95 protein-coding genes, 1 tRNA gene and 1 riboswitch (2 of these 97 cut by a window edge) are annotated in these 115,343 nt (G+C 43.9%); of the genes, 65 read left to right on the top strand and 31 right to left on the bottom strand.

The features are described from left to right. The 10 genes from MKY63_RS30580 to MKY63_RS30535 form a co-directional block, all read left to right on the top strand. A protein-coding gene (locus MKY63_RS30580; RefSeq protein ID WP_339810951.1) for a histidine kinase crosses the window boundary here: on the top strand, positions 1 to 17 show its 3' end. It extends 1,780 nt beyond the left edge of the window; 17 of the gene's 1,797 nt are visible here — the last part of the coding sequence; the start codon falls outside the window, past its left edge; its stop codon occupies positions 15 to 17. 47 nt (positions 18 to 64) lie between these two features. After that, positions 65 to 826, top strand: coding sequence for a glucose 1-dehydrogenase (locus tag MKY63_RS30575; RefSeq protein ID WP_076143279.1), 762 nt, complete (start codon positions 65 to 67; stop codon positions 824 to 826). Beyond that, entirely contained in the window at positions 823 to 2,901 is a 2,079-nt protein-coding gene (locus tag MKY63_RS30570; RefSeq protein WP_339810949.1) for a heparinase II/III family protein, read from the top strand. Before MKY63_RS30575 ends, MKY63_RS30570 begins: the two co-directional genes overlap by 4 nt. A gap of 2 nt (positions 2,902 to 2,903) precedes the next feature. Next, the gene (locus MKY63_RS30565) at positions 2,904 to 5,198 is read left to right on the top strand and encodes a DUF4962 domain-containing protein (protein ID WP_076272643.1); all 2,295 of its coding nucleotides are present in this window, start codon (positions 2,904 to 2,906) and stop codon (positions 5,196 to 5,198) included. A 56-nt stretch (positions 5,199 to 5,254) separates the two neighbouring features. Continuing rightward, positions 5,255 to 6,811 (top strand): extracellular solute-binding protein, encoded by a 1,557-nt coding sequence (locus tag MKY63_RS30560; RefSeq protein ID WP_076104620.1) that lies wholly within the window; start codon positions 5,255 to 5,257, stop codon positions 6,809 to 6,811. 162 nt (positions 6,812 to 6,973) lie between these two features. Continuing rightward, positions 6,974 to 7,372, top strand: coding sequence for a hypothetical protein (locus MKY63_RS30555; protein WP_036689366.1), 399 nt, complete (start codon positions 6,974 to 6,976; stop codon positions 7,370 to 7,372). 143 nt (positions 7,373 to 7,515) lie between these two features. Then, positions 7,516 to 8,688 (top strand): serine hydrolase domain-containing protein, encoded by a 1,173-nt coding sequence (locus MKY63_RS30550; protein ID WP_038569878.1) that lies wholly within the window; start codon positions 7,516 to 7,518, stop codon positions 8,686 to 8,688. A gap of 49 nt (positions 8,689 to 8,737) precedes the next feature. Further along, positions 8,738 to 9,559 (top strand): ABC-2 family transporter protein, encoded by an 822-nt coding sequence (locus MKY63_RS30545; RefSeq protein ID WP_036689371.1) that lies wholly within the window; start codon positions 8,738 to 8,740, stop codon positions 9,557 to 9,559. Beyond that, on the top strand, positions 9,556 to 10,338 hold the full coding sequence (locus MKY63_RS30540; protein ID WP_038569881.1) for an ABC-2 family transporter protein: 783 nt from the start codon (positions 9,556 to 9,558) through the stop codon (positions 10,336 to 10,338). The genes MKY63_RS30545 and MKY63_RS30540 overlap by 4 nt, the downstream gene beginning before the upstream one ends. A gap of 34 nt (positions 10,339 to 10,372) precedes the next feature. Then, positions 10,373 to 11,371, top strand: a complete 999-nt coding sequence (locus tag MKY63_RS30535) for an ATP-binding cassette domain-containing protein (RefSeq protein ID WP_244886461.1) — start codon at positions 10,373 to 10,375, stop codon at positions 11,369 to 11,371. On the opposite strand, the gene MKY63_RS30530 is transcribed toward MKY63_RS30535, so the two are convergent. Beyond that, a complete protein-coding gene (locus MKY63_RS30530) occupies positions 11,362 to 11,931 on the bottom strand; it encodes a TetR/AcrR family transcriptional regulator (protein WP_036689376.1) in 570 nt (189 codons plus the stop codon). The two genes, MKY63_RS30535 and MKY63_RS30530, sit on opposite strands and share 10 nt — an antisense overlap. A 163-nt stretch (positions 11,932 to 12,094) precedes the next feature. Between MKY63_RS30530 and MKY63_RS30525 the strand changes: the two genes are divergently transcribed. Genes MKY63_RS30525 through MKY63_RS30515 form a run of 3 tightly spaced genes read left to right on the top strand, consistent with a single transcriptional unit; the run spans position 12,095 to position 14,308 of the window. Further along, on the top strand, positions 12,095 to 13,033 hold the full coding sequence (locus MKY63_RS30525) for a 2-dehydropantoate 2-reductase N-terminal domain-containing protein (RefSeq protein WP_038569884.1): 939 nt from the start codon (positions 12,095 to 12,097) through the stop codon (positions 13,031 to 13,033). Positions 13,034 to 13,060: 27 nt separating this feature from the next. Continuing rightward, positions 13,061 to 13,702 carry a histidine phosphatase family protein gene (locus tag MKY63_RS30520; protein WP_036689381.1) on the top strand — a complete coding sequence of 214 codons (642 nt, stop codon included), beginning with the start codon at positions 13,061 to 13,063 and terminating at the stop codon, positions 13,700 to 13,702. A gap of 15 nt (positions 13,703 to 13,717) precedes the next feature. Further along, positions 13,718 to 14,308: a class I SAM-dependent methyltransferase gene (locus tag MKY63_RS30515; protein ID WP_038569886.1), complete on the top strand. Its 591-nt coding sequence runs from the start codon at positions 13,718 to 13,720 to the stop codon at positions 14,306 to 14,308. Positions 14,309 to 14,378: 70 nt separating this feature from the next. On the opposite strand, the gene MKY63_RS30510 is transcribed toward MKY63_RS30515, so the two are convergent. Next, entirely contained in the window at positions 14,379 to 14,474 is a 96-nt protein-coding gene (locus MKY63_RS30510; RefSeq protein ID WP_197069771.1) for a sporulation protein YjcZ, read from the bottom strand. Positions 14,475 to 14,586: 112 nt separating this feature from the next. Continuing rightward, positions 14,587 to 15,987 (bottom strand): RsmB/NOP family class I SAM-dependent RNA methyltransferase, encoded by a 1,401-nt coding sequence (locus MKY63_RS30505; RefSeq protein WP_038569888.1) that lies wholly within the window; start codon positions 15,985 to 15,987, stop codon positions 14,587 to 14,589. Positions 15,988 to 16,144: 157 nt separating this feature from the next. On the opposite strand from MKY63_RS30505, the gene MKY63_RS30500 reads away from it, so the two are divergent. From MKY63_RS30500 to MKY63_RS30485, 4 genes are read left to right on the top strand one after another with little or no spacing between them, the layout of a single operon-like run. After that, positions 16,145 to 17,281, top strand: coding sequence for a glycosyltransferase family 4 protein (locus tag MKY63_RS30500; RefSeq protein WP_036689393.1), 1,137 nt, complete (start codon positions 16,145 to 16,147; stop codon positions 17,279 to 17,281). A gap of 6 nt (positions 17,282 to 17,287) precedes the next feature. After that, positions 17,288 to 18,640 (top strand): DNA repair exonuclease, encoded by a 1,353-nt coding sequence (locus tag MKY63_RS30495; RefSeq protein ID WP_094902776.1) that lies wholly within the window; start codon positions 17,288 to 17,290, stop codon positions 18,638 to 18,640. Beyond that, entirely contained in the window at positions 18,630 to 20,435 is a 1,806-nt protein-coding gene (locus MKY63_RS30490; protein ID WP_339810941.1) for an AAA family ATPase, read from the top strand. The genes MKY63_RS30495 and MKY63_RS30490 overlap by 11 nt, the downstream gene beginning before the upstream one ends. Beyond that, the gene (locus tag MKY63_RS30485) at positions 20,432 to 21,868 is read left to right on the top strand and encodes a hypothetical protein (RefSeq protein WP_339810938.1); all 1,437 of its coding nucleotides are present in this window, start codon (positions 20,432 to 20,434) and stop codon (positions 21,866 to 21,868) included. Before MKY63_RS30490 ends, MKY63_RS30485 begins: the two co-directional genes overlap by 4 nt. Here the strand turns inward: MKY63_RS30485 and MKY63_RS30480 are convergent. Continuing rightward, a complete protein-coding gene (locus MKY63_RS30480; protein WP_076140944.1) occupies positions 21,855 to 22,976 on the bottom strand; it encodes a hypothetical protein in 1,122 nt (373 codons plus the stop codon). The genes MKY63_RS30485 and MKY63_RS30480 overlap by 14 nt on opposite strands. Positions 22,977 to 23,172: 196 nt before the next feature. On the opposite strand from MKY63_RS30480, the gene MKY63_RS30475 reads away from it, so the two are divergent. The 3 genes from MKY63_RS30475 to MKY63_RS30465 all read left to right on the top strand — a co-directional run bounded on the left by MKY63_RS30475 (position 23,173) and on the right by MKY63_RS30465 (position 24,498). Then, positions 23,173 to 23,745: a xanthine phosphoribosyltransferase gene (locus tag MKY63_RS30475; protein ID WP_038569895.1), complete on the top strand. Its 573-nt coding sequence runs from the start codon at positions 23,173 to 23,175 to the stop codon at positions 23,743 to 23,745. Between the two features lie 101 nt (positions 23,746 to 23,846). Further along, on the top strand, positions 23,847 to 24,164 hold the full coding sequence (locus MKY63_RS30470) for a hypothetical protein (protein ID WP_036689410.1): 318 nt from the start codon (positions 23,847 to 23,849) through the stop codon (positions 24,162 to 24,164). Between the two features lie 115 nt (positions 24,165 to 24,279). Next, a complete protein-coding gene (locus tag MKY63_RS30465) occupies positions 24,280 to 24,498 on the top strand; it encodes a hypothetical protein (RefSeq protein ID WP_036689413.1) in 219 nt (72 codons plus the stop codon). Positions 24,499 to 24,579: 81 nt separating this feature from the next. Here the strand turns inward: MKY63_RS30465 and MKY63_RS30460 are convergent, their stop codons facing one another. After that, entirely contained in the window at positions 24,580 to 25,026 is a 447-nt protein-coding gene (locus MKY63_RS30460; protein WP_051491615.1) for a hypothetical protein, read from the bottom strand. Between the two features lie 182 nt (positions 25,027 to 25,208). Here MKY63_RS30460 and MKY63_RS30455 point away from each other — a divergent pair. After that, positions 25,209 to 25,292: transfer RNA gene (locus tag MKY63_RS30455), tRNA-Leu, on the top strand. Positions 25,293 to 26,226: 934 nt separating this feature from the next. Here the strand turns inward: MKY63_RS30455 and MKY63_RS30450 are convergent. From MKY63_RS30450 to MKY63_RS30440, 3 genes are read right to left on the bottom strand one after another with little or no spacing between them, the layout of a single operon-like run. Continuing rightward, on the bottom strand, positions 26,227 to 26,910 hold the full coding sequence (locus tag MKY63_RS30450; protein ID WP_076140945.1) for a hypothetical protein: 684 nt from the start codon (positions 26,908 to 26,910) through the stop codon (positions 26,227 to 26,229). After that, complete coding sequence (locus tag MKY63_RS30445; RefSeq protein ID WP_038569899.1) at positions 26,910 to 27,800, bottom strand: ABC transporter ATP-binding protein; 891 nt, start codon at positions 27,798 to 27,800, stop codon at positions 26,910 to 26,912. The genes MKY63_RS30450 and MKY63_RS30445 overlap by 1 nt, the downstream gene beginning before the upstream one ends. Continuing rightward, complete coding sequence (locus MKY63_RS30440) at positions 27,797 to 28,168, bottom strand: GntR family transcriptional regulator (RefSeq protein ID WP_036689422.1); 372 nt, start codon at positions 28,166 to 28,168, stop codon at positions 27,797 to 27,799. The genes MKY63_RS30445 and MKY63_RS30440 overlap by 4 nt, the downstream gene beginning before the upstream one ends. A 200-nt stretch (positions 28,169 to 28,368) precedes the next feature. On the opposite strand from MKY63_RS30440, the gene MKY63_RS30435 reads away from it, so the two are divergent. Then, on the top strand, positions 28,369 to 29,178 hold the full coding sequence (locus tag MKY63_RS30435) for a class I SAM-dependent methyltransferase (protein WP_036689424.1): 810 nt from the start codon (positions 28,369 to 28,371) through the stop codon (positions 29,176 to 29,178). Here MKY63_RS30435 and MKY63_RS30430 read toward each other — a convergent pair. Further along, positions 29,170 to 30,417, bottom strand: coding sequence for a S8 family peptidase (locus MKY63_RS30430; RefSeq protein WP_076140946.1), 1,248 nt, complete (start codon positions 30,415 to 30,417; stop codon positions 29,170 to 29,172). The genes MKY63_RS30435 and MKY63_RS30430 overlap by 9 nt on opposite strands. 166 nt (positions 30,418 to 30,583) lie before the next feature. Here MKY63_RS30430 and MKY63_RS30425 point away from each other — a divergent pair, with 166 nt between their 5' ends. The 11 genes from MKY63_RS30425 to MKY63_RS30375 all read left to right on the top strand — a co-directional run bounded on the left by MKY63_RS30425 (position 30,584) and on the right by MKY63_RS30375 (position 39,095). Beyond that, the gene (locus MKY63_RS30425; protein ID WP_051491616.1) at positions 30,584 to 30,955 is read left to right on the top strand and encodes a hypothetical protein; all 372 of its coding nucleotides are present in this window, start codon (positions 30,584 to 30,586) and stop codon (positions 30,953 to 30,955) included. 194 nt (positions 30,956 to 31,149) lie between these two features. Beyond that, positions 31,150 to 31,851 carry a hypothetical protein gene (locus MKY63_RS30420; protein WP_076274990.1) on the top strand — a complete coding sequence of 234 codons (702 nt, stop codon included), beginning with the start codon at positions 31,150 to 31,152 and terminating at the stop codon, positions 31,849 to 31,851. Between the two features lie 25 nt (positions 31,852 to 31,876). After that, a complete protein-coding gene (locus MKY63_RS30415) occupies positions 31,877 to 32,428 on the top strand; it encodes a GNAT family N-acetyltransferase (protein WP_036689430.1) in 552 nt (183 codons plus the stop codon). 232 nt (positions 32,429 to 32,660) lie between these two features. Then, complete coding sequence (locus MKY63_RS30410) at positions 32,661 to 33,671, top strand: ABC transporter substrate-binding protein (RefSeq protein WP_081389334.1); 1,011 nt, start codon at positions 32,661 to 32,663, stop codon at positions 33,669 to 33,671. A 16-nt stretch (positions 33,672 to 33,687) separates the two neighbouring features. After that, positions 33,688 to 34,677, top strand: a complete 990-nt coding sequence (locus tag MKY63_RS30405; protein ID WP_051491618.1) for an iron ABC transporter permease — start codon at positions 33,688 to 33,690, stop codon at positions 34,675 to 34,677. A gap of 1 nt (position 34,678) precedes the next feature. Continuing rightward, complete coding sequence (locus MKY63_RS30400) at positions 34,679 to 35,458, top strand: ABC transporter ATP-binding protein (RefSeq protein WP_076100835.1); 780 nt, start codon at positions 34,679 to 34,681, stop codon at positions 35,456 to 35,458. Positions 35,459 to 35,502: 44 nt separating this feature from the next. Next, the gene (locus tag MKY63_RS30395; protein WP_339810932.1) at positions 35,503 to 36,030 is read left to right on the top strand and encodes a pyridoxamine 5'-phosphate oxidase family protein; all 528 of its coding nucleotides are present in this window, start codon (positions 35,503 to 35,505) and stop codon (positions 36,028 to 36,030) included. A gap of 3 nt (positions 36,031 to 36,033) precedes the next feature. Beyond that, positions 36,034 to 36,477, top strand: coding sequence for a DinB family protein (locus MKY63_RS30390; RefSeq protein ID WP_076140949.1), 444 nt, complete (start codon positions 36,034 to 36,036; stop codon positions 36,475 to 36,477). Between the two features lie 166 nt (positions 36,478 to 36,643). Continuing rightward, positions 36,644 to 37,051 carry a MerR family transcriptional regulator gene (locus tag MKY63_RS30385; protein ID WP_051491619.1) on the top strand — a complete coding sequence of 136 codons (408 nt, stop codon included), beginning with the start codon at positions 36,644 to 36,646 and terminating at the stop codon, positions 37,049 to 37,051. Between the two features lie 68 nt (positions 37,052 to 37,119). Continuing rightward, positions 37,120 to 38,049, top strand: a complete 930-nt coding sequence (locus tag MKY63_RS30380; RefSeq protein WP_081388113.1) for an alpha/beta hydrolase — start codon at positions 37,120 to 37,122, stop codon at positions 38,047 to 38,049. 455 nt (positions 38,050 to 38,504) lie between these two features. Beyond that, positions 38,505 to 39,095, top strand: coding sequence for a TetR family transcriptional regulator (locus MKY63_RS30375; protein ID WP_036689440.1), 591 nt, complete (start codon positions 38,505 to 38,507; stop codon positions 39,093 to 39,095). A 24-nt stretch (positions 39,096 to 39,119) separates the two neighbouring features. Here MKY63_RS30375 and MKY63_RS30370 read toward each other — a convergent pair whose 3' ends face one another. Continuing rightward, positions 39,120 to 39,746, bottom strand: coding sequence for a hypothetical protein (locus MKY63_RS30370; RefSeq protein WP_339192911.1), 627 nt, complete (start codon positions 39,744 to 39,746; stop codon positions 39,120 to 39,122). 68 nt (positions 39,747 to 39,814) lie between these two features. Here MKY63_RS30370 and MKY63_RS30365 point away from each other — a divergent pair, with 68 nt between their 5' ends. From MKY63_RS30365 to MKY63_RS30355, 3 genes are all read left to right on the top strand, one after another. Continuing rightward, on the top strand, positions 39,815 to 40,558 hold the full coding sequence (locus tag MKY63_RS30365) for an SDR family oxidoreductase (RefSeq protein WP_076140950.1): 744 nt from the start codon (positions 39,815 to 39,817) through the stop codon (positions 40,556 to 40,558). 82 nt (positions 40,559 to 40,640) lie between these two features. Then, positions 40,641 to 41,726 carry a glycerol dehydrogenase gene (locus tag MKY63_RS30360; RefSeq protein ID WP_076140951.1) on the top strand — a complete coding sequence of 362 codons (1,086 nt, stop codon included), beginning with the start codon at positions 40,641 to 40,643 and terminating at the stop codon, positions 41,724 to 41,726. 105 nt (positions 41,727 to 41,831) lie between these two features. Next, positions 41,832 to 42,692 (top strand): divergent polysaccharide deacetylase family protein, encoded by an 861-nt coding sequence (locus MKY63_RS30355; protein ID WP_076100825.1) that lies wholly within the window; start codon positions 41,832 to 41,834, stop codon positions 42,690 to 42,692. On the opposite strand, the gene MKY63_RS30350 is transcribed toward MKY63_RS30355, so the two are convergent. After that, a complete protein-coding gene (locus MKY63_RS30350) occupies positions 42,679 to 43,431 on the bottom strand; it encodes an N-acetylmuramoyl-L-alanine amidase (protein WP_235219580.1) in 753 nt (250 codons plus the stop codon). The genes MKY63_RS30355 and MKY63_RS30350 overlap by 14 nt on opposite strands. A 183-nt stretch (positions 43,432 to 43,614) precedes the next feature. Here MKY63_RS30350 and MKY63_RS30345 point away from each other — a divergent pair, with 183 nt between their 5' ends. Continuing rightward, on the top strand, positions 43,615 to 43,803 hold the full coding sequence (locus tag MKY63_RS30345; RefSeq protein WP_036689445.1) for a YqzE family protein: 189 nt from the start codon (positions 43,615 to 43,617) through the stop codon (positions 43,801 to 43,803). A 68-nt stretch (positions 43,804 to 43,871) separates the two neighbouring features. On the opposite strand, the gene MKY63_RS30340 is transcribed toward MKY63_RS30345, so the two are convergent. The 3 genes from MKY63_RS30340 to MKY63_RS30330 all read right to left on the bottom strand — a co-directional run bounded on the left by MKY63_RS30340 (position 43,872) and on the right by MKY63_RS30330 (position 47,857). Continuing rightward, on the bottom strand, positions 43,872 to 44,894 hold the full coding sequence (locus tag MKY63_RS30340) for a hypothetical protein (protein WP_076140953.1): 1,023 nt from the start codon (positions 44,892 to 44,894) through the stop codon (positions 43,872 to 43,874). 156 nt (positions 44,895 to 45,050) lie between these two features. Further along, on the bottom strand, positions 45,051 to 46,115 hold the full coding sequence (locus MKY63_RS30335) for a YqhG family protein (RefSeq protein ID WP_094902536.1): 1,065 nt from the start codon (positions 46,113 to 46,115) through the stop codon (positions 45,051 to 45,053). Then, positions 46,112 to 47,857 carry an SNF2-related protein gene (locus tag MKY63_RS30330; protein WP_038569930.1) on the bottom strand — a complete coding sequence of 582 codons (1,746 nt, stop codon included), beginning with the start codon at positions 47,855 to 47,857 and terminating at the stop codon, positions 46,112 to 46,114. Before MKY63_RS30330 ends, MKY63_RS30335 begins: the two co-directional genes overlap by 4 nt. A 386-nt stretch (positions 47,858 to 48,243) precedes the next feature. Here MKY63_RS30330 and MKY63_RS30325 point away from each other — a divergent pair, with 386 nt between their 5' ends. From MKY63_RS30325 to MKY63_RS30310, 4 genes are all read left to right on the top strand, one after another. Beyond that, positions 48,244 to 50,901, top strand: coding sequence for an adenosylcobalamin-dependent ribonucleoside-diphosphate reductase (locus MKY63_RS30325; RefSeq protein WP_076104636.1), 2,658 nt, complete (start codon positions 48,244 to 48,246; stop codon positions 50,899 to 50,901). Positions 50,902 to 51,702: 801 nt separating this feature from the next. After that, positions 51,703 to 52,758 carry a hypothetical protein gene (locus tag MKY63_RS30320; RefSeq protein WP_076100818.1) on the top strand — a complete coding sequence of 352 codons (1,056 nt, stop codon included), beginning with the start codon at positions 51,703 to 51,705 and terminating at the stop codon, positions 52,756 to 52,758. A gap of 661 nt (positions 52,759 to 53,419) precedes the next feature. Then, on the top strand, positions 53,420 to 54,475 hold the full coding sequence (locus tag MKY63_RS30315; protein WP_339810923.1) for an N-acetyltransferase: 1,056 nt from the start codon (positions 53,420 to 53,422) through the stop codon (positions 54,473 to 54,475). After that, entirely contained in the window at positions 54,453 to 54,824 is a 372-nt protein-coding gene (locus tag MKY63_RS30310; RefSeq protein WP_076100816.1) for an ASCH domain-containing protein, read from the top strand. The genes MKY63_RS30315 and MKY63_RS30310 overlap by 23 nt, the downstream gene beginning before the upstream one ends. Before the next feature lie 331 nt (positions 54,825 to 55,155). Here MKY63_RS30310 and MKY63_RS30305 read toward each other — a convergent pair whose 3' ends face one another. Next, complete coding sequence (locus MKY63_RS30305; protein ID WP_038569934.1) at positions 55,156 to 55,554, bottom strand: cytidine deaminase; 399 nt, start codon at positions 55,552 to 55,554, stop codon at positions 55,156 to 55,158. 239 nt (positions 55,555 to 55,793) lie between these two features. Between MKY63_RS30305 and MKY63_RS30300 the strand changes: the two genes are divergently transcribed. Then, positions 55,794 to 56,744, top strand: coding sequence for a methylenetetrahydrofolate reductase (locus tag MKY63_RS30300; RefSeq protein WP_256715468.1), 951 nt, complete (start codon positions 55,794 to 55,796; stop codon positions 56,742 to 56,744). Positions 56,745 to 56,831: 87 nt separating this feature from the next. On the opposite strand, the gene MKY63_RS30295 is transcribed toward MKY63_RS30300, so the two are convergent. Next, positions 56,832 to 58,574 carry an SGNH/GDSL hydrolase family protein gene (locus MKY63_RS30295; protein WP_076316566.1) on the bottom strand — a complete coding sequence of 581 codons (1,743 nt, stop codon included), beginning with the start codon at positions 58,572 to 58,574 and terminating at the stop codon, positions 56,832 to 56,834. Positions 58,575 to 58,815: 241 nt separating this feature from the next. Between MKY63_RS30295 and MKY63_RS30290 the strand changes: the two genes are divergently transcribed. Next, on the top strand, positions 58,816 to 61,683 hold the full coding sequence (locus tag MKY63_RS30290; RefSeq protein ID WP_076316567.1) for a glycosyl hydrolase 115 family protein: 2,868 nt from the start codon (positions 58,816 to 58,818) through the stop codon (positions 61,681 to 61,683). 47 nt (positions 61,684 to 61,730) lie between these two features. Here the strand turns inward: MKY63_RS30290 and MKY63_RS30285 are convergent, their stop codons facing one another. Next, a complete protein-coding gene (locus MKY63_RS30285; RefSeq protein ID WP_076316568.1) occupies positions 61,731 to 62,510 on the bottom strand; it encodes a helix-turn-helix domain-containing protein in 780 nt (259 codons plus the stop codon). 129 nt (positions 62,511 to 62,639) lie between these two features. On the opposite strand from MKY63_RS30285, the gene MKY63_RS30280 reads away from it, so the two are divergent. Further along, a complete protein-coding gene (locus MKY63_RS30280; protein ID WP_038569940.1) occupies positions 62,640 to 62,936 on the top strand; it encodes a metalloregulator ArsR/SmtB family transcription factor in 297 nt (98 codons plus the stop codon). A 127-nt stretch (positions 62,937 to 63,063) separates the two neighbouring features. After that, entirely contained in the window at positions 63,064 to 64,086 is a 1,023-nt protein-coding gene (locus MKY63_RS30275) for an NADP-dependent oxidoreductase (protein ID WP_076274986.1), read from the top strand. A gap of 71 nt (positions 64,087 to 64,157) precedes the next feature. Here the strand turns inward: MKY63_RS30275 and MKY63_RS30270 are convergent, their stop codons facing one another. Next, complete coding sequence (locus tag MKY63_RS30270; protein WP_076274985.1) at positions 64,158 to 64,967, bottom strand: YheC/YheD family protein; 810 nt, start codon at positions 64,965 to 64,967, stop codon at positions 64,158 to 64,160. Between the two features lie 162 nt (positions 64,968 to 65,129). Here MKY63_RS30270 and sbnA point away from each other — a divergent pair, with 162 nt between their 5' ends. The 5 genes from sbnA to MKY63_RS30245 all read left to right on the top strand — a co-directional run bounded on the left by sbnA (position 65,130) and on the right by MKY63_RS30245 (position 72,588). Beyond that, on the top strand, positions 65,130 to 67,337 hold the full coding sequence (gene sbnA, locus MKY63_RS30265) for a 2,3-diaminopropionate biosynthesis protein SbnA (RefSeq protein ID WP_339192921.1): 2,208 nt from the start codon (positions 65,130 to 65,132) through the stop codon (positions 67,335 to 67,337). A gap of 24 nt (positions 67,338 to 67,361) precedes the next feature. Next, positions 67,362 to 68,327, top strand: a complete 966-nt coding sequence (locus MKY63_RS30260; protein ID WP_076140961.1) for a 2,3-diaminopropionate biosynthesis protein SbnB — start codon at positions 67,362 to 67,364, stop codon at positions 68,325 to 68,327. Positions 68,328 to 68,528: 201 nt separating this feature from the next. Further along, positions 68,529 to 70,502, top strand: coding sequence for a serine hydrolase domain-containing protein (locus MKY63_RS30255; RefSeq protein ID WP_076140962.1), 1,974 nt, complete (start codon positions 68,529 to 68,531; stop codon positions 70,500 to 70,502). Between the two features lie 59 nt (positions 70,503 to 70,561). Next, positions 70,562 to 71,239 (top strand): response regulator transcription factor, encoded by a 678-nt coding sequence (locus tag MKY63_RS30250; protein ID WP_076140963.1) that lies wholly within the window; start codon positions 70,562 to 70,564, stop codon positions 71,237 to 71,239. Continuing rightward, positions 71,236 to 72,588, top strand: coding sequence for a HAMP domain-containing sensor histidine kinase (locus MKY63_RS30245; protein WP_076140964.1), 1,353 nt, complete (start codon positions 71,236 to 71,238; stop codon positions 72,586 to 72,588). The genes MKY63_RS30250 and MKY63_RS30245 overlap by 4 nt, the downstream gene beginning before the upstream one ends. Before the next feature lie 2 nt (positions 72,589 to 72,590). Here MKY63_RS30245 and MKY63_RS30240 read toward each other — a convergent pair whose 3' ends face one another. The 3 genes from MKY63_RS30240 to MKY63_RS30230 form a co-directional block, all read right to left on the bottom strand. Then, on the bottom strand, positions 72,591 to 73,226 hold the full coding sequence (locus tag MKY63_RS30240) for a TetR/AcrR family transcriptional regulator (RefSeq protein ID WP_076140965.1): 636 nt from the start codon (positions 73,224 to 73,226) through the stop codon (positions 72,591 to 72,593). A gap of 46 nt (positions 73,227 to 73,272) precedes the next feature. Beyond that, positions 73,273 to 74,463 (bottom strand): pectinacetylesterase family protein, encoded by a 1,191-nt coding sequence (locus tag MKY63_RS30235; protein WP_249267668.1) that lies wholly within the window; start codon positions 74,461 to 74,463, stop codon positions 73,273 to 73,275. 154 nt (positions 74,464 to 74,617) lie between these two features. Then, entirely contained in the window at positions 74,618 to 77,764 is a 3,147-nt protein-coding gene (locus MKY63_RS30230; protein WP_076140967.1) for an alpha-mannosidase, read from the bottom strand. A gap of 249 nt (positions 77,765 to 78,013) precedes the next feature. On the opposite strand from MKY63_RS30230, the gene MKY63_RS30225 reads away from it, so the two are divergent. From MKY63_RS30225 to MKY63_RS30190, 8 genes are all read left to right on the top strand, one after another. Continuing rightward, entirely contained in the window at positions 78,014 to 79,852 is a 1,839-nt protein-coding gene (locus tag MKY63_RS30225) for a sensor histidine kinase (protein WP_339810912.1), read from the top strand. A 31-nt stretch (positions 79,853 to 79,883) separates the two neighbouring features. After that, positions 79,884 to 81,401 (top strand): helix-turn-helix domain-containing protein, encoded by a 1,518-nt coding sequence (locus tag MKY63_RS30220; protein ID WP_339810909.1) that lies wholly within the window; start codon positions 79,884 to 79,886, stop codon positions 81,399 to 81,401. Positions 81,402 to 81,682: 281 nt separating this feature from the next. Then, entirely contained in the window at positions 81,683 to 82,612 is a 930-nt protein-coding gene (locus MKY63_RS30215) for an ABC transporter permease subunit (RefSeq protein WP_076100799.1), read from the top strand. An 18-nt stretch (positions 82,613 to 82,630) separates the two neighbouring features. After that, complete coding sequence (locus tag MKY63_RS30210) at positions 82,631 to 83,554, top strand: carbohydrate ABC transporter permease (RefSeq protein ID WP_038569957.1); 924 nt, start codon at positions 82,631 to 82,633, stop codon at positions 83,552 to 83,554. 85 nt (positions 83,555 to 83,639) lie between these two features. Continuing rightward, complete coding sequence (locus tag MKY63_RS30205) at positions 83,640 to 85,157, top strand: ABC transporter substrate-binding protein (protein WP_076140969.1); 1,518 nt, start codon at positions 83,640 to 83,642, stop codon at positions 85,155 to 85,157. 122 nt (positions 85,158 to 85,279) lie between these two features. Next, positions 85,280 to 86,599 carry a glycoside hydrolase family 125 protein gene (locus MKY63_RS30200; RefSeq protein WP_339810906.1) on the top strand — a complete coding sequence of 440 codons (1,320 nt, stop codon included), beginning with the start codon at positions 85,280 to 85,282 and terminating at the stop codon, positions 86,597 to 86,599. Next, positions 86,596 to 89,730, top strand: coding sequence for a beta-galactosidase (locus MKY63_RS30195; protein WP_076316570.1), 3,135 nt, complete (start codon positions 86,596 to 86,598; stop codon positions 89,728 to 89,730). The genes MKY63_RS30200 and MKY63_RS30195 overlap by 4 nt, the downstream gene beginning before the upstream one ends. Before the next feature lie 63 nt (positions 89,731 to 89,793). Further along, positions 89,794 to 92,553, top strand: a complete 2,760-nt coding sequence (locus tag MKY63_RS30190) for an alpha-mannosidase (protein ID WP_076316571.1) — start codon at positions 89,794 to 89,796, stop codon at positions 92,551 to 92,553. 70 nt (positions 92,554 to 92,623) lie between these two features. Here MKY63_RS30190 and MKY63_RS30185 read toward each other — a convergent pair whose 3' ends face one another. After that, entirely contained in the window at positions 92,624 to 93,061 is a 438-nt protein-coding gene (locus MKY63_RS30185) for a MarR family transcriptional regulator (protein ID WP_052097458.1), read from the bottom strand. Between the two features lie 257 nt (positions 93,062 to 93,318). Here MKY63_RS30185 and uvrA point away from each other — a divergent pair, with 257 nt between their 5' ends. After that, a complete protein-coding gene (gene uvrA, locus MKY63_RS30180; protein ID WP_339810901.1) occupies positions 93,319 to 95,823 on the top strand; it encodes an excinuclease ABC subunit UvrA in 2,505 nt (834 codons plus the stop codon). Between the two features lie 1,038 nt (positions 95,824 to 96,861). Here the strand turns inward: uvrA and MKY63_RS30175 are convergent. The 6 genes from MKY63_RS30175 to MKY63_RS30150 form a co-directional block, all read right to left on the bottom strand. Continuing rightward, complete coding sequence (locus MKY63_RS30175; RefSeq protein ID WP_076142028.1) at positions 96,862 to 97,428, bottom strand: YdeI/OmpD-associated family protein; 567 nt, start codon at positions 97,426 to 97,428, stop codon at positions 96,862 to 96,864. Between the two features lie 56 nt (positions 97,429 to 97,484). Then, on the bottom strand, positions 97,485 to 98,000 hold the full coding sequence (locus tag MKY63_RS30170) for a DinB family protein (protein WP_076142027.1): 516 nt from the start codon (positions 97,998 to 98,000) through the stop codon (positions 97,485 to 97,487). A gap of 82 nt (positions 98,001 to 98,082) precedes the next feature. Further along, positions 98,083 to 98,994: a YafY family protein gene (locus MKY63_RS30165; protein WP_076142026.1), complete on the bottom strand. Its 912-nt coding sequence runs from the start codon at positions 98,992 to 98,994 to the stop codon at positions 98,083 to 98,085. A 142-nt stretch (positions 98,995 to 99,136) separates the two neighbouring features. Next, positions 99,137 to 100,303 (bottom strand): KamA family radical SAM protein, encoded by a 1,167-nt coding sequence (locus MKY63_RS30160; protein WP_076317015.1) that lies wholly within the window; start codon positions 100,301 to 100,303, stop codon positions 99,137 to 99,139. A gap of 140 nt (positions 100,304 to 100,443) precedes the next feature. After that, positions 100,444 to 100,585, bottom strand: a riboswitch (cyclic di-AMP (ydaO/yuaA leader). Positions 100,586 to 100,633: 48 nt separating this feature from the next. Continuing rightward, positions 100,634 to 102,301 carry an AraC family transcriptional regulator gene (locus MKY63_RS30155; protein WP_076142024.1) on the bottom strand — a complete coding sequence of 556 codons (1,668 nt, stop codon included), beginning with the start codon at positions 102,299 to 102,301 and terminating at the stop codon, positions 100,634 to 100,636. Between the two features lie 139 nt (positions 102,302 to 102,440). After that, a complete protein-coding gene (locus MKY63_RS30150) occupies positions 102,441 to 103,466 on the bottom strand; it encodes an ABC transporter substrate-binding protein (protein ID WP_036689718.1) in 1,026 nt (341 codons plus the stop codon). A 527-nt stretch (positions 103,467 to 103,993) separates the two neighbouring features. Between MKY63_RS30150 and MKY63_RS30145 the strand changes: the two genes are divergently transcribed. Together MKY63_RS30145 and MKY63_RS30140 are read left to right on the top strand one after the other, a co-directional pair. After that, positions 103,994 to 104,656 carry an HAD family hydrolase gene (locus MKY63_RS30145; RefSeq protein WP_036689719.1) on the top strand — a complete coding sequence of 221 codons (663 nt, stop codon included), beginning with the start codon at positions 103,994 to 103,996 and terminating at the stop codon, positions 104,654 to 104,656. Between the two features lie 42 nt (positions 104,657 to 104,698). After that, a complete protein-coding gene (locus MKY63_RS30140; protein WP_076100783.1) occupies positions 104,699 to 105,904 on the top strand; it encodes a mannitol-1-phosphate 5-dehydrogenase in 1,206 nt (401 codons plus the stop codon). A gap of 93 nt (positions 105,905 to 105,997) precedes the next feature. Here the strand turns inward: MKY63_RS30140 and MKY63_RS30135 are convergent, their stop codons facing one another. Continuing rightward, positions 105,998 to 107,458, bottom strand: a complete 1,461-nt coding sequence (locus MKY63_RS30135) for an alpha-L-fucosidase (protein ID WP_339810896.1) — start codon at positions 107,456 to 107,458, stop codon at positions 105,998 to 106,000. A gap of 120 nt (positions 107,459 to 107,578) precedes the next feature. Between MKY63_RS30135 and MKY63_RS30130 the strand changes: the two genes are divergently transcribed. Continuing rightward, positions 107,579 to 108,409 (top strand): AraC family transcriptional regulator, encoded by an 831-nt coding sequence (locus MKY63_RS30130; RefSeq protein ID WP_076143219.1) that lies wholly within the window; start codon positions 107,579 to 107,581, stop codon positions 108,407 to 108,409. Positions 108,410 to 108,475: 66 nt separating this feature from the next. On the opposite strand, the gene MKY63_RS30125 is transcribed toward MKY63_RS30130, so the two are convergent. Next, positions 108,476 to 111,586 (bottom strand): glycoside hydrolase family 2 TIM barrel-domain containing protein, encoded by a 3,111-nt coding sequence (locus MKY63_RS30125; RefSeq protein WP_339810894.1) that lies wholly within the window; start codon positions 111,584 to 111,586, stop codon positions 108,476 to 108,478. A 121-nt stretch (positions 111,587 to 111,707) separates the two neighbouring features. Between MKY63_RS30125 and MKY63_RS30120 the strand changes: the two genes are divergently transcribed. Both MKY63_RS30120 and MKY63_RS30115 read left to right on the top strand, forming a co-directional pair. Then, entirely contained in the window at positions 111,708 to 112,532 is an 825-nt protein-coding gene (locus MKY63_RS30120; protein WP_036689725.1) for an AraC family transcriptional regulator, read from the top strand. 166 nt (positions 112,533 to 112,698) lie between these two features. Then, positions 112,699 to 113,604 carry a hypothetical protein gene (locus tag MKY63_RS30115; RefSeq protein WP_036689727.1) on the top strand — a complete coding sequence of 302 codons (906 nt, stop codon included), beginning with the start codon at positions 112,699 to 112,701 and terminating at the stop codon, positions 113,602 to 113,604. 47 nt (positions 113,605 to 113,651) lie between these two features. Here the strand turns inward: MKY63_RS30115 and MKY63_RS30110 are convergent, their stop codons facing one another. Further along, positions 113,652 to 114,521, bottom strand: a complete 870-nt coding sequence (locus MKY63_RS30110) for an AraC family transcriptional regulator (RefSeq protein ID WP_339810890.1) — start codon at positions 114,519 to 114,521, stop codon at positions 113,652 to 113,654. A 137-nt stretch (positions 114,522 to 114,658) separates the two neighbouring features. Between MKY63_RS30110 and MKY63_RS30105 the strand changes: the two genes are divergently transcribed. After that, positions 114,659 to 115,343: the start of a family 78 glycoside hydrolase catalytic domain gene (locus MKY63_RS30105; protein ID WP_036689730.1), read on the top strand. 1,982 nt of this gene lie beyond the right edge of the window; the window shows 685 of its 2,667 coding nt (coding positions 1-685); its start codon is at positions 114,659 to 114,661; the stop codon falls past the right edge of the window.

Below are 115,343 nucleotides of genomic sequence, written 5' to 3'. Positions count from 1 at the left end.
CTATGCCTGCGGAGTGAGAAGATAGATGTTTTCAGAAAAAACTACTACTAGGAGGAAATATGCAATGAAAATTGATTTGACTGGTAAAATTGCGCTTGTTACAGGGTCCAATGCAGGGATAGGCCGACAAATCTTGGAGACTTTGGCTGCTTCCGGCGCCAAAGTGGCGGTAAACTATTTGTTTGGTTCTGCGGAGGAGACGGTTGACGCGATCCGTCAGGCCGGAGGAGAAGCTCATGCTTTTCAGGCAGACGCAACAAGTCCTGCCCAATTGGACAATATGGTAAAGGAAATAGAGGAGCATTTCGGCGGAACCATCGATATTCTCGTCAACAATGCAGGCGGTATGATCAATAGGGTTCCAAATACTGAAATGAACGAAGAGCATTACAACAAGGTGATGGACGTCAATTTTAAATCATGCGTGTTTGCCTGCAAAGCCGTAGCAGCAGGAATGATTGCCAAGAAAAGCGGTAAAATCATCAATGTATCTTCCCTTGCGGCCCATGACGGCGGCGGACCGGGGGCTTCCATTTATGCAGCGGGCAAAGCTGCGGTATGGTCTTATACCAAGGGACTTGCCAAAGAGCTGAGTCCTCATGGAATTAATGTAAACGCTATCTCTCCCGGATTTATCGGTCAGACCGCTTTCCATGCTACCTTTACTGCGGATGCGGCAAGACAGGCAACGATTGCAAAGATTCCGCTGGGCCGGGAAGGTGCTCCACAGGATGTGAGCAATGTGGCACTCTTCCTCGCTTCAGAGCTGTCGGATTATCTGACAGGCGAAATTATTGAAATTAACGGAGGCTTGTTCATGCGATGATGAACCTTAAGGAGAAAGCAGATACTTTTTCCTGGGTTGGTCTTGAGGTGGATAAATTGAAAATGGAGCTGGATCCCTTCCGGAGAGAAGAGATTCTGCTCCCGTCAGAGCCTGGTGGCTGGTGGCACCAATATGTATGTCCCCAGCATCATACTGAGCTAATCTTCGATGTTATGGAGCAAGATGCGTTTGTTTTTTCTTGCCCGAAGGGCTGCAAGCTGGAAGGTGAACCCTACCGGGGAGCATGGCTGGTATACCGGCATCAGGCGATGGCGCGATACGCCCTGCAAGCTGCCGCGGTATTCGCCGCAGACGGAGAAGAATTCTATAGCAGCTTAGCCCGGAAGATTCTTGTCGGTTATGCAGAGCAGTTCCCCTTGTATCCGGTTCATCCCGATGCCCAACCCTGGATGCTTAGTGGCCGTGCCTTTCATCAGGCGCTGACAGAGGCTATCTGGTCCACCACGCTTATTCGGGCCTATCTGCTTCTTGTGGACTATGGAGTAACGTTCACTGAGGAAGAAGAGTTGAGGCTTCAAACATTCTTCACGATGCTGGAGGAGAGCATGGAGCAATACCGCCACATCCTCATTTACGAGAAGAAGAATGCAGAGAACAATTATACCGCATGGCTGAACGCTAGCCTGGCTTGTGTATATGCCGCCAAAGGCACCAGAGAAAAGCTTGCTTCTTTGCTGGAGGGAGAAGGCGGATTCTATCATCATCTGTCCATTGGCGTGAAGCCAGATGGCTTTGAATTTGAAGGCAGCACGTACTACCACATTTTTGTATTGCGGGCTTATCTCATAGCAGCCGAGATGTCCGGGCGCTTTGGGGTTGACCTCTATGCTGCCAAAGGAGATCAGGGACAATCCATCCGTGGCATGTTTCAGTTGCTGGTAGAGCTTAGCGGCGATAACGGGGAGCTTCCAGCCGTGCATGATGGTCCTTATGCGCGCGTTCCTTTCGCCCGAGAAATTGCTGAAGTATTTGAAATAGGTATTGCGGTTTACAAAGACCCGAGTCTCCAGCCAATACTGGCGAATGCTTATAGGTATCTATATGGACAGGAATTAAGGACTGGTCTGGAGGCAGTGCTGTATGGAGCAGGTGAGAGTAAGGAACTTCAGACCAGTTACAGGGTGAGAGACTCTGTTCTACTGCCGGATTCCGGATTCGCCGTGCTCCGCCACCCGGGCAATCCGTTGTCCGTTCTGGCGGATTTCGGAGAGCATGGCGGATCACATGGGCATTTTGATAAGCTTCATATCACGATTATGCACCGATGGGGGGAGGTTGCTCCCGAGCTGGGCATGGTTCCTTATGGATCTGTTTTGCGGAAGGAATGGTATTCCGAAACCGCGAGCCATAACACGGTTACCATCGGAGGGCGCTCCCAAGCTCCACATACCGGAAGGTGCTGTCAATTCCGTCAGGAAGGCATTGCTACGTACTTATGGATTCGCTCAGACGGCGCCTATGAAGGAGTTGTTCTAGACCGGCATCTTGTATTGGCCGGCGGTTGGCTGCTGGATTGGTTTCATGTTGAGCAGGTGACGGAGCGGGATCAGGAAGTGGACTTATGGTTTCATCCGACGGGACATTTGCTGTTACCGTTCGACCTTCACCGTGTCCAGACGGACTCTCCGGCAGTCCTTGGTCTGGAAGCAGGTTATGGCTCAGTAGAAGTACTGTCCGCAATGAAAAATGAGACGGATTGTCCGTTAAATACGGAGTGGAATATCCGTTATGATGGAGTGAGCAGCGGCCGGGAGTATGAAGTATCCACGAGTACTCTACTGGCGCCCGGCTCCACTATGTATGAAATCCGCACACCGGGTAATGCCGAAGACCCGAGTAGATTGCTACGAGGTATTATGCTTCGGCACAAAGGACCGTCGGTTAATTTTATTACGGTTTATCGGGACGGTCACGAACCTGCTGTACTGAAGCTAGTGAGTCAGGTGGGCGAACCGCCCCGAATCCAAATAGCAACAACTGGGCAAGTAGTGGTCTATTGCCTTGACCCTAAAGCGGGACTGATTCAGGAAAAGTCCCGGAATACGGAGGAGTAGAGATGTTAGAACCTTTATTTCAACCTACCAGCGGCGTACTCGACCTGTCATATGGGCCAGATGAACATACAGATGTTGGAGAGAATCCTCCGCGGTTTACTTGGATGCCTGCATGTCTAGAAGAGAGTATGTACGAGCTGCAGATCTCCTCAAACACTGGATTTGAGCCGGAAGGTACGTTGACCTACAGCAGAATTCCCTATAATTTGTTTACCCCGGATAAGCCGTTGGCGCCCGGCTCGTATTATTGGCGATACAGTCTTATCGGGGAGAATGATATCCGTTCCGAGTGGAGTAAAGTAAGAGCTTTTGTGGTGGAGGATGAATTGCCGCTAACGCCACTGCCTTCCCGTACAGAACGATATTCAACTGCTTCCGCCCACCATCCGCGGCTATGGCTTCAAGCGGAGCAACTTCCGTCTTACCGGGAAGTTGTCCGCCAAGACCCCATTTCCACTGGCTGGGATGACTTCCTGAAGCATTCCGTTTTACCCTGGACAAAGCGCGAGCTTATTCCCGAGCCTGCACCGTATCCAGATAATAAGCGTGTCGCCACACTATGGCGGCAGATGTATATGGACTGCCAGGAAGTTTTCTATGCTGTCCGGCATCTTGCTATAGCTGGAGTTGTGTTGGAGGACGAGGCGCTTATCGCCAAAGCTAAAGAGTGGCTGCTTCATGCGGCAAGCTGGAACACGGATGGTACCACCAGCCGGGATTACAATGATGAATGCTCCTTTCGCATAGCCGGAGCGTTGGCATGGGGCTATGATTGGCTTCACGGCTCTCTGGTGGAAGAAGAACGCCTTAAGGTAAGGCAGGCGCTACTGCGAAGAACCGGGCAGATCGCATTCCATGTCATCGAACGTTCCCGCATCCATCAAGTTCCTTATGACAGCCATGCGATCCGCTCTTTATCCTCTGTACTCGTACCGTGTTGTATTTCCATGTTGGGTGAGGAGGAGAAGGCGCAGGAATGGCTTGATTATACGCTGGAGTACTTCTCCGCCATGTATACTCCATGGGGTGGCAAAGATGGCGGGTGGGCCGAAGGTCCGATGTATTGGACCACTCAGATGGCATTCGTTACGGAGGCGCTCAATCTAATTCGCAAATACATGGCAATCAATTTCTATGACCGTCCTTTCTTTCGCAAAACCGGTGACTTTCCGCTCTATTGCTTCAGTCCGGATACCGTGAGGGCCAGCTTCGGCGATCAATCGTCACTGGGAGATCCGGTCAATCTCAAGACGGGCTTCAATATCCGCCAATTCGCCGGTTTAACCGGGAATGGCCAGTACCAATGGTATTTTGAGCAAACTAAGGAACTGAACCCTGACACCCAGATGATCTTCTATAACTACGGCTGGTGGGATTTCCGGTTCGATGAGATGGTTTATCGCACGGATTATCCGCAGATTTCTTCAGAGCCACCGGTGGCTGCAGAACCTCTGAAGTGGTTTCAGGATGTGGGATGGGTCGCCATGCATCATCGGATGGAGGATCCGCAGGAACATATCATGCTGTTGACCAAGAGCAGCCGTTACGGCTCTGTGAGCCATAGCCATGGGGATCAAAACGCCTTCCTGCTGCATGCCTTCGGCGAGCCTTTGGCTATTGAAAGCGGCTATTACGTTGCATTCAACAGTACGATGCATATGCAGTGGCGCAGGCAGACCCGCTCCAAGAACGCAATTCTTATTGACGGCAAAGGCCAATATGCTGGCACGGACAAGTCGAAGAACATGGCAGCCTACGGCAAGGTGTTGAAGGCGTATAGTACGCCCGGAATCAACTACACGCAAATGGATGCCACCGAAGCCTACCGCGAGAATGTACCCTATATCAAGCGGTATGTGCGGGAAATATTTTTCTTTGATAGCGCTTACTTTGTTATCGCAGACAGTGTCGAGCTGGAACGTCCGGGAAAATTGGATTGGCTGTTTCATACACTGTATCCCATGAAGTTGAAGGAACAATCTTTTAAAGTAAATGGTAAAAAAGCTCAGATGGAGGGCAGATTTGTCTATAGTTCCTCGGGAGAAATGACACTTAGCCAAAGCAATCAATTTACAGATGTAGATCCGAAAGAATGGGAAGGGCTGCCCGAGCATTGGCATTTGACTGCCTCTACCCAAGAGGCCGTAAGTCATCGGATCGTTACTCTTCTGATTCCCCAAAAATCAGGAAGCCGGGATTACGTATCGTACTTTATGGACGATCAGGACCATGGGGTTCATGTCTACTTTACGAATCAGGGAATTACCCACCGGGTTGAGATCCCAAAAGCTTATTAGCCTTAAAATATCTTCATTTACGTATACACCCCATTGTACAAGGAGAGGGTTATATTATGAAAAAATGGATTGGCATCTGTCTGGCTACCGTAATGGGTGCTACCGTTATTGCAGGTTGCTCGAACAAGGACAAAGAAGAGACTGCCGGAGGTTCGTCAAATACGCCGCAGAAAACTGAATTCTCGATCTCGATGCGGACGCTGGCTTTTAACTATGTTGAGAAATCACCCGACTTGAATAAGGACAAATGGGTGAAAAAGCTGGAGGAGATGACAAACACAGACTTGGATATAGTGTTGGTTCCTCATAAAGAGTTCGAGCAGAAAATGGTGCAGATGTTCGCCACTAATGATATTCCGGATGTCGTTCAAGGCTCGGGCGGCGTAAATGGCAAGGAAATGGCTGGTTCCGTTGAAGCTGGTGTGTTCATGCCCTTGGATGATCTGCTGCAGCAAAACGGCCAGAACCTTTTGAAAGTAATCCCGAAGGAAGCTTGGGAGAACGTCACCTATCAAGGGAAAATTTACGCAATACCGGAGTTTCTGTCCAATCCCTCCCGCCGGGCGACTTGGATTCGCAAGGACCTGCTGGATCAAACCGGCTTGCAGGTTCCAAAAACGGTCGATGAGTACTTGACTGTGTTGCGTGCCTTCAAAAAGCTGGGGATAGAGAACCCGTACATGGGCCGTCAAGACTTCAAATATGCGGATGCTTTCTTTGGCGCTTATGATGTTTTTCCGTATCTGACTATGTTCGAGGAAGTAAACGGCCAGGTTCAGCCGAAGTTTATGGATAGCGAAAATATGATGAAGGCGTTACAGACCTACAACACCATGTATACAGAGGGTTTGATCAACAAGGAATTTGCCACCATTAACCCGACCAACTACAAAAATGCGATTCTCTCAGGAAAAGCGGGCATGTGGACGATGAATGCCAACGAGCTTCTGCAGTGGGAGCAACAATTGAAGGCTACGACGCCATCCGCCAAGCTGGAGATTATTCCTTCGCCAGTGGGAACTGATGGAAAAGGAGGCTCCTACTTGTACGGCTCCGCTACGCGCACCTACTTTATCAAGGAAGGTACGAAAAATGCTGCGGATATCGTGAAATTTTTTGACTGGATGTTGAGCGAAGAGGCTGAGACCTTCTTTACCTTTGGGATCAAGGACGAAACCTATAAGGAAGAGAACGGCAAAATCGTATACACTTCTCCTGCGGATTCCGCTGCTATAGATGAGGAGCGCTACCGCCAGTCTTTCCTCTGGATGGTGCAGGATACTACTTATAATAAGGGTGTCCTTAACATGACAGAAGAAGGCAGAAGCTTGATCAATGTATATGATACTATTCTGGCTAATGAAGGCCGTGACGGAATTCAGTTCGACCCGCGGCTAGATGCCTTGGTGAAGAATCCAGACATTGCACCTAACTCGGACACGGCTCCTCCGGTACTGCTGACGCACATGGTAAAGATGGTATATGGCAAGGAACCTATCAGCGACTGGCCGAAGGTTGTGGAGGAGTGGCTTTCTAAGGGCGGTAACGATGTCATCAAGGAAGCTACGGAAAAATATAACAACAAAGCAGGCGTCACCATGCCACGCAGATAAACTTATCCTCCAGGGGAGTTGGAATTCAATTTAAGGGCTGCCGAGAGGTAGCCTTTTTAGTTAGGACCAGTTTACTTTAATGCAATATCCAAAGTATGGATTATATGGTAAGTTAAATAGAGACATTCTAATGAACTATCTAAAAAGAAACGGAGTGATTTCATGAAGATGCGGAATTCAAAATTTTTATATTATCTTGTCTGGATCATAGTGGGGGCGCTCTTATTACATTATGGCAACTCGCTAATTAGCCATTACACTGAAGAGGCACAAAAGAACTATCAATTAGAAAATACTGTGTGGATCACGGCTATTGTCCCGTTTGTCTATGGGATCTATCTGGCGTTGTTAGAAGGATTACCTAAAGCTTTTATTGTTAATTGGCCGCTGTTGTTTATTGTGTTTCTTCCAAGTTTTCTTCTGCTTATGTATCCGATTTTAGTAATGTATTTTAACATTTCGAACATAGAGATTTACAAATTTGCAAGCATACATGATGGGGTAGTATTTGGTCTGGTTAGTGGAATGGCACTAGTTAAATCTCTAACGACAAACCGTTAACGAGATTACAGCATTGCTGTTACAGAATTATTGGAGCAGTATAAAATAGTTATATGCAAAATCACCCTTTCAATTATTTGGGTTTTATTGCAAGATATTTATGCATCATGTATTTTATTGAATAATAAGGGGGAGTGCGAATAATGTTATCATCCACAGAGCTTAGCAAGCTGAACGAAGTGAATTACAGGGAGGACCGATTAGAGGCACTTAATCATTTTTATGAGGATCTCTGTAATAAGAAAGTAGCCGATGGCTATATTTATTCTCTTAGTCGTTATGGAAAAATATTTGCTAATGGAGCGGGGGGACGCTTCAGTTACGAAGAAGATAGCGACCAAGAATTGAAAACGGATACAATTTTTCGAATCGCTTCTATTACCAAGCTGTTTACGGCAACAGCGATCTGGCAGCTTGCAGATGATGGAAAAATTTTTATGGGACAACCAGTTAGTTCTATTCTTCCAGAGTTTGATGCCGACCCTTTTAAGCCGATTACAATTGCTCATTTACTGACTCATACCTCCGGCATCGCACCTGATCATGGAACTATAAGTGATACTTACTATAAAAGTGCATGGTGGTATATTTATGAATCAGAGCTTGGAAAAGAAAACTGGATTAAAGCTGGACTTTCCTATGGCATTCGTTTTCCGGTAGGGACTCAATGGATGTATTCCTCGTTTGGATACGTGGTTCTTGGTGCAATTATTGAGAAAATAACAGGTGTTTTTGCAGAAGATTACATAATGGACCACATTGTAAAACCGTTAGGCATGACAGATACTTTCTTTGATATACCGCCTGAGAAAGCTGGTAGGATCGCTATTCGTTCGGAAGAAGCCAAGGAATATCTTCAGAAGCTGCAAAACGGGGAAATTACGGATGAAGAACAAAGGTCTGAGGAAGAAATCAAGACTCCCGGAACTGGTGGGGGACTGTATTCAACCGTTAATGATCTACAAAAGTTCGGAATCATGCTGCTTAACCATGGGGAATACGAAGGGGGTCATGTCTTAAGTCGGATGGCTGTTCAGAGAATGACCAAGCGGTTCAATTCTGAAAAAATTCCAAACTACGCATGGGGAGATGGAGGAGCGGATAGACCATACGGTCTTGGGCCAGACCTTCGATATAATGAAAGTACATCTTATTCTGAAGGCACTTTTTTTCACGAAGGATGGGGGTCTTGTTCTTTGGTCGTTGATCCGGTAGAAAAGCTGATTGCCGTTTGGTATATCCCTTTTCATAAAAATATATGGGACGGTAGAGGGATTTTCGGTACAAACAATGTGATCTGGTCCGGACTCGAATAAGAAAAAGACTTTTTTTATGTGATATCTATAGATAGGCAGGATGTGACTTATGTTTGAGATGATAAAGCACCGCTTTCGCATTATGAGGGCGGTTGCTTTTGTTACTTATAAGGAATGGAGTGCGTACAGGACGCATTCGATGGTTTCTATTTTTGTAGGCCCAGTGTACTTTTTAGTGCAGTATTATATATGGAGCGCTGTTTATAGCGGGGAATCTTACATCAACGGGATGTCACTCTCCCAAATGCTTTCCTATTTTTGTGCTACGATGTTGATCAACTATCTGACTATGGATTTTGCCGATTGGAATTTACAAATGCTTATTCGTACCGGGAAATTCATTACGTTTTCGTTAAGACCGCTAAATCATATGTTCTTTGCTTTATCTCAGAAGGCAGGGCATAGGGTACTTGGGCTTTTGTTTGAATTTTTACCTTGCTTTATGATCTTTTTCTTTATTTTTCATATTGATGTCTTACCCGCAAATTTACTATACGCGATTCTTTCAATAGCTATGGCGTTTATGATGAATTTTTTCATTCATTATAGTATTGGAATGGTCGCCTTTTGGATGGTGCAATCCTCTAGTATTCGTAATTTTTTTAATCTCTGCGAAGGGATATTTTCAGGATCGCTGATTCCATTAGTATTTTTCCCAAAATCCTTACAAATGGCATCCTTTTTCTTACCCTTTCAATATACGGCCTTTCTTCCAGCAATGGTCTATACAGGTAGCTATACTTTAGCTGATATAAGCTTACCTATTCCTCAAGTGTTATTGCTGCAGCTCATAGCCGTAATTATTGCCGGAGTTGTCTGCCGGGTGCTGTATGCGGTGTCGCTTAAGCATTTTACGGGGGTGGGCGCATGAAACGTATGTATCAAATATATAAAACCTGCATGAAGGCGAATATTGCTTCTGCTATCACTTATCGTGTTAACTTTATTTTTAATAGTCTTATCATGCTCATAGGGAATGTGCTGTTTCCTCTAGTAACGGTATTTATTTATAATTCGAATGCTTCATTTGCAGGATGGACCTTTAAAGAGGCGCTGTTAATTCAATCCGTTTTTATTCTGTCTACGGCTTGTGCCGGGATTTTTTTTAACGGAATTATGTGGAATACGATGTCTCATGTTGTAGAAGGGACTTTGGAAGTGGTATTAATTAAACCGACCTCGAGCCTTTTTCTGCTGTTGGCCAGATCTTTTGAGTTCGAAAGTATCGGGCTTTTAGGTGGAGGAGTAATCATGTTCGTATACGCACTTAGCGGAATCGATGGGATGACCATAGGCTCTTGGTTATTGTTCCTGTTGTTGTTTGGTGCAGGGCTGCTTGTTATGTTCGGTGTGGCGCTTATTGTGGCAGCGATTTCCTTCAAATGGGTGGCGAATTCCCGCTTGCCGGAGATGTTTGAGAGCATTAAGTCTTTTGGACGTTATCCAGGGACGATTTTTCCTAAGGCAGTCGTAGCTGTGAGTTCTTTTCTGTTTCCGGTCTCCATGATTGCCTACTTTCCAGCATCTACACTGATTGGCCGATGGGAACCCTATTTTTTTATAGCGATTATTCCTTGTGTATTATTTGCTGCCTTCGGAATTTGGCTCTATACATATATGCTTCGCAGTTACAAAAGCGCCGGAGGATAAAAGATTAGTTAAGATCTAAGAAGGAGAATTTCACTTGGACATTATTACCGTCAAGAACTTAACCAAGCAATATGAAACCTATCACCGTGGACAAGATGCAAAAAGTGTATTTAAAAGTCTGTTTCACCGTGAAAAATCGATAATTACCTCTGTAGAAGATCTTTCGTTTAGTGTTGGAAAAGGAGAAATCATTGGCATTCTGGGTCCAAACGGTGCAGGGAAATCTACGACTATTAAAATGCTGACAGGCGTTCTCTATCCTACCTCGGGCGAAATAAATGTTCTAGGGTACAACCCTCATAAGCAGAAAAATCAATATGTAAAACAAATCGGGGTATTGTTCGGACAGAAATCGCAGTTAATATGGGACATTCCCCCTTTGGATAGCTTTTATATGAACAAGGAAATCTATGATATTCCTACGAACGACTTTCGTACAAGACTAGACCAATTTGTAAACATGTTTGAGATTGGCGATATTATTACTAAGCCCACGCGCACCCTTTCCCTGGGAGAACGAATGAAATGCGAGTTTATTATGGCGATGCTTCATTCACCACCTGTGGTTTTTTTAGATGAGCCAACGATCGGGCTGGATGTAATAGCTAAACAAAGAATCAGAGAATTCATTAAGCAAATGAATCAGGAAGGCACCACATTTATTCTGACAACACATGACTTGGAAGATGTAGAGCGTTTGGTTCAAAGAGTACTTATAATTCATCAAGGGAAAAAAGTATATGACGACAAGTTCTCTGAACTTCGACTGCATCTGGGTGCCCAAAAAGTAGTTAGGCTTTCAGCCGCCACAACTATTGGAAATATTGATCTGCCTGGCACTCAGATATCGGAAAGAATATCGGATTACGAAGTGGAGCTGCTGATCGATACCGAGCAATGTAAAATGGGCGAGTTTCTGCATATTCTTAGCGAAAAGGTAGAGATCCTTGATATATCCATTAAGGAGATTCCCATTGAAAAAATTATCAGCTCCATTTATGAGATGGATATGGGAGAACATATTCAAGCTTGAGAACGGATCATCTGCAGATTTAGATCGAGCATGGACCATAACTTTTCAGTGATTTCTTTTGCAGAGCAAGGATTACTATGGGTAAACCACCATTCAATCACTCCGACAGTCGCCGAACTTAAAAATTGCACAGATATATCTTTACTCAGCTCATCGAGATTAAAATTGTTTTCTAAAAATTGTACCTTAATCTGCTCATTTATCATTTCTTGTAATTGGTTTCTAAAGGAGAGCAGAGCTTTGTTTCTTAATAAAGTCTTATAAAAAAGAGCATTCTCCTCCAATTGTTCCAGCGTGCGGAGCAATGACGCCTTCGAGGGATTGGGTTCGGTTTCATCCTCCACTGCGGAGCAGCTTTCGATTAGTTGCTGGAGCTGAGCCTCCAGGCATTTATCCATCAGATCGTATTTGTCCGCATAATGGGAATAAATCGTTCCGCGGTTTACATCAGCACGCTCTGCGATTTCGTTGATCGTTATTTTTTCAAAATCTTTTTCAGCCATCAGTTGAATTAATGCATTCATGATGGCTGTTTGGTTTTTTTTAATTCTTCTATCCATGATAAGACTCCCTTTTTATTAAACAATGTATTGTATTTTGTTGAAAAATCAACAAAACCGGTCAAACTAACGATTGAACCCTACCGGAGATGTGATAATCTGATTTTATCGAACAGTTGATCAAAATTCAACAAATGTCTAAAAAGGGATAGAGGAGCTAAATATGAGAGTTTTAGTTTTTGGAGCGGGAGTATTAGGCAGCTATCTTGCGCATGTTCTAGTGCGTGGGGGAAATGATGTCACCATGCTTGCCAGAGGAAAGCGAGCAGAGCAATTGACGAAAGACGGACTTGTGCTTCGCCATTATTTTCAAATTAAAAACACTGTGGATACAGTAAAGGTCATCTCTACGCTTCGATTCGATGATCTCTATGATCTTATTTTTGTTGTTATGAAATATAATGATTTTCCATCTGTGTTACCTATTCTAGCTGAGAATCAGAGTCTGAATATAATTCTTGTGGGGAACAATGGCGATGCTCTTGGCATGCAAAAGGATCTCCAGGAAATGAGCAATGTGAGGAAAAATATACTCTTCGGATTTCAACTTAGTGCAGGAATTCGGGAAACGAGCGGTCGCGTTATTAAAATACACGCAGGAGGGCAAATGGTACTTGGCAGTTTAGACGGTGAGATTCCAATAAAACACTTACTGGAAAAAGCGTTTGAGAACGCTAAGTATAAGCTAACTTATCATGAGGATATGGATGCTTGGCTCAAAAGTCATATCGTGCCAATAGTGGCTTTGAACTCCCTTAGTTATCTGCATGACGGGGATTTGAAAAAGGTATCTAAAGATAAGAAGCTATTAAAACAAGCCATTTCAGTAATGGACGAGGGGTTTCAAATCATGGAGCAATTAAGCTATACTGTTACTCCAGCAGGTCAAGTTAACTTTGTTCGAAAGCACAAGCAGGCTGTATATTATGGTCTGGCAATAATTCATAAATTACCGTTTATGAAATTAGTGGACGGTTCTTTCAGCGAAATAGCGGCTTTGTTTAATTCATTTGATATTTTGAAGCAACAAGCAAACATTGCAACGCCCAATTGGGATCAACTTAAAAAACAAGCGTTTTCGAAGTTTAATGCAAATGTATAACAATCTTGTTCAGGAGGTATACAATCGATGGCTATATATTTTATAAGGCATGGAATAGATGATGAAGGCTTTCGTGGGGGTTGGAGTCAACGTGGACTTGTAGTAGAGGGATATAGACAAGCCGAACGTCTTGGATATTATCTTAAGGAAAATCAATCTAGCTTTAACATAACCCGTATTCTTTGTAGTGATTTGCAACGTGCGTTAGATACAGCAAATGAGATCGCCAGAGAGCTTGATTTGCCTGTTGAAAGCAGCCAGTATTGGAGAGAAACGAACAATGGTGTAATCGCTGGAATGCCTCATGAAATCGTAAATGAACGATACCCGGGTCTTTATTTCTCGGCTTTAAGAATGGATGAGAGATTTCCAGGAGGAGAAAGTCCTCAGGAATTTTTTACGCGAATAAGTTCAAGTTTCTCAAAACTATGTAATGAACTGGAGAGTACTGATCCAAATGAAAATGTAATTGTGGTCACTCATGGTGGCGTAATTAATGTTATATACCATATTTTAAAAGGGCTAACGTGGACGAATAAGAATGCTCATTTCCCGACTTCATATACTAGTATTCATAAAATAGAGTATCAAGTAGATAAGTGGGCAGTTACAGCAGAAAATCTTACGGAACATATATCAAGTGATCAGGCTGCTGGTATGGCCAATTGATTGGGAGGTACAAATATGGGTTTATTGAATGCGCTGATTGAGCAAGCCAAGAATCCTAGAGGGTTCGTAGGAAATATCATGATCAAAATCATGAATCAGGCACATACCAACATCACAACATGGGGACTTAGAAAAATAGAAATTAAGAGCGGCGATCCTATCCTGGACATAGGCTGTGGTGGCGGTCAAACTATACATACGTTAGCAAAACAAAATAAACAACATGAAATTTACGGCATAGATTACTCAGAACAAGCTGTAGAGACATCTATTCAAAAAAACAATAAGGCTGTAATCGCTGGTAAGGTGAAAATTAGTCAGGGAGATGTGTCAGCGTTACCGTTCAACGATGGATTTTTTGGGACGATCACAGCGATTCAGACACATTATTTCTGGCCGGACCTCGAACACGATATAAGTGAAGCATTTAGGGTGCTGATGGCAGGCGGTACATTTGTTATTATTTCTGAGATCTATAAAATCAATTATCATATGAAGCAATTCACTAAGAACGAAGAGATGGAGCAGTTATTTCGGAAATCGGGCTTTCAGACGGTAAATATTCACGAGAATAACAAATGGAGATGTTATGTTGGAAAGAAATAAAGCGGCCGCACCGCCCCAAAAAGGACGACACAGCCGCTTCGTTTCACCAGCTATTTAAGCCGGGAAGGTATTAAACAAACAACGAACGGGAAATGATGACCAGCAAGATGAAAAGTACCAAAATCGCTCCGGTCGAAGTGAAGGCTCCTCCATGAAATTCACCCATGATTTATTCCTCCTCAACTTATGTCTTCTTCTCAATTGCTGTGACTGATGTCGCAGCTTTCTGAGATAATGACATCATATGCCGAAGAGGGCCTGTTGTACTGGTCTATGGCCTATTGCTCGTCAATATGGGCTTTTAGGATACGTAATCCTTTAGGAAGATGATTTTTAAGCTGCCCTAAACTCGCTTTGCCCCAACTAATCGGCAAACCATCTAAAGTTACAAGTGTCCATCCATGTAATTCGCTGGGGACAGGCAGGCTTTCACCACGTAGCCAAGCATGTATTTCCGGGCCATCACTGCTGAGATTAAAGCTTCGTGAAGCTTGTATGGGCTGTAGTGCCATAGCTAATGCATGAGCAGGTTCAATCCGATTTTTCTTCAAATGGGCGATATGTAGTCCAGCTCGTGGAATACGCAGTCCGTCCAGCAGCCCGGTATGGAGATTGCCATTAAAGGATTCTGGCAGCAAATAAAGGGATTCGCCGAAGAGCAGTGGCACACCTTGGCATGAAAGACCAGGCAGTTCTACCGCAGCCCAGTCTTGAAAAAGCTGGTAGGCATCGCGTACAGAAGAATTAGTTTTTGGGTTGTTTTTACTTCGGCGTTTTTTGGCGTTGCGGTTGGCATCATCATTCACGGATGCAGTGTCAATTTGCTTACGCAGGAGTGCTACAAAGTGACCTTCGCCCTTTTCTAAATGCGGCCAAAGGCGTTTGCAGGTGAGTAGTTCCATATCGGGGTAACTAGCCGTCAATCGAGCAATGGTTTCTTCATTCTCTTGACGGTTAAAGGTGCAGGTAGAGTAGGCTAAAGTACCCCCTGGTTTAAGCATAATGTAGGCGTCTTGCAGGATATCCCATTGTCTCGCTGCGCACATAACTACATGAGCAGGAGACCACTCTTGAATGGCTTTTGGATCTTTTCGGAACATGCCTTCTCCAGAACAAGGAGCATCCAGCATAATTCGGTCAAAAGCTTGCGGGAAACGCGCAGATAGCTGTTCTGGTGTTGCACAGGTTACGAGGGTATTCTTAATGCCCAGACGTTCAACGTTCTCTGCTAGAATTTTTGCGCGTTCCGGATGAATCTCATTAGAGATTAAGAGGCCTTGTCCCTGCATTAAACCAGCGATATGCGTAGTTTTACCTCCAGGGGCTGCTGCAAGATCGAGGACGGTTTCACCGGGTTCAGGTGCCAGCAGTTCAGCTGCGGACATTGCGGAAGGCTCCTGAATATAATATAGTCCAGCGGCATGGTAAGGATGCCTGCCTGGTCGAGCGGGCTCATCATAATAAAACCCGCCCTGGCACCATGGGATAGGTTTCAAATTAAATTGTGAGACTGTACGGTCCACCGCAACTTGGCCTATGGCTGAGGTGCTTTTTAGCGGATTAAAGCGCAGTCCTTGAGTTCGTGGTGCTGAATAACTTTCTAGAAAAGCATCTGCCTCTTGCCCCAGCATTTCTTTAATAGATGCGGTGTAAGAGGCAGGCAGCTGTTCTTCCTTCATAGCTCATTCTCCTTTTTCTTAGTTGCTGTTTCATGTTTATACCGATAAAATCAAGGTATGGGGAACGTAATCGTACCTGAAATTCTACATATATTCAACTATATCATAATTGCCAAGTCTTACAGTACACAGGGCAATTGTAAAGGGGATGTACCATATGAATTTGCTGCAAGCGCTCTTCTTCCCGCCGGAGCAACCCGGTGGTGTATCATCTATGATCCCTTATCTTCAGGAAAGATTCCGTTCAAGCCGTTGGGAGATGGATTTGTTTTGGCTGCCTAAGCGGATTCGCAATAAGGGGCATGAGGAAGTAATATTCGAGACGTTTGATTGGACGCAGTATGGAGAAAGTCCGATCGTTCAGAAATATATTCAGACCTATCGTGATTATTTATGGTGGACTAAACTGCGGATGAGTAAGCCCTATGATCTTATTCATTCTCATCATCCGATTGCGGGCTTAGCAATGAAAAAAGTGTTCCCTGATACTCCGTTAATTCATACCCTGCATTCCAGTTACGAGCGGGAATTGATTCTAAATGGAGCGATTTCCGAGGATGGCTTGGAGCATCGTTTTCTAGTCTCACTTTATCGTGAGCTTGAGCATGTTAGTGATCGATTAATGACGGTGTCGCGATCTTTTGCAGATTATGTGGCCCCTTATATTATTGATCCTTCTAATATAGGTGTTATTCCGAATGGTTTTGATGAAAAAAGATTTAAGCCTGTTCCGCATGATAATGCTATTCCGCAGCTAGTGACCGTGACACGTCTGGTTCCGGCTAAAGGAATAGATATATTACTCAAAGCTTGCGCGGAGCTTAAAAATCGCGGCCATGAGTATGTACTGCATATTATTGGCGATGGTCCTTCACGTGCGGATCTGGAAAAGATGGCCCAACATTTAGGGATCTATAATGAAACGATTTTTTACGGATATACGCTGCACCCTGAAGAATTCATGCCATTTTTTGATATTTTCGTATTGCCCTCTCGGGCGGAGGCGTTCGGTTCAGTGTTTGCGGAAGCGGCACTTAGCTGCCTGGCTTTAGTGGGGACAAATGTGGGCGGAATACCGGAGCAGATTGAAGATGGTGTGAATGGTTTATTGGTCAGTCCTGATGATGAGATTGCTCTTGCTGACGCATTAGAGAAGGTGATATCTGATCCGGCTTATCGTTATGAGCTTTCACGTTCCGCTTGGGATAAAGCAAAAAGCCTATATTCGTTGACACGAGTTGCTAATGAACTTAAAAAAACCTATTTACAGTATCCCTCAGGAACGAAAGGGTGAGCAGCTATGATTCCATTTCGCTTTCTGCATACTGCTGATTTACATCTGGATAGCCGTTTTGCCGGGCTGGCGCATATTTCGCCAGCCATTCGTGCTTATTTACGTGAGTCTACCTTTGCCGCCCTCGGGCGGCTTGTCCGCGTTGCGATCCAAGAGAATGTTGATTTTATTGTCATTAGTGGAGATGTGTACGATGTTTCAGATGCTTCATTACAGGGACAGCTGCGATTTCAGGAAGCGCTCAAAGAACTCGGTGAGCACGGGATTAACGTGTTCCTGATTCATGGCAACCACGATCCGCTTGACGGACTGCGTCTGACAACGGAAATGCCAAAGCATGTTATCGTATTTGGCGGAGAGAAGCCAGAACACGCTACAGCTTACCGCCGTATAGATGGCCAAGAAGTTGCCATCGTTAGTGGAATCTCTTATCCAACGGCGAAAGTGACGAACAACACAGCTGTAACCTTTTCTCGTATACCTGGCAGCCGCCTGTTTCATATTGCGATGCTGCATGGCAATGTAGACGGTGATTTGCTGCATGAGACCTATTCTCCTTGCAGTCGCAGGGACCTTATCGAACGGGGTTTTGATTATTGGGCGCTTGGACATATTCATAAACGGAGTGTACTGCATGAGAAGCCTGTGATTGTGTATCCAGGCAATATACAAGGGCGCAGCATTAAGGAAACCGGTGCTAAAGGCTGTTATATTGTGGATGTAGATGAGGCTGGAAGATCCGCTCTGCAATTTCATGAACTGGATTTCGTTCGCTGGCAGGTTAGAGACCTATCTATAGAAGGATTAAGCAATGAAGCAGAATGGATACAGAAAGTGGAGCAGGTTATTGAAGACATCCGCGCGGAGTTCCCGGAGCTCATGTCGGTGGTCAGATTTCGTCTGATTGGACGAGGGGACGTACATAAAGTATTGGCTGAAAAAGGGGCGGCAGAGGATCTGCTGTCAGAACTCCAGCGCCGTGAGGCGATTAGGGCTGAGCGTAAAGATTACAAAGGGCTTGTCTGGACCGAAGGGTTCGCCATCGAGTCCGGCTTAGCTATTGATCGCCAACGCTTATTGGAAGAAGATAGTTTTCTTGGAGAAATGCTGCGCATTGCAGAGCATACGGAACATTCTCCGGAAGCGCTCGAAGAACTATTAAATAGTGCGCTTAAACCGCTATTGGAGAATCAGGAGCTGCGTAAGCTGTTGTCTATGACTAGTCAAGAAGAGAAGTTGAGCTGGCTACGTGGTGCAGCAGAGCAGGGAATCACGATGCTTGGTGGGATGGATGATACTGTTGAAGCGGCGGAAAGTCTTTCGTATCTACAAGCCGGAGGGCAAAACGATGAAAATTGAACATTTGCATATCAATGGCTTCGGGCGTCTTCACAATCGAGAGATTCATTTAACGCAGGGAGTGACCGTACTTTATGGGCGTAATGAAGCAGGAAAAAGTACGACACTGCAATTCATACGCTCTATGCTGTTTGGAATTCCAAGCCGTGGAAATCCCTTGGAAAGGTATGAACCTATGCAAGGTGGATTGCATGGGGGGACCCTGAAGATACGTGACTGTGATGATGGTTTGTGGACCATTCGCCGTTTTGCTTCAGGTGCTGAGGGATCAGGAAGAAATGAAAAGCTGAACATTACAGTAAATCATCCAAATGAAACGACTCAAGAGCTAGGACAAGCTGAAATGGAAAGACATTTACTTGGGGGGATCTCTAGGAGTATGTTCCAGCAATTGTTCGCAGTTTCACTGGACGAGCTGCAGGAGCTTGCTGCCCTTCAATCTGAGGAGATGAGCAGCTTTCTTTTTCATGCAGGTATGGGCGGTGGAGGTGCAATCATGCGTGCGGAACGCCGTTTGGTGCAGGAAGCTGAGAAGCTGTACAAACCTCGTGGCAAGCTGCAAGAAGCAGCAAAAGTTGTGCAAGCCATTGAAAAGCTTGAGCGCCAAATGGTTGAGAGCCGTTCTTATCTCCCGCGATATAACGATAATATAGTGGCATTGAGGGCAACGGAGTCGGAGCTAGATGAATTGGAGCAACAGCGTAAGCTCACTGGAGAGCAGCTAGTGATGTTTCGAAAAGCACAGGAAGTCCGTGAGCTGTGGTTAAAGTGGAGCGAGGCTCAGCTAGAGCTGCAAGGATTGCCATTGATTTTAGCCTTTCCTGAAGAAGGGGCAACTCGCTTTCAGGCATTTGAAGGAGAAATTCGTAATGCACAGGGATCAGTAGTACGTTATGAACGTCTTCTAAGCGAGCTTACTATTGAACTGGCAAAGAACCCTCCAGATGAAGTATTAGCAGCGCAGGGGCCTGCTTTGGAGCGGCTGGACCGGCATCGGAGCAGTTACGAGAACCGTAGAACGGAAAGACAGCGGCTTGAGGGAGAATTAACAGCGCTGAATGAGCATTTGCGGCGAATTCTGCGCGGCATTGATGTGAGCTGGGGCTCTGCAGAGCTGACTTCATTCTCCGGTACAGCAGCGGATCGTGAAGCTGCACGGAAGTTTGCGGCGGCGTTCGCTAGTTATGACCGCCGCATGGAGGCGGAGGGTGCAACGCGGCAGTCGTTGCGATCCCGTTTGGCCGCTGCCACAGCGTCGCTCCAAGCAGCAGAACGGGCGCTGGCGCGTGAGCATGCTACCGGCGCGGAATCTTTTGCGCAGCTGGCTCCCCGCAGCGCCCGTGAAGTGCTGCAGCTGTGGGACGAGCTGCAGCAGGCGGCCGAACGCTGGCGCGAAGCGCAGCTCAGCGAAGGGCCAGCGCGCGGCACCGGAAGTGACGGCCTTGGCGCGAAGCGCATGGCCGCGCTCTACCGGCGCCTGCTGTGGGCTGGGGCAGCACTAACCGTGCTGCTGCCCGCAGCGCTGTGGCTGACCGGTGCTCCGCCGGCCAGCGCCGTGCTTGCGATCGGCCTGCTGGGTGCGGCCGATCTGGCCCTTTGGGCCGGCTTGCGCGGAGCGCGCCGGCCGGAAGCGTCCCCGCCAGAGCATAGCGGGGACGTCAGCGCAGCCGCAGCCGAGATGCTGCGGCTGCGGGGCAGCTGCTCTCCGGGGCGGAGCCGGAGAGCGTTGTGCCGGGGCGGCGGACGGCCGCCCCGGGGTCCAGCCCTGACGCAGGCGGGCTGGAGGCCTCCATGAGGGAGCTTCGCAGGCTCATGGAGGCTTGGTCAGCTTGGCGGCAGCGCATCGAACGCTATGCCGCGGAGCGTGATGCCTGCCGCACGGAGCTGGAGACGCTGGCAGGCCAAGAGAAGCTGCTCGCTGAAGAAATGCACCGGGCGGAGGCGGCATTTACGGAAACTGCTGAGCAATATGAAGAATGGCTTCGCCAACGCAGGCTGCCTGAAGGGTTATCCCCTGAAGGACTGCCGGATATTTTTGCTATGGTTGAACAAGGGAATGAGCTGCTGCGCCAAGAGAATAAACTCTCCTTACGATTGAAGGAGCTGGAAGCAGAATGTAACATGTTTGAGGAGGAGCTGCTCACACTTATCTATGAGTCGGGTGCTGATCTTGGCGACGAGTCTGGTGTAGCGGCAGCTGGCTTTGAAATAGATCCGCAAGAGGGGAAACGAATATCTGCGTTATCCTTACTAAGCTGGCTGGAACTGCGAAAAAGAGCGTGGGATGATCTGAAAAAGGACTTGATTCGCCGGGAAACTATGCAGTCAAGATTGCAGGATGTGGATGAAGAACTCAAGGAGAGCCACAGGATATTAGGTGAGCTGAGAGAACAGCGTGAGCTTCTGATACAAGAAGGCGGGGCGACTGGTGGAGAAGACTTCTTACGCAGGTCAGCAGCTGTGCAGCGGCGCAGTGATCTGAATAAATCGATTCGCCAGTGGGAGCTTGTTATGTTCGGTGGTTGGGAGGAAGAGCGAGTTACTGCTCTGCTGGAATTATTAAATCATCATGATGCGGAAGCATTGCAGCTGAAGCGGTCATTGGCTGAAGAATTGATGGAACGGCAGGAAGAGGGTTGGAACACCCTGCTGGAGCAACGAGGCAAGCTGCTTCAGGAAGGGGAGTATCTGAAGGAGCGCTGCGTGGAGGATTCCGTTATTCAGCAACTGGAAGAGCAGAGAGCAGCCTTGCGGATCGTGGCTGATAAATATGCAGTGGCAGCGATAACTGCCGAACTAATCGGGCGAACTCGTCGTGTGTATGAGCAGGAGAAGCAGCCACAGGTATTACTGCTTGCCTCAATTTATTTCTCCAAGCTGACGGAAGGGGAATATAAAAGGGTTGTTATGACACTGGGGCACAAAGAGCTGAAAGCTGAACATAAGAATGGGGGATTACTAGACAGCGGACTGCTCAGCCGAGGGACGGCAGAACAGCTGTATCTTGCCATCCGGCTGGCACTGGCAGAGACCATGTCACGGCAAGTATCGCTGCCGCTGTTATTCGATGATCTCTTCGTTAACTTTGATGAGTCTCGTCTTCATGCTGCGCTTGGACTTCTTGGAGAACTGTCGATCTCCCGCCAGATTGTGATGATGACCTGTCACAAGCATGTGGCGGAAGCGGCAGCACGTATGATTCCTACAGCAGCGGTTATTTCCGTGTAGTTCGGGTGATTGGTTTTACGGATACGAGACTGTTCCCCTTCTCCTTTGAGTTCGATGAAGTATTACTACCTGGTGGAGAGGACCATGGCGTGCGCAGCAGCTTGACAGCCCAGACCAATGATAAACCTCCGAAGATTGGGTAGAACACGGAGAGCAGTGAACTAAAGCCAAACTGGCTCAGTAAATAGCAGACCAACATCAGAAGTGGTGTGATTAGTGCAGTTGATAGGGGAAGCCGTTGCTTAAGCTGTACAGCTACTCCATAAATATCGGCCACAAAAGTGCTGAAGATCTCCAAAAAGATCAGTAGGAGATATATAGTTTGCACTACAGTACCCAACCGGACGGCGATGCTGCCCATCGGAATTTCAAATTTGAGAATCCCTGGCATCTGTGAGCTCATTGCGAAATGTGCGGCGATCAACATAAAACCAATCCCGGTACCCCCAATAATACCGCCCCATACAAGGGATCTTTCTTCCTCTGTGTGACGAGCCATAGGGACTAAAACAGCTTGTGCCATCCCTAAATTAAAGGCGGTGTAGAGCAGCGGTGACATCCATGCGCCAAAGAGAGAGCGATCGTTATCAAGGAACAGGAACCGTCCAGCTCCCGGAATTTGAAAAGTATTAAAAATAATGATAAGTGACAGAGTAAGCATTAAAGGTACAACAATACTGTTCATTTGCAGAATACCGGAAATTCCTCGTTTTAGCAGAAAGTATGAACCAAGCAACGTGATAATTAGTCCAGTCTGATAATGAAGTCCGAGATGCTCCTGAAAAATAGCGCCGGCCCCTGCAAGCATAATACTGTTTACTCCGATCAGGACGACCATCGTGAACAAACTGATGGTGCTTCCGACCTGTTCCCCGAAGAGGTGGCGGTTAAAGTCTTCATAGGATTCCGCTTCTATTCGCCGAGCAATGACCATCATTTTTGTACCCAGCCATATGAACAATATAGTTGAGAGCAGGATGGTCAGGACTGCCCAGTGCCCGTAACGTGTGAAAAATTTTAATATTTCCTGTCCGGTGGCGAATCCGGCTCCTACAATGGTGCCAATATAAGTGAAAGCGATCTGTAATGTTCGGACATGTGATTTCATGGCTCCCCTCCTAATAGTTTTACGAAGCTAAAGAAAAATCATAACGAGTGCTATGCAGGATAACCTTGTGTACTCTGTATAGTACAGGTTATGATGAGGATCAGTAGGACATGACTTCCGTCGTAATTGCTTTATGATCAGTGATTAATTTGTACGGAATGTCTGCGATTATAAAGGGTATTGGAGGTTCAAAGTCATGGAAGTGTTGAAACAGCGGATTTTGGAAGAAGGTGTCGTCGTTTCGGATGAAGTGCTGAAGCTGGATGCACTGCTAAATCATCAGGTTGATCCACAGCTTACGATGGAAATGGGACGGGAGTTTGCCGGGAGGTTTGCGGACTCAGGAATTACACGTATTGTGACCGTTGAATCCTCGGGCATTGCCGTGGCATTTGCCACCGCGTATGAATTAAAGGTGCCGCTAGTTTTTGCACGCCGCAAAAAAACTCTGTTAGCTGATCCAGATGCGCTTTGCGAAAGAGTTCCGTCTTTTACAAAAGGTATCGTTACTGATATTATGTTGTCTCGCCAATTTATCTCTCCAGAGGATAAAATCCTCTTTATCGATGATATTATTGCCAATGGTGATGCAGCGCGTGGGTTGATTAAGATCATTCAACGTTCTGGCGCCGAGCTAGTTGGTCTTGGTGTTGTAGTTGAAAAAAGCTTTCAGGCAGGGGCTCGGACGATCAGAGAGCAAGGCATTCGTCTGGAGTCACTCGTAAGAATTACCTCTCTAAATGGAGGCACCATCGAATTTGGGGAATAACCTAATTGGCAATAAGAACAGGCCTATTTTTTAAACAACTGCTTTTCACCCTATGGATTTTCCTTTATAATAAAAATTAGACATAGGGAGGAGGCGTCACAATGGGGAAAGAACCGGTGACTGAACAATTTTTTATTGATAAATTAACCGAGGCCAAGGATCATTTCGAGCGTGCGCTGGACTGCAAACACACGGAATTCGACGATCTGTATCCCTATATGATTGAACATCCTCAGTTTTTTTGGTACAAACGCTATGTAGCCTGGTCAGAGCTTCTGACAATCAAAGGTTTGTGTGAAGAGTTATCCTTTCCTTGGAGGGAAAAATTCACTACTAACCAAGTGGAGTATCTGGAGCAACGTGTGATGTCCGCTAAAGTTCTTGACTTCTGGTTTGAGAAGAATGAAGCGCTGATATAAGAATGCTTTAGTAGACATGCAAGTCGTTAATTGCCTACATGAGACCCAGATGATTTATCATTTGGGTCTTTTTTCTGAGACTAAATAGGACAAGCTATGACAGGAGGGATTAATGATGATTAGCGATGAGCAATTGGATGCTTACCGGATTTCCGGTGAGAAAATTCGTGTAGTGCGCGATGGCTTGGAAAGTAACGACGTAAAAGGGATAGTTCTTGCATGGGATGATTCTCAGGTGATGATACGTCGTCAGAATAGACGAGTAGTGAAGCTGGATCGCAATTATTTATTCCAGCCATTTAGTGAACCAAGACAAGATCCGGATAATATATAATCTTCACAGTAATAATCTTCATAATACAAAACAGCTCCTCGCCCTACTGGGCGGGAGCTGTTTCTGTAATGTCATTTGGGACTATATAGTTAGAGCAAGTTCAGACGCATTCTCTTCTCTGGAGAGTATGGAGAGTTCTGTGGACAGTCCAAGATACGCGCGCATGCGCAGCATCATTTCTCTACGGAAGCCTGGCCATAATATATTCATCTCTCCTTGAAATCCTCTGCAGGAATATAATGCTTCGACTCCTCGCTGATCTTGGCGAACGGTAGTAATCTTCAAATCATGGGAGCTCAGCTCGCGCGTAACCTCTTGAAGCATTAGTGACGTCTTCTTAGTGGCACCAGATACGAGCTCCATATATAGCTGAGGGGTCTTAAACAGGCCGCTTCTACTGATTACACGGCAGTCGCGTTCGAAAACTTTATGAATAAACGTTAGCAGCAAATAGCTTCTGACCAGGGACAGTTCTTCTTTAGTTACTTCTTCATCAATAATGGATGTGTTTAGCTTCGTAGTCGCCATTATAAATCACCTCATTTATATTATGCGAACTTTTGTTCTCATTATACCTTATATTCGGCAACAAAAGCAATAATTATCCATAAATTAATGAATGATAAGAAAATGACGGAAATATATTGACGTTGGATTCTCAGCGTGGTATGATCTATCTTGTGACCGCAATAAGCGAGTCATTATAATACGCGGTCATGGCGGAATTGGCAGACGCGCTGGCTTCAGGTGCCAGTGGTAGCAATATCGTGGAGGTTCGAGTCCTCTTGACCGCATAGCTAAAAGGATTATAGAACTGCTCCAGTAGCAGTTTTATAATCCTTTTTTTTGTGTTTTTCAGCAGACGGTAGTGCTTAAGCGAAAGAAATCTTTAAGAAACATCTCCTGAGGCTTACGGACCCAGATGAAGCTATTTGCTCATTTATCGCTTTTTGAGCATAGTATCGGACCCCAGTGCAGCTATCGCATAGGAAAAGGATCGAACTTGGCGTTTTTTATACCAATAGCGACTGTGGGGTCCGATAGGAATCTAAATGTGCTCTAAAGCTGCGAATAAGGTCAGCTGAGTCCGATAGCATCTTCGTACGCGCAGATTGGAGAAATACTAATTTGTGTTTTACTTCTAAGCTACTCACCCCGCGGAATCATCATCACCTAAGGCTTACGGACCCAGCTGACGTTATTTGCTCATTTATCACCTTTTGAGCAAAGTATCGGACCCCAGTGCAGCTATCGCATAGGAAAAGGATCGAATTTGGCGTTTTTTATGCCGATAGCGACTGTGGGGTCCGATAGGAATCCAAATGTGCTCTAAAGCTGCGAATAAGGTCAGCTGAGTCCGATAGCATCTTCGTACGCGCAGATTGGGAAATACTAATCTGTGTTTTGGTCCTTCGCTATCTGCAATAGAGGCACTACGTTCTGCTTTAAGCTACTCGCCCCGCTGAGTCCGATAGCGCCTTCGTACGCGCAGATTGGCGAAATACTAATCTGTGTTTTGGTCCTTCGCTATCCGCAATAGCGACACTGAATTTTGCTTCTACGCTACTTAACCCGCTGAGTCCCATAGCAACTTCGCGCGCGCAACTATGCTTGAATCCAATGAAGTTTGTTGTCTAGATCAAAGTCTAAGACCCGAAATAAAACAGGTGCACCCAGCAACCATTGCATTGCAATTGGGACACACCTGTTTTTTTATAGGATAATGAATTACACGGTTGCTCTACGCAGCATCAAAAACGATAAAAGAGCGTACACGACTGTCAGAGGCATGGACCACAAGGCAAGTTCAAATGCGGTATATCCAGCAAACCAGTTAAAGAGGTCTACCCACCACTGATTATAGGTCATTAACAATACGCCGAGACTGCACAGGATAAACGTAACCCCTGAGAAAATGAACAAACCGCTTCGGCCAAATCTCCGGAAGATGCTGGATATCATCAGCCCCAGAAAAAACATATGCAGAAAGAGCGCAAAATACATCCATAGCTGTTCGAGGGCATTACCATTATTTAAATAGGGCAAATGAAAATAATGTAGTTCCAAACCCCAGCCACCTGTCAGTTTGCTTTCAATGATGGAGAGCAGGTAGAGGAGAATTGAGTAGACGGCGCTAGTTATAATAGCCATTAAGGAAGTGCCTATGAAATAATCCGTTCTTCGTTGGCTTAAGCCCAGAGCAAAGGGGAAGGTCTGCACCAAAATGAGTATACCGGTGATTAACATATAAATGAAGATAGAAACCAGACCGCCGGTATAAATCGGTTCTTGGATGAAAGAAGCGACGATGACATTTACCAAGAAGCTGGATAACAAGATTACCCAAGGCGTATACAACCATAACCACTTATCTCTGAAATGCATTTTTAACATACCTGCCGTAGGATTCATTACACGGTCACTTCCTTTCCTAGAGATTTTTTATTTGTGAGATGAACAATTAATTGCTGTAAAGATACAGGTGAGATTTCTAAGCCTAACTTTTCAGCATGTGCTTGATCCTTCACGTTGAAGCCGATAATGGTGGCTGTAAGCAATCCGCCAAAAGACTCGCGGGAAATGACTTGTTTGCCAGCGATAAAATCTTCGATCTTTGCTGTCGCGCCGATTACCGTAACAGCTTGCCCACGAAGGGCTTCAGCATCTTCGTTAATAATTAGCTTGCCGTTGTCGATGACGATAACATGCTCTAAAAGCTGACTTACTTCATCGATCAAATGGGTGGACAAAACAACCGTACGTGGATTTTCAGCATAATCTTCAATTAGGCGATCGTAAAACAGGCTTCTAGCTACTGCATCAAGACCTAAATAGGGTTCGTCAAAAATGGTAAGCGGAGCACGGCTGGCTAGACCTACTACAATTCCTACAGCCGAGAGCATACCTCGGGACAGCTTTTTTATTCTTCTTTTTAATGGCAGATTGAAATCCTTGATTAAAGAGTGAGCATATTCCCGATCAAAGTTTGGGAAAAATAATTCGGATACCTCCAGTACATCGATGATTCGGTACGTGTCCGGATACCTTTGGCTTTCCTTAATGAAGCAAATCTGCCTGAGAACCCGGTTATTCTCGTACGGATGTTCACCAAATACGTTCAGGACACCACTTGTAGGGAAAAGCTGAGCTGTGATCATATGCATTATTGTGGTTTTTCCTGCACCGTTTCTGCCGAGTAGCCCGTATATCTTATTTTTCTCCAAAGAAAAACTGAGTTCATGGATGGCAGTGACATTTCCGTATGACTTAGTCAATCCTTTGATTTCAACGACTTCATTCATGACTTGTTGTCTCCCCTCTGAATCATAATTGTTAATTGATCCAACGTAATTCCTAATTTTTCAGCTTCACGGATCATGGTTACTACATACTGTTCATAAAATTGTTCTTTTCTCTTCTCCATCAATACTGCACGCGCTCCAGAAGCTACAAACATACCGATTCCTCGTTTTTTGTACAATATCCCTTGATCCACAAGCAAATTCACACCTTTCGCAGCCGTAGCCGGATTGATCTGGTAGAAAACAGCAAACTGATTTGTCGAAGGAACTTGTGACTCCTCCAGCAGTGTTTCTTCGATGATGTCATTTTCTATTCGTTCGGCGATCTGCATAAATATCGGTCGTGTATCATCCATTAAGTTTCCCATGTATTCACCGCCAACTCCATTGGTTAGTTAGTTATGTAATTAACCATATATGCAACGAAGTTAATTGTCAATATTTTTTAATTATTTTGGGCTGTATCCACATAAATAAAGGCTGCCCAGAATGCTCTGGATAGCCTTTTATTTGCATTACATAAATGCTATGATTTTGTCCTTGGTAAAAAAGAAGGGGGAGTTCAGCTATGAATGATTATGGTCCGGATCTGTTCAAAGATACTGCAAGCTATTACACCAGATATCGCCCGCTATATCCGTCCTCACTGATTCGATATCTAGTGAACAAATTCTCACTTAACGGAGAGGGCCGGTTGCTGGACTTAGGTTGTGGTACTGGGCAGTTAGCGCAAAGGTTTACGGATTGGTTCGAAAAAATTGTTGGCGTAGATACTGAACTAGAGATGCTAGAAGAAGCAAAGCTGTTATCAAAGTACAACAGGGTTGAGAATGTTAGCTGGCAACAGGGGAGAGCGGAAGAACTATCCAATGACTGGGGTTCCTTTCGTCTCATCATGATGGCTAAGGCGTTTCACTGGATGGACCGAGAATCCATTCTTGAAATTCTCTATCACAGTTTAGATGATAACGGCGGTATTGCTGTAATTGATACTTTTAATGAACAACAAGAACCGTTACCTTGGCAACAAAAGGTAGATGAAGTAGTGAAACGCTGGTTGGGTGACGAAAGAATAGCCGGGAACAGTACATATAGACATCCACAAGAAAGACATGAGGATGTTGTAAAGCGATCCAGTTTTACAGATGTTGAAAGACAGGTGTTATCGAGTTATTCCATCACTTGGACTGTTGATTCTATTCTAGGAAATTTGTATTCTACGTCTTATGCCTCTAAGCGATTATTTAGAGATAACTTAGAACGTTTTGAAGATGATATGAAATCAGCTTTATTAGAAATAGAGCCTACAGGTATATTTACAGAGGAATTGTCGGTTTCAATCATTACTGCCTTTAAAAAAGAAGCGGATTTACGATAAAAACCGCGCATTGATCTCACCGCATCCTGCTGTGTTAGGACTTAGTTTAAGGCGAAACGTGTTCTTTTTTAGTATGGATTTTACTTGCTTAGGCGTAAGAGAAGGGTTCTTCTGGAGTAATTGCGCGATCACACCCGAGACGATAGGTGTTGAGACACTGGTACCGGACAGTACAAAGTAATCTTTAGCTATCCGCAAATAAGGAAGCTCGCGATCCAGCTTGGATCGTGGGGCACGAAGGGAGATGATCGTTTCGCCTGGAGCAACGAGATCCGGTTTCTTCCTTCCTCCCGGTGCGGGTCCACGACTGGAGAACCAAGTGATTCGGTCGTCCGCTTGCGTGAGCGTGCGACGGTCATCCACTGCACCGACAGTAATTGCTGAAGGACTAATCCCTGGAGATTCGATCGTACTGCGTCCCGGTCCGCTGTTTCCAGCTGCTATTACAACGTTCAGTCCGGCTTTAATTGCTTTTTCTACAGCTTGGCAGAGTGGATCATCTGAACAAGGAAGATTCACCTTACCTCCGAATGACATCGAAAGAATACGAAGATTAAGTCTTCTCCGATTCGCAATACACCATTCAATTCCTTTAATGATTGTGGAATCATATCCATCGCCATTTTTATCGAGTACTTTGACACCTACTATCCCTGCCTCTGGAGCAGGGCTTTTGTATTTTCCTTTACTCATCCAACCGTTGCCTGCTGCATCCCCTGCGATATGAGTTCCATGGCCGTTATCGTCATAGGGCTGTTTTCTATGATTGATAAAATCTTTAAAAGCAACTATGCGGTTAACAGGGCGAAACAGGTCAGGGTGCCGATACACCCCTGTATCAAGAATAGCAATATTAATCCCTTTTCCGGTAAGCCGCTTTTTCTTTTGGGCAGCTGTGGAACCAATGGATGGTGTCGCTATATTAAGGGATGTTTTTTTGACTTGATCCAAATAAATTTTTTCGATACCATCCCAGCGGCACATCCGGTTCAGGCAGTTCTTTGAAACTTTGGATGATATCGAATTGAGCAGGTGAAGATGATGTCTGATCGGAAGGTCGTGGGATTTTAAATGGTTTTGTAAAGACTGTAGCTGGGCTGTAGTTATTTTTTGTTTGAATTTAATGATAACTGGAATGGAATTTGCCTTATGTGCTGGAAGATAGGAACGTTGAACTCTTTTTCTCAAAGAATGGTGCATTTTCGAATGATATTGCTCTAGCCATTTTTGACCGTTCATTAGTAATGAATCACCTCTTGAAGGTATTATATGCACTGCAGAGCTAGTGGACACGAAACTATGAAACTAGGATTTAACACATTTTCAGATTTGTAGGTGAAAGAGAGGTCAAACATTACGATTCTTGCATTTACTAACGTATCCTAAAAAGAAAGTGGTGAAGTAAATGGCAATTATTAAAAAACCAGTTAACAAGAAAGCAGTTATGGCTAGCAAAGTTCTCGCGGCTAAAAAAGCGAAAGCAGCTCCTACGAGAAAGAAACGTAGAATTAGACAGACTCTGGATAGATTTATTGTTGTTGCTATTGGTACAAATGCAACGGGTACACCTAAAGATACTACGGGGTGGTCAGCTTCATTGAGAGCTGGAACTACAACGGTAACTGCTGATTTTGACGAATTTGGTGTAGTTAGATTCCCAACAATTAGTACCTTAACATCAGTACCTTATCTTCTCACTTTAAGAGATGAGAGTGGAGCTACTATAAGAAGTTTTAACGTTCCCGCAGACCGCGAATTTTTTGTGGCTAGATTCTAGTTTGGACAAGCCAGGTCAAGTAAACAGCATGTGTCGATTTTATATCGATGCGTGCTTTTTTTTATGTATTTTTCTAACTTTGATTCAAGTGAGTGATTTGTTACAGACAAACAGAATGGGGGGATGCCATACTTTCAGCATCGTATTTTTGGGAATATAGTACAAAAATGGATATAGGGCGGGTGAGAGGTTTCGTGAAAGAAAAAGGGAATATATCAGGTATTCAATATTTTTTATTAGGATTGCTTGTATTTTTAATGTTAGGAATGGATATGTTCATCATGGGATTAGATCAATGGTTATGGGGGGATTTGTTTAATATAGACGACTTTTTTGTCAGCCCTTGGTACGTACTAGTTGTTCATTGGAGCATAGTCACCATATTGTGGACAGTTGGAGCTATGATATTTCTACTTTGGTTCAGGAAGAGGAAGTTAATTGAAAAGGTTATATCTTTGCGTTGGAGCTCTAAGGTCATTCCTTTGTTAATTGTAGCTTTTATATCAAGCTTTTTGTTCGCTGTGTTGGAATTTTGGATTAATGGGGAGAGCATTCCACAGATTTATAGAGAATATGAAAACTTCAAGTTAGAACATGGTTTTATGGGCATATGGGTTGCCTTGGTTCAAAACATATATTACATTGTGGAAGCTGTACTAGTTGTACTATTGGTTGCGCTAATGCAGTCTGCAGGAGAAGTATGGTTTAAGAATCCTTCTCTTCCTTATGGCGGAATAGGTTTAATGCTGACTTGGGGATTAGGTCATTTGACACATGGTCTGCAAAGCGGCTTGTATATTACTGCTTTTTCTTTGGTGTTTGGCTGGCTGTTTGTGAAAGCGGGTAAGCAGTGGTGGCCAAGTTTTCTGTTCATCTGGCTTGTATTTGTTTTATAATATTTAGTTTAACGGGGGGATACCATTGTACAATCCAGAGAAGAGAACAATTACTACTGAAAGATTGATTTTAAGACCTTTTGCATTGTCTGATGCACAGCGTGTCAGTGAGCTCTGCAATAATTATAATGTTTACAAAAGTACATTAACTCTACCTTATCCATACCCCATTGAATGTGCGTTATCATGGATTGAAACACATGAAGATGAGTTCAATAATGATAATTCATATGAATTCGCTATTACTGATAAAAATACAAACGAGCTGTATGGTGCTATAGGACTGAGAAATAACCGGACACACAGAAACGGCGAGCTTGGATATTGGATAGGTGAGGATCACTGGGGTAATGGATATGCTACAGAAGCAACAAAAGCGGTCATTAATTTTGCTTTTACAGAAAAACATTATCACAAAGTGTATGCCAGATTCTTTGCTACAAATCCTGGTTCGGGACGGGTTATGCAAAAATCTGGCATGCTGAAAGAAGGCGTTTTGTTACAGCATATTTATAAAGAAAATGAGTTTGTAGACCTTATTCATTATGGGATTTTAAATGCGAGAGCTACTGACTAACGCTTGGATTTCATACACCACTATTTGAAGTCACGCCCATTGGGCGTGGCTTTTTTTATTAGAAATGCTAGTCCGCTTCAACGGACAATAATGAAATTCCTTCTTATTTAAAATTAAAATAAAATTCTTGACACTTCTCATTGATAACGATTATCATAGGAAGCGATTAGTGAAAATGAAAATCATTATCACTACATGAAACGTATAAATATCATATTCGGAGGGATAGATTTTGAAAAAAATATTAGTACTCCTGGTTGTTGCAGCGCTTACTGCAATGACTGCTTGTTCGTCTACTAATACAACGGACAATCGAAAAAATGAAGCAGTAACGAATACAACTGCTAATGAATCGAAAGAAGCGAATACAGCGGAAGCTGCCGGCAAGGTGTACAGTCTGGAGAATGATGGTGTGGATGAAACATTGTTCAACGAAGCCTTAAGCCAATTCCCTTCTACAGTACCGGAGCGTATTGTAACAACTTCTGTACCGTTAACAGAAATGCTTTATTTGCTCGGCATAACTCCGGTAGGTGTACCTACTTCAACGAATCCAATCCCTGCTGATTTCGAAACAATTGATCGTATTGGATCTCCTATGGCACCGGATCTGGAAGTAGTGACAAAACTTGAACCAGACTTGCTGCTGGGAGCGGAATCACTTCGCAGCACATTAGACAAATCGCTAGAAGGAATCGACCTACAAAAAGCATATTTGAGAACAGAATCATTCGAGGATTTAAAGCTTAGCCTCAAAGTTTTAGGCACTTATTTTAATAAAAAAGATGAAATGAATGCTGCTTTAACTAAGATTTTGGACAAAGAAAATGAGCTGAGTCAATTAGCCGAAGGCAAAGAGCTGCCAAGCGTGCTGCTCGTAATCGGAACCGCGGATTCTTTTATGGTCATGAGTGAGAAATCTTATTTAGGTAGCTTAGTGAAAAAGCTTGGTGCTGATAACATCGCAACTTCTGTATTGAAAGTTACTGACACTTATTCACCTATTAATATGGAGAACATTGTAGCCGCTGATCCAGACATCATTCTCGTACTCGCTTCAGGCGACCACGGAGCGACAGAGGATAAGTTCAAAAAAGAAATAGAGAAAAATGAAACTTGGACAAAGCTCTCAGCTTATGCAAATAACAAAATCAACATTCTAGATTACAGCGTATTCGGTGTTACTTCGATCCTTAACGCCGAGACAGCCTTAACCGAAATTGCAAAATACTTCTATGAATAATTAAAGGAGACAGCAAGTGATAAATACATCTCGTAGCAGAATTATTGTTATTGTAACGTTAGCACTTGCGCTCGTTGCCGCCATAATTGCGATTGGACTAGGCTCAGTATACATCCCCATACCAGACATCCTAAGCACAATCTTTGGGTCAGCGGCAAAAGCGGTGAATGCCACCATCATATGGGATATTCGTCTGCCGCGTGTATTACTGGCGATGATCATTGGGGCAAATATCGCGGTTTCAGGCGCTCTGCTGCAAGCTGTGATGGGCAACCCACTTGCTGATCCAGGATTGACCGGTGTAACGAGTGGAGCGGCTGCATGTGTGCTTGTCATTATGCTTGCAGCACCACAATATACGGAGTTTATTCCAATTGCGGCTTTTGTTGGTGGACTAATCGCTGCAGGGATTGTATATGCATTAGCGTGGAGAAGAACCGGCATTTCGCCGATCACTATTATTTTATCAGGAGTTGCTGTGAATGCTCTTTGCGGGGGATTAATAGGACTCCTGACCATCATGTACAGCGACAGACTTCCGGCAGCAGTCCAATGGTTGAACGGCAGTTTGGCTGCAAAAGGGAACAATGCCTTGATGATGGTTTTCCCGTATGCCATTGCAGGCTGGATCTTATCCTTTTTCGCGATCCGCAAGGCGAATATTATACGTTTAGGCGATCAGGTGGCTTCGAATTTAGGTGAAAATGTGGATCGAATTCGTATTCTACTTTCCTTGCTGGCAGTATTTCTAGCGGCTATCTCTGTAGCGGCTATAGGGATGATTGGCTTTGTTGGACTTGTTGTGCCACATATGGCTCGATTGTTGGTGGGTTCAGACTATAAATTTCTTTTGCCGATGAGTATGGGACTTGGAGCATTGGTATTGTTGATAGCAGATACAGGTGGACGTACCTTATTTGCACCTTTAGATATTCCTGCGGGTATCCTTATGGCGGTGATCGGTGGACCATATTTTCTATACCTGATGAGAAAGAAGGCGTTCTAACATGTTTACTGTCGACTCTATTTCGATTCGGTATGAGCAGAAAAACATTATTAACAACTTCTCTTTTTCCGTAAAAAAGGGTGAAATCGTCTCGATTATAGGACCAAACGGTTCAGGTAAATCTACATTACTTAAGGCGGTATCACGACTAATTCCATATCATACGGGTGCGGTCACACTCGATGGTACGGATCTAAAGTCCATGACCGCCAAACAAGTGGCTCGAAAAATGTGCATGCTGAGCCAGAAGAACCAAGCGCCTAATGATATGACCGTGATCGATCTCGTCTCCTATGGAAGGTATCCTCATAAAAAATGGTTCGAAAAATTAAATCATGAGGATATGGAGATTGTCCACTGGGCACTGGAAAAGACACATTTAAAGGATTATAAGGATCGAGCAGTTTCCTCGTTATCCGGTGGTGAATCACAGCGTGCTTGGATTGCTATGGCCTTGGCGCAGCGCCCTTTGGTTATGTTGCTTGACGAACCGACCACTTACTTGGATATTTCGCATCAGCATGAAGTTCTTGAGCTAGTACGTGAGCTAAATCAAGACATGGGGATGACCGTCGTGATGGTGTTGCATGACCTCAATCAAGCCTCTACCTATAGTGACAGTATTGTTGTGGTGCAGGCGGGTGAAAAAGCGATGTATGGGGCACCAAATGAAGTTATGACAACCGATATGATCCGGAATATATACCGAATGGATGCCGAAGTTCAATATGTTCCTGCAGAGACGAAACCTCGTATTCATTTGCTAAGTACCGTTCGCTAGATTCGTGGCTAGATTACATAACCTATTAATGGAGGGATTTTATAATGAAGAAGCCTGTAGATGTAGAGAAAAATAAAGAAAACTATTTGCAATTTATTGCGAATCGTAAAAATCTGATTTTGAGCTTAATAGATGACGAAGGAAAACCTTTTATCAGCTATGCTCCTTTTGTTAAGCATGAAGGCAAACTTTATATTTACATTAGTAAGATCGCCGAGCATTACCGATATATGGAAAATAACGAGTTTGTAGATGCGCTTCTAATTGCAGATGAGTCTGCAACGAATAATAAATTTGCAACGGAGCGTGTGCGGTGGAATTGCACTTCAAGCAATATCGGGAATGACGGGCATGAGGAGATCTTTGAATTGTTTAATGCTGATCATGGGGCGGCAATGGTGAATTTGCTGCGTGGATTGGATTTTTCATTGTTTGAATTGACACCTGTTCAAGGGCGTTATGTTGTTGGTTTTGGCTTGGCCTTTGACATCGACGTAGATGCGAACCTGTTCAACCATGTGGTGATCGACAAGAAAAAAGATGAAGTTGCCACTGTACAAGGGAGCAAATAATCTATGACTTTCACTTTAGTGTTGCCAATCTGGCAAGCGGTACAAACGCGATTTCATAAAATGGTGAAGGCATTGCCGGAAGAGGATCTTAACCTTAAGCTAGGGAACTCTACGATTGGGGGATTAATTCAGCATAATGCGGAAGTTGAGTTTATGTTCGCAGAGTGGTTTTTTGCAAGACCTAATCCTCTAGGCGACAAGGCAGCATATTCTACATTGAATGAACTCGTTGATCTGCTGACTGTTTCCAATGAGAATCTAACTGCTGCGATGCAGGAGCTTCCGGAAGAAGCGTGGCATGTGAGTGTGGAGTCGGCTTTTGGCACATCTACACCGCTTGAAGCGATAGGCAGGCTTATGTATCATACAGGCATTCATGCCGGACAGATTTCGCTTATACAGAAAAATGCAGTCCGAAGTGAAGTGAGTAAATTGGGAAATGATTGATGAGAAAACGGCAGAAATGTCGTTTTTTTTGTGCGTAAATAAGGAGTTTTTAAAAGGGAGCTTGGTTACTTGTTGACGTTCTTTTGATGTCCCTTGATGTCCTTTTGATGTCCTCTGCTGCCTCTGAATTTGGTATAATGTAGGGGATTATAAGGGGGCGCTGATTATGACAGAATACTTGCGAGGCCAAATTGCTAAAATGGCGAATGTGAATATGGAGACGTTAAGGTATTATGAAGAGCTCGGATTAATTAGCACTCCCTTACGTTCAGAAGCTGGTTATCGTCTTTATTCGGATGAGGTGCTTAGCCGACTTGTTTTTATACATAATGCTAAACTGTGTGGTTTCACTTTAAAGGAAATCAAGAAGGCACTCACTAAATCTGAAAGCAGCGGCATTAGCATAGATGATTTTGTAACTGTTGTGGATAAGAAAATGGATCGAGTTCGTGGCGAAATTGCAAAACAGGAAATAAAACTAACAGCCCTCGCAGATTTGAGAAAAAATTTGTTAGCCACAGATAAACATCCAGGCGTACAGTCCACGCTCGAAATCCTAAAAATGGATTCTTAACTTGACCTTGTAGTCTCCTACAGACTTTACAATCTGAGTTGAAAAGAATTGTAGGAGGGATTAACGATATGGAAAAGTCAAGTACAGAGCAGCTTGCAGCGATCAAAGATTATCTGCGACAAAGCAACCGATTGGATAGCAAGTCTATCGGGCAAATACGGCAGGAGATGTCCGCGACGGCTGCGAACATGCCCATTCCTACGGATGTTATCGTCGAGCGGGTCATGATTGGGCCCGTAAGTGGAGAGTGGATTATTCCTGTGAAATCTGCTCCACCCGCTGATGAAGTGATCCTTTATTTCCATGGTGGGGGTTTTATTTCTGGGACTTGTGAATTTTATCGGGATTTGGTTACACGAATTGCAAAAGCTAGTGGTAAGAAAATCCTAATCATTGAGTATCGCTTGGCACCAGAATTTACTTATCCGGCTGCTAACGAAGATTGTATAGACGCTTATCTGTGGCTGCTCGCGAATGGATATTCTGCCGGGAATGTCGTGCTTGGAGGGGATTCTGTTGGAGCCAGCCTTGCGCTGATGACGTTGATTACTTTACGGGATGCGGGTGTGGAATTGCCGGCGGGTGCGTTTTTTATCTCGCCGCATACAGATCTCGTCCTTTTGGATGGTGAATCGTATCTGAGTCGAGCGGAGTTTGATCCAACAGGCAGCATAGAAGGAAATAAACGAATAATTGATGTTTATCTAGGTGCTCGGACAGAACTAGCTCCTATATTATCTCCCTTAAGGTTGGATTTGCAGGGATTACCTGATTTACTTGTTCAAGTAGGCGACCACGAGGTATTGTTAAGCGATGCAACGAGGTTGTCTGAACGAGCACAAGCCGCGGATGTTCATGTAGAACTGGAAATATGGGAGAACATGTGGAGCGTCTTTCACTTTTTAGCTTATATGCTGCCAGAGGCGCAGCAAGCGATCGCGAATGTCGGTAAGTTTGTTAGAACAAGGCTAGATCGGATTGAGCAAAAAAGCAGATGATGTTGCCCGCCTTCTTGAGAGATCAAGGAGGTTTTTTGGCGAAATCGTTAGGTTCGCAGAAGGTGGATTGCTAGATGCTGGGCTTCTTCATCATAACGGACCGTATTGCAGCTATTTGCTCAATTCAGCGCGTTTGACTAACTTTTCGGACTGCATAGCTCTTATTGGCACATAAGAACGCCGAAAAGGTGGGGATTTGGGTGGATAGCTGCATTTGAGTCCGATAGCATGGTGAATTACGGTGATTTTCGGAAATAAGGGCTCCTCAGTCCGAATTCATGTAGGAAGGGGGCTACGGAGAATTAGACACCAGACGTGTATCTAAGTTTAATAAATGGGTGTGAGTATATACTGATAATGATTTAACGAATGACAAAGTGGTAATATTGTCAGTTCGTTTTTGGACATGATATGCTATGATAATTACCACCAGAGATAGAGCGAGGGGAATACATATGTCGAATGATCTTCCATTATCAAAAGAAAACATTTTGGACGCGGCTGAACAAGTGCTCCGGCGTTTTGGCCCGGACAAGACTTCTGTTGTTGATGTAGCGAAGGTGCTTAAAGTAAGTCATGGTACGTTGTATAGACATTTTTCCAGTAAATCTGCTTTGCGAGAAGCAGTAACCGAAAGATGGTTGCAGTATAATATTTCAGAGCCTTTAAAGAATATTTCAGAGCATTTTGATGGGAATGCCAAAGAGCAACTCCGATTATGGATGGACACGCTGATTCGTAGTAAACGCACCTATGCTGTGGATGATGCCGAAATGTTTGCTATGTACGCAGCTGTAACTTTAGAAGCGGTGGATATGATTACCCTACACGTAGATCAATTAATTGGGCAAATTGCAGGCATTATTGAAAAAGGCATACAATCCAAAGAGTATAGAGTGGTGGAACCAGTGGTAACGGCTAGAGCAATTTTTAATGCTACTTCGCGGTACCATCATCCAGCACATGCTATAGAGTGGCAGTCGGCTACGATTGATCAGGATTTCGCCTCTGTTTGGGATTTGCTCCTTTCCGGGATTTCTTTGTAGCATCTAATTAAAACCTTCTGATGTTCAGGAGGTTTTTTTGTGTCTTAAAGGGGGATAAATCCCGTAGATTAGGCTGAATTGAGCGACTAGCAGCAGATGAACGGTATAAATCCCGTAGATTAGTCTGAATCGAGCGAGTTGCAGCGAATGAGCGGTATAAATCCCGCAGTTTAGTTTGAATTGAGCGACTAGCAGCAGATGAACGGTATAAATCCCGTAGATTAGGCTGAATCGAGCGACTTGCAGCAGATGAACGGTATAAATCCCGTAGATTAGGCTGAATCGAGCGACTTGCAGCAGATGAACGGTATAAATCCCGTAGATTAGTCTGAATCGAGCGACTAGCAGCGAATGAGCGGTATAAATCCCGTAGATTAGTCTGAATTGTGCGAGTTGCAGCGAATGAGCGGTATAAATCCCGCAGTTTAGTTTGAATTGAGCGACTTGCAGCGAATGAGCGGTATAAATCCCGTAGATTAGTCTGAATCGAGCGACTAGCAGCGAATGAGCGGTATAAATCCCGTAGATTAGTCTGAATCGAGCGACTAGCAGCGAATGAGCGGTATAAATCCCGTGGATTAGTCTGAATCGAGCGACTGTTGCAAAATATGTGAAAAGCGAATTAGAATGACAAATATTAAAAAATGTCACTTGTAATTTGTAATCGATCGATTTATAATCAGACCAACAAGAAGGACAAAGTAATAGGAGGAATAAATATGAACCACAATTTAGCTGGAAAAGTAGCATTAGTAACAGGTGCATCGAGAGGCATGGGCCGGGAGATTGCGGAGAACTTGGCACAACAAGGTGTGAAGGTGGTCGTTAACTATTCGAGTAACCCCGGCAAAGCCGAGGAAGTCGTAACCGGTATTAAGCAAAAGGGTGGAGAGGCCGTCGCTATTCGGGCAGACATCAGCCAGGTGGCAGAACTTGAACAGTTATTCCAAACCACACTAGAAGCTTATGGACAACTCGACATTCTCGTCAATAACGCTGGTATTATGATCACGAAGCCGATTCTAAATATGACAGAAGAGGATTTCGACATGCAGTTTGCGATTAATGTGAAAGGCACCTTTTTTGCTTGCCAGCAAGCAGCTAAATATATGAATGATAACGGACGGATTATCAATTTTTCAACTTCCGTTACGGGTCAAATGTTCCCGACCTACAGCGTCTATGCAGGAACTAAGGGAGCAGTGGAACAAATCACTCGTCAGCTGGCCAAAGAATTTGGACGAAAAGGAATCACTATCAATGCTGTTTCACCGGGACCTGTGAATACGGAGTTATTTACCGTAGGAAAATCAGCGGAAGAGATTGCGACCGTAGGGAATATGAATTCCTTTGGACGTTTAGGCGAGCCTGAGGATATCTCAAACATTGTGTTGTTCTTAGCCAGCAAGGAATCACAGTGGGTTACAGGGCAAACGATCCGTGTGAATGGTGGATTTATTTAAGCTGGTGGCTAAAGGGATCTTTTTAATAGCTGAATGTGGTCAATCCTTCTAATATGAATGTAAATAAAAGGAGGAGTGAACCATGACGCAGATCATCTGCTCACCAACTAAATATATACAAGGACATGGTGAAATTCGTAAGCTGGGAGATTATTGTTCGCAGCTTGGAGCGACAAGAGCTTATGCCATTATTGATCCTTATATTTTCTCTGTGTACAAAAAAGAGATCACATACAGTTTTGAAATGAACGAAATGCCACTAGTGATGACTGAATTCAAGGGCGAGTGCAGCAGTAATCAGGTTAATGAGATAGTTGCAGCACTTGGCTTGAAGGATGCGGAAGTCATTATAGGGATTGGTGGCGGCAAGACCCTGGATACGGCAAAAGCAGTAAGCCACATGAGTAACCTCCCGGTAGTTATTGTACCCACAGTGGCTTCAACGGATGCACCTTGCAGCGCTTTATCAGTGTTGTATACGGATGAAGGAGACTTTGACTGTTATCTTCCATTAAAAAGAAATCCCGATCTGGTTATCGTAGACGTCGATATCATTGCCAAAGCTCCTGCAAGATTGCTTGTTGCTGGAATGGGTGACGCGTTGTCTACTTTTTATGAAGCAAGAGCTTGCCGAGAATCTGGGGCTATTACCCATGCAGGTGGGACTAGCACAATTGCAGCCCTTTCATTAGCTCGTGCCTGTCTGGATACCCTTCTAGCAGAGGGTGAAACGGCATTAAAAGATGTTAAGCAAGGCATTACCTCTCCTGCGGTGGAACACATTATTGAAGCCAATATTTACTTAAGTGGCATTGGGTTTGAAAGCGGCGGACTTGCTGCGGCGCATGCGATTCATAATGGATTGACGCTGCATGAGGAATGCAGGAATACTCTTCATGGTGAAAAGGTTGCTTTTGCTACGATCGTTCAGCTTGTACTGGAGAAAGCACCATATGAAGAGATTGATCAGGTGATTGATTTCTGCAAAAAAATCGGCCTTCCCGTTACTCTCAAAGATCTTGGGATTACCAATAAGGATATCAATCAGTTGATGACTGTAGCTGAAGCTAGCTGTTCTAAGGATAGCCCCATCTGGAATATGCCAATTGAAATTCAAGCACTGGATGTGCTGGAAGCTATTCTTGCCGCAGACGCACGGGGACAATAGAAAAAACTCGACTGTAAATTATTGCGAACCTTCCTCGTACATATTTAACCTTCGTGAACCAAACAATGAGAACAATTGTTTAAGACGAAGGAGGCGTTCCTCTTGATGAAGGACAGTCGAAGTTTCAAACGTTATTTACTGATTTGGATTGCTGTTGCTGCTCTAATGGTTACTTTAATCGGTTCCGTGGTACCGTCTGTTTCAGCTGCCGAGTCCAGAGACAACCCTACAAACACACCAAGTGAAGAGAAGGCATCTCGACGTAATAAGGTCGTAATTATTATTGACGATTTCGGCAATGACATGAAGGGGACGGATGAAATGTTTTCACTGCCGATTAAGCTTACGGTGGCGGTCATGCCCTTTTTGCCTACATCTGTGAAGGATGCCACACGCGCGCATGAACGCGGAGATGATGTTCTTCTCCACTTACCGATGGAGCCGCGCCAAGGTAATCCTAAATGGCTTGGACCAGGAGCTGTACTGGCCAAGATGTCTGATGAGGAAGTCCGTCAAAAAGTAGAGGCAGCACTCGATAATGTGCCTTATGCTATCGGCATAAATAACCACATGGGCTCTAAGATTACCGGGGACGAACGGATTATGGGTGTGATCTTATCCGTGTGCAAAGAGCGGGGATTGTTTTTTGTGGACAGTAAAACCAACTACCGTTCTGTTGCTGGCAATATGGCTTATCGAATGGGGCTGCCGCGTGTAGAGAATCATATCTTTTTGGATGATACACACACAGCCAATCATGTCCTGAAACAAATGGGCCTCGTAAATAACCTGGCGAAGGATCAACGATTCTGCGTAACCATTGGTCATGTTGGTGTATATGGAAAAGAAACCGCCGCAGGCATCCGCAGCGGTGTTGAGCAAATAAAAGATGATGTTGAATTTATAGGCATTTCTGATCTAGTCAAAAACGAAATGAACTGGAACTCGAATCCTACACTTCCATAAGATAAGCTACTATGCCTCCAGCAATCGCTTCTGCAATTTCTTGTTGCCCTTTAGGGGTGCATAGCTTTTCGCGATCTGTCGGACTGCTTACAAAACCCGCCTCAACAATTACAGTTGTGGCGGTTATTTTGTTGAGTAAATAAAAGGGCTTACCCGGTCTTGTCTCAGCACGGATATTATAGAGACTGTTTAATTGTTGCTGAATGGTCTGGGCAAGGATAAAGCTGCGGCCTTCTTGGCGATATAATACAAGCGGACCATGTTTGGAAGGAGAAGGTGCCCAGTTAACATGGATGCTGACCACTACGGTAGCTGGTAATGTCTCAGCCAGTTCTTTACGCTGGGCAAGATCGCGCAGATGTCGGGATTTACTGCGCAGCCAGCGGTTCTCATCACTTGGGGCATAATCTCCATTACGATTTAAGGCAACATCAAATCCATCGCTGCGCAGCAGCAGAAATAATCGGCGTGAGATATCTAATGTAATATCCTTCTCAAGAATGTTGCCGTAGGAAGTACCTCCGTCGATCCCCCCATGTCCTGCATCAATTAAGATCATACGGTGGCCGTGGCTTAAGAGATGCTGACGTTCATCATTCACTACGGGTTTGGATGGAGTTGCAGAAGCATATGCACTCCCCACAAACAGCATTAGAAGTCCAACTGTAGTTAAAGTAATACGTAAGCCGCATATTGCAGCTGCTGTCTTGGAATAAGCTTTATTTCTCCCATTGTTCAAATGAACTCCTCCTTGCATGTGAATAACCTCGTGCCCTAGATTCTTTGTTAGATTGTGCTTTAATAGGTAAACCTATTCGAACAATCCGGGACAAGAGTTTAGATATATGCTCGCTGGTGCACACTAAGAGCATGGAACGACGCTGGTTATCTTAATTCACTTATAATGTAGGAGGTGTTACAAATGGCTTCCGGCGGCGATGAGCTTGTAAAGTATATCACTGAGAAGGTAGTTGTTTATATCGAGGATCCGCGTGCCATTCATGCTCGAAGAGCGGCTACTAAGCAGCCGTGGTCACAGAAATGGTTCGGTATGCTTCCGCTGGGTTGGTCGATCTGGCGAAGCAAATGGAGCCACAGTGATAAGGATTGAATATCACAAATAACAAATAACCTTCCAGTGCCTAATCGAGGGTGGCAGCGGAAGGTTATTTGTTATTTTTAGTTATAGATATTTTTGTCGGGCAGCTTGTGCAGTGTTCCGATAGCCTGCAAGGCAGTGAGTGGCAAATACCGTCTTCCTTCTGGCCCTGATGCTGCGTAAACGGTAGGCATGTTGTTTATTGCTTGTGTTTTATTCGAAGCAGGCAACCAGTTTTGATAACCTGTAATCATAAAAGGGGCCCCTACGATATCATTTCGGCCAGCGGCTTGATAAGCGATACTTTCCTTGGGACGAATCAGTGCGGCGATATTGTCACCGCCTACAGCAAGCAGTTTTGGGGAGGTCAACCACATGATATTTTTATAAGGATCATCTGTTCCCCCGCTTTGATAGGCAGAAAGCGGCGACAGGTCAGTAGTTAAGTTAGTGATTACATCCGTTTCTGTCTGCTGCCCTTTAAGCACTTCTTCCGCTTTACTGAGCGTCCATGGTAAAACTTGGGGTACGGAAGCATTGATAAAAATCGTCTTATCGTCAATGGCGATTTTCCATACGGGTAGAAGTGGTGCATATAAGGCTGTAAGTTTTATTTTGCCTGTAAAAGATGAAGGTATAAGTCCTTCCTGCACCAAAAATTGGCGCAGTTCTAATAAACTATAGGGGAGACCGTAAGTGCCAGCTCCATATTCGCTAAGCATATAACCACCTTGATCCGTAGCCGAAATGATCATGTAACCGATCCGCTGTTCACCTTTCATAACGTTGACAAGCCAGCTATGAGTACCTGGACCCAGAGGATAATATTCTATTCCTGCGTCCTTCCAGGCTGTAAATGGAGCTTCTGCTGCGAGCTTGTTCAGTGTACTCTTGGCAAATTCTTGGACCGTACCGGGTGAAGGTAAGATATCCATCTGCAGTACAGGTATCAAATCCTGTGTGACTGAATCAACTACACTTACTCTGGAAGCGGCAAGCGCAGAAGAGGAACCGGAGCTCGTTGCGATGAGTCCGATGCATAGAAGCAGGAGGAAGCAGCTTTGACCTGCAAGAAGCAGCCTCCGCCGTACACTTATTTTCATGGCGTCGTTCACCTTTCTTTGTTATGAAATATCAGAAAGTATAAGCTTCCTTTTTATTGTAGAGGACAAGCTATAAAAAGGCTGTTGCTTGCTGTCGCGCCGGAAGGCGGAAGTTCTCTTGTTTTTTTGCCTGCTTTTAGCGAGTAGGGTCGCATTCTATAGGCTCCGCAGATGAAACAGTCCATAGGTTACCGCAGAAACTGCGATTTGCGGCTCATATTGCCAAATGGTCTCTTGGCGACGACGGTTATACTGTTCTTGTGTCGCTAGGCGTTTTTCTTCATCAGGCTCCTTCAACAGCTCTCCATAATAGACATCAATGATGTCCAGCTCAACCCTTAGCCGCTCACGCGCCTGTTCTGCCCAAGTATAGTCCAGTTCGGCTAGCTGAGCGGTAAGATGAGTTTCCAATAAGTCGGTAGCGGCTGCTACTGTCATTTCGTAAGGCTGGATATGCACATTTTCCGGCAAGCGTGGCATCATCTCTTTCGTGGAAACTTTTGCATTAAAATCATCAATGATGGTTCCCTTTGTTAGAGAGATGCCAAGATAATGGAGCTCTTCCCGTTTCAAATCGCAGCTCATCTCCACTTTATAGCAGACACTTAGCCATGGTTCGTAAGCGGCAGAGAACAGCGTGTTCCGCTGTCTGCTACCCGGGTCCTCAAATAAGTAAAGGCATTTACCTTCGTCCCGAGCGGCGTTCCAAATTTGTTGCAATCGCTTGCTTCCGTAAATAATATCCTCTCTGCGGATCATCCCGGGTCCAATTCGTGGGAGTGCCGGCACAATGCCGAAGTAGCGGGCTAGAATACTTTCCTCCGGGTCAGTAGATGGAGCATTCACTGCCTCTGAGCCCGGGGAGGCCGGACCGAGTAAGTCAGCGCTGGCCTCTGCATCGTTTGTTACACCTGTAGCTAGGCTTCCGGTGACAACTTGATTCAAGATGCCAGCACTACGATTTGCAATGGGTGGAACCTCTACTGCAGCTTGACTGTCGTATTTTTCCGGATCAAAAACAAAGGTGAAAGAAAGGGTCTCAGGATCTACACCTGTGCGCTCCACGAATCCCCAATAATACGGCCGGTCGGTGAGCATTTTGTCAGCTCTAGGTGATAATTTCACAGTTACGTGAAGGGGCGAAGCCTCAATGATGGAGCATTCAGTGGCTTCAAGATAGTCCATCACATGCTTGCGTACTTCCTGTGCGGTGAGGGTCATGTCGCAGTCTCACTTTCTTTTTTAATACCCTGTGTCAATTCACTGAGGGATTCACCAATATGGTCCAGCTCATGCCGCAATTCTTCGTCGGAGCGGGATTCGAGCATGATTTTGTATAAACTTTTCTCCAGCGATTCCTTCTTTTCAAAACGTTCCAGGATTACATCCAGCCCGCCAATCACCATTTCAAACATATTGATTTTCTCATGCAGCAGATGCAGGATATGTTCTTCAATCGTGCCTTGAGTAGACAAGTTGTAGATCACTACGTCATTTTCTTGCCCTAACCGGTGGACACGGCCGATCCGCTGCTCCACGCGCATGGGATTCCAGGGCAGATCAAAGTTGATCATATGGTGGCAAAATTGCAGGTTTATCCCTTCACCACCGGCTTCCGTAGCAATCATAACTTGAGCCCGGCCGCGGAAAAGATCCATCATCCAATCTTTTTTGCCACGGTTCATGCCGCCGGAATAAGAGACACACATCAGCCCATGTTCACGGAAATACTGCAGTAAATACTCTTGAGTTGCGCGATATTCCGTGAAGACGATGACCTTTTCATTCATTTCTTGAATGAGTGCTAAGGTTGTTTCAGCTTTAGTGTTTGTTTTAACGGTACGGAGGGTCTGTAGCAGCTCCATCATCCGGTCTCTTTTTGGTGAATCCGCAGGCAGCTTTTTGATCAAATTAACTAAAGTGATAAAGACGGCATCCCGGCTGCTGCACACCTCACGTTGAAGGGTTACCAGAGAAAGCATGCTGCTAAGATTGCCGCCGGATTCCTGATACTGGTCTTTGACAAAGGAAGTAACACTGTTATACAAATCTTTCTCTTCTTGGGAGAGAACTAAGGGGATATTACGGACTTTTCGTTTCGTGAAATTAACTGGACCTTCACCACGGCGATTGCGGATCATGACCTTCGAAAGCTCGTCCCGCAGTTGACCTTCATTCTTGGGCTGGCGTTTATCAACCACGAAATTCGAGGCAAAATCGCCCTGATTTCCAAGTTGCCCCGGCTTCAGTATAGTGATCAGATTAAAGAGTTCGCCCAGATCATTCTGAACGGGAGTCGCGGTGAGCAGCAGGCAATATTTTTTGCGTAATTGCTGTACAAATAGATAATTGGTCGATTTTTTATTCTTCAGCTTGTGAGCTTCATCAATGATCAACATATCGTATTCATTTTCCAGCAAGATTTCCTTATGAGGATCTCGTTTGGCGGTATCCATCGATGCGACGACTATGGCGTTGCCCCACGAATAGGCTTTTTTCTGAGCGACAGCAGTGATGCCAAATTTCGCATTCAGCTCACGAACCCATTGCAATACTAGAGAAGCAGGTACGAGAATAAGCACTTTGGAGACAAGACCGCGTACGAGATATTCTTTGAGCACTAGTCCTGCTTCAATGGTCTTGCCCAGTCCAACCTCATCTGCAAGAATCGCGCGGCCTGACATTTCGAACAGAACCTTATGCGCTGTATCCAGCTGATGGGGAAGAGGGGACAAGCCGGATAAATGCTTCATACATTGCAGCTCATCGAAGCTCGTTACTAGACCTGTTTCCTCTCCTTGTACGGCAAGCTTAGATAAACGGTAGTCTCCCCATGGGCCGCCCTTTTCCAATTTGAGCTCCAGATCTTGCAACCAATTCCGGTCAAAAGAAAGAGGAACAGGCAGTATCGGCGCGGGTGTTCCCCCTTGCTGGGGTAGAGAATTACGGAATAATTGCGTCATAATGCAGCCTCCTCAAGCTCGGATTTATATCACCATTCGTAAGAGTAGTATGCTCGTAAACGAGAGAATTCATAACCTCCTATTTTTCACGATAGCCTTTAAAAAAGAGAGCAAGAGCGAGAAAAAGCAGCAACGTTTGCGATAATTCGGCAACTTGACTCTATTTTCGAATAAGACCTTCGATACAATATGTGGTATAGTTTAAAAGCTGACGCACACAATATATTGTGACAAAAGCTTGAAAATGTATTTTTTATAGAGTGCTTAGCTGGTACTTGTTATTGACAAGATGAGCTTCCTACATACACCTGTTAAGCAGTGGAGGATGGTAAGGGAGTTTTTGTTGTGGGCCCATACCTTGGACCGGTAACTAATATCTACTACACATGCGGGAGGTTTTTTTATTGAGTAAAGTGGAACGTAAGCAACGCCTTGAAGGGCTAAGTGAAAAAATATTTTTGGATCGTTATGCTTGGAAGGATGCAGACAGCAACAATGCTAAAGTAGGCGATGTTGTATTGGTGCTGACCAAAGATGATCCGAAGTTTCCAACTAAGGAAGTCGGAGAAATTGTGGAGCGCAGTGGTCGAATCGTAACTGTAAAGACGCGCAGTGGCGAACTCGTGAAATCGGATGTTGAAAAGTTGACCCTTAATATAGAAAAAACTCCTGAGGAAATGTGGGACCGTCTATCCACAGCGATGGCTTCTGTAGAGAAGACACCTGAGCTTCAAGCAGAATGGGCGGGCAAATTCCGTTCAATTCTGGATGATTGGAAGCTTGTGCCGGGTGGACGTATTGCGGCTGGTGCAGGTGCTAGTGAAGAATTAACATTGTTCAACTGTTATGTAATCCCTTCTCCAAAAGACAGCCGTGGCGGCATCATGCAGACATTGTCTGAAATGACGGAGATTATGGCCCGTGGTGGCGGGGTGGGCATTAACCTGTCTTCATTGCGTCCTCGTCGTGCGATTGTTAGAGGGGTTAATGGTTCATCCAGTGGTTCCGTATCTTGGGGCGGTTTGTTTAGTTATACTACGGGGCTTATTGAGCAAGGCGGCAGCCGTCGTGGTGCGCTCATGCTGATGATTAATGACTGGCATCCCGATGTTGAGGACTTCATTACCGTGAAGCAAACGATGGGCCAAGTCACTAATGCTAACCTTTCGGTATGTGTGAGCAATGGTTTTATGAAGGCTGTAAAAGAAGATCTGGACTGGGATCTCGTATTCCCGGATACAACCGATCCTGAATATAACGAAATGTGGGATGGCGATCTCGACAAGTGGAAAGCTGCCGGCAAAAACGTTATCCATTATCGCACTGTAAAAGCGCGTGACGTGTGGCGTACGATCATTGAATCGGCATGGAAATCCGCTGAGCCGGGCGTTGTATTCATGGAATACTATAACCAGATGTCTAATAGCTGGTATTTCAACCCGATTATTTGTACAAATCCGTGTGGTGAACAAGGCCTGCCTGGCTGGGGAGTCTGCAATCTGTCTGCGGTGAACTTGTCCAAGTTCTACGATGAGAAAAATCATGATGTGGATTGGGAAGATCTTGCGACTACCACACGTTATTCCGTCCGTTTTCTGGACAATGTAATTGATAAAACACCTTATCATTTCCCGGAAAATGAAGCGAATCAGAAAAAGGAACGCCGCGTGGGTCTCGGAACCATGGGATTGGCGGAGCTGATGATTAAATTGAACATCCGTTACGGCAGCCCGGAATCGTTGGAGTTTCTGGACAAGCTATACGGCTTTATGGCTCGTGAAGCCTACCTTGCATCGGCAGAAATTGCTGGAGAGAAGGGTTCCTTCCTAGCTTTTGATACTGAGAAATATCTAATGAGCGGCTTTATGAAAAATATAGTCGAAGCGTATCCAGAGGTTGGCGAAGCAATTCGTGAACACGGTATGCGTAACGTTACAGTGATTACACAAGCACCTACAGGTAGTACAGGTACAATGGTGGGGACTTCTACGGGAATTGAGCCTTATTTTGCCTTCAAATATTTCCGTCAAAGTCGTCTTGGCTATGATGAACAGTTTGTTCCAATCGCTCAAGAGTGGCTTGAAGCTCATCCAGGTGAAGAGCTGCCGGACTACTTTGTAACTTCGATGGATCTGTCAGCTAAAGATCATATCCGTGCGCAAGCAGCGATCCAACGCTGGGTAGATAGCTCCATTTCCAAAACAGCGAACTGCCCGTCTGACTTTACGGTTGAGGAGACGGCTGAGCTATATGAAATGGCCTTTGATCTAGGATGTAAGGGTGTTACGATCTACCGCGATGGAAGCCGTGACGTTCAAGTGCTGGAAACCACGAAGAAGGAAGACAAAAAAGAAGCCGCTCCGGTTGCGGCAGAGGAAGCTACAACTACTGTAGAAGCAAGTACAAGTGTTGTAGCAGCAAGTCCAGCGCCTCAAGTGACTACAAAAGAGGCGGATAAACAATACAAAAAACGTCCGCAGGTTCTGCGCGGCGCTACCTATAAAATCAACACACCATTTGGGATGGCATATATTACGATCAATGACCTTGATGGAATACCGGCTGAAATCTTCCTGAATGTAGGTAAAGCAGGTTCTGACGTCTTTGCTATGGCAGAAGCACTAGGCCGTGTCTGCTCCTTGTTCCTCCGTTACGGAGATCATGGTGAGAAAGTGGAGCTGTTGATCAAACATCTGAAAGGCATTGGCGGATCAGGAGCTATCGGCTTCGGCGCGAACCGTGTTGAATCCATTGCTGACGCTGTAGCTAAGGCACTGGAATCACATGTGCTGAACAATGCTCATGATGATCATGTACCTGCTCCGATTGCGGCAACTTTGGAGCTGGAGGATTTCAATGAAGCGTTAAATGCGGAGATAAAATCGAGCGTTCCGTCAGCTACGGAAGATGGACATGGTGGTCATCATGCGCATAACCATGCTACGGCTTCCCGTGACCTTTGCCCATCCTGCGGCAGCGCCTCGCTGATTAATATTGAGGGCTGTAAGACTTGTGGCAATTGCGGGTATAGTCGCTGTGGGTAAACGTTAGAGCCAATAAGTGTTTTATGGGAAATGTGATTTTTCATTTTAAATGAGATAATGAGAAACATACATCAAACTGCATATTAACTCATTGGAGGGGATGACATGTTTGTTATCAACCTCCTTTGTTTTAAATAAGCGAATAAAGCTCTATTGGGAAGCGGGGTGTCGTAAGTTAAGGTTACTCATTCGACCGAAGCCATTTTTAGACGAGAGTTTATCTGGGTACATTACTTGATTATTTGAAAGGAAAATTATGAATCGATGATTATCTTTTTTTAAAAAAGCTTCTTTGTATGGTAAAAGTTTAATGTATTCACCGTATAAGCTTGATGTGAAGCAATTAGAAAATTTAGCTGAACTTACGAATGTTGATGTCCAAATATTTTTAATTGTATATCCCCAATCTTTGATACAACTGTTTAAAGAAGATCCCTCCAATACAGGTACGCAATCCACACAACAAAAATAAAAATATGTCTGAAGTGCTTGAACGAAAACGGATATCATAAAAAAATATGGAATCTATCTCTTGTAACTACTTGTCCATTTTATGATTGTTTGCTGGTTGATATTTGTCCGAATTGCAACCAATTCTTAAGGATATATGGTGATAAGCTAAATGGTTTTACTTGGGGCGAACCGTTACATGTATAGGGTGCTGAAAACCGAATGTAACAAACTAACGAAAAATCATAAAGGTATTAGAAGAACTAATCAAGTTCTGTTTATCCGCATTTACCTAGCTCCCCCCATTTGAATGTTTCATATTATAATGCATTCGAGTTGTAGGAGGATCTAATGAAAAGAAAAATTGCAAAACGCAAAATATCCAGAAGGCTAAGTAAGCCGTTAGTTCATCCAAGAGTTGCTCCTAAAAGAGTATTTCGTCAAGCATTTGATCGTGAGAATATATTAGGACTTTTAGAGCTCTGCAAAACTAATTGGCTGGGATTTACAGAGGCTAGTAATAATAATATATATTTCATTAAAGTTGATCAGGTAACGAGTACCTCCATTATTGGGTTAAGAGTATGGGAAGAACCTGGATGGAGGAAAGGTCGCAAAGAATATGTTACAGTCCCATTCACAGAAATCGGAGGACTCGTTGGATGCAGAGACGGTACCTTGCCCTATCCAGGGGGGGTGGTTATAGTTTGTATTAGTGGTCGTGGAGGGGGTGTTACTGGTCCTAACGGTATGACGAAACTACGAGATACTTTGCGTTCTAAACTTACATCAACTCATAAAGGTATAAACCCAAATAACATTTTTCATATTAGTTGGAATAAAAATAATGATTCCAATCCTTTAGGCACACCTCTTATTAGTGATATATTAAAAGCTATCAAATTAAGAACTAGAAATATCACACCAAGCTATCTTGCTATTATTGGCCACTCTTATGGAGGGTGGGCAGCTTCTATGTTATCAAGAGTTACTTCGCCTCCAAATTTTGTGGCACTTATTGATCCAGTGTATGGTTCAACCAATACAATGACATCAAGTGATACACCAAGAGGAAAAATAATTAAAAATTGGTACCAAAAATTTGGTATTACTGCTGGTGAACCTTGTACTGGTATTGGAAGAATTAAATGTTCTCCTGCTAGAGATGGAGTAGCATGTGGGTATCAGAATGTTCCAGGAGCACAGAACATCAACGAGGTATTCCTAAAGACTTGGAATGGGACAGTAAGGACTGTCCCCTGTTTAGGAAAGAACCCTGTTTCCTTGCATGCTTCACACATAGATATTGATGATGATGAATGGATACACCGTCAAATATTTGATCAAATCAATAAAGATCTATCTAAACAGATTGAAATGTCAAAAAAGAAAGCCCGAAGAAAATAAACTCTTCTGGTAATATCCCTTCAAGTAGACACTCAAAAACCTCAATATTATTATTGGGGTTCAGTATACCTCAATTAGGTTATTCTGTTTCGAGTACGTAAGTTTTAATAAATCTATTCCCTAAAAATAAAAAAGTTTTTTGAAAATAATCAATTCTTGAGACATTCTTAATCTCCCCATACCGTTTGCTTATTAGAGTAGGAAGAGAAGGTACTCTTATTTATTCGGATGGTAGCTTATTACTGGATCCAAAATCAATTAATGACAATGAATTTATGGGACGAAGATTGAGATGAGACTGCTGAAAAAACTGAATATTTTCACCAAAATTAATTGGAAGATTAACAACTATGCACCATATTGTCATTTTAAATGCATACTACAATAAAACCCAAACTTGAAGGTTTGGGTTTATTGCAATGCTGCTTAACAATTCTCAATTACTTGTAAAATAAGCACCTTATATACAGAACGTTAGTTCTTGTTTTGCGTAAGTAGTGATATACTAAAATTAAATAATTAGTTAGAAATTTTTAGAGTTTGATTTGTTTCAATGTATTGTTTGTTTGGGACATTAGTCTATGACAACAAAAAAAAGACAACAATCGGCATGTATCATCTGGTATTATTGGACTATATTACCATGCATGGAGGCGTTGTTATGAATGGAATTATTGAACCTAAAAAATTTTATCAGATTAACCTAAACGATCCTTTCTTTGAAACGCTAAAGGAGGATTATCCTGAATTTGAACAATGGTTTAAGAAAAAGGGGGATGAAATAGCCCAAGTATTTTATAATGAATCAGATACGCTGGAAGCCTTCCTATATATGAAGACTGAAATAGGTCCAATTAATGATGTTCAGCCCATACTCGATGGCGGACTCTGGTTAAAGGTCGGAACTATGAAAGTTAATCCTCATGGCACAAGACTCGGAGAGCGGTTTATAAAAAAAATTCTCGATTATGCCATTGTTAAGGACATCTTAAATATTTATGTTACTGTTTTTGAAAAGCATCAAAAATTAGTAGAAACTTTTAAAAAATATGGATTTAAAGTGAGTGGGAAAAAAATATCTTCTGCAGGTGAAGAATTAGTATTAACAAAAAATTTGAAAAACACAGTTAATAATACCCTACAAGATTATCCACTGCTCATATCAAGAAATAAAGCTAAACATTTGTTGGCGATAAAACCGAAATATCATACTAAGTTGTTTCCGGATTCTATTTTGAAAAATGAGAGCTTTGATATCATATCGGACGTTTCCCATACAAATAGCATACATAAAGTGTATCTCTCCTCGATGCCTGGATTAGCTTCTGTTAAAAAGGGGGATTTGTTGGTAATTTACAGAACCAAAACAGAAAATACATCTGCTTGGTATACATCTGTTGCAACTTCTATTTGCGTAATTGAAGAAGTTAGAAGCCCTCGTGAGTTTTCAAGTCTAGAATTGTATATGAAATATTGTAAAAGTTACTCCGTATTTAATGATTCTGAATTGTTAGAATACTGGTATAAAAAAGGGCGCGTCTACATAATCAAAATGACATATAATATTGCCTTTAGAAAAAGGTTAACTAGAAAAAAATTGGTTGAAGAAGTTGGGTTAAATGAGAAAGATTATTGGGGTTGTATATCTCTTTCGGATCAGGAATTTGAAAAAATACTAACATTAGGTGATGTTTATGAAAGTCTTGTTATCGATTAAACCTGAATATGTAGAAAAAATATTTAGTGGAGAAAAAAAATACGAATATCGCAAAGTCATTTTTAAAAAGAATGTTGATACCATTGTCGTATATTCAACAATGCCTGAGGGGCGAATAGTAGGAGAGTTTAAAATTGATACGATCCTATTTGATAGTCCTGAGATAATTTGGAGTAAAACAAAAGAGTATGGCGGCGTCAGTGATTTATTCTTTAAAGAATACTTTGCAAATAGACAAGAAGGATATGCAATAAAAATAACTGAGCCAGTAAGATATGAAAAGTCAATAGACCCTAAGCTTGAGTTTAAATCTTTCCATGCCCCTCAGTCATTCTGTTATATATCTTAGTATTTATAGTTTTTTAGTAAGGGTGGATCAATGAATATTTTTACAGAATCTAGAATTATTTGAGGCGAATTCGCCCAAGCTACATAAACCCAACGACAACTAACGAATCTGTCCAGTGGAATTTATTCTACCCTGCAAGAACAGTAACGAATATAGAGATCGATAATAGTGGTAAAGGTTGGAATTGCGATTTGGTAAGTAACAACGTATTTACGCGGTGTGTCTGGTCTGTGAACTCGTGTCTAGCTAAGCTTTTTAACACAAAAAACACGCGTACTTGTCTAACAAAGGTACGCGTGTTTTTGTTATTCCACTACGAGAGGAATTATTTTTACATCTCTAAATTTTTGAATGCGTAAGGCAATAAATCCCTTAAACTCAGCTCTAAGATTTCTTTTTTCTCATTGGTTAAATAGACAGGCATGTCGGGCAAACAGAATTCCGATAATACTTGTCTGCAGATACTACATGGCGGCAGAAAATCCATTGTGTCACCTGCTACAGCTATAGCCTGAAAATCACCTTTAGTATAGCCCTTTGTAATAGCCGTGAAGATTGCTGTTCTCTCTGCACAATTAGTAGCGCCAAAAGATACATTTTCTACGTTTACTCCATTAATAACATTTCCATCTTTAAGCAATAAGGCTGCTCCAACTGGAAATTTAGAATAAGGGGCATAAGCAGCTTTCTTTGTGTTACGTGCGCTTTCCATTAATTCTTCTTTATTCATAATACTCACCCTTTTTAAATAAGAATGAACCTTTCGGTCCCCTTATCGCCAACTTTAAGGTTGGCAGGACTTCTAATATTATAGTCACATCAAATGGTTGTCAACATGTACTACTCCATAAGTATCATTAAGGAATCATAGCTTTAAAATATAACTAGATATAGTAAATAGAAGTTACACATATTAAGCCCGCCATGGTAACCTTATCTTAAAAGCGACGAGTAGAGGGGTTTTGTAATGTGGGAGCGGCAGAGAATACATTTAAACAAAAAATATTGAGCAAAAAACCGGGTATTATAACATATGGGATGACACCACCGAAGGCAAGCCACGCACCAGAAAAGGTCTCGGAAATCGCCCAGAAACAGGTTGAAAGACTTAAAAATCTTGATTTAGATGCGTTAATTCTGTACGACGTTCAGGAAGAAGTAGATAGAGTGGATCATGAAAGACCTTATCCCTATTTACCAACGATTGATCCGGCTGTCTATGGTGATAAATATCTAAGACAGGTGGAGGTCCCAAAGATAATTTACCGGTGCGTCGGTAATGATACAAGAGCCCAGTTCGAGGATTGGGTTAAAACTGACGACAATGAAGATAGATTTTCAGTGTATGTGGGCGCTTCGTCAAGTAAACAAGAGGTGAAATTGAATTTACCAGATGCTTATGAGCTAAGTAAACAGTTAAATAGTAATTTAACTTTTGGTGGAGTTGTCATTCCGGAAAGACATATAAAAAAGAATGATGAGCATATACGGGTTGTCGAAAAGACCAACAATGGGTGCAACTTTTTTATCACTCAGGCAACTTATAATGTAGAGGCATCTAAGAATTTATTGTCTGATTTATATTATTACTATACAAATAACGGTTTTGAGATGGTTCCTATTTTATTTAATCTTGCACCATGCGGCACAGCGAAAACATTACAATTTATGAAGTGGTTAGGGATCAGTATCCCGGGATGGTTAGAAAACGAGTTGAAATACTCGAATGATATTTTGGATAAATCAATCCAGCTATCGCAAAAAATCTTTGAAGAATTACTAGATTTCGGGCTGGAGAAGGGAATTCCTATTGGTTGCAGTATTGAAAGTGTTTCAACAAGTAAGTTGGAGATTGAAGCGTCCGTACAGCTTGTTAAAGATGTGAAGGCCATTTTAGATAAAAAGCTGCCTACCAAATAGAAAAAGATTCCTCAAAATATTGAGAAACCCAGGTCATTTAAAGACCATGGGTTTCTTTTTAGGTTATATGCCACTAGGGTCAACTAATTAAGCATTATAGCCGAAGCCCAGTATAGTAAAAGACTTGTCCTGATCTTCCGGCACCATTCTGATTTCTATCTGATGCTCCCCGCTAGCCTCATTTTGATAAAGAATTACCGGATTGCAATGTGTCCAGTTATTCTCATGTGGATCAGCGGTGACTACAAGACAACCATCGACGTAAATGTTCGCCTTGCCGAATTCGCTGCTGCCAGAATCCTTGTATACGAGGATGAGATTTTTGCTTGTTATCGTCAGCTTGAAGCTGTGTTCCCCAGACGACGCTGAATGCATCCAATTTTGAGGGAATTCCGGAGTTCCGAAAGAATTGGCATCCATTTCTACCCGCTGCAAATCGGTATCGATCCCCGAAAATCCGCCTACCTCAATCCTGCCTGCGTCAATATGGCTTTTGCGGTCCAGCAGGAGGGTTCCCGCAAAATCATTCCCGATGACCGGATGCTGATCCAATAGGAGATCATCTTCGTCCATTAGCGTTTTGTGGGTTTCGGAGAATAAATAAGCCAGACAATCAGCCATCACCCGGTGACCCTCATTAGTAGGATGATAGATATCATAGAAAAATTGCCGTTTCGAGAGGATGTTCCCCTCATTTTTGCTTAGGCGGAACTGCCCGGATACCGCATCCTTTACACTAACCATAGGAAGATTATAAGCTCGGCCAATGGGGGAGAGCCGTTCCTGCAGGTTCCAGTCATTCATAAACACGCTGAACAGGAGAACTACTGCCGGTCTATTATCGGCGGAAAGTATTTTTAGGCATAAGCTTTCAAAACAGTTGCCTTTCGTTTCATCCCCTTCGTCGTTTACCGCAAATTCCACCACCACGATATCCGGTGTTACAGAACCTTCCCGGAGAATATCCCTTTCATAACGGATGACCCCAAGCTCGGATGGTGTTCCACCTACCCCAGCCTTCACAAAATGGATGTTCCCGCCACCATTCGTACCGAATAATTCCTTAAATCTCAGATACGATTGGTAGGCATAACATTCTGTATGGATCGGTTTAGCGCCTGCTCCCTGAGTAATGGAACCCCCAATATAAGCAATCGTGACATCCTCACCTTTTATAGCCTTATGGATGGCAGTTTTTAATCTTTTATTATTGCCCGGATGAAGCAAGGATTGGGTAATGATCTCCCGGTATTCGTTAGAATCAAACGCTACAGGCGGTTCAATGACTAGCTCTGGTACAGAATAACCGTCATGCAAATAAAAAATTATACTCGCAATGGCCAGTTCGCCTTCATGTTTAAATTCAAAGGCGAATTTGCCGAGCACTGCATCCTCTTCAGACCATTCCAAATCCTCCAACTTCAAGAGAATCTCAGAACCGTCGGAGGGACAGGGCACACGTATGCTGCTGCCTGTTTCGTATTTGCTGGTTTTGCCCCAGTTCTGCAATAGAAAAGAGATGGGTTCGTTCTGCTCAGGATCCCTTCTCACAGACACTCCAATACTATGAACCAATTTGCGAAATCCAACGCAGTTTCCTAGCAGCTCCAGTATTGTCTCATCAGTGACGCCGCCAATATATCTGGCCTTGTCGATTAGATAGTTACCTTCCAGATAAACTTCCTGTGAAGGTGGACCTTCGGCCCGGGCTGTCGCCTCAATCGCGGTTTCGTAGAGCACAAAAAAACCGTTCCTGCGTTCAGCCGGATCCTTGGGTGCCTTTGGACCTTCAATCTTGCCTTCTGTAATGATCCCGTTATTGTTTTTCATATTGATCATCCTCGCTTTTTGTATAAGCTTTTCTTGTTATGGATGCGCTTGCAAAAAACATATTTTTATTTGAAGGAATACCTGTTAACAGTAACACCAAATATCCAGATTGTTCAACCGATAAACAAAGTTTCGTTTAATAATTACAAAAAGTTGCTAGTTTACACATGGATGTTGAAATCGCTTACTTATATAATGTGCCTAGTCATACGAAAATAGGATGCTTAAGGGGAGAATTATCATGCCTACGAAGGAATTGCACCTTGTGAAGCAGGGAAGTGCTGCCAAGATTTACGTAGACCCCATGGGGAAAGATTATGAGGGATTACGCCGGGTGGCACAGTCTTTTGCAGCAGATGTTAAACAGGTAACAGAGGTAGAGCCTGAGATATATACACAATTGAACGAATTGGATGGAACAGTCATAATCGCTGGGTCGATAGGGAGTAATGATTTTATCGATGATTTAATCGCGGAGGGAACCGTTGATGTATCGGCCATCCAAGGTAAAAGAGAATGTTATAAAATTCAGGTGGTTGAACAACCCACAGCGGAAGTGGACAAGGCGCTCGTCATTGTAGGAAGTGATAAACGGGGGACGATTTACGGGTTGTATTCGATCTCCGAAAAGATTGGAGTTAGTCCTTGGGTGTACTGGGCGGATATTGTGCCGGAGAAGAAGCCGGCATTGTCCATTCCTGATAACCAGCTTCATGTGATCTCCAAGGAGCCTTCGGTTAAATATAGAGGTATTTTTTTGAATGACGACTGGCCGTCTTTAGGTTCTTGGGTAACTCAAAGCTTTGGTGACTTTAATGAAGATTTCTATGACAAGGTATTTGAACTCATTCTTCGCTTGAAGGGGAATTATTTATGGCCGGCGATGTGGAGCGCCGAATTCAGCCTGAATGGTAAAAGCAGCCCGATTGCCAACGCCAAGCATGCACAAGAATACGGAATTATTATGGGGACCTCCCATCATGAACCCTTATTCCGGGCAGGCAGTGAATGGCAGAAGGTATACAGCCAATACGGAACAAGTAACCTATGGGATTTCGCCCGTAATAAACAGGCGATTACAGATTTCTGGGAAGACGGAATCAAGCGCAATCAGGCCTTTGATAACTTGATTACCCTAGGCATGCGGGGGGAAAGTGACTCTGCGCTGGAGGGCTCCGACCAGGAGAATATTGATCTGCTGAAGGATATTATACTTACGCAAAAAGAACTATTGAAGAAATACAATCTTGAACATGCACCGCAAATTTTGGCCGTTTATAAGGAAGTTGAGCAGTACTGGTATGGCACTGCCGGGGTGGAAGGGTTGAAGGACTGGGATGTTCTGAATGACGTTACGATCCTGCTTGCTGACGATAACTTTGGCAATCTCCGCAAAATCCCGACGAAAAACGAACGTAACCGCAGCGCAGGATGGGGGATATATTATCATTTTGACTATCATGGTGGTCCGCATTCCTATGAATGGTTAAATACGACCCCGCTTGAAAAAGTCTGGGAGCAAATGTGTATGGCATTCGACTATGGCATCCGTGATGTATGGATTGTGAACGTCGGAGATTTGAAGCCTATGGAATTGCCCATTTCCTACTTTTTGGATTTGGCCTACGATTTTGAGGCTTGGGGGACAGGTGCAATCAATCGGATTGTGGAATACACCAACCGTTGGGTAGAGCAGCAATTCGGATATGCGCTGGAACAAGAGACATGTCTGGGAATCGCACAATTGTTAGGTGATTATACCCGGATGAACGGTCGGCGCAAGCCTGAAATTATTTATCCGTCCACCTTCAGTCCTATCCATTACAATGAGGCGCACAGAGTTCTGGAGCAAGCGGTGATGATCGAGAGGGCTGCCAACAAATACGATGAGCTAATCCCGGAACAACTAAAGGATGCTTACTTCCAGCTCGTATATTTCCCTGCTGTTGCCTCGGCCAATGTGGTCAAAATGCAAATTTATGCAGGACTGAACCATCTATACGCTAAACGAAATAGTATGTTGGCAAATACTTACGCTGCTCTGACCTGCGAAACCATCGAAAGGGATAAGCATCTGGAGCTGGTTTATAATAGCGGAATTTCGGATGGGAAATGGCAGGGAATGATGAGTTCCCCTCATGTAGGGTATATACATTGGAATGCAGAAGGGTGGAAATATCCGGATGTAAACACCCTGACTCCCGCCAGAGGTTCTTTAATGATTGTCGATGTGGAAGGAACGGAACAAGCGTATGTTTCCGGCACAGCTAATCTTCCGGTAATTACAAATCTTCAAAAAGAAAACTATCGCATCACAATCAGTAACGGTGGAGAAGCGGGTTTTGAATATCAGGTGCGGAGCAGCGTGGATTGGATCAAGCTTGAGAAAATACGCGGCTGGATTGAGACAGGGGAGACGCTTCAGGTTTCCGTAGATTGGGAGAAGGTCAAAGAAACATCGACGGGCGAAATTACGATCTCCGGTGCCGGAAATATAGTTAAGGTGAAGGTAGCCGTGGATTGGATAGACATTCCGGATGTGCCACCGATGACATTTATCGAGGCCCATAATATCGTGTCCATTGAAGCGGAGCATACCATAACTCGTGTTTCGAAATCAGGGGTGGTATGGAAGACCATTGACAGCTATGGACGTTCTTTATCCTCGGTTAAAATGTTTCCGGATGCTGTATCTTTTGAACAACCGGAGGATGCACCTTATCTGGAATATCGGATTCTAGTGCAGCAGGACACCGATTATAGCTTAACCGCGTATATTGCGCCGACAAACAATCTGTCACAAACTAGCGGGTTGAAATATGCGATAGGTTTCGATGATCAGGCACCCGTGATTAAGGATGCTTTACCAACGAACTTTGAAGGCGGCAATCATGATAATGAACCATGGTGCCGCGCGGTTATGGACAATATTCATGCTGTGACCACCAGCCATGCTTTAACAAAGGGTCTTCATACCCTCCGCTTTTACGGATTGGATGCGGGTCTGGTTCTGCAAAAGCTTGTATTGTCCGCTGCCCAGCTTCCTTATTCCTATTTAGGGCCGGAGGAGAACTTTTATACTAGCGGGACTGCGTCCATTCTTAGTTAGGTTGAATTAAAAGGGCGAACAACAGGGTTGTTGCTTCGAATCCTCCGTTATTTCAGGGCAGATGACGGAGGATAACCCTTTATATTTTTGAAAACGTTGCTGAAGTAGGCGACATCTTGATAACCACAGTGCGCTGCCACTTCGGACACATTAAAACCACCTGCCGATAGAATCATCTCAGCATTGTTCACCCGCACCTTGTTTATAAATTCTTTATAGGTGGAGCCAGTGTTCTGCTTAAATAGCTTACCAAGATATACGGGATTTAGGGCAACCAAATCTGCCAGCTCCTTGATCGTGACTTCCTCCGAATAATGATCCATGATATAGGTCATCACTTTTTGGATTCTTAGATCTATCAGAGGTGTTTCTTGATGGTGGGCGATACTTAATAAGCGGTACACTATCAGTTGAAAGATGGCCCGGGCTTTCATTTTGTAGAAAGGTTGTTTGCCCATCCAGACATGTGAGAATTCTTTAATATCCTCTAGAATCTCTTTAGTTCTCCAATTCCTAGTTACAGTCTCAAAAGGGAGCTGCACATGATTGTCCTCACCCTCCCAGAAAAAATTGAAGGCAAAGGAACGCATGGGTGCTTCCTTAAAGGTCTGAGCTTCCCGAATGCTGCCAGAAGGGGCATAGAGCATATCTCCGGCTTCAACCGTGAATTTCTCTCCATTAATAAAATAGTCAGACTTCCCTTCTACGATGAAGGTAAGATCATGGAAATCAATTTCACTCCTCGTAATCTCCCAATCCGGGAAGGATCGGCGATCAACGAACAAAAAAACACGGGGAACAAGATTTTCATATTTGGTAATGTCCATTTCTACCACTCCTCCTTCCTAATAAATAGAGCCGCGCTAATACCGATTGGTATATTATACAAAAATGAAACCGATTAAGAAATGGGATTGTAAATTGACTTTGCGCAATCAGAAGAATACAATAGTTTTATGACTATCGAACAATATTCCTTAAAAGATGATGAAAAGCGAGTGAAGATTTTTAAAGCATTAGCAGAAGTGAAACGAATTGAAATGATTCGTTATCTTCATCTCCATAAGGAGAACAATACATGTGGGTCCATTGGTGAATCTATGGGAATGGACAAATCCAATGTGTCTTACCATCTGAAGATTTTGTATGAAGCTGATTTAGTAAGTGTCACACGTATGGGGCAGAATAAGATTAGCCAGCTTCGAGAGGATACGTTTAGCGAATTATTACCGGGTTTCTTGGACAGTTTATAATATGTCCGGAAACCTATAATTTTTTCTTGATAGTTTGATAGTTTTATAACTATTTGATAATCATGTACAGGGTTTGGTTAATAGTTATAGGTAGCAGCAAAAATAAATATTAATGGAGTAGTGATCTATGAATCAGTTGAAAAATAAACAGGTCCTGTTAATTTCACGTCCTGTAGGCATGCCAACCCAGCAAAATTTCGAGTTCAAAGATATTCCTGTAGTTGAAGCAAAAGAAGGACAAGTTGTTGTACGTACGTTGTATTTGTCAGTGGATCCTTATATGCGCGGAAGAATGAATGATGCTAAATCGTATGTTCCTCCGTATCAGCTTAATGAAGTCATCGCTGGAGGACTTGTGGGAGAGATCGTAGACTCCAAATCGGAGCTATTCAAAGCTGGAGATAAAGTCATCGGTATGCTGGGCTGGCAGTTATATAATACTGTAGATGCTAAAGCAGTAACCAAAATTGATGATTCGATTGCACCTGTATCGGCTTACTTAAGTGTTCTAGGTTTAACAGGGCTCACTGCATATTTCGGTTTACTTGATATCGGTCAGCCGAAAGAAGGAGAGACTGTCGTAGTGTCTGGGGCAGCGGGTTCAGTGGGGATGTTTGTTGGACAGATTGCCAAAATCAAAGGCGCTCGTGTCGTTGGGATCGCAGGTAGCGATGATAAATGCGACTATTTGAAAAATGAACTTGGCTTTGATGCAGCCATTAATTATAAAACAACGGAAAATTTAGGCCAGGCTTTGGAAGAAGCATGTCCAAATGGTGTTGATGTTTATTTTGACAACGTGGGTGGGGCGATTTCAGATGCTGTGATGAGCTTGCTTAATGATTATGCACGTATTCCACTATGTGGCGCTATTTCTTCCTATAACAGTACAGATGGAGATATGGGTCCCCGTATTCAGAGCAGATTGATCAAAACCCGCTCCCTTATCAAAGGATTCGTTCTTAGTGATTACGCAGCCCGCCAGTCAGAAGGCCTTCAAGAGCTTGGAAAATGGCTAACAGAAGGTAAATTAAAATATGAAGAAACAGTTGTTGAAGGATTCGACAATGTGGTGGAAGCATTCCTGCAATTGTTCCAAGGTGCGAACCTAGGGAAGATGCTTGTTAAGGTGAGCGACTCCGAATTCTAAAACAACACAAACAGCCCTGGTAGAGACTTCTATATATCAGGGCTGTTTGTATTATCACCAATCTAATTCGTTCAGACCATACCCTGTTTGGACTTCATGCATTTAAGATTGTATGTGCGGCCATAGGCTTTCGCATATTTGACGATTCGCTCAATCATGCTGGTGTCATTCAGTTTGGTAAACGGGCACGGATCGGGGGCCGTATTTACTTCCAAGATCCATGGTTTAAGGCGTCGATCCAAGGCAATATCCACACCGATTTCCTGCAGGCCGGGATAGGCTGTGCTTAGCTGTCTGGCGGAGTTCACTCCAATTTGTTGCATGGACCGGATCAAGGCGCTACTATTCTCTACGTTTGTGTAGGATTCTAATAATGCCTCTACCGGATAAATCGTTCCCCCTTGGCTCCCATTCGTAACCACTTTGCGAGGATGAGCAACGCGACCCGCAATGCCTGTAGCTTCCCACCCACCCTTAAGATTTCTTTGCACCATTACCCGGATATCAAATGGCCTTCCTTCATAAACCAAAAGCCAAATCCCCTTTTGCACCAAATAGGATTTTCCTTGGGTCTCGCTAAAGATTGCCCGATAAGCCATCTCGTAATCAGAAAATGTATGTTTATGCGTACCGGATTGATAGCTGTAGGCTGGTCGTTTTTTGGCGGAATGATCTTGTGATCTTTCAATCCGGATTACACCCTGTCCCAAAGATCCACAGCAGGGCTTAATGTACACCATTCTATGTTTTTGCAACATCTCATAGAGTACGTTTTTATTCATTTTTTTCGTTACCGGGATATACTTCCTTAGCTCTTGTTTTCTAAGCAGTACCCTTGTTTTCGTCAGCTTATTGGATATCCGCCGTATTGGCTCCTTCATTTTGTTCCTCCGTTCTATATATCTATAGGCTATATTACGGGAATACGCAGTTTTTGCTTGGGCAACCACAGAATAATAGAACACATGCAAAGAATTCTACATATGAATATTGGAGGCATTTATTAAACTTGGGCTGCAGCATGCGGTCAACGGGAGGCGGCTATGATGCTGCTCGGTAAATTGCAGAATAAGGTGCAAGAAGTAATGGACGAATACCCTTGGTACAAGGGGCTGGTCGATGGGGAGAAAACGAATTATAACTTGCAGAACTTACCTCTTATGTCTTCGAAAACACTTGAAACCTTCTATTATAACCAACCCATCGATCCTTCTTGGACTGTTTATAGGACGTCTGGTACAAGCTCAGGCCGTAGAAAAGCAATCCTCTACTCTGAGGAAGATGACAAATACTATGTGGATATTAAAACGAAGCTATTCGGCGAGCTTATTGCGGGAAGCGGATGTAACAGAGCGTTGGCGGATATGGGCACTGGACATGCAGCAAATACTGCGCTGACCATTTTTGAACGGTTAGGATTGGAAAAAAGTTCAATCCCCTTTGAACTGCCAATCGAACAGCATATTGAACAGCTTAAAGCTTTTAAACCTGACTTGCTCTATACGATGCCGTCCATCCTTGACCATATCGTATATGCTGCCGGAAACCCGCGTGAATTCGGAATTCGCAAGATTATTTTGGTAGGGGAAATTGCTCCACCCGAGTGGCAGCGGAATATGGCTGGCTTGTTCGGTATTGATCCTAGAGACATCATCGATACTTACGGCTCCATTGAAATCGGTACGATCGCTTATTACTCCCATGATCATGGCAGGTACATTTTTGCCGACGGAATTTTTGCGGAAGGAATCGGGGTTCATGAGTTAGACGAAGAAGTAAGGCCACTTCGGAACAATGAAAGTATTCTGGTGCTTACCTCAACTGTCCGCAAGATGCTGCCAGCTCTTCGTTTTGTTACTTATGACGTTGTAAGGGATTTTAGGCCTGTGATGATAGACGGGGTTGAACAACAAAGCTTTGAGTCTATTGTAAAAAGAGTGGGTCAAGAACTGAAGCACGGTGAGAAGATCAGCCTGTACGATATCGAGCAGGTCGTATACCGTCATATTGAAGATGCGATCATTCGGGTCAAGGTAAAAAACAATGCGCTCTCTATTTATATCAAGAGTAAATCTGTGAAGCCCTCTATTATTCCGGTAATCAAAGAGGAAATCAGGGAGTGTATTCCGGAAATCGGGATGATGATTCGCAACCATCTGCTTGATGATATTGAGATCATTATAGTAGCTAAAGGGGAGCCGCTGGCCAGCGGGCAGGTCAAGAACAAGAAGTTATATTATCAGAAGGACAAAGCTAAGGTGGACATAAATATCCAAGGCGGTATCTTGTCGACTATCGGAAAAACACCATTAATCAAGCTGAATAATCTGTTCCAGAACAGTGAGTTCGAAGTCTACGCAAAAATGGAACTGCTAAATCCGGGAGGAAGTGCGAAAGACCGTCCAGCTCTGCGGATGATCCATGAGGCATGGAAGGAAGGGAAAATCGGGCCGGGAACTACTATTATTGAGTCGAGTTCGGGAAATATGGCGATTAGCTTGGCGATGATTTGCCAATATTTAGGGCTGCGATTTATTAGTGTGGTTGATCCAAGAACTACCACAACAAATCTGCAGATTCTGAAAGCATTAACTGCAAAAATTGACTTTGTTAGCGAACCCGATCCCGAGACCGGTGAATATCTGCCTGCTAGACTGAATCAAGTGCAGCGACTCTTGGAGGAAATACCGGGCAGCTACTGGCCGAATCAATATGCAAACGCAAATAACTATTTGTCCCACTACCATACGACCATGAAAGAAATCGTGACTGAGCTTGGCGAAGTGGATTATTTGTTTTGCAGCGTAAGTACATGCGGCACGATTCGTGGCCTCGCGGAATATGTAAGGGATCAGGGTCTGAAGACTAAGATTGTTGCCGTCGATGCGGAGGGAAGTAGTATTTTTGGTGGCAACAAAGAGAAACGGCGGTTCCCGGGACTGGGTGCTGGCATCGTACCCCCTTTCTGCAGAACGGATTTAATCGACCGTATTGTGCATGTCTCAGACTTGGATATCGTAAAAGGATGCCGAGCACTCGCCCAGAATGAATCGATTCTGGCCGGTGCATCCTCGGGGGCTAACCTTGCCGCTGTTAGGCGTATGGAGCAAGAAATGGCTCCAGGATCTGTCTGTGCGGTGATTCTGCATGACAAAGGGGAGCGTTACCTCGATACAGTATACTCTGACCCATGGATTCAGAATGAATTTGGGCAGGAATTCTCGCCTGACGGTGGAGATGTTCTTGCTTAACGAACGGCAAAAGGAGGTTGTGGAATGCTGTATTTAAACGATCGGGACATCCGGGAGGTGGGGCTTGATTGGCCTTCTCTCGTGGAATCGATAGAAACTACGGTGCGCATACTTGATTCTGGAGATTACGCGCAGCCCGTAAAACCTTACCTAAGGTATAAAAATCCTCAAAATCGTATTATTGCAATGCCCGCATACGTAGGGGGGAACGTGAACGCAGCAGGGATCAAATGGATTTCCAGCTTCCCGGATAATATCCAGGTTGGTCTTCCCCGCGCGCATAGCATCATTGTCTTGAATGATCCCATTACGGGCGAGCCTATATCCGTCCTAAGCTCTCCGCTCCCCAGCATCGTAAGGACAGCTTCCATCAGTGGACTGATGATTGGTCACTTTTTGCAGGCTCGTTCACTTGAACGGATTCATCTTGGCATTATCGGCTGGGGACCAATCGGGCGATATCATTTTCAAATGGTTATGGCATTGTACGGAGATCGAGTTGAACGTATTCGCATCTTTGATATAAGGGAAGTAGATTTGTCAGACATCTCATCTATATATAAGGATAGGATAGAAGTGGAGGAGACGTGGGCGGACGTTTATCGAAAGTCCAATATCTTTATCACCTGTACCGTATCCAATCATAGATATATCGATATGCTTCCGGCGGAAGGTAGTCTTCTACTGAATATTTCACTGCGTGATTATAAGCCTGAGGCATTAGCTTCGGTGAAGGCCATAATCGTCGACGACTGGGATGAGGTGTGCCGCGAGAATACTGACATACAGCAGCTCCATCTGAAACATGGGTTAACTCGTGCCGATACCCGAATGATTACCGATGTTGTCTCGCGCCATTGCCTGAATGAACTCAGAGCAGATGAGCCGATTTTCTTTTGTCCGATGGGGATGGCGGTTTTTGATATCGCAACAGCGGTATACTTCGTGAAAAAGGCGAGAGAAAAAGGGATCGGGACTGAGCTACAGTAAGGTGGTAGGCATACGTTCGCTATGGGATTTTTTATAGGTTATTGTGATGTAACTAGACTATGATCCGTCACTTTTAAGGGTGGATTGCTGTCTAGTTTTTTTATTGTCTTGTTAACGTTCCATTCATAATACTCTGATAATCTCTATAAGTGTTAGGCGGATGATCATCCACCCCAATAAATGATGACTCGGAGGATAATAATGTTAACACCTATGAAAAAAAGGTTGATCGCTGGTCTGACTCTATTGGCTATAATTAGTGCCGGCTTAGGCGCAAGCTTGGTATTTCCCGGGAAACAGGCCTCGGCTGAGACCAAAATGGGTCAAACCGCGCTACCGGCAGCTCAAATTGAAGCATCTGCCAAGCTCGATGATGCCGCAGGACTGACTAGCTTCGTTGATGGAATTATGGAAAAAGATATGAACCGGCTGCAAATTCCGGGAGCGGTTATCTCCATTGTAAAAGACGGCAAGATTATTTTAGCCAAAGGTTATGGCAGTTCCAATCTGGAAGAAGCGGCACCGGTTGATCCGACAACCAGCATGTTTCGAATCGCTTCAACAACAAAGCTGTTCACCTGGACAGCGGTGATGCAACTGGTCGAACAAGGCAAGATAGATCTGGACACTGATATTAACACCTACCTGAAATCAGTGAAGATCCCTGCTACTTATCCTGAGCCGATCACGATGCGCCATTTGATGACACATACAGCGGGGTTTGAAGAGGGTGGAGTGGGTTATCAAATCACTACCGACCCTGCCAAATTGCCGGGATCAATCTCGGAAACACTCAATGAACATATGCTGGCACGGGTAAGACCTCCCGGAGAGATGAGTTCTTATTCGAACTTCGGGGCTACACTCGCGGGTCTGATTGTGGAGGAAGTCAGCGGTGTTCCTTACAATGACTATATACAAAAGTATATTTTCGATCCGCTCGACATGAAATATTCGACTGTGGTAGAGCCTTTGCCGGAGTCATTCATACCCAATCAAGTTGTAGGGTACACGAGTGAGAACGGCAGCTTTATTCCTGGCACACCTACCTTCGAGGGCGGCTTTCGTCCTGCCGGCTCGGGTACAGTATCAGCAGTAGATATGGCGCACTTTATGATTGCCCATCTGCAGAACGGGAAATATGGTGACCAGCAGATTCTTAGAACGGAGACCGCAGAACTAATGCATTCAACGGCGTACCAATTCGATAAACGTCTGCCGGGAGTAGATCTGGGGTTCTCTGAGAAACGCATCAATGGTCTTAGACTAATTACTCATGGTGGTTCCGACCCCATGTTTAATACCGAGTTTTATCTTGTGCCTGCCAAGCATATAGGTATCTTTGTTTCCTATAACGGCGGTCAGGGCGGTGATTCCGCGGCAGGCCTAGTCCATGCCTTTTTTGAGTGCTATTATCCCGATCCTGAAGCGAAGCGGCCTGAATTCTCCACTTCTGCGGAATCTGTTCAGAAGTATGTGGGAACCTATCAATTCACACGCCGTAACCACAGTGATATTGATAAATTTTTCAATTTTTTTGCCCAGCTAAATGTTAAGGTAGAGGATAATAAGCTATCTTTGGGAAGGGGTAGTGAACAACAGCTGTACAGAGAAATCGGTCCGAATCTGTTCCAGCTCGAGGGAGGTACCGAACAAATCGGCTTCCGCACAAATGATTCCGGTAAGGTTACACATATGCTCTTAGGTATGGCACCGGAAATGCCGCTGGAGCGTACGCCACTCTTGAATCAGAATAAGTTTTGGCTTATTTTACTTGGCGGCTCGGGGTTGATTTTCATCACTGCATTGCTTGGACTAATCTTCTCCAGACGCAAGATCAAGGCGATGACGCCTCCGGAAAAGTGGGCCATCCGCTTATCTGCGGGAACTGCTGGGTGGGCGCTGCTATCTTTCTTCACGATATTTATGGTGGTTATGTCCATGGACACGATGCAGAAGTTCAGCGGTATCAGTCTTTTGCTTTCTCTCAGTTTAGTTATGCCAATCCTTTTGGTTGGACTGACTTTAGCTTTGCTAATCTCGGCTATACTGGTTTGGAAAAATAAATACTGGACAGCTTTCAAGCATGTGCATTATACACTAGTGGCACTTTCGGCTGTAGTGATGACTCTGTTTTTCTACTATTGGAACCTGTTGGGTTGGCAGTTCGGATAACTTCGTTTCTTGTCAAGAATATATCATATATAATGTAAGCTTAAGAGAGGAGGCAAATCGTGGCTACTATACTTATCGCTGATGATGATGATAACATCCGAAAGCTAATGTCTTTGTTTTTGCGAAAAGAAGGTTTTGGCCTCAAAGAAGCCAGGGATGGTACCAAAGCGCTGTCCATTATAGAGAACTCGCGAGTCGATCTCGTCATCCTAGATATTATGATGCCAGGATTGGATGGTTGGGATCTGTGCAGAGAAATCAGGCGCTCTGATGCCAACATTCCCCTCCTCATGGTGACGGCTAAAGGAGAATCTGCACATAAAGTGAAAGGTTTTCAACTCGGCACGGATGACTATCTGACCAAACCGTTTGATCCGCTTGAACTGGTGATGCGAGTAAAAGCTTTGCTTAAACGCTCGCTGGTCGTTTCTTCCCAGTCTGTGCAGTTGGGCAATGTGGTGCTTAACCGCCGCACTTTCCAGGTTACGCGTGATGAAGAACCGGTAACGATTCCTTTGAAGGAATTTGAGCTACTGTTTCTGTTGGCTAGTCACCCCAGGCAAATCTTCACAAGAGAACAGTTGATTTCTCAAATCTGGGGATTGAACTATGAAGGAGACGGCCGGACTGTAGATGTGCATATAAGCCGGTTGAGGGAGAAATTCTGCGGTAACGACGAGCAATTTCAAATCGAAACGGCCCGCGGCCTAGGATACCGGCTGATCCCTGCGCTATGATCAAGACATTGTATGTACGCGTCGTTCTCACGTTTCTAGGCATCATCATCTTTAGTCTGATCTGTTCCTTTTTCATTGGTTTGTATGTCTTTCAGAAACAAATAAGTTACGAGGGACAGAATGAAATGATCACAGTGGGGAAGGAGATCATTCACCGTTATGATGACGCCAAGCCTGAGGATACAGACGAGTTCTTGAATAGTATGGTTAAGGTATCTGCATACCCTATCCACCTGTATAATCATTCCGGGGAATATACCTTCTATGGGCTTAAGGATAGTCCGGCCGTCACTATCACCCCCGATGCTGTGAAACAAGTGCTGCAAGGAAAACTCTATCGTTCCTCTGCGAAAGATAAGGATACCTTTATCGGGATGCCCTTTATGTTTAACGGGGAGTGGCAAGCAATGTTCTTGCAGTATTCTGCCGAGAACGAAAATATCGTCAATCGGATGCTGCTCTTTGTGCTTTTACTCGTGCTTTTACTGGGTAGTCTATGCATTCTTATTGCCGCCAGATATTTGGTGGAGCCGATCAAAGCTTTGACGAATGCGACAAGAAGGCTAGCCAAGGGTGATTTCGAGGTAGCGCTTAAAGTAAACCGAGTAGACGAAATAGGGGAACTGACACAAAGCTATGTGGAGATGGCCGGGGAGTTGAAGCAGTTAGAACAGATGAGGCAGGATTTCGTATCCAACGTGTCTCATGAAATTCAGACACCGCTTACGTCTATTTCCGGCTTTGCTAAGGCATTGCAGAACAATGATCTAATCATGGAAGAGGAACGTTCTGAATATCTTGATATCATCATTGCTGAGAGTGAGCGTCTGTCGAGGTTAAGTGATAATTTACTGAAGCTCGCTTCCCTGGATTCTGAACATCATCCTTTTAACGCAGATTCCTTCAATCTTGACGAGCAGATTAGAACCATCGTTGTGACCTGTGAGCCACAATGGTCAGCCAAAGGCATCGTTATCGATCTTGAGCTGCCGGAAGCTGTCAAAATTAAGGGTGATGAAGATCAGCTGAAGCAAGTATGGATGAATTTGCTTAGCAACAGCATCAAGTTCACACCGGAAGGCGGGAACATCCGCATCAGTATAGATGACAGTGCAGCAGATGTATCGGTCACCGTCAGTGATAACGGGATCGGGATTTCCCCGGAAGAGTTCAACACCGTATTCCAAAGATTTTATAAAATAGACAAATCACGGAATGGAAACAACAATGGCAATGGTCTGGGACTTGCAATCGTTAAAAAAATTGTCTCCCTGCATCAGGGAAACATAGAAGTGGACGGTGCGGTTGGAGCGGGAACGACGATTATCGTCAGGTTGCCCCATAAGTGAAATTAAAGGTTTGTCTGATTCTTGGATTGCCGTACGCCAAACATAATGAAATCCTTGAATTGCCGGTCCATAACCCGATCTTCCTCCGTAACCACACCCCCCCGCTGATGAGTAATAATGACGGCTTTTTGTAAATACATGAAATACAGGTGGGTGGACTTGTGCAGAATGTCCAGCCACTTGTTTTTTTCCTCCGGAGCGACTGAAATTGTCTCAAGGAGAATTAACCGTGAATACCAGCCTTCCATAGCCTGCTTAAAGTCAGGAAGTTCCGCGGGATTTTTGGAAAGCGTGCTGTAGTAAACTCCAAAAATGGCATCATAGTAGATCAGGGCTTCCTGATGATCTCTTAACGCCAGATATTTATCCAGAATGTTCTCCAATGACTGTACAGGGTGTTCAAAATCAAAATCAAACAGCAGCTGTCCAAACATCCGCTCCAGATTAAGGGCATAGATTTGAGCGGCTAACTCTTCCTTGTCCTTATAATGATGATACAAAGTACGCCGGGAGATGCCGGCTTGTTCCGCAATCTGTGCCATATCCGTGCGCTCAATACCTTGAGCACAGAATAAGCTAAGCGCTGTATCCTTAATGATCTCCCTTGTCATTTGCATTTGCTTTTCCCGCAAATTCATTGATTTTCTCTCCTGTCTTGTTGCAACTCTTCCGCTGCTTCTAGCACTATTTCTGAGCTGGCTTCGAATTCATGAGGAATTTGCTGCCCACTGAATAGGGGTTCTGCCGGTTGATCGCATCACCTAACCAATTCAGAAGCTTCACACCATCCTGTTCAGCCTGAAAGAAGGTCTCTCTGGTGGCAAAAGTGTGCGGAGTTGTACCCGTCTTTGCGTTCAGTCCATAGTCGGTGAGATAGTAATAATAATTAGGTAAAGTGGCTGCCAAAGAAGAAACAGATTGCCGCATTTCCTGTGACCACTCATTAATGATGCTTTGATCTCTTGGCCCCTTGTAATCGTTGATGTTGTTCTGAAAGTGGATCAGAATCTCGTCAAATACCGAGTAGGATTGCAATATTATCGCATTCACAGGAAGTAGATGGCCGTTCGCTTTAAAAGCTGCCCCGATGATATCCGCTTCAGGGGCATATCCGAATTTCTTCACGAAGTCTGCCTGCCATTCCTGCTTCACAACATTTGGCCACTTGTCTGATTTCAAGAAGGAACTGTCCGAATATTGGAAGATCTCGGAGTCCTTGTAGTGAGAGGCGATCTCGGGAGCCCAAAAAGCGGACCCAAAGCCACCAGCACTTTCGCCAGCAATCAGTAGTTTGCCGGGTTTATCCACGTTGGCATATATCCAATCGAGGCTGCTTCGTACATTATTGCTGCCGTTATAACGCATAGTAAAGGGACTACCGTCATCTTTTTTATATTCAACCGTGCGGTTGCCGATATGGAAGTCACCAGTTGAATAGGGAAGATAGACCACATTCCAGCCATGAAAAGGATTGGCAGGGTTATCCGTATCCATCATGCCTCTCAGCAATGTAAGCATATAGAAGGGGATGTTGGGGAAATAGTTGCCTGTATCTCCACCTTTAATAAAGTTCATAAGCTTGATGGGGTGTGCGGCACTTTGGGCATCCCAGCTGGCCCCGCCCCCGGAAAAGAAGATGATCCAGTTATTATTTTCACCCTTTTTATTCCACAAAAAATACTCTGATCCATCACTTGATATGACATTTCCGTCTAGCGTGACTTTATTCCACTTGTAAGGCTTCACTTCCGCGATTACGGGGGTGGTAGTCGCCGGTCTTTTGATTACAAAAGCGCTGATTACAAACATGGCAATCAAAACAAGGCTGAATAACCCAATACCTGTGAATATTGTGATTTTCCTCATTTTTCTCATATCCATCTCTCCCTTACTCGGAGTATACGTCAAGATTACTCATTGCACAAGGTGTATACTTAAAAGCATAAGAAACAATCGTGAGAAAATATATAAAGAGGTGTCCTACGTAACCTTTGATCTATGGCTACAGGGACACCCCGATTTTTGTACGTTACTTTATTAGTTTTGCTGCTTCGATTTCAAATGTTTTTAGTTCGTAAGGTTCAAGTATAAAAGTAATGACAGGTTCAGTGTGGACTTCCCCTTCAGGACGCTCCATTAGATTACACTCTTGCCACGAAATAATATTCAAGTCGCTAGTCATATCAATTTGCTGGCGGCTTCCGGAATAGTCGTGTACACGTACGATTAATTTTTGACCATCCTCAGACTTCTTAATCGCAGAAACCATAACCGTCTGTGTAGAAAGGCGAATAAGCGACTTGGTTGTCACTTCTGCTTGCCCCATGGTGCTCCGTAGAGGGTTGTTGACGGACCAAGCTTGACGGACGGTGTCACCCTGTAGCCAATCCCCAGTATGAGGCAGGATAGAGTAGGTGAAAGTATGTTCGCCTTGATCCGCTTCAGGGTCAGGGTGCGTTGCCGATTTGATTAAGGATAGACGCATTACATTATCCTTGATGTCATAACCATATTTGCAGTCGTTCAGCAAGCTAACGCCATAACCACGATCTGATAAATCTGCCCACTGATGCCCCACAGTCTCGAATCTAGCGTAATCCCAGCTAGTGTTCCAATGTGTTGGACGCGTAACATTACCAAATTGGATATCATAAGTGGCTTCGGTAGCTCGTATTGCAACAGGGAAAGCTACTTTCATTAGCTGTTGTCGCTCATGCCAGTCTACCTTCGTCACGAAATCGATACGACGATGGTGTGCATGTAAGATCATTTGCTGCTTAATCGTGGAATCCATATAACTCCATGTGAATTGTACAACACATCGCAGTGAACCCTTTTCTATGACTTCAATGCTGCGGCAGTCGGTGACTTCACGTTTCTTTTGCTGATAGTAGATGTCAATGTCCCAAGCTTCATGGGCTAGGGGTTTATCTTCAAACACTTGGAACACGTTACCGTGACTTCCGTTTGCTAATACTTGTCTTTGTTCATTTATATCATAGATGGATACTAATTGACCTTGTTCGTTCCATTCAATATCGAAGTGAGGCGTTGAAATTCCTGATTCATTTAGCTTGAATGGAGCGCTTAGAGACTCAGAATTCACATCTTCTACGAAGGAAATGGTTGTATATCCGAGAGAAGGAATGTTAGATACTTCAACGATCCAGCGGTCACCTTCACGTTGAGCTTGTAGTTGTTTTCCTTCTGAGCTTATCCAATGTCCTGTTTCCATCCCGGCTTCAACAGTAATTTCTACGAGTTCTGTCAGCTCCCAAGCAGCATTGTTCCAGATCGTATATTTACCGGCTTCATTTCCGCTCACAAGTGCCTTACTGGATTGCTCCCAGACAGACTGACCTATTGCTTCTGCTTGTGCATATTCAATCGTACTGTCTTCATATACTTCACGAATCGAAGAGCCCGGAATAATATCATGGAATTGGTTGCGCAAAATAATTCTCCAGCCCTCGTCTAAATCGGTCTGACGATAGTTCGACCAGTCACCTGTCATCACACTTTGCAGTGTATTTAGCCATTCCGCCTCACGGTATAGCAGTTCAAGCTTACGGTTCATCCGCTTATTGTAGGCTTGGCTTGTATAGGTGCCGCGGTGATATTCTAAGTAAAGCTCGCCATCCCATACATGGACATAACGATCCGTATTTGCAACAGTTTCTTGCAAGTTACGGAAGTAGTCTCCCGCTGTTCCTGTTTCAATCTTCGGCAGACCGGGAAGATCGTTTAGCCGACGGCGCATCTCTAGCATTTCACGGTTCACACCCCCGCCACCATCGCCATATCCGTAAGAAAGTAACAGATTGCGATTCACTTCTTTATCCCGGTAGGTATCCCAAATTCCTTTTACAGTCTTAGGAATAATCCGGCCATTATAAGTGTAGAACCAAGAATCTTCTTCGGACCAAGGCTCTGGCGTTGTAATAAAATGTGTTAACACCTCTGTGCCATCAATCCCACGCCATTGAAAGGTATCATGTGGCATCCGGTTATATTGATTCCAGCTAATTTTTGTGGTCATGAAGGTATTAATTCCTGATTTTTTTAGAATTTGTGGCAAGGACCAGCTGTAGCCAAATACGTCCGGCAGCCATAAATAGTCACATTCAACCCCAAATTCATTACGTAAGAAGCGAGTTCCATACAGTAATTGACGGACTAGAGACTCTCCTGAGGTCAAGTTGCAATCTGCTTCAAGCCACATGCCGCCGCCAGCTTCCCAGCGTCCTTCAGCCACACGTTCACGAATATTTTCGTAGATTTCTGGATAGTCATTTTTGATATATTCATAGAGTTGCGGCTGAGTCTGTAAAAAGGTATAGTCCGGGAACATTTCCATCAGACGTAGTACGGTTGAGAAGGAACGCGCACATTTCTCACGGGTGTGTTTCAATTGCCACAACCAAGCCACATCAATATGGGTATGGCCAATACAGGTAACTGTGACGGGTGAGGACTTCTCCATTTTATTAATTTCATCACGCAAATAATTGCGGGCTTTCCCGATCGAAGCATAGAAGTTGTCTGAACCAGGACGAGACCAGTCGATCAGAAGAAAGGAGCGGTCTACTGTACTCATAAGTTGTGTATATTCTGGAGTTTTGGCATCGAGTACGTTCAGCGTCTCGACTACAGCAAGCGCGGTAAAATAGAAATCATCCGTTGCTTCATCCAGCCAACAAATTTCAGCCATGCGAATGCCATGTGTCTGATCCTTTTTAGGGCCGCCTCCTTCGAGTCCCGACCATAACCGGAAGGTCAGTGGAAGCTGAGTGCCTACCGTTTCATTTGGCAAGAACACTTCGGTATGATTGGAATCTACACCTTGATAGGGTTTGCCGTTGAAAAAGAATAAGGATTCAAATCCGGAGTTGTTTCCAGCACCCGTCTCGCCAAAATCAAATCGACCCAGTACTCTACGGCCTGCCCAAGTAGCGGGTACGTCTATATTTGTCGTTAGCCATAAATACAAATCGCGGCCTTTCCAGGTATCGCCAACTCGTAGCTCAGACCATTCTCCATCCACGGGCGGTTCGGCTGCAATTTCACCTTGTTCGTCAATCATTGAGTTGAAAAAAGGAATGTGTATACGATCCCGGTAACGATATTCGGAAATTTCGTTTAGTTGGGAGTTGAGTTTGCGTTTGGTTAGAAACATGAGTAATAGCCCCTCCAATATGTTGATGGGGGACGAGGAAATTAAGATCTATTTGGGTTATTATAGGTTTGTTTGGGGGGTAGAAATCAACTATAGACGATTTTTTGTGAGTTGTAAACTCTCGGTGGAGAGAAAAGTTGGAGCGCTAGAATTTATAAATAAAAAATGCATGCGCTTCCATTGCAGAAAAAGAAGTGTGATGTTAAGCTTCTAATCCTAAAGGTGATATTCAGAAAGAAGGTGGCTTTGTTGAATGTAAAGAAATTTTATCAAAACCATTTGCAGAAAAAACTGTTCAATAAAATATTAGCTATATACTCTTCAATCATCATAATTACGTTAATAGCCTCTTCCATTACCGTATATAAATACTATGAACAGACGATCACTCGCCAACATGTAGATGCCAATCGGGAGGTGCTGGATTATGTAAGTTTGTATATGAATCAGCAGTACGAAAGCATCCAAGTGGCTATCCAGCAAATATATAGCGATGCCTCTGTCAGTGAGGATTTGTCCTACTTTTTGCAAAATGATTATGGGGATTATCTTAAATACCGTTTAGATCAATATGCAGATATAGGGAGCTCCGTTCCTCATACGTTCGATACGTATTTCAAAACCTATTTGAATCAGAAAAATGGGATTTATGACGTTATTTTGTACAGCACAGAGAAAGAATTTTATTATTTATATAAAAATAATACCCGGCAATTCTACTTGAGCGACATGGACGGTTCTAAGCAAAAATTATCCTTACCGAAGAATGGCTGGGTCTCGCATGAAACCAAATTAGTGCTTAAGGAAATAAGAGAAGACAATAACAATTTATATACAATGACTAGGGAAATTAAAGATCCGATTACACTGAAAACGATCGGTATGCTCATAGTAGATTTTGACGCAGAACTTATTTCAAAATGGCTTGGCACAAAAGTTGCAGAAAATAATGGTCAATTGTTGGTCTTAACCCCAAGCGGTGACGTTATATATGATTCATTGGGAAGGTATATGGGACAGCGATATCCACATATCGATGCGCTTCATGCCGATGGCTGGACAACACTGGATGGGATCTCCAAGGTTAACTTAAATACAACGAATAGCTCAGGTCTTATTATGGCAGGGATCATTCAGAAGTCACAGGTCAACAACGAAATGAAAACGGTTCGAACTTGGATTATCGGAATTACCACAGCGCTTATTATTACTGCAATGTCTTTTACATACGGAATTATTTTACGTTTCTCTAAAAAAGTGAAGATCATTGTCAAATCTATGAAGCGCTTACAGGAAGGTGATTTGAGCACACGTATTCACCTTAATCGAGAAGATGAATTGCAGCTAATTGCCAACAATTTTAACTATATGTGTGAAAGACTAGAACTCTATATTAACAAAGTGTATATTTCGGAGCTTACCCAGAAAAATGCTGAGCTAGTTGCACTTCAATCACAGATTAATCCACATTTTTTATATAACACACTTGAGGCGATTAGGATGCGGGCAATTACGCAAGGAGCGAAGGATGTAGGTCAGATGATTTACATTTTATCGACATTATTTCGAACGATGATTAAGAAAAGTATGGTCGTTACAATATCTGATGAGATTGAATATTGTAATTTGTATCTGGAGTTGTTCCAGATTAGACATAAAGATAGGCTCCAAATCGAATCACAAATAAGTCCAGCTTCCATGAATTGTTCTATCGTTAAATTGCTTATTCAACCGGTTATTGAAAATTATATTGTTCACGGATTTAGACCTGACCGTTTTGGCAATCTCATCCGTATTGAAGTTACTGAATCTGGCGGGGAAATTCAAATTGCTATAAGTGATAACGGGAATGGAATTACTCCCAGCAAGCTAACAGAGCTACAGCAAATGCTTCAAGTCAGTATGAGAATGGATGAACCTCCTTCTTCGGTAGGCCTATGTAATGTGAATGAACGAATTAAACTTTATTATGGGACTGAATATGGATTGACGATCGCTAGTGAAGTAAATAAAGGAACAATAGTCATCATGAATATACCAGTAGTAAGGGAGAGTACTAATAAGGCACAATATACTTATCGTGGATGATGAACCTCTTATTCTTGAAGGATTACGTTCAGTGATTGAATGGGAAAAATATGGATTGAGAATCGCGGGACAAGCGTCTAATGGGGAAGAAGCTTTAGAATTTCTGCGCAATCATAATGAAGGGATCGACATATTAATTACTGACATTACGATGCCAAAACTTACGGGACTTGAACTGATTCAACAAATAAAGGTTTTTGATTCAAAAATGAGATTTATTATCTTGAGCGGCTATGAACAATTTGAGTATTTAAAAGCTGGAATGAGTCTAGGCATTGAAAATTATATTCTCAAACCCATTAATATAAATGAATTGGAATCAACCATTGAACAAATTGTTGAAGTGCTGAATCAAGAGGATGTTGAACAATTTCATGCTAAAGAGGATTGGCAAGTTCTGCGCAACAATATTCTAAACCGCTGGGTAACTGGCAATATAGGTAGGCAGGAGCTACAGCACCGTTCAAAAGTCTTAAATATCTCACTGGACTGTTCATTTTTTACGGTGGCTGCGATTCGGCTTATCACCGAACAGGATGACGATGAGGGGCAGGATAAACTCCACAGGAATCAGCTTATGGATGAATGTTATCGTATCGCTGTGAAGTCATTAGAGCAACTTGGAACCGTTATTGTATTTATAGATATGGAAGGTGATCTTGTTCTTATTATTGCTGAGCGGGCTGAAGCTGAGAACAAAGAAGAGCTTTATTGTGTACTGGAACGAGTACAATATGAGATTATGCATGAGTTGGAGAAGTCAGTCTGGATAACGATAGGAAATAAGGAGCATGCTTTTCAGGAAGTCCCAAAAAGTTATAAAAAAGCGAAGAGTTTATATGTTGATCATCTAATGCTACCTGGCTACCCGATTATAGATGCGGAACAACTGTCAAAGATGGTTCTGCACGAGGAGAAGCTCGAAATTGATTATGAGGAATTCACCAAATTATTATTATCTGGAGACCGTGAAGCTACGAACCAGTTTATCGCAGAAACGTTCGAAAAGCTGTTTGGCTGTGGCATGATTACCCGTATTGATAATTACAACGTAGCGATTGAGTTAATGTTGATTGCCAAGAAAATGGAGAAAAACTCTAATTTTAGTGCCGTGTTTAATCCATTGCTGCGCATACATACTATTGAGCAATTGGTGCACCATGTGCAGGAAAGTGTGAAAGAAACACTGGACCAATTATCGTTAGTAAGTGATGAGCTCAGTCCGAATATGAGATATATGGTTGATCAAGTAAGCAAACACTATAGAGAAGAGCTATCCCTGAAAACGCTCAGTCAGCGTATGGAAATGCATCCTAATTACTTGGGACAGCTATTTCAGAAGGAAATGGGCCGTAGTTTCTCTGATTATGTTAATCAATTTCGAATTGAAAAGGCAAGACAATTGCTGCTACAAACTACGTTACTAACCAACGAAATTGCAGCTGAAGTAGGGTATCCGGATCCAGCATATTTCTATCGCCAGTTCAAAAAATCAGTAGGTGTATCGCCGACAGAGCTTCGGAATATGTACAAAAAAGCAAAATCCTAAAATAAAGGAAATGTTCCTGGCTATCCACGTTCAAGTACGGGTTTCATGGACGCTGATAACGAGAATGTTTCCTTTTTTTTGCTCAAATTTAAGGGGAAATAGACTTTTTAAATGTCCTTTCTGCTGTGGATCTTTAATTTTTACATCTGATTCTGGAGTTTTTCAACTTTATGAAACCGCTTTTATAGCGCAGAATTAAGGGTAGTTAAAGGGGCGAGGGAAAAAGATCGAAGGGATATATAGGGGTTGTTTGGGGATAGAGAGAAGGGGGATGTGGAATAATGCCTGCATTTTTCAAAAGTCTAATTAAGGATAAAGTACTCTGGTTTATGGTATTACCAGGGACATTATGGTTCCTGATCTTTTGCTACTTACCGATGTTTGGAACAGTAATTGCATTCAAGGATTTCAAGATTCATCGGGATGGATTCTTTGCAAGCGTTTTAAATAGTAAGTGGGTTGGCCTTGAAAATTTCAACTTTTTGTTCTCGACGGAGGACGCCTATATCATTACAAGAAATACGATTCTTTATAACTTGGCGTTGATCTCTCTCGGTTTAGTTCTTGCGGTGGGCATTGCGATCACCTTGAATGAACTTGTGAACAAACGGACGGCTAAAGTTTATCAAACGGCGATGTTTATGCCTTACTTCCTTTCTTGGGTCATTATTAGTTTCTTTACCTTCAGCTTTCTGAGTGTAGATAAAGGAATATTGAATCAAGTGGTTGTTTACTTCGGAGGCGATCCTATTTCCTGGTATGGGGATACTCGCTTTTGGCCATATATCCTAATTTTCATGGGGATTTGGAAATCAATTGGTTATTCAAGTGTTGTTTACTTAGCGGCTATAGCGGGTATCGACAAGTCCTACTATGAAGCGGCTATGATTGATGGGGCCAGCAAATGGCAGCAGATTAAGTTTATTACACTTCCTTTGCTTAAACCTTTAATGGTAACGCTAACGATTTTAGCGATTGGTGGTATTTTTAGATCAGACTTCGGTTTATTCTATCAAATCCCTCGGGATTCAGGTGTTCTATACTCCGTAACGAATGTTATCGATACTTATATTTATCGAAGCATGAGTACGACAGGTAATCTAGGAATGAGTACAGCGGCGGGTCTATATCAATCGATTGTTGGATTTATCATGGTGCTTGTAACGAATTCTATTGTGAAAAAGATCAGCAAAGAGAATGCGATATTCTAGAAAGGAGTTAGTGACGTTATGGCAGTATTCAAACGTAAGCCAAAAGAAATCGACAACAACGCCATTACTCCTTTATGGAATGTGGTACTCAATATTATAATTGGCATCTTCGCTTTTACTTGTGTGTTTCCGTTCTTGTTTGTCATAGCCATTTCTTTTACAGATGAGAAAGTACTTGCTCTAAATGGATTTAGCTTGTTACCCGAAAAATATAGTTTAGCAGCTTATCAGTTTGTTTTTAACACAGGTGATCAATTACTTCGTTCCTTTGGAGTTACTTTGATGGTTACTGTACTAGGTACGCTCATTAGTTTATTTCTAATAACAACTTATGCGTATGTTCTCTCTCGAAGATCATTTCGCTATCGTAATTATTTCAGCTTCTTCGCCTTCTTCACGATGTTATTCTCAGGCGGAATGGTTCCCAACTATATCGTGGCTACGCAGTTTTTACATTTGTACAACACGATATGGGCTTTGATATTGCCAATCGCGATGAATGCATTCTTTATTCTAGTAATGCGGACCTTCTTCCAGACTAGCGTACCTGATGCACTCATTGAGGCTGCCAAAATTGATGGGTCTGGTGAGTTTCGGACCTTCCTGCAAATTGTACTTCCAATCTCTTTACCGGGGATTGCAACGATTGGATTGTTCTGTACGCTGGGATATTGGAATGATTGGTTTAATGCCCTGCTGTATATAGATGATGCTAGTCTTGTTCCACTCCAAGCGATGCTGATGCGAATTCAGAATAATATGGAGTTTGTCATTCAGAACAGTATGCAGATGGGATCAAGCTTTGAGATTGCTGCAACCTTGCCAACAGAAACCGTTCGTATGGCGATGGTTGTACTGGCAACCTTGCCTATAGCACTAGCGTATCCGTTCTTCCAAAAGTATTTTGTACAAGGTTTAACCGTGGGCTCTTTAAAGGAGTAACACTACTAAGATGTATTTATTCGAATCGCTAGGATAGGAATCGATATAAATAAAGCGTTCATTAATCTAAAGGGGGAAAATAGAAATGAAAATGAAAAAAGGCTTAACACTCGCTCTTGCAGGGACAATGCTTTTTTCTGGCCTTCTAGCTGGATGTGGTTCGAATAATAATACAAATGCTGCTAAAGAAACAAACAATTCAGCGGCAGCAGGGAATTCAGCAGGGAACACATCAGAATTAAAGCCATATGAGCTGAAGATGTATTTAATTGGTGGACCTCAAAAGGATTTGGATCTTGTCTTAAAAGAAGTTAATAAATATACCCAAGAAAAAATTAACGCGACGTTGAACATTACGATGTTCGATTGGGGCGATTACGATAAGAAGATGCAAGTCATCACCGCTTCTGGTGAGCCTTATGATATTGCCTTTACCTCTTCTTGGACAAATGACTTCCGTCGTAACGCTGCTAATGGTACGTTCTTGGGTCTGAATGATCTGCTAGATAAGTATGGTAAGGAAACGAAAGAAGTTTTGGACCCTCGTTTCTTAGAAGGAACTAAGATTAAAGGTGAGATCTATGGTGTTCCTGTAAATAAGGAGCTTGGACAGCAATGGGTATGGCGCTTCAATAAGAAATATGTTGATAAATACAACATGGACATTTCCAATATCCGTACATTGGATGATCTAGAGCCACTTCTTAAAACGATTAAAGAGAACGAGCCGGGTGATATTACACCGCTAGCTGTTCCTAAAGGCTTTAAACCATTTATGCCATTTGACTATGTACTAGGTGATGAGTTACCTATCGGGGTCTATATGGATTCCACAGATGGCAAGGTTGTTAATATTCTGGAGACACCTGAACTTGCAACATCGTTAGATACGATGCGTAGACTTTACACAGCAGGTTACTTACGCCCAGACGTTGCGACACTTGAAGGTATTGATAACATTAAGACGGGTAAATGGTTTGCCGATCGCGAAATTACACAACCTTATGCAGAAAAAGGTTGGTCTCGTTCAGCAGGTTATGAAATTGTAACTTCGCCTATGCATGAGCCTTATGTATATACACAGTCCGCCGCAGGTTCGATGCACGCGATTTCCGTAACCTCAGGTGATCCTGAACGGGCTATGATGTTCTTGAATCTTTTGAATACAGATAAGTACTTACGCAATTTGCTCAACTATGGTATTGAAGGCACTCATTATAAGAAAATCTCCGAGAATGTCATTGAAGATCTGCCAGCTATGCAAGATAGCTATGCAATGCCAGGCTTCACACTTGGAAACATGTTACTGACTTATCTGCATGCTGATGACCCTGCTGATAAATGGGATGCTTTTAAGAAGTTTAATGATTCTTCAAAAGAAGCCCCTACCTTCGGTTTTGCATTTGATCCTACACCTGTGAAAACAGAAGTAGCGGCTATCAACAACGTAACTAAAGAATTTATGCCAGCGCTATACACAGGTTCTGTTGATCCTAAAACATATCTGCCAAAAGCAGCGAAGAAATTTAAAGAAGCTGGACTTGATAAAGTCATTGCAGAAGTTCAAAAGCAACTTGATGAGTGGAACCAGACAAAGAAATAAGCTAATGAACGTAACACGCCTAAGATTAATCACTAAAGGTAACACAAATAGGATTAGTGGAGACGGGCAGCTATGCTGCCCGTCTCTCTATCTATCCCCATTTATTATGAAGGAGTGAGAATATGGAACAATTCCGACTTCCCACCATCTCTATGCCGAAGCTGACGCTTCCTCAAGCGGTTCAAGAAGTATTAAACGAAGCAGAGGAGAAGTTAGCTCATCGGCCGAAGCTATTGCAGCTCTTTAAGAATTGTTTCCCTAATACGCTTGAGACAACGACTAAGCTTATGGATGATGGAACAACGTTTGTGATTACAGGAGATATCCCGGCTTCTTGGTTGCGAGACTCTGTGGAGCAGGTTATGCACTACGTGCCCTTTGCTAAAAACGATCCCGATCTTCAGCGGATTATTGGCGGGTTAATTAAACGTCATATCGAGTATATTCATATCGATCCGTACGCCAATGCGTTTAATGAGACGGCGAATGATTGGCATTGGAGCACTAGCGATATTACGGAAATGTCCCCCTGGGTGTGGGAACGTAAATTCGAGATCGATTCTCTTTGTTTTTCCATGCGTCTGGCTTATGCCTATTGGAAAGAAACCGGAAAGGCTGATATATTCGACGCCGGGTTTAAGGCAGCAATGGTCAAAATATTCAACCTGTTCAAAACTGAACAGCGCCATAGTGAATTATCTCCATACCGCTTTACGCGTAACAATGGGATTCCTGAAGATACACTGCGTAATAACGGCCTGGGTATGCCTGTTAATTACACGGGCATGGTCTGGTCCGGGTTCCGCTCGAGCGATGATGCTTGCGACTTCCATTACAACATTCCGGGGAATATATTCGCTGTTGTTGCATTACGTCATATGCAGGAATTCGCTGAATGGGTATTCCGTGATCTTGAATTTCTGGAACAGCTTAAAGCATTAGAAGCTGAGATTGATCACGGAATTCAATTGTATGGTATTTATCGTCATCCGAAATTCGGTCCAATCTACGCCTACGAGACCGATGGTTATGGCAACTACTGCTTGATGGATGATGCGGGAACACCAGGACTCATGTCGATTCCTTATCTCGGCTATGTTACCGCAGAGGATGAAATTTATCAGAATACGAGACGATTTGCTCTGAGCAAGGAGAATCCTTTTTATTTTGAAGGAACCGCAGCGAAGGGAATCGGCAGTCCGCATACTCCCAAAGACTACATCTGGCATATGGCATTATCGATGCAAGGTTTGACGGCTTCCACTAAGGAAGAAAAGCTGGAGATGCTTGCGATGTTAGAAGCTACAGATGCGGATACTGGCTTTATGCATGAGGGATTCCATGTTGATGATCCGAATACGTTCACTAGAAAATGGTTCGCCTGGTCCAATAGCCTGTTCTCCCAACTTGTCTATAAAACGATGAAGGAAGGACTACTATGAGCAGCCCGAGCAGACCTGTAATCATATTTTATGATTCTGATTTTCCAATTTCCAGTCCCATTCCTAGCGATGCGATTACATCCATGAGTGAGTTCGGATCTATTGTAAATGAGAATCAGCTTGCAGAAACGCTTCGCGAAACGGAAGGCGGCTGTTTCATCAATCTGCATGCACCCTATTTCCCCAAAACGGCCTGGATAGCCATTCTTGAATACCTGCAAAGAGGTGGCGGGCTGATTAGCATTGGAGGCGCACCCTTCAAACAACCTGTTCGTTGGGAAAATGGCCAATGGCATGTGGAAGCGGAGCAGACTTCCTATCATCAGGAGCTGTATATTCATGAGGCACTTCATGTTGAATGCTCACGCAACCATTCATTGCTTGCCTCGGATGTCATTCCTCTGCTTAAGGGTCAAGAATCTCTTTTTCTAACGAGTGCGAATACATGGAACCTCGTGCCACATACGACAAAGACGAGTGATTTACCACATCAAATGGGCTCTGCAGGTCCGATGAGCACACGGATTTACCCACTATTAAAAGGAGTTACACTCGAGGGTCGGGAAATTTCTGCGCCAGTAGTTCTTTGGGAGAATACGAGCGGTTTATTTGCAGGCTCACGCTGGCTGTTCGTAAATACACCTGCAACAGCTTCTTTTTGGGAGCAAAAAGGTCCTTTCGCGATATCCAATTGGGCTCGTTTCTGCAGCAAGGGTGTAACGGAAATGTGGGTTAAGCCCAATTACGCGTCTTATGAATTAGGAGAACGTGCTTCCCTAACCCTTCAGATTCAGCAGCTTGAACGAGTGAGACCTTCTATGCGTAACGAAGATACATGGAATTTCACAATTCATGTAGAGCATGAATCAGATACCTCTTTGAAGTGGTCTCAGAGTTTGGAAATGAAGGCGAATGCTGAACTAAACATGGTGCGTCTGCCTATTCCTTTGGAGATAAGTAGGGGCCTCTACCAGATTGTCTGTGAAGCAGAAGCCAGTGATGGTGAGGTTCGCATTCTGCGCCAAGGGTTCTGGGGTCATGTTCCTGAGCTGCTGGCAGCAGGCAATCCGGTAACGAGCGGCAGAGATTATTTTATAAAAGATGGGCGTCCGCTACCAGTGGTCGGCATGACTTATATGGCGAGTGATGTGGCGCGGAAATTTCTATTTCTACCGAACGTGGGAGTTTGGGACCGTGATATGGGCCAGATGCGGAAGGCCGGGATTAACTGGATCCGTACAGGGATCTGGACAGCTTATCGCAATGTGATGCAAGACGATGGACATGTCTCGGAAGAAGTATTGCGGGCGATCGACGCCTTCATCATGACGGCGAAGAAGCATGATCTTCAAGTGACTTTCACGTTCTTCTCCTTCACACCGGAAACGTGGGGAGGGGTAAATCCTTATCTGGACCCACAAAGTGTGGAAGCTCAGAAGCGGTTCATTTGGTCTATTGTATCTCGTCATAAAGATTCTTCGAATGTAGATTGGGATCTTATTAATGAACCGTCGATGTTTGATCCGGCACGTATTTTTTCGGACGGCCCGAGTTCATGCCATGATCGTTTTGAGCGACAAGCCTTTATGGAATGGCTACAAGAAAGACATGGTGTAATCGACGTGCTGCAGGAACGCTGGAATATGACACCTGCACAGCTTCCGAACTTTGCATCTGCAGGGCTGCCAGAAGCAAAAGAGATTAACTTCGACGTACAAGACATGCACAGTGCTAAGAGGGGAACACGCTGGTTGGATTATTGTTTGTTCTCTATGGAGATGCATAACCGTTGGGTGAAACAATTATACGACGCCATTAAGGAGCAATGTCCAGCTCAGATGGTTACGGTTGGTCAGGATGAGGGACTAGGAGCGCAGCGACCTTCGCCGTTCTTCTACGAGGAGGCGGTGGATTACACCACTGTTCATTCCTGGTGGTTTAATGATTATCTGGTGTGGGATGGCATTTTTGCCAAGACGCCTAATAAGCCAAACCTAATTCAGGAGACTGGCGTCATGTATGTAGAAACTCCAGATGGCCGAGCCAAACGTTCAGAACAAGAGCTGCAGAATTTGCTGGAACGCAAGTATGCTTACGCTTTTGGAACGGCAGGTGCGGGGGCTATTCACTGGATCTGGAATACGAATTTCTATATGGATAATGCGAATGAGTCCCATATCGGAGCACTGAGAGCAGATGGAACCGAGAAGCCTGAGGCAGGCGTATCTTATGATTTCGGGAAGTTTATAGAAGGTATCCGTGATATATTTGGTGATCGGAAATTGGAAGAGATTGCGGTGGTGTTCCCTTATTCGAATGATTTCTCTAATCGGAAGTTGGCTTTTGCTGCTACAACAGAGCTTACCCGCATTCTGTCTTATGAGCTCAAGATGTCTTTTCGGGGGGCTTCCGAATACCATCTAGATGATTTGGAGAAGAACCCTGCGAAACTGATTATACTGCCAAGCGCGCATAACTTCGCTGATGCAGCAATGGAACGGTTGTTACACATTGTTGAAGAGACAGGAGCGGTATTGCTTGCCACTGGACCGTTAGGCATTGATGCCTATTGGCGTTCTTCGGATCGGTTGAGTGATATCCTTGGCAAACGTGAATTGCGTAATGTGCGCCGCGAAGAAGTGCTTATGTTTCAAGGTCAAGTCCTGCCTGTCTCTTTCGGCCACCGCCGGATAGCTGAGGTGACAAAGGAAACGATCATTCAAGAAACTGGTGGAAGTTCAACTATAGAGACTGTCGTGAACCTTCCGCTTGGCAAGGGTCGACTCCTATGGAGCCCACTGCCAGTTGAATTGAGTGAGCGTAGGGATACTACGGCTGCACTTTACCGCTACGCGGTTAATGCTGCTTTTGTGGAATGTGATTTTGAATGGATTAGTGGTGGGGACTTAGCGGGTATCTACGGACGGAAATTGAGCTTTGCTACGGGTGCGCTTTTTACCTTCGTGTCGGAATATGCCCAAGATGCAAAGATCGAGGTGAAGGATTCAGCCACTGGCCGAACCTATTCGTTCGTGTTAGAACAGGAACGTTCTGTTCTCTTTGCTACGGATAGTAAAGGAGACTTGCTTGGTGTTTATCGCCCGCAGGAAGTCGAGATCCATGTAAATTAACCACATCTTCTACATTAAGCATCTTGGTAGAGAGAACGCATTGCATATAAGGAGGTCTTCACTTTGGAAAGTTCAAATCAATCTATTAAACCTCAGACTGCCCATATCATTTCCCATACACACTGGGATCGGGAATGGTATCTTCCCTATGAGAAACATCATGTACGCTTAGTAAAACTGGTTGATGAATTACTGAACCGGTTGGATGAGGATAACGAATTTAAGAGTTTCTATCTGGATGGACAGACGATTATTCTGGATGATTATCTTCAGGTACGTCCCGAAAATCAAGAGCGGCTACAGAAATATATTACGGAAGGTCGCCTTCTAATAGGACCTTGGTATATTTTGCAGGATGCGTTCCTTACTAGTGGGGAGGCCAATGTTCGTAATATGCAGATTGGCCATCAGGATTCGAAGCGTTACGGAGAACCCTCCAAAATCGGTTATTTTCCGGACACCTTTGGTCTAGTCGGCCAGACTCCACAATTAATGCGGCAATCCGGCATCAATAATGCCTTTTTTGGAAGAGGTGTGAAGCCCACTGGATTCAATAATACGGTGTCAGATGGAGGTTACGAATCCTCATTCTCGGAGCTGATTTGGGAAGGTCCTGATGGATCAAAAGTGCTGGGCATCTTATTTGCTAATTGGTATTCTAACGGAAACGAAGTGCCTGTAAATGAAGCAGAAGCCAAAGTGTTCTGGGAGAAAAAGCTGGCAGATGCGCGGAAGTTTGCCTCTACAGGTGAGCTGCTGTTCATGAATGGTTGCGATCATCAGCCGGCTCAACTGGATTTGCCAGAGGCTATCGAAACTGCGAAGCGGTTGTATCCAGATATGGAGTTCATTCATTCGAACTTTCCTGATTACCTTAAGGCCGTAGAGGGTGTAATGGATCGCAGCAGCTTGTCGACTGTAAAGGGAGAACTGCGGAGCCAGCATACCGATGGATGGGGTACGTTAGTGAATACCGCGTCTGCGCGTGTCTATTTGAAACAGATGAATCAGGAAGGGCAAATCTTGCTTGAAAAGTTGGCCGAGCCACTTGCTTCGTTCGCACATTTACTGGGCAAAGAGTACCCCCATCATCTGTTCAACTATGCATGGAAGACATTAATGCAGAATCATCCGCATGATAGTATTTGTGGATGCAGCGTGGATGAGGTACACCGTGAGATGGTCACCCGTTTTGACAAAAGCCGTCATGTGGCAGAGACCATTGTTGAGGGTAGTAAACGAGTGATTGCAGAAGCTGTGAATACGTCCGGGTTTACAGCATATGGTGAAGACGTGCTTCCACTAGTTGCGATGAATATGACGGGTTGGAGTCGCGCGGGTACTGTGAGCATTGAACTTGATGTGGCGCGTCTATATTTGCGAGAAGGGTTCTCTCTGGAAGAAACGGCTAGCCGTATGATTGGAATTGACTTGCACGATCGTGTGTTAGTAGACGATCAAGGGAATGATATTGCCTGCCAGATGGAGGACTTAGGGCTTCAGTTTGGTTATGATTTGCCAGATGACAAGTTCCGTCAGCCGTATATGTGCCGCCGGGTAAGACTTACCTTTGAAGCCGTAGAAGTTCCTGCGCTAGGTCTTCGTTCATATGCTTGGGTTCGCCGGGCAGATGCAGAACTGCCAATAGCCGCTGAATCTTTGCTACAAGGAGATCGGGTGCTGGAAAATGACGTTATCAAGGTAGTTATTAATGATGATGGTTCGTTTATGCTAAGTGACAAAACTAGTGGAGTGACCTATCAAGATCTTGGCGTATATGAAAACACCGGGGATATCGGCAATGAATATATGTACAAACAGCCAGAGGCCGAACAAGCTCTGACGACTAAAGGACTAAAGGCTAATATTTGTGTACTGGAAAATACATCGTTTCGCGCCGCTATAGAAATTAAGCATGACTGGGAGATTCCAGCTTCGGCAGATGATAAGCTGGATGAGGAGCAGCGTGCACTGGTTTACTATCCGGAGCGCAAAGCTCAGCGCAGTAGTGACACAGTCATTCTAAAACTTCGTACTGTAATCACCTTGGAGCGGGGCGGAAAGGGATTGCATATCGAAACGACAATAGATAACCAGGCCAAAGATCACCGGATTCGTATACTGTTTCCGACAGATTTGAACGCTGCTACGCATCGTGTAGATTCGATGTTCGAGGTTGCTGAGCGGAATATTGAACCAGCCACAGAATGGAAGAATCCGAGTAACACGCAACATCAGCAAGCCTTTGTTGATATTAGTGATGGGAAAGCGGGTCTAACCGTCGCTAATTTTGGATTAAATGAATATGAAGTGCTGCGAGATGGGCGTAACACTATTGCGATTACACTGCTACGTTCTGTTGGTGAACTTGGTGACTGGGGGCTATTCCCTACTCCAGAAGCGCAGTGTCTTGGAGAGCACGTTGTTCGTATGGAGCTAATCCCGCACACAGGTGAGGGTATAACTTCTGGTGCTTATGCTGAAGCTTACCAATTCCAGGTTCCGTGGATTGTATGCCAGACAGATGTACATGCAGGCGTGGTTGCGCCGGTGTATACTCCATTCGATTGGGAGAGTAAGGAACTTGCATTTTCTTCACTAAAAATGAACAAGCAGACTGGAGACTTGCTGCTGCGTTGGTATAACATGAGTCAGCAGAACACCAACCTGTCCTTCCGTTCAAGTATTCCACAGCAGTATTTCTATAAAACGACGATCCTAGAAGAGGAGAGCCACCCAGTCTCTAGTGATGAGAAAGAGAAAGGAAGCTTTGACTTACAGATCGGTCCATGCGAAATTGTAACGATTGGTATTAGAAAATAAATGAAAAAGGACGGTATCCAGAGAGTCGTATGACTTTTGGATATCGTCCTTTTTTGTATAAATACGTATCTTATGAAGAAGATTTGCCGCGCGCAGTGGATCCAAGATGATCAATCTGCTCTTCTAGAACCGCACTTGCTTTGCCTAAAAACTGCGAAATAAGGGCGAGCTCTTCATCCGTATAAGAAGCTGCGAGCTTAACCATGGCGGTATGGAGCGGTTGGTACGTATTAATGACATCATCTTTATTCTCATATAATGGCACAATAATCACTTTACGGCGGTCATTCGGGTCATTTTGTCTGCGGACATAGCCATTTTTTTCGAGCCGGTCTATTAATGCTGTAACACTTCCGGTGGTCAGACCGGTTAATTTAGACAGTTCTCCGGCAGTGATCGGACCTTTCTCCCGTAGAATATCTATAGATAAGAAATCATTATTGTATAACCCAAGTGAGGCGGCTACATTTTGTTGGTACAATACCGTTCGGTTTCCCAAACTGCGCATAAGCAAGGTGAATTGTTCCTGCTCTGGTGTAGGTTGTTCGTGGCTTGACAAAAGATAACGCTCCTTTTAAAATAATTATATCTTGATAGTCAAGATATTAGATTATAAAGTTATTTGAAAATTTTGTGATTTATCAAATACATTCTATCGAAATTAGAAATGTTTTGCAAAATAATTGCAATACAACAACTTTGGGCAACCATATGGATAGAAGATATAACTACGAACCAGTGGGTTGAATTGAGAGGGGAATAGATGTGAAAGAGACTATTGTTATTAAAGGTGCAAGAGAGAATAATCTGAAAAATGTCTCGCTCACGATTCCTAAGTATAAGCTAGTTGTCCTGACAGGACCTTCGGGATCAGGCAAATCGACGCTAGCTATGGATACACTACAGCGGGAATGCCAAAGACAGTATTTGGATTCCATGGGCATGACGTCAGATACGATCAGTAAACCAAAGGTGGAGTCTATTATTGGACTGTCTCCGTCCATTAGTGTTGGACAACATGTCACCAATCGTAATCCCCGTTCGACAGTCGGGACTGTCACTGACATCTATACGTTTGTCCGGTTTATCTTTTCCAGATTAGGCGAGCAGGTTTGTCCTTCCTGTAGTGGCAGCATCCCACCTTCTTTTGAAGCGAGGGGATTGCTGATCGAGGAAGACGAGGAAATGGATGGTCAGACGATGGGTTGTCCACATTGCGGAGCAGAGCTTGAGAAGCTGGGTATGTCCCACTTCTCTTTTAATAAACCGGAGGGAGCTTGTGAAGCCTGCGGTGGTGTTGGATCTGTGGCAACAATAAATGAAGCGGCGGTGTTTAATCCAGAGCTTAGTATGCGTGAGGGTGGGGTTGCCTCGCTGAATGGTGTTCATCGTGATATACAGATGCGTATATTATTGGCCGCTGGCAAGCATTTTGGCTTTGAGTTTGACCCGGATCAGCCCTTAAAAGATTACGGTGAAATTCAGCGCGACTTGTTGTATTACGGAGTGGAAAGTGAGGCGTTTAAGCGCCATTTTCCCAATGTTAAGCCGATTCAAGGCACCAAATTTGAAGGCGTCATTCCTGGTTTGTGGCGGCGTTACAAGGAGAAGGAAGGAGAAGCTGGTACACAGGAAAAAGACGGCGGATTTTTTCATGAGCAGCAATGCCCGGAATGTCTTGGCGCTCGTCTGAAAAAAGAAGTTCGTCTCGTACGGGTAGCTGGCGCATCGATTACGGAGGTATCGGATTGGTCATTAAGCGATGTTTACGAGTGGACGAAAGGCTTGGAGGCGGCTTTGCCCGCCGAGGGACTTCATCTGCTTGAACCCATCCTTCACGATATGCCTACCCGACTAAAACGGATTATCGATGTTGGTCTAGGTTATCTTTCTATGAACCGTCAGACGGTCTCCCTATCTGGTGGAGAGGCACAGCGGCTGCGCCTTGCCTCATTGCTGGGGTCAGGTCTGACTGGAGTGTTATACATTCTAGATGAACCGACGACCGGGCTTCATCCGCGGGATACTGTTGGCCTCATTCGTGTGCTTCAGGAGTTACGCGATTTGGGGAATACGGTGCTCGTTATCGAGCATGATATTGAGATGATGCGCGCTGCCGATCATATTATTGATATGGGTCCGGGTGCTGGTCTGGACGGCGGGCAAGTTGTTGGCGAGGGCAGCATTGAGGACTTGATGGCAAGCGAGACTTCTGTTACGGGAGCCTATCTTAGAGAAGAGCGTCATAAGACTGCTGCATATGTTCGCCGGAAAGGTGACGGAAAACAGATCACCATCCGACAGGCTCAATACCGGAACATTGAGATCCCGGAGGTTACATTTCCTCTAGGTTGTCTAGTTTCTGTAACTGGGGTTTCGGGTTCAGGCAAGTCGACGCTAGTCTTTGATATTCTTGCGCAAGGTAGTGCGAAAGAACATGAGCAAACAGGCTGTGCGGAGATTGCAGGCTTAGATCAGGTTGGAAATATAGTGATTTTTGACCAATCGCCCATGGGGAGGATGTTGCGTTCTAATGTAGCGACATATACAGATGTTTTCACACATCTGCGCCAGCTGTTTGCTGCATTGCCGGAGGCGAAAAAAAGAAAACTGACCTCCAAGCATTTTTCCTTTAACACACCGGGTGGACGCTGCGAAACCTGTCAGGGTCTTGGGGTGCTGACTGTAGACATGAATTTCTTACCCGATTTGGAGGTTAAATGCCACGTTTGCAAGGGGAGAAGATTTACGGATGAGGTTCTCCAGGTGAAATATGATGGATATTCCATCTCGGATCTGCTGGACATGTCCGTGCAGGAAAGCTTGCCAATTCTTAAGTCGGAAGCCAAAATGGCGGGGATAATCGAGACGTTGTGTGAGGTGGGTCTCGGTTACCTTAAATGGGGACAATCTGTCAAAACCTTATCTGGTGGTGAAGGGCAACGGATTAGACTGGCTAAAGAGTTGAGCAAACCTTCCAAAAACCATACCCTCTATCTGCTCGACGAACCAACAACAGGCCTTCATCCGTCAGACATCAGGCAGCTCCATACCTTATTGAGCAAATTGGTTGATACGGGAAATACGGTCGTGGTTGTGGAGCACAGCTTAGAGTTGATTCGGGAGTCCGACTGGGTGATTGACATTGGCCCTGAAGGTGGCGTTGTGGGCGGTAAGCTTGTAGCTGAAGGTACACCGGAGCAGGTTGCTGAAGTGCGGGAATCCTACACAGGGATGTTCCTGAAACGGATTCTGGCTGTAGGGATGTAATCAAAAAAAGGAGGTGTCCAAAAGCCATGAAAATGGCTAGGACACCTCCTTTTTTTGAACTTAAACCAACCACTGCTCTCAACTCTAAACTTCGTCTGAACGTTTGAACCGATCCCATTCACGCGTACTTAACACTTTCGGAATAACAGATGAATTTACACGTACGTAGCACATTAGGATTAACAGATGAATTTACACGTATGTAGCACTATAGGATTAGCAGATGATCATGAGTCGATGGTGTTTGATCCGCAGATGATTAGGATACGGTAGCATCAGACAGCGAAAGACTAAGCTTCGGCGGTATCGGACTCAGCAGACCTTAAATGCAGGAAAATCCGTCATTTGGAGTATTATCGGACCGCATAGCTCCTATTGGCGAAAAAAACGCCTTATAAGAGCCTGTTTCTAAGAAATAGCTGCACTGGAGTCCGATGGATTGCTGAAAAGGCGATAAATTAGTAAATAGCATCATTGGAGTCCGAAAGCCTCAGCAGGAGATCATGGTGTCAGCAGCAGTAGCAGTAGCAATAGCAATAGCAGTTGACCCAGCGAATGACTATGCTTCGGCGGTATCGGACTCAGTAGACCTTAAATGCAGGAAAATCCGCCATTTGGAGTATTATCGGACCGCATAGCCCCTATTGGCGAAAAAAACGCCTTATAAGAGCCAGTTTCTAAGGAATAGCTGCGCTGGAGTCCGATGAGTTGCTGAAAAGGCGATAAATTAGTAAATAGCGTCATTGGGGTCCGGAAGCCTCAGCAGGAGATCATGGTATCGGCAGCAGTAGCAGTAGACCCAGCAAATGACCATGCTTCGGCGTATCGGACTCAGCAGACCTTAAATGCAGGAAAATCCGTCATTTGGAGTATTATCGGACCGCATAGCCCCTATTGGCGAAAAAAACGCCTTATAAGAGCCAGTTTCTAAGGAATAGCTGCGCTGGAGTCCGATGGATTGCTGAAGAGGCGATAAATTAGTAAATAGCGTCATTGGAGTCCGAAAGCCTCAGCAGGAGATCATGCATCTAGCGCAGCTTAATCGAGCAGACGTCCATTATCATGCCATTGCCCGTACATTTTATTTTCTTTAGTGTTTGTTATGAATTTGTCTAATTTACTCTTAAATAAATCTGGCTGATGTTTATTGCTTTGGATCGTGTCGATCCGAACTCTTTTATAAAGGGGGGGAAAGGCCCGGAAATTCTCATATACTTGCCTGTCCTCTTTTAGCCTTTGCTCTATAATCTTATCTACTATAAAAGAATCAGGGTTCATATCAGGAAGTATCCGTTTTCCTTCAGCACTCATTAACCCCAGCTTTTCGAGGCGGCGGACCCGTTCTTTGTTCAATTCAGTCCAAGAGCTTTTTTTACTTCGGGGAGAGAGTCTTTGCGCCAGCTCTGTTTCCGAAATTTTCTTTTTCACTCCATCGATCCATCCAAAACACAAACATTCCTCAACTACGTCCAAATATAGCAACGTTTCTGGGTTTGGCTTCATACTAACGAGTACCCAACAAGATTTTTCAGTCTTACAATTCTCCTGCAGCCAAACTCTTAAATCTTCTCTCGTTTTTACTGTAATTAGATTTTCAATCTCCATAATTAAAATACAATTTCCTTTCTAGGTATGGAGTGGGGCAGATTGCCCATTAGTGTTTAAATAGCTTCCGCTGTTACCTGATACCAAAAAAGAGAATAGTCATTCATGGTGGAAGCGTGGCCTAACTGCCGTAACATAGTAGATATATTACCTCTATGATAAGTCCCGTGATTGACGACTTGCAACACAATTTCTGATAGGCGTGTTTGGCGGATTCCGGCGAATGGATTGTCAAGCAGAATGGTTTGCTCCAAATCGGATTGGTTGTGTAACCATGCTTTGTATTGTTCCGATAGCTGTGCAAAGATATTTACGTACTCATCCACAGAATCTAGAATGCTCAAATTTAGCGGGATACTTTGTTGAAAAGCCTCAGGCATAGCAGTGCCTGTTAAAACAAGATACCACATCGTATCAACCGCATAGATATGGCTAAGGGCATGAGCGATGGTGGGAAATGAGCTGTTCACTTCTTGACTTAGCACAGAAGCCGGGAGTTCCTTGATTCTCCCCAGGATAGTTTGGTTTCCCCATGTGTGGTATTTAAACATTTCTACTGGATAATTTGTCATTCGTATTGTCTCCTTTTGAATTGTCATGGATTTGTTTTTGTTACTGTTGTTAATATAAAAGAAGAAGTATGACATCAGACTGTCATACTTCTTCATAAAGTTTGAGTGTGTTTTGAAGCTGCTCTTTTAAAATACCTCGCAATGCAGGGGGTTCGAGGACTTCGGCCCCGCTGCCGAAACTCAGCAGAATGGACCAAAGCCAACAAGCTTCCAATGGCTTATACACAGGAATTCGCATCGTCATGCTTTTATCAGAATGAAATTCCTTGTCGACTTGATGAAACTGATCCAAAGCTTCTGCCAAAGCCTCAGGGCCCACCCGGATTACTATTTCCTCCACCTGATCTACCCTGTTTGAACAGCCAGCCTCTTTGGGTACTTCATGTTGTGATTGAAAGGTATCCTGCGTCAGGAACAAATTCAGCATCCGGGAAAGACGAAACTCCCGATAATCCTGCCGTGCCCGGCAATAACCATAGATGTACCAGTTGCTATATTTAAAATGAAGCTTTACTGGTTCCATTTCACGGGTTGTACGTTCATTTTTTACACTGATGTAATCAAAACGGACAACATTTCGTTCCGCTATAGCCGCACGTAAAAGAGGAAGTGCGTCAGGATCCGTACGCCGGGTTTCAAGATCCACCGCGAGACTAGAGGTCTGTGGCTCCGTTCCAATCGTTTGCAGCCGTTCAATGGTTCTTTGCGTATGTTCATCTTCAAACACGGAAGAAAGACTGTTAAGTACAGTAATCAGAGAAGTGACATCATACGAACGGAGCAGGCTTTTATCCATTTTATATCCGTCCATGATGCCATATCCACCTTTAGTTCCCTGATATGATACGACCGGGATACCAGCGGCACAAATCACATCGATATCCCTATAGATCGTTCGCTGGGAAACCTGAAACTCTTCAGCCAGCTTGGAGGCAGATAAAACTTCGTGGTTCAATAGCTTGTAGATCATAGAAATCAATCGTTCCAATTTCATGTGTGCATTCCCACCCATTAGTCCATTTCGTGTTACAGCGTGATTATATCATAGATTTTTTCGGGCTAATTTTGGGAGGGAGGAGTTTTGTTGTTGGTGATGAAGTAATATCCTATGACAGAGTCTGACAGAGCCGATTAATTTATTTATAGATTAAATCCGCAGGCTCTGATAAATGATTAACAGAAATAATAGCATCGTTTTTTTTCACAGGTGGGGTCCAATATTGCTCATTCCCAGGCAGGTCATCGAACCATTCGGCGTCCTTTGGACAATCTAGAATCATGAATTTTCCGTATTCCTGATCTCTGGATTGATGGTATTTGAGATAGGCTTTCCCGTTATCAATGGCGAGAATTTCTATTTTTCCTGAGGTGTGGCTCATGGATAAGCGTACTCTTTTGCCAAGTCCTGAGGTTCTAGTTTTGGCTTCTTCTACAATTTGATAGACTTGCTCGAGCGGTAATACGAAATCCCGGTTTCCGGCAACGGGCCGGTTCACAAAGAAGTAGTAGGGTGTAACGCCAGCCCATGAAAGTCGGTCCAGTAGTTCCCCTAAAATAATGGGATCATCGTTGATGCCTTTGAGGATGGGAGTCTGATTTACGACAATTGCCCCTGCGTTGTGGAGAGCTTTAAATGCTTTTTTGGCTTCAGGTGTGATTTCACGAGGATGATTGATGTGCGCCATAACATAGATTCGTTTGTCTTCGGTAGAGTAAGTACGAATCAGCTCCAGCAGCTCTTCGTCTTCAGAGATCCGCATCGGATTAAATACGGGTATCTTCGAACCTAGTCTAATGATTTTAACATGCTCAATGCTTCTTAGATTTTCAATAATGGATCTTAGCTTCGGTGTGGAGAGAATTAAACTGTCCCCGCCCGTAAGAAGTACGTTGTTAATCTCCGGATTCTTTGCGATATACTCCAAGCCCGGAGAGACATCAGCCATCGCCTCTTTCACGTCATTTCGAAACAGACGCTTACGGAAACAGTAGCGGCAATAAGCCCCGCAGACCTCGGATACAATCAGTAGTGCAGTGGTTCTATACTTGTGCTGACAACCAGGTACCACATAATTCGTGTCCTCATCGGAGGCGTCCCAGCGCCCATACTCCAGCAGTTCACCTTCGTTAGGAATAACCAGCTTACGGATGGGATCTTCTGGATCATCCCAGTTAATCAAAGACAGATAGTAGTCATTTACACGAAAAACAAATTTTTCTGTAATTTCTTTCAGATTCTCTTTTTCCAGCTCAGACAACATAGCTATTTTGTTAATATCCGTGAAGTACTTTACCTTTTGCACGTACATCTCTCCTTTGTCTCGTAGTGTGAGAAATGAGGGAGCCTTAGTGTCAAAGGCCAATCTACTGCCAGCAGGGTCCAAAAAAAGCACAAAAAGAGACCCTTAGCAAGGGTCTCTGGTTATGTAAATAACATGAAAAGCAGACCCATCCACTGCTGACGAGGTTAGCTGACGGACTCGGGTAAGATGGTACCCTACATTCTAATGCTCAATGATTCGCCCCAATTAACTGGTTCCCCCGCTTTTCAACTGTAAAAGTTGGAAATTAAGCGTAGATAAAGTATACCCTATGAAGTTTTGAAAAGTCAAAAGAGAATCCTAGATTCACCTTCAATTGCTAGCGCTACTTCCGCCGAGTAGTTTAGGCAACAACGTTAGCAGCTTCTCCCGGGTTAACGCATCACTGGAGTTCCATTTGCTTCCGTCGAGCAGATAAACATGTCCCTGACGTACTGCCGGGAGACTGTTCCAAAGTGAACTGTCTAGTAGTCGTTCCATTGCAGCTCGCGAGTCTTTGCGTTCCGGAATGAACATGAAGATATGATCTCCGGCGTAGGCAGGCAGTCGTGTTGGATCCACTTCGGCGAACCCTAACTCTTCGTCCAATATGGCCTGAATCTCTTCGGTCGGTTGTAAACCACATGGGGCATAAAGCGCAGTGGAGAATCCGGACATTCCCATAGCATATAGATGATCTCCATGATCATAGACCAAAGCAGAGGCGGTTTCTCCAACTTGGAGAGTTGTCGAGTAAAGCTGCTGCCACATGGCTGCGTTTTTGATTGTGAATGACTCCAGCCATGCTTCCGCTTCGCGCTGTTTACCTAGCCAACTGCCTAATGTCCGCATTCGGTTGTCGAGAGGCGCAAATGAATCAAAGGTGAGTGTCGGAGCGATACCAGAAACTGCTCTGTAGGCTCTTTCATCACTATTTGCCAAAATGATCAAATCTGGGTTTAGGGAAGCGGTCAACTGCGGGTCCAGTGGAAACCCGACGTTGGCGAGCTTCTTAAGTCGATGTTTATAGACGCTGTTCCGGGCGAATGCTTCATCTCCACCGATAGGCTTTACACCTAACGCGAGAAGGTCGCCAAGTGTCTCGCCATGATAGACAATACGTTTCGCTCGTTCAGGAATTTCCACCTCATGACCCGTCCAATCCTTGACGGTAAGCTTACGACCTTGCTGATGTGCATATTGTCCGGGTGTAACTCCTGTTTTTTGCCGAAAGCGGCGGCTGAAATAGTATTCATCCGAGAAGCCGACCAGTCTGGCGATTTCCCGCAGTGGTTCAGTCGATTCCTGCAGGAATCGTTTGGAATGATTAATACGCAGATCCGTCAGGTATTCAAGCGGCTTTTTACCCGTAAGCTGTTGAAAGATCGGTGTATACTGCCAGATCGATATCCCCGCCCGTTCAGCCAACTGCTTCACGGTGATACTCTCTGTATAATGCTCCTGAATGAATGTTATGGTCTTTTCTACGGATTCCGTAGGACTTGGCAGGTGTTTGGAAGGGTAATTATGCTCAAAAAGTAGCAGCAGCAATTCTTGGAATTTTAATTGTCGCTTGAATTGTTGTACATCATCGGTATTATTCCTGTTCATGAGCAGCTCTTCGACTAGTCGGATTACCTTGGTGAACGGGTGCACAATTAACTCCCGTCTGCCGGAAAGCAGCTCTCCAGAATATCGTTTAGGATGCTTGGTTGTATAAATTGCTGTAAAGGTGATGAGGTAATAATACAACGTCAGCTCCTGGTTGTTCGTACTATAGGAGATTCCAGGAGATAGTAGATAACATTTATCCGTACTTAGTATCACGCTTTGATCATCGAGGTTCAATTGTCCGTTCCCTCCAGTAAATATGAGAAGGGTATAGTCCTGGGTTGTACGCGTTATAGAGCTTGAATCGGCAGCTTGAATCATCAGTTCGGCCTCGTTTAGCTGAAATAACAGAGAGTGGAGTGGGGGGCAGGACGATGATGTATGCAGCATGGGTTCAGCCTCCGTTCATTTGGTGAGAATGATTATCAATGAATTCATTGTATATAAAAAAAAGAAGCATATCAACAGCTGTTGACATGCTTCTTGCAGTTTTTTATCAGCCTTGTGTTAAACACTTCATCTCGGAAGGTTATTTCATATTCAATAGCTGTGGAATTTCGCCAAGCAGCCATTCTCTTGTTGTCGCATCACTTGAAGTCTTCATGATGTCTTGTGTATAGACATATCCGTTCTTGACGGCAGGAAGGCTCTTCCAGATAGGGCTCTTTAATAGATTCTCTGTGGATTGTTTTGCTTCTTCTGCCACTGGAGTCAAGATGAATATCCGGTCTCCGGCATATTCTTTCAGGACTTCCATGGATACTTCCTGGAACCCTTTACCTTCATCAAGTATCTTCTGAATAGCTGGAGTTGCCTTGAAGCCATTCTCCCCATAGAGTACCTGTGAAAGTCCGGTTGCTGCCATTATAAATAGTCTGTCTCCTGGATAATAAGTGAAGACCGCAGCCGTTTCGCCCTCTTTCATGCCTGCGGATTTCAATTGCTTCCACATGTTCTCTTCAGCGGTTTTATACTGGGCAAGCCATGCTTCTGCTTCAGTCGTTTTACCAACAATTCCACCAATGTCCAGCATACGTTCCTGGAGTGGGGCAAAGGTATTAAATATTATCGTTGGTGCAATTTTGGAGAGCTGCTCGAAATCAGCTTCATCTGTGCCCGCATAGATGATCAAGTCAGGCTGAAGCTCCAATGTTTTTTCCAGATTGATAGGGAAGCCTACATCCTCCACACCTTGCAATTGATCTTCAAAAACCTGGCCTTCCCCCATAGAAAGAGGATAACCTACCGCCTGCACACCAAGTGCAAGCAAATCGCCATAAGTTTCTCCAGAATAGATAATTCGCTGCGGATTCACTGGAATCTCTACAGTATGTCCTATGTAATCTGTATAGGAGCGGGTAGTCGCTGCAGCTTCATCTGTACTGCTATCTGAGGGTTCTGCTGAAGGTGCCGCGGTTGCAGCGGAAGAGTTCCCGGTTGCGTTCGCCGTACTATTGGCAGAGGATTGTTCCTTTGAGTTTCCGCACGCCAGTAGCAATGTACTCAGCAAAAATAGTACACATACCACAGCGAAGGACTGTCTTACCTTGTTCATATCTTATTGCCTCCCTATTATATGTAACGACCACCAATAATGATAATCATTCTCGATTAAAAACTATCATAAATTAAAGACTCTTTTTACTCAATGGACAAAAAATAACCCCGTAATTTGATTTGTACAATCAAGTAAAAAGGATGTGGTTGAAATTATTTTAAATTATTTTTAGCTGCTTGGAAAAATACTCTAAATAACAGCAATGGAAAGAAAGAGAGGGAGCTTGCCTTCATAACAAACTTGGCAGAAGGAATCCCTTGAAGCACATAGGATTGTGGTGTTTTTTTGAATCTGATTATTGTTATGTATTAAGATGTTCAGGTGATGCAAAAATTCAGGGTTGTCCGCATTGATTGTAATCGTTATCATTACGTGGCATGTTATCTACCGTGCTTGACGTCAGTAGAAGGGCTTTGTTATGGTTTTTATAGTCAAACGCAAGCCGAAATAGCTTTTTGTAGAATATGCAGAAGGTTTTGCGTAAGATATTCTAACCAAACATAATACGAGGGAGATGGTTGATTGTGATCAAAGGAATTATTTTTGATTTTGACGGAACGATTATCGACACGGAGACTGCTTGGTACACCGCATTTAACGAGGCTTATGCAGAATATGGAGTGGACCTGACGCTTGAACAATATTCCACCTGCATCGGCACGAGCTTGAACAGTTTTAATCCTTATGAATATTTGATGACTGATCTTAAGCTCGCAATTGACAAAGAAGAGTTCAGCAAGGCTGTTAAACAGAGACACAGCAAACTGATGGAGCTTGAAACAATAAGACCAGGTATTCAGCATTATCTTGATTCTGCCAAGGCAGCTGGACTGCGCATAGGGCTGGCCTCAAGTTCTTCCCTGGAATGGGTGGAAAAATATCTGAATCAATTGGGTATTCGCGAGTATTTCGAATGTGTTCGGACTGCCGACCATGTGGCAAAAGTGAAACCAGATCCGGAGCTATATAACCAAACGTTAGCTTGTCTTGGAATCACAGCTGATGAGGCGGTTGCTATCGAGGATTCACCGAATGGATCTAAGGCAGCGGCAGCAGCTGGCATCCGTTGCATTGTGACGCCTAACGAAATTACTAATTTTCTTGAATTCGATAAGCAGCACCATAAAATTGATAATCTAAGTCTTCTTGAATTTGATCATGTAGTTACTCAACGTTGCTTCGTATAGAGAAACCGAGAAACTGAGTTCAAATTAAAGGGGGATACCAAATTGAGAGCCGTACACTTTGGAGCGGGCAATATTGGCAGAGGATTTATTGGGCCTATGTTGTCGGACTCCGGTTACAACGTTTGTTTCGTCGGAAGAAATAAGAGTAAAATTGCCCAATTGCAAAAACGTGGCCAATATCCTGTCACCCTAGCTAACAAGAACCGGGACAGCTTTATCGTTGATAATGTTACAGCGATCAATCTGAATGATACTGAGGACGTTACTAGAGCTATAGCAGAAGCTGAAATTGTGACAACTGCAGTCGGAATATCCGCTTTACAAGATATTGCTGAGACCATTGCGCAGGGCATCGAACGAAGGCTTGAAAACAACAGAAATCTCACCCCTCTTCATATCATCGCCTGTGAGAATGGGATTGGAAGCAGTCAGAAGTTGAAAAAATCTGTTTATCGATATATGAAGCAATCCTTCAAGGAGCTTGCTGACCGCAATGTCGCTTTTCCCAATGCGATGGTTGACCGGATTGTACCTATGCAGAAAAATACAGATTCACTTGAAATCCTCGTTGAACCCTTCAGTGAGTGGGTTATTCCCCGCAGTGGAATGATTGGTAACTACAATGAAATTAAAGGCGTCCATTATGTAGATTCGCTGGCGCCATACCTCGAACGGAAGCTATTTACTGTGAATACAGGTCATTGCAGTGCAGCCTATTTTGGATACCTGGAAGGTTATACTAGCATTCAAGAAGCGATGTCTGATCCCGAAATCAGAGCTCGTGTTCACGGGGTGCTTAAGGAAACAGGGACCTTATTGGTGCATTTATATGGCTTCAAGCCCATAGAACATGACCGGTATATAGAAAAGATGATGGAACGATTCACTAACCCCAACTTTAACGATAAAATTACACGTGTCGCCCGCTCCCCGCTTCGCAAGCTTTCACCTAATGATCGACTCGTAAAACCGGCAATGCTTGCTCATGAACTTGGTTTTGAGACCTCACATTTAGTCTCAGCTATTGTTTCTGCACTTTATTTTGATTATGAAAAAGATCCAGAAGCCTTACAGCTTCAAGCGGACATCCGAAACCACGGGCTAAGTGAAGTCATTGCTACACAACTAAAAATCCCTACGGAGCATCCGCTTCATGGTCGCATTATTTTGGAGTCCAACAAATTACGCGCGAGATATCCTCATAGGACTAGAATGAAGACAGTAAACGTCAGGGTACCCTACTTTTAATATAAATTGATGGTTATAAAACTATAAAAGAGTGTTCTCTGCTGGATGGGCAAGAACACTCTTTTTATAGGTTATGAAGTTCTGTAAGTGTCCCTAATCCAATTCAATCCGCAGAACAACCGGAGTCTCACTGCGAACCGAGGTTGTTTTTATAATCAGGGCTTCATCGGTTCTTTCCCATGCAGGTTGTTCCTCAAAACCTAAGATTTTGATCTGTTTAATCATCCCATGGAAGTGAGCAGAGTTTTCTTTAAGGGATTTGATTTGCACTATACCGTTGTTTGGATAGACAAGAACATTAGCGTAAAGATAACTGCCTTTTACCGTAAAGCGGATATCTTCATTGGTGAAAATCTTCGTGATCCCATCTGTAAACTGACCTTCAACGATCTCTGTAGGGCCTTCCCCGAAGGTGCGCCAGTAGGTCGTATCATAGATTGCTTCACCATTCACCTTTAGCCATTCTCCGATGCCAAGCAGAATCTCCTGATCCTGAGCTGGAATGCTGCCGTCCGCTTTAGGACCTATATTCAGCAGCAAGTTGCCGTTTTTGCTTACGATATCTACTAGATCTCTGATAATTTCTACGGCAGATTTATAATCATTTTCCGGAGTATAACACCATGAATTTTTAGCAACTGCTGTATCCGTTTGCCAGAAATAAGGTTTAAGCTCGGAGAAATGACCTCTCTCAATATCTGGGATTGCTGAGCCAAACATGAAGGCATCATGCTTATAATTGATTGCAACCGGAGTTCCCCATTCCTCTCCCTTATTGTAATAGTAAGCGGCGAACTTTTTGAGATAGGGTTTGAAGGCAGCTGTATGAATCCACCAGTCAAAGTAAAAGATTTTCGGTTGATAATTGTCTACCAGCTCGCAGCAGCGAATCAACCAATCCTCCAGAAATTCTTGATTGGGTGGGGAGCCGAATAAATCGTGATGATCGGGTTCGGGCATAGATGGCCAATAGAAATCTCCACATACAAGCGGTTCATGGATATCGGAATCAAATTCCTTGCCATGAGACAGGAAGAACCAGTGCTCAGCTCTATGGGAAGATACACAAAACTCTAATCCCTGCTGCTCAAAAGCGTCTTTCATTTCCCCGACTAAATCCCGCTTAGGACCCATCTCATATGTGTTATAGTGGGAGTAAGCGCTCTTATACATTTGAAAGCCGTCATGGTGCTCTGCAACAGGCATCACGTATTTGGCACCAGATAATTTGAAGAGACTGGCCCATTCCTCAGCATTGAAATGCTCAGCCTTGAACAAGGGGATGAAGTCTTTATAACCAAAGGTTTTATGCTCACCATAAGTAGCAAGATGATGTTCATATTCCTGCGAACCCTGGATATACATATTTCGGGGATACCACTCATTGGCGAAAGCCGGAATAGAATAAAGGCCCCAATGAATGAAAATACCAAACTTAGCGTTCTCATACCACGTAGGCACTTGAAATTGACTTAGTGAATCCCAATTGGCTTTGAAACTTCCAGTTGCGATCGTATCTTCGATTACTTTTAAATATTTGCTTTTATCCACCATTTTGCAATCATCCTTTCAAACGATTATTTCTTCTTCATTGTAGTGATTAGAGGTGGAAATCAAAATGTAGGACATTAACTTTTAGATGTACAAAACTAACCTGATAAGGCGGAGTAAGGGATGGATAACCATGTTTTGCTTACAAATTATTTATCCAATTTAAAGGTTGATTTATTTATGGCTGATTACAATCTTTGTGGCCGTGACTGGAGAGATCTTGACTACACACCTGACTATAGTAAATTTTATTTTATTTGCGATGGGGAGGGTTGGTTAAAGATTGGCGATCGAGAATATTATCCGAAGCCTGGTCAGCTTTTTTTGATGCCTGAGGGAGTTAAGCAATCTTATTCTTGCATAAGTGATCAACCCTTTGAGAAGTATTGGTGCCATTTCAGCGCGAAAGTCGGAGACATCAATCTATTCAAAATGTTAGAGCTAAGTCATGTATGCAGAGAAGTAGATCCTCATGTAATCCAAGAGATATTCAGCAGCCTAACGAGTCATATGAAATCTGATGCGGTGTATGCTCATTTATTAGCCAAAAGTAAGTTAATGGAGTTATTTTCTTATTTTATTATGAACATAGATGTAGACGAAATCACCTTTAAGAATCTGAGCTCGATCGAAAAATTAACGAAAGTATTAACGTACATAGACGCTCATATCGAGCGAAATATCACCATACACGAGCTTGCCGAGATTGCGTACATGCATCCCAACTATTTTATCCGGCTATTTAAACAGCAAATCGGAGTTCCACCCATACAGTATATCACCCGAAAAAAGATAACTAAGGCCAAGGAGCTATTGAGGGGGACGCAAAGTTCTGTCGGTGAGATTGCCCATGATCTTGGTTTTAGCGATCTCTATTATTTCTCCAAACAGTTCAAAAAAAATGTAGGTTTAAGCCCTTCGGAATTCAGACAAGGAACAGTAGCAGTGAAATAAATAAAAGAAGACCGTCCTGTGTGGTAGAAACCAACCAGAGACGGCCTTTTTTATAAGTGGAAGAGATTAGAGCAGTGAGACAGTGAAACGGAAGATGTACGGGCGATTAGCCGGCAGAGTGAACTCTTCGTGGGTTGGTGCGCCCCAGCTGTCGTCCCCGCCAACACCCATTTGCTTGTAGTTAACTCTTAGTACGCTTTTGTTCGAGACTGGCAATTTATAGACGTGGTCATGGGCTTCCAGTTCCTCAGGCTTCCAAGGCAGGGCATTAATTTCGATAGGCGTTGCACTTTCAAAATAGAACCCTGATCCATCGTTGCTCTCTGTAATAGAAGCGAATCTGACATCAGTCTTGTTGCCGCACTCTTGAGGTTTGAGATAAGGTGTGAATTGATCACTGACCTTACCAGTGTAACGTCCAAGTGGGGCTCCGGTTTGTCGATCCCAATAATTCTCATGAGGTCCGCGGCCGTACCATGACAGGGTATCAAGACTTCCATCTAGAACGAACATCATTCCGAACTCAGGGATTTCTGGCAGAACGCTGCTGCCCGGACTCAATTCTTGCGTGATCTCTAAAGTCCCGTCAGCACGAATCACATACTGGACCCGAAGCGTGGAATCCGGACTTGTAGCCAGAAGGTAGCTGGCAGAGACGAAACAGAGAGAGCCTTCGGTTCTAAATGTAAAGCTGATTAAGTGTTGTTTATGCGATGCCTGCTTCCATACTGCACACCGCTGTGGCAATTTATTACCACAATCATTATCAGTGACTGCTCTCCAGAAGTTAGCTCTTACAGGCTCAAGCAGACGTTCTTTGCCTGAGGAACGATAAGAGTTCAGAGCACCCGTAGTGGTACTAAAGCTCAGTTCGAAATTATCACCTTGTACATTCAAAACATTCTCAAGCTCGCTGACACGCAGTGGTTCTGCGATTGTCTTTGAGGTATTGGTTACAAAACGGGGTGACAGAATGAACTGTTCCCAAGCGATTTCGTGATTGGCTTCTGCCCATATAGTTGCTGAAGGCTGAATAAAGGAAAGATTCAGAACTGCTTCATGATTGCCACGCAGTGAATCCAGCTCGTAAGGAACTTTGCATGAAATGCTCTCACCTGGTGCACATGAGATCTTCAGCAAGCCTTCTTGTGCAGTTACTCCGTCTAAACGAACTTCCCATTTGAGATCGTATTCCTTTAAGTTGGTAAATAAGAAGGAATTGCGAATCTGGAAGAGTCCTTCTAGGATATTTTCAGCCGTTACTTTAATATTCTGATAACATTTTTTGACCTCAAAGAGCTTAGGAGTAACCGTACGATCAGCAAAAAGCAATCCGTTGCCACTAAAGTTGCCATCATGAGGCGATTCACCAAAGTCCCCGCCATAAGCGAGATATTCAATTCCCTCGGAGGTGTGGGTCCGAATGGCTTGATCTACCCAATCCCAAATGAATGCACCTTGAACAATATCATATTTGTCGAACAAGTCACAGTATAAGTGCAGCCCACCGCATGAATTGCCCATGGCATGACTGTATTCGCAGAGGATATAAGGCTTTTTCGGATTATTAAGCGCATATTTTTCAACATCCTGCGGTTTAATGTACATAGTAGATTCTATGTCACTTGCTGCTTCCGATTCTCTACAGTGGAAGATTCCCTCATAATGAACGGGCCGCGAAGGATCGATTTCTCTCAGGTAGTCGTGCATAGCGATAAAATTGTCGCCTCCGAAAGATTCATTGCCGAGAGAACAAATGATGACTGAAGGGTGGTTTTTATCCCTTTGCATCATGGAGTTGCAGCGGTCAATGACATTGGCCCGCCATTCCGGTTTGCTTCCAGGGACATTCCCGTCATTCAACCCTTCTTGGCTGTATGCCCAGGTGCCGTGAGTTTCCAGATTAGTTTCGTCAATCACATATAATCCGTATTCATCACATAACTCGTACCAGACAGACTGATTCGGGTAATGGGAGGTTCGAACAGCATTAATATTATGTGTTTTCATTAATTGGATGTCGCGCAGCATATCTTCTTTGGCTAAAGCACGACCTGTGTCACAAGAGAACTCGTGGCGATTGACGCCCTTAAGCACGATTCTTTTGCCGTTGATCTTCATAAGTCCGTCTCTAATCTCAAACTTGCGGAATCCAACCTTACAGCTGACCGTTTCTTGTGTATGCCCGTTGTCGTCATTTATAGACAGGACTAAGGTATAAAGATAAGGGGTTTCAGCACTCCATTTAAATGGCTGCTCAACCGGGGCAGAAAGCTTGAGTTGCTGGACGCCTTCTTGCTCAAAGGAACCAGTAGTGGAGATAGGAGTCTCCCAAACAGGCTGGTCCTCTTTATTGTAAAGCTGCATTTGCAGTGTATATGGGCTTTGCTCATTAAAGTAATTTTCCACCTGGATATCTACATTTAAATCCGCATGTACGAAGTTTTCATCCAGGTCGGTGTGGACGAAGTAATCAGCAATATGAACGGAAGGCGCCGAATAAAGATAGACTTCCCGAAAAATACCGCTAAGGCGCCAGAAATCCTGATCCTCTAGCCAGCTGGCATCACACCAACGATAAACCTCGACAGCTAGTTTGTTGTCCCCTGCAACTAAATATGGGGTGATATCGAACTCTGATGGAGTAAATGTATCTTCACAGTACCCGACAAGTTCACCGTTTACCCAGACGTAGAAAGCGGATTCAACACCCTGAAAGCTTAGGTACACCGGTTGACCATTCCAAGACTCAGGTACAGTAAAGGTTCGTAGATAAGAGCCTACTGGATTATATTTTGTTGGGGCAAAGGGGGGGTTAAGCTCTGGCTCGGATTCCGCCCAAGGATACCGGAGATTTGTATATTGTGGATAGTCGTAACCTTGGAACTGCCAGTGGGACGGTACAGGAATTGTATCCCAAGTACTGCAATCGAAATCGGCTTTATAGAAATCCACAATTCGTTGATCCGGTGTTTCGGAAAAAGCGAATTTCCAAAGCCCATTGAGGGTTTGGTAGAAAGGTGAGATTTCTTTATCGTTAGTTAGCGCTTGGGATAAACTACGGTAAGGGATCATGGAGGCATGTGCATCCAATCGATTTAATTCAAAAGTCTCTGGGTTGTTATTCCATTCCGGATAACCGTTAGCAGGTGGCTGGTAGACAAACTTTGCTCGCATGAGTTGATCTCCTTTATAATCATTGTAATGTTATTATATTCATATTATAAGTTGAAGTAATGTTAGGATAAATAAAAGAATTTTAGTCCCGGATAACAAAATATGAAACGAGGACTTTTTTATGGAGAGCAAAATTATTTTTTGCCAAACAGAAGATGTAAGCATGCTGCCGCTTTATGCTACAACCCTTGGATTTTGGGAGCACCAGCCAGAAACTATACGTCCTGCAGGCTTTCCAGACTATCAAATACATCAGATTCACGAAGGTAAGGGTGAGCTTATCATTCATGAGAGCCGATATCTCGTGGGTCCAGGGGATGTGTTCTTTTTGTTCCCGGATATTCCTCATTCGTATGCCCCTATCAGTGGGAAGGAGTGGAAGGTATCATGGGTCTCGTTCAATGGCAGAGAGGTTGGTCAAATGCTGCTCTATGCGGGCATCCGCGAGTCTGGTCCTGCTAGATTAAAAGAAGATCAATGGCTCAATCCTCTAAAGCAAATCCTTATGCTGCCAGATAGCAATGAGCTGGAAACCAATTTAGCACGATCAAAACATCTTTACGCATTGCTTCTGGATTTAAAAAGAAAGCTAGTATCGCCTCTGAATGAGGCACATGAATTGGAGCGAATCAAACCGGTGCTGCGTTATATAGAGAGCAATCTGCATAGGACGCTTCCTTTAAAGGAGCTGGCGGAGATTATTTCTGTATCGCCACAGTATTTATGCAGGCTTTTTCAAAAAACAATTCATGATCGACCTGTAACCTATATCAATAAGCAACGTATCAATTTGAGTAAACAGCTTATGTTTAATGGACGCGATAAAAAAATGTATGAAATTGCCCAGCTAGTGGGCTTTGATAATGCTAGTTACTTTTGTTTGGTGTTTAAAAGATTGACAGGGATGAGTCCTGAGCAATTTAAGCAGCTGCATGGTTTGGATTAGATAAACGCTTACTTGTTACCGTCTAGCACAACATGATATAGTTTACTTGAGTTCCTTCGATGTTTTTTTACTGCTTAGCCCATACTTTTACTGCCACAAGAATTCAATACATAGAACCAAATTAACGATCTGAAATGACGAAAAGCATCAGGAAGGAGACATCATTTTGAATGAGAAGCTAAAGCAAGCCTATGAGCGTTTGAACTTGCCTGAAGACGTTACCCGGGAGGAATTGAACAAAAGGTTAGATATTCATTTGAAACGCCGTCGATCGAATTCGACTGAAGATGAGGTCGCAGCTTATGAAGAGGAATTCCGCGCTTACAAAACCATCCTAGATGGCTTGGATCAGAAGGAGATTCAGGAAGCGGAGGACAAGCGCCTGGAGAAGTGGGGAGCCATGTCCGGAGTAGCACGTAAATCGGAGAATTTCTTTCGGCTCTACAAAACGCACACTATTATTTCTATTATCGTGCTGCTGGTGGTTATCTTTGGGGGGAAAGCGCTCTATGATCAGTGGCAGGAAAGAAAATATGAAGCTACGCTCCCACCGGTAGATGTTCGAATCATGTTCCTAGGCAACTATGAATCTCAGGACTCGTCAGGTAAGAATGAAGAGCTAAAACAAGAGATTATCAAACGTTACCCGACCTGGAAGAGAGTGGAGGCAGAAATCGTTTATCTACCCTCAACAGGTGGGACGGACGGTGGAGTCTTGGATATGAGCTATATGCAGCGGGCTATGGCGATGCTGGCAGCCGACCATCCGGATATCCTGATTATGGATGATGCTACTTTTGAATGGATTGGCCAGCAGTCGGGACTGCAAAATCTGGAGTCGTTTATTAAATCCGCAGGACTTCCTCTGGACGATAACCGTTTGAAACGTATGACTAACCCGGAGAGTGGTCAAGAGCTGATTACTGGCATAGATATCACAGATACGGATTTTGCTACAGAACTCCCTATCCATTCTAACCAGATGATCATCGGAACGTTAGGGCAAGATGACAGTAAGACTAAATCAACTGATTTTGTTGAGTTTTTACTTAAACAGATCACTAATCAATAAATTAATAGGGCCGATGTTGTATGGATGTTCATACGACATCGGCTTTTTTATGATCTGTAGAGCTTGCGGTACGCGATGGGTGTCTGGCCGACTATTTTTTTGAATACAGCGTTAAAGGAGTCGATGTCACGGTAACCAACTAACTCGGCAATCGTATTAATTTTATGTCCAGAAGTACGCAGCAATTCACAGCTTTTATGCATTTGCAGATTCTTCAAGTAGGTCCCAAAGGACTGGCCAGTATGCTTGTGGAACATGCGCTGAAGATGCCTGCTGCTCCACTGTGAAATACGGGCTAATTCGGCAAGTGTAATCTTTTCCGACAGATTATGCTCTAGGTATTGAATGACTTGCGTGAAGTCTGCCATATCCATCGTAGATTTGTCATCTTCTCCGTATTTTTGCCTGTACACTGCTATGATTAATTGACTTAAGAGGGTGTAAAGCATTGTTTTGGAGCCCATACCGGATACCGACATTTCATGATATAAATTCAGCATTAAGCGCTCAATAGAGCCATCTCGATCTGAGACGGAAAAGTAAGATGAGCTGCTACTCCCAAGAGTGGCTAGGTGCTCCCGGATAGATGGCTCTTGAAGGACGATATTTAATTGCTCCACCATTTGCATATCAAAAAGGCAGTTATAGACGATCAGGCGATTCCCTAAAGTATCAGAAGATGCTGGACGGAACACATGGGGGGCACCTACAGGAATCACGAACAGCATTCCTTTTCTAACGGGAAAGATCTCATTTTCAAGGTGATGAAAACCTCTTCCTTCAGCTACATAGCAATACTCAATAAATTCATGAGCATGAAAAGGGGCGTGGAAGTTCTCTGAATAGCGGTTAACGAGCAGATGCAGATCGTTTTGAAAAAAGATTTCATTTTTGAACAACTCGGTGGTTCGTTGCATATTGAATTCCCCCTTCCAGATTCATGGCATGATTGCAGGGGTATGATGTCCTTTTTACCGGGTGATGAAAGCGGTAACGCAGCTATAATTATAGGGCAAAGACTAATTTGTCGCTATAGAAGGAGGTTTTTATCTATATGTTCGGCATTACTAAGCTTCGTTGTGAGTACAAAGAAAATCCGCTAGGAATTGATGTGATCAGACCTAGAATCAGTTGGCAGTTAGTTTCAGATGACAGGGACTGCATGCAGTCTGCTTATCAAATTCAAGTGGCTGAGAATATGCTTTTTCAAGGCAAGCTATGGGATACAGAGGAAGTAAAGTCTTCTCAATCGATCCATGTTGAGCTTGAAGGTCTGCTGCTGGAAGCTCGCACGCGTTATTATTATCGGGTTCGGGCATGGAATCAGAATGCAACAGACTCGGGTTGGTCTGAGGTTGCATTTTTTGAAACCGGAATATTAGATGCAGGGAATTGGCAGGCGGAGTGGATCAGCGCTCCTACAGCCTCTTTTTCACAAGATTCTGAGATTTGCCCACAGCTTCGTACATTCGTGGATGTAAAAGGTCCAGTGGAAAGTGCAAGGATTTATGTTACTGCTTTGGGCTTGTATGAACTGCAGCTGAACGGAAGTCGGGTGGGAGATCATTATTTTACTCCAGGCTGGACCAGTTACAGTAAACGGCTGCAATATCAAACTTATGATGTCACAAAGCTTCTGCATGAAGGTGCGAATGCGTTAGGCGCACTGTTAGGCAATGGCTGGTACAGAGGGTATTTGGGCTGGGATAATCAAAAGGAGATTTATGGATCAAAGACTT

Source organism: Paenibacillus sp. FSL R7-0189, from assembly GCF_037969925.1.
Lineage (GTDB): Bacteria > Bacillota > Bacilli > Paenibacillales > Paenibacillaceae > Paenibacillus_AQ > Paenibacillus_AQ odorifer.
This window is presented reverse-complemented; position numbering and strand designations above follow the sequence as displayed.

Coding starts and splice junctions, on each gene's coding strand:
- MKY63_RS30375 (WP_036689440.1), top strand. CDS start 38,505: ATGTCGAATGATCTTCCATTATCAAAAGAAAACATTTTGGACGCGGCT.
- MKY63_RS30315 (WP_339810923.1), top strand. CDS start 53,420: ATGAATGGAATTATTGAACCTAAAAAATTTTATCAGATTAACCTAAAC.
- MKY63_RS30565 (WP_076272643.1), top strand. CDS start 2,904: ATGTTAGAACCTTTATTTCAACCTACCAGCGGCGTACTCGACCTGTCA.
- MKY63_RS30560 (WP_076104620.1), top strand. CDS start 5,255: ATGAAAAAATGGATTGGCATCTGTCTGGCTACCGTAATGGGTGCTACC.
- MKY63_RS30175 (WP_076142028.1), bottom strand. CDS start 97,428: ATGGAGATTGAAAATCTAATTACAGTAAAAACGAGAGAAGATTTAAGA.
- MKY63_RS30335 (WP_094902536.1), bottom strand. CDS start 46,115: ATGACCCTCACCGCACAGGAAGTACGCAAGCATGTGATGGACTATCTT.
- MKY63_RS30120 (WP_036689725.1), top strand. CDS start 111,708: ATGGAGAGCAAAATTATTTTTTGCCAAACAGAAGATGTAAGCATGCTG.
- MKY63_RS30555 (WP_036689366.1), top strand. CDS start 6,974: ATGAAGATGCGGAATTCAAAATTTTTATATTATCTTGTCTGGATCATA.
- MKY63_RS30475 (WP_038569895.1), top strand. CDS start 23,173: ATGGAAGTGTTGAAACAGCGGATTTTGGAAGAAGGTGTCGTCGTTTCG.
- MKY63_RS30340 (WP_076140953.1), bottom strand. CDS start 44,894: ATGAAAATAAGTGTACGGCGGAGGCTGCTTCTTGCAGGTCAAAGCTGC.
- MKY63_RS30290 (WP_076316567.1), top strand. CDS start 58,816: ATGCCTACGAAGGAATTGCACCTTGTGAAGCAGGGAAGTGCTGCCAAG.
- MKY63_RS30280 (WP_038569940.1), top strand. CDS start 62,640: ATGACTATCGAACAATATTCCTTAAAAGATGATGAAAAGCGAGTGAAG.
- MKY63_RS30445 (WP_038569899.1), bottom strand. CDS start 27,800: ATGAATGAAGTCGTTGAAATCAAAGGATTGACTAAGTCATACGGAAAT.
- MKY63_RS30230 (WP_076140967.1), bottom strand. CDS start 77,764: ATGTTTCTAACCAAACGCAAACTCAACTCCCAACTAAACGAAATTTCC.
- MKY63_RS30200 (WP_339810906.1), top strand. CDS start 85,280: ATGGAACAATTCCGACTTCCCACCATCTCTATGCCGAAGCTGACGCTT.
- MKY63_RS30310 (WP_076100816.1), top strand. CDS start 54,453: ATGAAAGTCTTGTTATCGATTAAACCTGAATATGTAGAAAAAATATTT.
- MKY63_RS30515 (WP_038569886.1), top strand. CDS start 13,718: ATGGGTTTATTGAATGCGCTGATTGAGCAAGCCAAGAATCCTAGAGGG.
- MKY63_RS30205 (WP_076140969.1), top strand. CDS start 83,640: ATGAAAATGAAAAAAGGCTTAACACTCGCTCTTGCAGGGACAATGCTT.
- MKY63_RS30435 (WP_036689424.1), top strand. CDS start 28,369: ATGAATGATTATGGTCCGGATCTGTTCAAAGATACTGCAAGCTATTAC.
- MKY63_RS30125 (WP_339810894.1), bottom strand. CDS start 111,586: ATGCGAGCAAAGTTTGTCTACCAGCCACCTGCTAACGGTTATCCGGAA.
- MKY63_RS30550 (WP_038569878.1), top strand. CDS start 7,516: ATGTTATCATCCACAGAGCTTAGCAAGCTGAACGAAGTGAATTACAGG.
- MKY63_RS30275 (WP_076274986.1), top strand. CDS start 63,064: ATGAATCAGTTGAAAAATAAACAGGTCCTGTTAATTTCACGTCCTGTA.
- MKY63_RS30215 (WP_076100799.1), top strand. CDS start 81,683: ATGCCTGCATTTTTCAAAAGTCTAATTAAGGATAAAGTACTCTGGTTT.
- MKY63_RS30330 (WP_038569930.1), bottom strand. CDS start 47,857: ATGACGCAATTATTCCGTAATTCTCTACCCCAGCAAGGGGGAACACCC.
- MKY63_RS30570 (WP_339810949.1), top strand. CDS start 823: ATGATGAACCTTAAGGAGAAAGCAGATACTTTTTCCTGGGTTGGTCTT.
- MKY63_RS30360 (WP_076140951.1), top strand. CDS start 40,641: ATGACGCAGATCATCTGCTCACCAACTAAATATATACAAGGACATGGT.
- MKY63_RS30165 (WP_076142026.1), bottom strand. CDS start 98,994: ATGAAATTGGAACGATTGATTTCTATGATCTACAAGCTATTGAACCAC.
- MKY63_RS30255 (WP_076140962.1), top strand. CDS start 68,529: ATGTTAACACCTATGAAAAAAAGGTTGATCGCTGGTCTGACTCTATTG.
- MKY63_RS30270 (WP_076274985.1), bottom strand. CDS start 64,967: ATGAAGGAGCCAATACGGCGGATATCCAATAAGCTGACGAAAACAAGG.
- MKY63_RS30390 (WP_076140949.1), top strand. CDS start 36,034: ATGACTTTCACTTTAGTGTTGCCAATCTGGCAAGCGGTACAAACGCGA.
- MKY63_RS30285 (WP_076316568.1), bottom strand. CDS start 62,510: ATGGACATTACCAAATATGAAAATCTTGTTCCCCGTGTTTTTTTGTTC.
- MKY63_RS30110 (WP_339810890.1), bottom strand. CDS start 114,521: ATGCAACGAACCACCGAGTTGTTCAAAAATGAAATCTTTTTTCAAAAC.
- MKY63_RS30395 (WP_339810932.1), top strand. CDS start 35,503: ATGAAGAAGCCTGTAGATGTAGAGAAAAATAAAGAAAACTATTTGCAA.
- MKY63_RS30130 (WP_076143219.1), top strand. CDS start 107,579: ATGGATAACCATGTTTTGCTTACAAATTATTTATCCAATTTAAAGGTT.
- MKY63_RS30575 (WP_076143279.1), top strand. CDS start 65: ATGAAAATTGATTTGACTGGTAAAATTGCGCTTGTTACAGGGTCCAAT.
- MKY63_RS30400 (WP_076100835.1), top strand. CDS start 34,679: ATGTTTACTGTCGACTCTATTTCGATTCGGTATGAGCAGAAAAACATT.
- MKY63_RS30320 (WP_076100818.1), top strand. CDS start 51,703: ATGAAAAGAAAAATTGCAAAACGCAAAATATCCAGAAGGCTAAGTAAG.
- sbnA (WP_339192921.1), top strand. CDS start 65,130: ATGATGCTGCTCGGTAAATTGCAGAATAAGGTGCAAGAAGTAATGGAC.
- MKY63_RS30385 (WP_051491619.1), top strand. CDS start 36,644: ATGACAGAATACTTGCGAGGCCAAATTGCTAAAATGGCGAATGTGAAT.
- MKY63_RS30510 (WP_197069771.1), bottom strand. CDS start 14,474: ATGGGTGAATTTCATGGAGGAGCCTTCACTTCGACCGGAGCGATTTTG.
- MKY63_RS30450 (WP_076140945.1), bottom strand. CDS start 26,910: ATGAATCCTACGGCAGGTATGTTAAAAATGCATTTCAGAGATAAGTGG.
- MKY63_RS30195 (WP_076316570.1), top strand. CDS start 86,596: ATGAGCAGCCCGAGCAGACCTGTAATCATATTTTATGATTCTGATTTT.
- MKY63_RS30545 (WP_036689371.1), top strand. CDS start 8,738: ATGTTTGAGATGATAAAGCACCGCTTTCGCATTATGAGGGCGGTTGCT.
- MKY63_RS30150 (WP_036689718.1), bottom strand. CDS start 103,466: ATGAACAAGGTAAGACAGTCCTTCGCTGTGGTATGTGTACTATTTTTG.
- MKY63_RS30325 (WP_076104636.1), top strand. CDS start 48,244: ATGCGGGAGGTTTTTTTATTGAGTAAAGTGGAACGTAAGCAACGCCTT.
- MKY63_RS30470 (WP_036689410.1), top strand. CDS start 23,847: ATGGGGAAAGAACCGGTGACTGAACAATTTTTTATTGATAAATTAACC.
- MKY63_RS30440 (WP_036689422.1), bottom strand. CDS start 28,168: ATGGGAAACTTAATGGATGATACACGACCGATATTTATGCAGATCGCC.
- MKY63_RS30540 (WP_038569881.1), top strand. CDS start 9,556: ATGAAACGTATGTATCAAATATATAAAACCTGCATGAAGGCGAATATT.
- MKY63_RS30430 (WP_076140946.1), bottom strand. CDS start 30,417: ATGAACGGTCAAAAATGGCTAGAGCAATATCATTCGAAAATGCACCAT.
- MKY63_RS30260 (WP_076140961.1), top strand. CDS start 67,362: ATGCTGTATTTAAACGATCGGGACATCCGGGAGGTGGGGCTTGATTGG.
- MKY63_RS30520 (WP_036689381.1), top strand. CDS start 13,061: ATGGCTATATATTTTATAAGGCATGGAATAGATGATGAAGGCTTTCGT.
- MKY63_RS30490 (WP_339810941.1), top strand. CDS start 18,630: ATGAAAATTGAACATTTGCATATCAATGGCTTCGGGCGTCTTCACAAT.
- MKY63_RS30500 (WP_036689393.1), top strand. CDS start 16,145: ATGAATTTGCTGCAAGCGCTCTTCTTCCCGCCGGAGCAACCCGGTGGT.
- MKY63_RS30305 (WP_038569934.1), bottom strand. CDS start 55,554: ATGAATAAAGAAGAATTAATGGAAAGCGCACGTAACACAAAGAAAGCT.
- MKY63_RS30425 (WP_051491616.1), top strand. CDS start 30,584: ATGGCAATTATTAAAAAACCAGTTAACAAGAAAGCAGTTATGGCTAGC.
- MKY63_RS30365 (WP_076140950.1), top strand. CDS start 39,815: ATGAACCACAATTTAGCTGGAAAAGTAGCATTAGTAACAGGTGCATCG.
- MKY63_RS30460 (WP_051491615.1), bottom strand. CDS start 25,026: ATGGCGACTACGAAGCTAAACACATCCATTATTGATGAAGAAGTAACT.
- MKY63_RS30355 (WP_076100825.1), top strand. CDS start 41,832: ATGAAGGACAGTCGAAGTTTCAAACGTTATTTACTGATTTGGATTGCT.
- MKY63_RS30505 (WP_038569888.1), bottom strand. CDS start 15,987: ATGAAGGAAGAACAGCTGCCTGCCTCTTACACCGCATCTATTAAAGAA.
- MKY63_RS30530 (WP_036689376.1), bottom strand. CDS start 11,931: ATGGATAGAAGAATTAAAAAAAACCAAACAGCCATCATGAATGCATTA.
- MKY63_RS30155 (WP_076142024.1), bottom strand. CDS start 102,301: ATGCTGCATACATCATCGTCCTGCCCCCCACTCCACTCTCTGTTATTT.
- MKY63_RS30480 (WP_076140944.1), bottom strand. CDS start 22,976: ATGAAATCACATGTCCGAACATTACAGATCGCTTTCACTTATATTGGC.
- MKY63_RS30185 (WP_052097458.1), bottom strand. CDS start 93,061: ATGCGCAGTTTGGGAAACCGAACGGTATTGTACCAACAAAATGTAGCC.
- MKY63_RS30485 (WP_339810938.1), top strand. CDS start 20,432: ATGAGGGAGCTTCGCAGGCTCATGGAGGCTTGGTCAGCTTGGCGGCAG.
- MKY63_RS30525 (WP_038569884.1), top strand. CDS start 12,095: ATGAGAGTTTTAGTTTTTGGAGCGGGAGTATTAGGCAGCTATCTTGCG.
- MKY63_RS30235 (WP_249267668.1), bottom strand. CDS start 74,463: ATGAGAAAAATGAGGAAAATCACAATATTCACAGGTATTGGGTTATTC.
- MKY63_RS30135 (WP_339810896.1), bottom strand. CDS start 107,458: ATGGTGGATAAAAGCAAATATTTAAAAGTAATCGAAGATACGATCGCA.
- MKY63_RS30295 (WP_076316566.1), bottom strand. CDS start 58,574: ATGAAAAACAATAACGGGATCATTACAGAAGGCAAGATTGAAGGTCCA.
- MKY63_RS30345 (WP_036689445.1), top strand. CDS start 43,615: ATGGCTTCCGGCGGCGATGAGCTTGTAAAGTATATCACTGAGAAGGTA.
- MKY63_RS30170 (WP_076142027.1), bottom strand. CDS start 98,000: ATGACAAATTATCCAGTAGAAATGTTTAAATACCACACATGGGGAAAC.
- MKY63_RS30240 (WP_076140965.1), bottom strand. CDS start 73,226: ATGAATTTGCGGGAAAAGCAAATGCAAATGACAAGGGAGATCATTAAG.
- MKY63_RS30210 (WP_038569957.1), top strand. CDS start 82,631: ATGGCAGTATTCAAACGTAAGCCAAAAGAAATCGACAACAACGCCATT.
- MKY63_RS30380 (WP_081388113.1), top strand. CDS start 37,120: ATGGAAAAGTCAAGTACAGAGCAGCTTGCAGCGATCAAAGATTATCTG.
- MKY63_RS30465 (WP_036689413.1), top strand. CDS start 24,280: ATGATTAGCGATGAGCAATTGGATGCTTACCGGATTTCCGGTGAGAAA.
- MKY63_RS30495 (WP_094902776.1), top strand. CDS start 17,288: ATGATTCCATTTCGCTTTCTGCATACTGCTGATTTACATCTGGATAGC.
- MKY63_RS30245 (WP_076140964.1), top strand. CDS start 71,236: ATGATCAAGACATTGTATGTACGCGTCGTTCTCACGTTTCTAGGCATC.